The 115,343-nt window shown below is 36.0% G+C and carries 113 protein-coding genes (1 of these 113 running past the window's edge); 53 read left to right on the top strand and 60 right to left on the bottom strand.

Features of this window, described 5'->3' with window-relative positions; genetic code table 11:
* The 9 genes in view from JKP34_RS14825 to JKP34_RS14785 are tightly spaced (at most 42 nt apart) and all read right to left on the bottom strand, a layout consistent with a single transcriptional unit that may run on beyond the window.
* On the bottom strand, positions 1 to 1,315 hold the 5' portion of the coding sequence (locus JKP34_RS14825; protein ID WP_201923203.1) for a SusC/RagA family TonB-linked outer membrane protein. Its footprint begins 1,907 nt before the window's first position; 1,315 of the gene's 3,222 nt are visible here — the first part of the coding sequence; it begins with the start codon at positions 1,313 to 1,315; its stop codon lies off the left edge, out of view.
* A 3-nt stretch (positions 1,316 to 1,318) separates the two neighbouring features.
* The gene (locus tag JKP34_RS14820; protein WP_201923961.1) at positions 1,319 to 2,272 is read right to left on the bottom strand and encodes a radical SAM protein; all 954 of its coding nucleotides are present in this window, start codon (positions 2,270 to 2,272) and stop codon (positions 1,319 to 1,321) included.
* Positions 2,273 to 2,276: 4 nt separating this feature from the next.
* Positions 2,277 to 3,266 carry a phosphotransferase gene (locus JKP34_RS14815; RefSeq protein WP_201923200.1) on the bottom strand — a complete coding sequence of 330 codons (990 nt, stop codon included), beginning with the start codon at positions 3,264 to 3,266 and terminating at the stop codon, positions 2,277 to 2,279.
* Positions 3,267 to 3,268: 2 nt separating this feature from the next.
* The gene (locus tag JKP34_RS14810) at positions 3,269 to 4,195 is read right to left on the bottom strand and encodes a nucleoside hydrolase (RefSeq protein ID WP_201923198.1); all 927 of its coding nucleotides are present in this window, start codon (positions 4,193 to 4,195) and stop codon (positions 3,269 to 3,271) included.
* A gap of 9 nt (positions 4,196 to 4,204) precedes the next feature.
* A complete protein-coding gene (locus JKP34_RS14805; protein ID WP_201923195.1) occupies positions 4,205 to 4,945 on the bottom strand; it encodes an ABC transporter ATP-binding protein in 741 nt (246 codons plus the stop codon).
* Positions 4,945 to 5,718 carry an ABC transporter permease gene (locus JKP34_RS14800; protein WP_201923194.1) on the bottom strand — a complete coding sequence of 258 codons (774 nt, stop codon included), beginning with the start codon at positions 5,716 to 5,718 and terminating at the stop codon, positions 4,945 to 4,947. The genes JKP34_RS14805 and JKP34_RS14800 overlap by 1 nt, the downstream gene beginning before the upstream one ends.
* Positions 5,711 to 6,586, bottom strand: coding sequence for an ABC transporter permease subunit (locus JKP34_RS14795; RefSeq protein WP_236665018.1), 876 nt, complete (start codon positions 6,584 to 6,586; stop codon positions 5,711 to 5,713). The genes JKP34_RS14800 and JKP34_RS14795 overlap by 8 nt, the downstream gene beginning before the upstream one ends.
* The gene (locus JKP34_RS14790) at positions 6,552 to 7,781 is read right to left on the bottom strand and encodes an ABC transporter substrate-binding protein (protein WP_236665017.1); all 1,230 of its coding nucleotides are present in this window, start codon (positions 7,779 to 7,781) and stop codon (positions 6,552 to 6,554) included. Before JKP34_RS14790 ends, JKP34_RS14795 begins: the two co-directional genes overlap by 35 nt.
* Before the next feature lie 42 nt (positions 7,782 to 7,823).
* Positions 7,824 to 8,522: a DUF2064 domain-containing protein gene (locus tag JKP34_RS14785; protein WP_201923192.1), complete on the bottom strand. Its 699-nt coding sequence runs from the start codon at positions 8,520 to 8,522 to the stop codon at positions 7,824 to 7,826.
* 331 nt (positions 8,523 to 8,853) lie between these two features.
* Here JKP34_RS14785 and JKP34_RS14780 point away from each other — a divergent pair, with 331 nt between their 5' ends.
* Entirely contained in the window at positions 8,854 to 9,924 is a 1,071-nt protein-coding gene (locus JKP34_RS14780; RefSeq protein ID WP_201923190.1) for a fatty acid desaturase family protein, read from the top strand.
* A gap of 125 nt (positions 9,925 to 10,049) precedes the next feature.
* Here the strand turns inward: JKP34_RS14780 and JKP34_RS14775 are convergent, their stop codons facing one another.
* Genes JKP34_RS14775 through JKP34_RS14765 form a run of 3 tightly spaced genes read right to left on the bottom strand, consistent with a single transcriptional unit; the run spans position 10,050 to position 11,585 of the window.
* Positions 10,050 to 10,871 carry a heparin lyase I family protein gene (locus tag JKP34_RS14775; RefSeq protein WP_201923188.1) on the bottom strand — a complete coding sequence of 274 codons (822 nt, stop codon included), beginning with the start codon at positions 10,869 to 10,871 and terminating at the stop codon, positions 10,050 to 10,052.
* 23 nt (positions 10,872 to 10,894) lie between these two features.
* Entirely contained in the window at positions 10,895 to 11,179 is a 285-nt protein-coding gene (locus JKP34_RS14770; RefSeq protein ID WP_201923187.1) for a DUF6958 family protein, read from the bottom strand.
* Positions 11,148 to 11,585 carry a hypothetical protein gene (locus JKP34_RS14765; RefSeq protein ID WP_201923185.1) on the bottom strand — a complete coding sequence of 146 codons (438 nt, stop codon included), beginning with the start codon at positions 11,583 to 11,585 and terminating at the stop codon, positions 11,148 to 11,150. Before JKP34_RS14765 ends, JKP34_RS14770 begins: the two co-directional genes overlap by 32 nt.
* A gap of 122 nt (positions 11,586 to 11,707) precedes the next feature.
* Between JKP34_RS14765 and JKP34_RS14760 the strand changes: the two genes are divergently transcribed.
* Positions 11,708 to 12,244, top strand: a complete 537-nt coding sequence (locus JKP34_RS14760; protein WP_201923183.1) for a hypothetical protein — start codon at positions 11,708 to 11,710, stop codon at positions 12,242 to 12,244.
* Between the two features lie 90 nt (positions 12,245 to 12,334).
* Here the strand turns inward: JKP34_RS14760 and JKP34_RS14755 are convergent, their stop codons facing one another.
* The 13 genes from JKP34_RS14755 to JKP34_RS14695 form a co-directional block, all read right to left on the bottom strand.
* Entirely contained in the window at positions 12,335 to 13,744 is a 1,410-nt protein-coding gene (locus JKP34_RS14755; RefSeq protein ID WP_201923954.1) for an MBL fold metallo-hydrolase, read from the bottom strand.
* 179 nt (positions 13,745 to 13,923) lie between these two features.
* Positions 13,924 to 14,379, bottom strand: a complete 456-nt coding sequence (locus tag JKP34_RS14750; RefSeq protein ID WP_201923181.1) for a GNAT family N-acetyltransferase — start codon at positions 14,377 to 14,379, stop codon at positions 13,924 to 13,926.
* A 59-nt stretch (positions 14,380 to 14,438) separates the two neighbouring features.
* Positions 14,439 to 14,951, bottom strand: coding sequence for a hypothetical protein (locus tag JKP34_RS14745; RefSeq protein WP_201923178.1), 513 nt, complete (start codon positions 14,949 to 14,951; stop codon positions 14,439 to 14,441).
* A 258-nt stretch (positions 14,952 to 15,209) separates the two neighbouring features.
* Positions 15,210 to 15,872: an SLATT domain-containing protein gene (locus tag JKP34_RS14740; protein ID WP_201923175.1), complete on the bottom strand. Its 663-nt coding sequence runs from the start codon at positions 15,870 to 15,872 to the stop codon at positions 15,210 to 15,212.
* A gap of 230 nt (positions 15,873 to 16,102) precedes the next feature.
* Positions 16,103 to 17,479: a reverse transcriptase/maturase family protein gene (locus tag JKP34_RS14735; protein ID WP_201923173.1), complete on the bottom strand. Its 1,377-nt coding sequence runs from the start codon at positions 17,477 to 17,479 to the stop codon at positions 16,103 to 16,105.
* Between the two features lie 389 nt (positions 17,480 to 17,868).
* Complete coding sequence (locus JKP34_RS14730; RefSeq protein WP_201923171.1) at positions 17,869 to 18,315, bottom strand: hypothetical protein; 447 nt, start codon at positions 18,313 to 18,315, stop codon at positions 17,869 to 17,871.
* 120 nt (positions 18,316 to 18,435) lie between these two features.
* On the bottom strand, positions 18,436 to 18,732 hold the full coding sequence (locus JKP34_RS14725) for a hypothetical protein (RefSeq protein ID WP_201923168.1): 297 nt from the start codon (positions 18,730 to 18,732) through the stop codon (positions 18,436 to 18,438).
* A gap of 24 nt (positions 18,733 to 18,756) precedes the next feature.
* Positions 18,757 to 19,014, bottom strand: coding sequence for a hypothetical protein (locus JKP34_RS14720; protein WP_201923165.1), 258 nt, complete (start codon positions 19,012 to 19,014; stop codon positions 18,757 to 18,759).
* A 2-nt stretch (positions 19,015 to 19,016) separates the two neighbouring features.
* Positions 19,017 to 19,307, bottom strand: a complete 291-nt coding sequence (locus tag JKP34_RS14715; RefSeq protein WP_201923162.1) for a winged helix-turn-helix domain-containing protein — start codon at positions 19,305 to 19,307, stop codon at positions 19,017 to 19,019.
* The gene (locus JKP34_RS14710) at positions 19,307 to 19,918 is read right to left on the bottom strand and encodes a hypothetical protein (RefSeq protein WP_201923159.1); all 612 of its coding nucleotides are present in this window, start codon (positions 19,916 to 19,918) and stop codon (positions 19,307 to 19,309) included. The genes JKP34_RS14715 and JKP34_RS14710 overlap by 1 nt, the downstream gene beginning before the upstream one ends.
* 100 nt (positions 19,919 to 20,018) lie before the next feature.
* Entirely contained in the window at positions 20,019 to 20,936 is a 918-nt protein-coding gene (locus JKP34_RS14705; RefSeq protein ID WP_201923156.1) for a hypothetical protein, read from the bottom strand.
* Positions 20,937 to 21,251: 315 nt separating this feature from the next.
* Positions 21,252 to 22,052, bottom strand: a complete 801-nt coding sequence (locus tag JKP34_RS14700; RefSeq protein WP_201923153.1) for a zinc ribbon domain-containing protein — start codon at positions 22,050 to 22,052, stop codon at positions 21,252 to 21,254.
* 4 nt (positions 22,053 to 22,056) lie between these two features.
* Complete coding sequence (locus tag JKP34_RS14695; RefSeq protein WP_201923150.1) at positions 22,057 to 23,154, bottom strand: Nif3-like dinuclear metal center hexameric protein; 1,098 nt, start codon at positions 23,152 to 23,154, stop codon at positions 22,057 to 22,059.
* 120 nt (positions 23,155 to 23,274) lie between these two features.
* On the opposite strand from JKP34_RS14695, the gene lpxK reads away from it, so the two are divergent.
* The 3 genes from lpxK (at position 23,275) to miaE (ending at position 26,879) form a co-directional block, all read left to right on the top strand.
* Complete coding sequence (gene lpxK / locus JKP34_RS14690) at positions 23,275 to 24,345, top strand: tetraacyldisaccharide 4'-kinase (RefSeq protein ID WP_201923146.1); 1,071 nt, start codon at positions 23,275 to 23,277, stop codon at positions 24,343 to 24,345.
* A 67-nt stretch (positions 24,346 to 24,412) separates the two neighbouring features.
* Positions 24,413 to 26,266 carry a putative porin gene (locus JKP34_RS14685; RefSeq protein ID WP_201923142.1) on the top strand — a complete coding sequence of 618 codons (1,854 nt, stop codon included), beginning with the start codon at positions 24,413 to 24,415 and terminating at the stop codon, positions 26,264 to 26,266.
* Between the two features lie 19 nt (positions 26,267 to 26,285).
* The gene (gene miaE, locus JKP34_RS14680; RefSeq protein WP_201923139.1) at positions 26,286 to 26,879 is read left to right on the top strand and encodes a tRNA-(ms[2]io[6]A)-hydroxylase; all 594 of its coding nucleotides are present in this window, start codon (positions 26,286 to 26,288) and stop codon (positions 26,877 to 26,879) included.
* Between the two features lies 1 nt (position 26,880).
* On the opposite strand, the gene JKP34_RS14675 is transcribed toward miaE, so the two are convergent.
* Together JKP34_RS14675 and JKP34_RS14670 are read right to left on the bottom strand one after the other, a co-directional pair.
* Entirely contained in the window at positions 26,881 to 27,165 is a 285-nt protein-coding gene (locus JKP34_RS14675; protein ID WP_201923135.1) for a TIGR03643 family protein, read from the bottom strand.
* Positions 27,166 to 27,206: 41 nt separating this feature from the next.
* Complete coding sequence (locus tag JKP34_RS14670; RefSeq protein ID WP_201923132.1) at positions 27,207 to 27,926, bottom strand: hypothetical protein; 720 nt, start codon at positions 27,924 to 27,926, stop codon at positions 27,207 to 27,209.
* 20 nt (positions 27,927 to 27,946) lie between these two features.
* Between JKP34_RS14670 and JKP34_RS14665 the strand changes: the two genes are divergently transcribed.
* The gene (locus JKP34_RS14665) at positions 27,947 to 28,951 is read left to right on the top strand and encodes an acyl transferase (protein ID WP_201923129.1); all 1,005 of its coding nucleotides are present in this window, start codon (positions 27,947 to 27,949) and stop codon (positions 28,949 to 28,951) included.
* Positions 28,952 to 28,956: 5 nt separating this feature from the next.
* Here JKP34_RS14665 and argH read toward each other — a convergent pair whose 3' ends face one another.
* The 8 genes from argH to JKP34_RS14625 are packed head-to-tail and all read right to left on the bottom strand — an operon-like array spanning position 28,957 to position 37,065.
* Entirely contained in the window at positions 28,957 to 30,249 is a 1,293-nt protein-coding gene (gene argH, locus JKP34_RS14660; protein ID WP_201923126.1) for an argininosuccinate lyase, read from the bottom strand.
* Between the two features lie 6 nt (positions 30,250 to 30,255).
* Positions 30,256 to 31,317, bottom strand: a complete 1,062-nt coding sequence (locus JKP34_RS14655) for a M20 family metallo-hydrolase (protein WP_201923123.1) — start codon at positions 31,315 to 31,317, stop codon at positions 30,256 to 30,258.
* Positions 31,314 to 32,093, bottom strand: coding sequence for an acetylglutamate kinase (argB, locus tag JKP34_RS14650; protein ID WP_201923120.1), 780 nt, complete (start codon positions 32,091 to 32,093; stop codon positions 31,314 to 31,316). The genes JKP34_RS14655 and argB overlap by 4 nt, the downstream gene beginning before the upstream one ends.
* The gene (locus tag JKP34_RS14645; RefSeq protein WP_201923116.1) at positions 32,086 to 33,033 is read right to left on the bottom strand and encodes an N-acetylornithine carbamoyltransferase; all 948 of its coding nucleotides are present in this window, start codon (positions 33,031 to 33,033) and stop codon (positions 32,086 to 32,088) included. The genes argB and JKP34_RS14645 overlap by 8 nt, the downstream gene beginning before the upstream one ends.
* Positions 33,030 to 34,160, bottom strand: a complete 1,131-nt coding sequence (locus JKP34_RS14640) for an aspartate aminotransferase family protein (RefSeq protein ID WP_201923113.1) — start codon at positions 34,158 to 34,160, stop codon at positions 33,030 to 33,032. The genes JKP34_RS14645 and JKP34_RS14640 overlap by 4 nt, the downstream gene beginning before the upstream one ends.
* Before the next feature lies 1 nt (position 34,161).
* A complete protein-coding gene (gene argC, locus JKP34_RS14635; RefSeq protein ID WP_201923111.1) occupies positions 34,162 to 35,127 on the bottom strand; it encodes an N-acetyl-gamma-glutamyl-phosphate reductase in 966 nt (321 codons plus the stop codon).
* Positions 35,124 to 36,320, bottom strand: coding sequence for an argininosuccinate synthase (locus JKP34_RS14630; protein ID WP_201923108.1), 1,197 nt, complete (start codon positions 36,318 to 36,320; stop codon positions 35,124 to 35,126). The genes argC and JKP34_RS14630 overlap by 4 nt, the downstream gene beginning before the upstream one ends.
* Positions 36,310 to 37,065, bottom strand: coding sequence for a GNAT family N-acetyltransferase (locus JKP34_RS14625; protein WP_317193718.1), 756 nt, complete (start codon positions 37,063 to 37,065; stop codon positions 36,310 to 36,312). Before JKP34_RS14625 ends, JKP34_RS14630 begins: the two co-directional genes overlap by 11 nt.
* Positions 37,066 to 37,402: 337 nt before the next feature.
* Here JKP34_RS14625 and JKP34_RS14620 point away from each other — a divergent pair, with 337 nt between their 5' ends.
* Positions 37,403 to 37,753, top strand: coding sequence for a PadR family transcriptional regulator (locus JKP34_RS14620; protein ID WP_201923104.1), 351 nt, complete (start codon positions 37,403 to 37,405; stop codon positions 37,751 to 37,753).
* A complete protein-coding gene (locus tag JKP34_RS14615) occupies positions 37,747 to 38,358 on the top strand; it encodes a hypothetical protein (RefSeq protein WP_201923100.1) in 612 nt (203 codons plus the stop codon). The genes JKP34_RS14620 and JKP34_RS14615 overlap by 7 nt, the downstream gene beginning before the upstream one ends.
* A 50-nt stretch (positions 38,359 to 38,408) precedes the next feature.
* On the opposite strand, the gene JKP34_RS14610 is transcribed toward JKP34_RS14615, so the two are convergent.
* From JKP34_RS14610 to JKP34_RS14545, 14 genes are all read right to left on the bottom strand, one after another.
* Entirely contained in the window at positions 38,409 to 42,437 is a 4,029-nt protein-coding gene (locus JKP34_RS14610; protein ID WP_201923097.1) for a PKD domain-containing protein, read from the bottom strand.
* 154 nt (positions 42,438 to 42,591) lie between these two features.
* Entirely contained in the window at positions 42,592 to 43,680 is a 1,089-nt protein-coding gene (locus JKP34_RS14605) for a glycosyl hydrolase 53 family protein (RefSeq protein WP_201923094.1), read from the bottom strand.
* A 51-nt stretch (positions 43,681 to 43,731) separates the two neighbouring features.
* On the bottom strand, positions 43,732 to 44,277 hold the full coding sequence (locus JKP34_RS14600; RefSeq protein WP_201923092.1) for a GNAT family N-acetyltransferase: 546 nt from the start codon (positions 44,275 to 44,277) through the stop codon (positions 43,732 to 43,734).
* A gap of 244 nt (positions 44,278 to 44,521) precedes the next feature.
* Positions 44,522 to 44,878: a thioredoxin gene (trxA, locus tag JKP34_RS14595; RefSeq protein ID WP_201923089.1), complete on the bottom strand. Its 357-nt coding sequence runs from the start codon at positions 44,876 to 44,878 to the stop codon at positions 44,522 to 44,524.
* A 79-nt stretch (positions 44,879 to 44,957) separates the two neighbouring features.
* Positions 44,958 to 45,620 carry an inorganic phosphate transporter gene (locus JKP34_RS14590; RefSeq protein ID WP_201923086.1) on the bottom strand — a complete coding sequence of 221 codons (663 nt, stop codon included), beginning with the start codon at positions 45,618 to 45,620 and terminating at the stop codon, positions 44,958 to 44,960.
* A 110-nt stretch (positions 45,621 to 45,730) separates the two neighbouring features.
* The gene (locus JKP34_RS14585; protein WP_201923084.1) at positions 45,731 to 47,920 is read right to left on the bottom strand and encodes a S9 family peptidase; all 2,190 of its coding nucleotides are present in this window, start codon (positions 47,918 to 47,920) and stop codon (positions 45,731 to 45,733) included.
* A 314-nt stretch (positions 47,921 to 48,234) separates the two neighbouring features.
* Positions 48,235 to 48,615 carry a hypothetical protein gene (locus JKP34_RS14580; protein ID WP_201923081.1) on the bottom strand — a complete coding sequence of 127 codons (381 nt, stop codon included), beginning with the start codon at positions 48,613 to 48,615 and terminating at the stop codon, positions 48,235 to 48,237.
* Between the two features lie 190 nt (positions 48,616 to 48,805).
* Entirely contained in the window at positions 48,806 to 49,555 is a 750-nt protein-coding gene (locus JKP34_RS14575; protein ID WP_201923078.1) for a hypothetical protein, read from the bottom strand.
* A 247-nt stretch (positions 49,556 to 49,802) separates the two neighbouring features.
* The gene (locus tag JKP34_RS14570) at positions 49,803 to 50,189 is read right to left on the bottom strand and encodes a hypothetical protein (protein WP_201923075.1); all 387 of its coding nucleotides are present in this window, start codon (positions 50,187 to 50,189) and stop codon (positions 49,803 to 49,805) included.
* Positions 50,190 to 50,451: 262 nt separating this feature from the next.
* Positions 50,452 to 51,072 (bottom strand): TIGR04282 family arsenosugar biosynthesis glycosyltransferase, encoded by a 621-nt coding sequence (locus JKP34_RS14565; RefSeq protein ID WP_236665016.1) that lies wholly within the window; start codon positions 51,070 to 51,072, stop codon positions 50,452 to 50,454.
* Positions 51,072 to 51,578, bottom strand: coding sequence for a rhodanese-like domain-containing protein (locus JKP34_RS14560; protein ID WP_201923069.1), 507 nt, complete (start codon positions 51,576 to 51,578; stop codon positions 51,072 to 51,074). Before JKP34_RS14560 ends, JKP34_RS14565 begins: the two co-directional genes overlap by 1 nt.
* Positions 51,579 to 51,583: 5 nt before the next feature.
* Complete coding sequence (locus tag JKP34_RS14555; RefSeq protein WP_201923066.1) at positions 51,584 to 52,867, bottom strand: hypothetical protein; 1,284 nt, start codon at positions 52,865 to 52,867, stop codon at positions 51,584 to 51,586.
* The gene (locus tag JKP34_RS14550; RefSeq protein WP_201923063.1) at positions 52,864 to 54,324 is read right to left on the bottom strand and encodes a cellulose synthase family protein; all 1,461 of its coding nucleotides are present in this window, start codon (positions 54,322 to 54,324) and stop codon (positions 52,864 to 52,866) included. The genes JKP34_RS14555 and JKP34_RS14550 overlap by 4 nt, the downstream gene beginning before the upstream one ends.
* Before the next feature lies 1 nt (position 54,325).
* Positions 54,326 to 55,015 (bottom strand): glycosyltransferase family 2 protein, encoded by a 690-nt coding sequence (locus JKP34_RS14545; RefSeq protein ID WP_201923950.1) that lies wholly within the window; start codon positions 55,013 to 55,015, stop codon positions 54,326 to 54,328.
* 126 nt (positions 55,016 to 55,141) lie between these two features.
* Between JKP34_RS14545 and JKP34_RS14540 the strand changes: the two genes are divergently transcribed.
* The 7 genes from JKP34_RS14540 (at position 55,142) to JKP34_RS14510 (ending at position 60,421) form a co-directional block, all read left to right on the top strand.
* Positions 55,142 to 55,612 (top strand): Hsp20/alpha crystallin family protein, encoded by a 471-nt coding sequence (locus JKP34_RS14540; protein WP_201923059.1) that lies wholly within the window; start codon positions 55,142 to 55,144, stop codon positions 55,610 to 55,612.
* A gap of 220 nt (positions 55,613 to 55,832) precedes the next feature.
* On the top strand, positions 55,833 to 56,705 hold the full coding sequence (locus JKP34_RS14535) for a sterol desaturase family protein (protein WP_201923056.1): 873 nt from the start codon (positions 55,833 to 55,835) through the stop codon (positions 56,703 to 56,705).
* Between the two features lie 201 nt (positions 56,706 to 56,906).
* Positions 56,907 to 57,971, top strand: coding sequence for an aminotransferase class V-fold PLP-dependent enzyme (locus tag JKP34_RS14530; protein ID WP_201923053.1), 1,065 nt, complete (start codon positions 56,907 to 56,909; stop codon positions 57,969 to 57,971).
* 96 nt (positions 57,972 to 58,067) lie between these two features.
* Complete coding sequence (locus JKP34_RS14525; protein ID WP_201923049.1) at positions 58,068 to 58,631, top strand: MarC family protein; 564 nt, start codon at positions 58,068 to 58,070, stop codon at positions 58,629 to 58,631.
* Positions 58,631 to 59,080, top strand: a complete 450-nt coding sequence (gene rnhA, locus JKP34_RS14520; protein WP_201923045.1) for a ribonuclease HI — start codon at positions 58,631 to 58,633, stop codon at positions 59,078 to 59,080. Before JKP34_RS14525 ends, rnhA begins: the two co-directional genes overlap by 1 nt.
* A gap of 88 nt (positions 59,081 to 59,168) precedes the next feature.
* Positions 59,169 to 59,648: a hypothetical protein gene (locus JKP34_RS14515; RefSeq protein WP_201923042.1), complete on the top strand. Its 480-nt coding sequence runs from the start codon at positions 59,169 to 59,171 to the stop codon at positions 59,646 to 59,648.
* Between the two features lie 65 nt (positions 59,649 to 59,713).
* Positions 59,714 to 60,421 carry a tRNA1(Val) (adenine(37)-N6)-methyltransferase gene (locus tag JKP34_RS14510; protein WP_201923039.1) on the top strand — a complete coding sequence of 236 codons (708 nt, stop codon included), beginning with the start codon at positions 59,714 to 59,716 and terminating at the stop codon, positions 60,419 to 60,421.
* On the opposite strand, the gene JKP34_RS14505 is transcribed toward JKP34_RS14510, so the two are convergent.
* Positions 60,418 to 61,752, bottom strand: coding sequence for a saccharopine dehydrogenase C-terminal domain-containing protein (locus tag JKP34_RS14505; RefSeq protein WP_201923036.1), 1,335 nt, complete (start codon positions 61,750 to 61,752; stop codon positions 60,418 to 60,420). The genes JKP34_RS14510 and JKP34_RS14505 overlap by 4 nt on opposite strands.
* A gap of 427 nt (positions 61,753 to 62,179) precedes the next feature.
* On the opposite strand from JKP34_RS14505, the gene JKP34_RS14500 reads away from it, so the two are divergent.
* The 10 genes from JKP34_RS14500 to JKP34_RS14455 all read left to right on the top strand — a co-directional run bounded on the left by JKP34_RS14500 (position 62,180) and on the right by JKP34_RS14455 (position 74,457).
* Entirely contained in the window at positions 62,180 to 63,010 is an 831-nt protein-coding gene (locus JKP34_RS14500; RefSeq protein WP_201923034.1) for a CheR family methyltransferase, read from the top strand.
* A gap of 18 nt (positions 63,011 to 63,028) precedes the next feature.
* Positions 63,029 to 63,622, top strand: coding sequence for a chemotaxis protein CheB (locus JKP34_RS14495; protein WP_201923031.1), 594 nt, complete (start codon positions 63,029 to 63,031; stop codon positions 63,620 to 63,622).
* A 135-nt stretch (positions 63,623 to 63,757) separates the two neighbouring features.
* Positions 63,758 to 64,582, top strand: coding sequence for a GAF domain-containing protein (locus JKP34_RS14490; RefSeq protein ID WP_201923028.1), 825 nt, complete (start codon positions 63,758 to 63,760; stop codon positions 64,580 to 64,582).
* A gap of 25 nt (positions 64,583 to 64,607) precedes the next feature.
* Entirely contained in the window at positions 64,608 to 68,060 is a 3,453-nt protein-coding gene (locus JKP34_RS14485) for a PAS domain S-box protein (protein ID WP_201923025.1), read from the top strand.
* 92 nt (positions 68,061 to 68,152) lie between these two features.
* Positions 68,153 to 68,695 carry a SiaB family protein kinase gene (locus tag JKP34_RS14480; protein WP_201923022.1) on the top strand — a complete coding sequence of 181 codons (543 nt, stop codon included), beginning with the start codon at positions 68,153 to 68,155 and terminating at the stop codon, positions 68,693 to 68,695.
* Positions 68,696 to 68,729: 34 nt separating this feature from the next.
* A complete protein-coding gene (locus tag JKP34_RS14475) occupies positions 68,730 to 69,092 on the top strand; it encodes a DUF1987 domain-containing protein (RefSeq protein WP_201923019.1) in 363 nt (120 codons plus the stop codon).
* A gap of 92 nt (positions 69,093 to 69,184) precedes the next feature.
* The gene (locus JKP34_RS14470) at positions 69,185 to 72,265 is read left to right on the top strand and encodes an ATP-binding cassette domain-containing protein (RefSeq protein ID WP_201923016.1); all 3,081 of its coding nucleotides are present in this window, start codon (positions 69,185 to 69,187) and stop codon (positions 72,263 to 72,265) included.
* A 149-nt stretch (positions 72,266 to 72,414) separates the two neighbouring features.
* Positions 72,415 to 73,317, top strand: a complete 903-nt coding sequence (locus tag JKP34_RS14465) for a hypothetical protein (protein ID WP_201923013.1) — start codon at positions 72,415 to 72,417, stop codon at positions 73,315 to 73,317.
* Between the two features lie 8 nt (positions 73,318 to 73,325).
* Positions 73,326 to 73,754: a hypothetical protein gene (locus JKP34_RS14460; RefSeq protein ID WP_201923011.1), complete on the top strand. Its 429-nt coding sequence runs from the start codon at positions 73,326 to 73,328 to the stop codon at positions 73,752 to 73,754.
* Positions 73,755 to 73,803: 49 nt separating this feature from the next.
* On the top strand, positions 73,804 to 74,457 hold the full coding sequence (locus JKP34_RS14455; protein WP_201923009.1) for an alpha/beta hydrolase: 654 nt from the start codon (positions 73,804 to 73,806) through the stop codon (positions 74,455 to 74,457).
* Here the strand turns inward: JKP34_RS14455 and JKP34_RS14450 are convergent.
* Positions 74,445 to 75,191: a polyprenol monophosphomannose synthase gene (locus tag JKP34_RS14450; protein WP_201923005.1), complete on the bottom strand. Its 747-nt coding sequence runs from the start codon at positions 75,189 to 75,191 to the stop codon at positions 74,445 to 74,447. The genes JKP34_RS14455 and JKP34_RS14450 overlap by 13 nt on opposite strands.
* Positions 75,192 to 75,253: 62 nt before the next feature.
* Here JKP34_RS14450 and JKP34_RS14445 point away from each other — a divergent pair, with 62 nt between their 5' ends.
* Positions 75,254 to 75,772 (top strand): D-glycero-alpha-D-manno-heptose-1,7-bisphosphate 7-phosphatase, encoded by a 519-nt coding sequence (locus JKP34_RS14445; RefSeq protein WP_201923002.1) that lies wholly within the window; start codon positions 75,254 to 75,256, stop codon positions 75,770 to 75,772.
* Positions 75,773 to 75,775: 3 nt separating this feature from the next.
* Here the strand turns inward: JKP34_RS14445 and purB are convergent, their stop codons facing one another.
* On the bottom strand, positions 75,776 to 77,119 hold the full coding sequence (purB, locus tag JKP34_RS14440; protein ID WP_201922998.1) for an adenylosuccinate lyase: 1,344 nt from the start codon (positions 77,117 to 77,119) through the stop codon (positions 75,776 to 75,778).
* A 159-nt stretch (positions 77,120 to 77,278) separates the two neighbouring features.
* Between purB and JKP34_RS14435 the strand changes: the two genes are divergently transcribed.
* Entirely contained in the window at positions 77,279 to 77,665 is a 387-nt protein-coding gene (locus JKP34_RS14435; RefSeq protein WP_201922995.1) for a DUF3127 domain-containing protein, read from the top strand.
* Positions 77,666 to 77,706: 41 nt separating this feature from the next.
* On the opposite strand, the gene JKP34_RS14430 is transcribed toward JKP34_RS14435, so the two are convergent.
* A complete protein-coding gene (locus JKP34_RS14430) occupies positions 77,707 to 78,657 on the bottom strand; it encodes an outer membrane beta-barrel protein (protein ID WP_201922992.1) in 951 nt (316 codons plus the stop codon).
* Between the two features lie 187 nt (positions 78,658 to 78,844).
* Here JKP34_RS14430 and JKP34_RS14425 point away from each other — a divergent pair, with 187 nt between their 5' ends.
* The 22 genes from JKP34_RS14425 to JKP34_RS14320 all read left to right on the top strand — a co-directional run bounded on the left by JKP34_RS14425 (position 78,845) and on the right by JKP34_RS14320 (position 102,129).
* Complete coding sequence (locus JKP34_RS14425; protein WP_201923948.1) at positions 78,845 to 79,726, top strand: Ppx/GppA phosphatase family protein; 882 nt, start codon at positions 78,845 to 78,847, stop codon at positions 79,724 to 79,726.
* Between the two features lie 129 nt (positions 79,727 to 79,855).
* A complete protein-coding gene (locus JKP34_RS14420; RefSeq protein ID WP_236665015.1) occupies positions 79,856 to 80,776 on the top strand; it encodes a polysaccharide biosynthesis/export family protein in 921 nt (306 codons plus the stop codon).
* A 3-nt stretch (positions 80,777 to 80,779) separates the two neighbouring features.
* Positions 80,780 to 83,176: an exopolysaccharide transport family protein gene (locus JKP34_RS14415; protein WP_201922986.1), complete on the top strand. Its 2,397-nt coding sequence runs from the start codon at positions 80,780 to 80,782 to the stop codon at positions 83,174 to 83,176.
* A 61-nt stretch (positions 83,177 to 83,237) separates the two neighbouring features.
* On the top strand, positions 83,238 to 84,236 hold the full coding sequence (locus JKP34_RS14410; RefSeq protein ID WP_201922983.1) for an NAD-dependent 4,6-dehydratase LegB: 999 nt from the start codon (positions 83,238 to 83,240) through the stop codon (positions 84,234 to 84,236).
* Positions 84,236 to 85,129 carry a glycosyltransferase gene (locus tag JKP34_RS14405; protein ID WP_201922980.1) on the top strand — a complete coding sequence of 298 codons (894 nt, stop codon included), beginning with the start codon at positions 84,236 to 84,238 and terminating at the stop codon, positions 85,127 to 85,129. Before JKP34_RS14410 ends, JKP34_RS14405 begins: the two co-directional genes overlap by 1 nt.
* The gene (locus tag JKP34_RS14400; RefSeq protein WP_201922976.1) at positions 85,107 to 86,165 is read left to right on the top strand and encodes an N-acetylneuraminate synthase family protein; all 1,059 of its coding nucleotides are present in this window, start codon (positions 85,107 to 85,109) and stop codon (positions 86,163 to 86,165) included. The genes JKP34_RS14405 and JKP34_RS14400 overlap by 23 nt, the downstream gene beginning before the upstream one ends.
* Before the next feature lie 3 nt (positions 86,166 to 86,168).
* Positions 86,169 to 86,957, top strand: a complete 789-nt coding sequence (locus JKP34_RS14395) for a cytidylyltransferase domain-containing protein (RefSeq protein ID WP_201922973.1) — start codon at positions 86,169 to 86,171, stop codon at positions 86,955 to 86,957.
* On the top strand, positions 86,954 to 87,946 hold the full coding sequence (locus tag JKP34_RS14390) for an N-acetylneuraminate synthase family protein (RefSeq protein WP_201922971.1): 993 nt from the start codon (positions 86,954 to 86,956) through the stop codon (positions 87,944 to 87,946). Before JKP34_RS14395 ends, JKP34_RS14390 begins: the two co-directional genes overlap by 4 nt.
* Positions 87,943 to 88,974 carry a nucleotidyltransferase family protein gene (locus tag JKP34_RS14385; RefSeq protein WP_201922968.1) on the top strand — a complete coding sequence of 344 codons (1,032 nt, stop codon included), beginning with the start codon at positions 87,943 to 87,945 and terminating at the stop codon, positions 88,972 to 88,974. Before JKP34_RS14390 ends, JKP34_RS14385 begins: the two co-directional genes overlap by 4 nt.
* Positions 88,971 to 89,402: a YhcH/YjgK/YiaL family protein gene (locus JKP34_RS14380; protein ID WP_201922965.1), complete on the top strand. Its 432-nt coding sequence runs from the start codon at positions 88,971 to 88,973 to the stop codon at positions 89,400 to 89,402. The genes JKP34_RS14385 and JKP34_RS14380 overlap by 4 nt, the downstream gene beginning before the upstream one ends.
* Positions 89,399 to 90,034, top strand: a complete 636-nt coding sequence (locus tag JKP34_RS14375) for a hypothetical protein (RefSeq protein ID WP_201922962.1) — start codon at positions 89,399 to 89,401, stop codon at positions 90,032 to 90,034. The genes JKP34_RS14380 and JKP34_RS14375 overlap by 4 nt, the downstream gene beginning before the upstream one ends.
* Positions 90,034 to 91,449: a lipopolysaccharide biosynthesis protein gene (locus tag JKP34_RS14370; protein WP_201922959.1), complete on the top strand. Its 1,416-nt coding sequence runs from the start codon at positions 90,034 to 90,036 to the stop codon at positions 91,447 to 91,449. Before JKP34_RS14375 ends, JKP34_RS14370 begins: the two co-directional genes overlap by 1 nt.
* The gene (locus tag JKP34_RS14365; protein ID WP_201922954.1) at positions 91,433 to 92,914 is read left to right on the top strand and encodes a hypothetical protein; all 1,482 of its coding nucleotides are present in this window, start codon (positions 91,433 to 91,435) and stop codon (positions 92,912 to 92,914) included. Before JKP34_RS14370 ends, JKP34_RS14365 begins: the two co-directional genes overlap by 17 nt.
* A 111-nt stretch (positions 92,915 to 93,025) precedes the next feature.
* Positions 93,026 to 93,940 (top strand): glycosyltransferase family 2 protein, encoded by a 915-nt coding sequence (locus JKP34_RS14360; RefSeq protein WP_201922951.1) that lies wholly within the window; start codon positions 93,026 to 93,028, stop codon positions 93,938 to 93,940.
* On the top strand, positions 93,933 to 94,991 hold the full coding sequence (locus tag JKP34_RS18370) for a glycosyltransferase (protein ID WP_201922947.1): 1,059 nt from the start codon (positions 93,933 to 93,935) through the stop codon (positions 94,989 to 94,991). Before JKP34_RS14360 ends, JKP34_RS18370 begins: the two co-directional genes overlap by 8 nt.
* Positions 94,991 to 96,541: an aldolase catalytic domain-containing protein gene (locus tag JKP34_RS14350; RefSeq protein WP_201922944.1), complete on the top strand. Its 1,551-nt coding sequence runs from the start codon at positions 94,991 to 94,993 to the stop codon at positions 96,539 to 96,541. The genes JKP34_RS18370 and JKP34_RS14350 overlap by 1 nt, the downstream gene beginning before the upstream one ends.
* Complete coding sequence (locus tag JKP34_RS14345; RefSeq protein ID WP_236665014.1) at positions 96,538 to 97,236, top strand: acylneuraminate cytidylyltransferase family protein; 699 nt, start codon at positions 96,538 to 96,540, stop codon at positions 97,234 to 97,236. Before JKP34_RS14350 ends, JKP34_RS14345 begins: the two co-directional genes overlap by 4 nt.
* A complete protein-coding gene (locus JKP34_RS14340; RefSeq protein ID WP_201922941.1) occupies positions 97,214 to 97,837 on the top strand; it encodes an HAD family hydrolase in 624 nt (207 codons plus the stop codon). The genes JKP34_RS14345 and JKP34_RS14340 overlap by 23 nt, the downstream gene beginning before the upstream one ends.
* Complete coding sequence (locus JKP34_RS14335) at positions 97,834 to 98,601, top strand: glycosyltransferase family 29 protein (RefSeq protein WP_201922938.1); 768 nt, start codon at positions 97,834 to 97,836, stop codon at positions 98,599 to 98,601. The genes JKP34_RS14340 and JKP34_RS14335 overlap by 4 nt, the downstream gene beginning before the upstream one ends.
* A gap of 60 nt (positions 98,602 to 98,661) precedes the next feature.
* Positions 98,662 to 99,720, top strand: coding sequence for a polysaccharide pyruvyl transferase family protein (locus JKP34_RS14330; RefSeq protein ID WP_201922936.1), 1,059 nt, complete (start codon positions 98,662 to 98,664; stop codon positions 99,718 to 99,720).
* Positions 99,713 to 100,936, top strand: coding sequence for a glycosyltransferase family 4 protein (locus JKP34_RS14325; RefSeq protein WP_201922933.1), 1,224 nt, complete (start codon positions 99,713 to 99,715; stop codon positions 100,934 to 100,936). Before JKP34_RS14330 ends, JKP34_RS14325 begins: the two co-directional genes overlap by 8 nt.
* 107 nt (positions 100,937 to 101,043) lie before the next feature.
* Positions 101,044 to 102,129 (top strand): glycosyltransferase family 4 protein, encoded by a 1,086-nt coding sequence (locus JKP34_RS14320; protein WP_201922931.1) that lies wholly within the window; start codon positions 101,044 to 101,046, stop codon positions 102,127 to 102,129.
* Positions 102,130 to 102,233: 104 nt separating this feature from the next.
* On the opposite strand, the gene JKP34_RS14315 is transcribed toward JKP34_RS14320, so the two are convergent.
* Positions 102,234 to 103,490 carry a hypothetical protein gene (locus tag JKP34_RS14315; RefSeq protein WP_201922929.1) on the bottom strand — a complete coding sequence of 419 codons (1,257 nt, stop codon included), beginning with the start codon at positions 103,488 to 103,490 and terminating at the stop codon, positions 102,234 to 102,236.
* Positions 103,491 to 103,631: 141 nt separating this feature from the next.
* Here JKP34_RS14315 and JKP34_RS14310 point away from each other — a divergent pair, with 141 nt between their 5' ends.
* From JKP34_RS14310 to JKP34_RS14295, 4 genes are read left to right on the top strand one after another with little or no spacing between them, the layout of a single operon-like run.
* A complete protein-coding gene (locus JKP34_RS14310) occupies positions 103,632 to 104,855 on the top strand; it encodes a glycosyltransferase family 4 protein (protein ID WP_201922927.1) in 1,224 nt (407 codons plus the stop codon).
* Complete coding sequence (locus JKP34_RS14305) at positions 104,842 to 105,798, top strand: GNAT family N-acetyltransferase (protein WP_201922925.1); 957 nt, start codon at positions 104,842 to 104,844, stop codon at positions 105,796 to 105,798. The genes JKP34_RS14310 and JKP34_RS14305 overlap by 14 nt, the downstream gene beginning before the upstream one ends.
* A 23-nt stretch (positions 105,799 to 105,821) precedes the next feature.
* Entirely contained in the window at positions 105,822 to 106,823 is a 1,002-nt protein-coding gene (locus tag JKP34_RS14300) for a polysaccharide deacetylase family protein (RefSeq protein ID WP_201922922.1), read from the top strand.
* Between the two features lies 1 nt (position 106,824).
* Positions 106,825 to 107,982, top strand: coding sequence for a glycosyltransferase family 4 protein (locus tag JKP34_RS14295; RefSeq protein ID WP_201922919.1), 1,158 nt, complete (start codon positions 106,825 to 106,827; stop codon positions 107,980 to 107,982).
* On the opposite strand, the gene JKP34_RS14290 is transcribed toward JKP34_RS14295, so the two are convergent.
* From JKP34_RS14290 to JKP34_RS14265, 6 genes are all read right to left on the bottom strand, one after another.
* Positions 107,959 to 108,843, bottom strand: a complete 885-nt coding sequence (locus tag JKP34_RS14290) for a 5-oxoprolinase subunit C family protein (RefSeq protein WP_201922917.1) — start codon at positions 108,841 to 108,843, stop codon at positions 107,959 to 107,961. The genes JKP34_RS14295 and JKP34_RS14290 overlap by 24 nt on opposite strands.
* A complete protein-coding gene (pxpB, locus tag JKP34_RS14285; RefSeq protein ID WP_201922915.1) occupies positions 108,836 to 109,540 on the bottom strand; it encodes a 5-oxoprolinase subunit PxpB in 705 nt (234 codons plus the stop codon). Before pxpB ends, JKP34_RS14290 begins: the two co-directional genes overlap by 8 nt.
* On the bottom strand, positions 109,537 to 110,298 hold the full coding sequence (locus tag JKP34_RS14280) for a 5-oxoprolinase subunit PxpA (protein WP_201922913.1): 762 nt from the start codon (positions 110,296 to 110,298) through the stop codon (positions 109,537 to 109,539). Before JKP34_RS14280 ends, pxpB begins: the two co-directional genes overlap by 4 nt.
* An 11-nt stretch (positions 110,299 to 110,309) precedes the next feature.
* Complete coding sequence (locus JKP34_RS14275; protein WP_201922911.1) at positions 110,310 to 111,533, bottom strand: Nramp family divalent metal transporter; 1,224 nt, start codon at positions 111,531 to 111,533, stop codon at positions 110,310 to 110,312.
* A gap of 109 nt (positions 111,534 to 111,642) precedes the next feature.
* Positions 111,643 to 114,270, bottom strand: coding sequence for a valine--tRNA ligase (locus tag JKP34_RS14270; protein WP_201922909.1), 2,628 nt, complete (start codon positions 114,268 to 114,270; stop codon positions 111,643 to 111,645).
* A 134-nt stretch (positions 114,271 to 114,404) separates the two neighbouring features.
* Positions 114,405 to 115,178 carry an enoyl-CoA hydratase-related protein gene (locus JKP34_RS14265; RefSeq protein ID WP_201922906.1) on the bottom strand — a complete coding sequence of 258 codons (774 nt, stop codon included), beginning with the start codon at positions 115,176 to 115,178 and terminating at the stop codon, positions 114,405 to 114,407.
* Between the last annotated feature and the right edge of the window lie 165 nt (positions 115,179 to 115,343).

Raw genomic sequence — 115,343 nt, 5'->3', positions numbered from 1 at the left:
GGTTTGGTCTATTGCTACTACGGCTATTTATATAGTTTACAAAACTATTCACACTAAGCTTATTTGTTAATCGCTGGTCAAGACTAATGGCAAGTCCATCTCTTGATAGGTCGGTGTTAGGTAGGATGCCTTCGTTTCTTAAGTTGCTATAAGCTAGCCTGATTTTACCGTTGTCGCCACTAGAGTTTACAGCTATGTTGTGTTGAGAGGTAACACCTGTTTCAAAGAAATTACGGATGTTATCCGGCCTGGCCACCCAAGGTGTTGGTTCTATAGGTGCAAGTGATCCATCTGGCAACCTTCTGGCAATCACATCACCACCTCTTACAGGATTTCCGTTTGCATCGGTAGATGGTCCATCAAACTGACTAATAAGTGATCCATCTAATTTAGGGCCATAGCTAAATATACCCGGGGTACCGTCAAGTGCACCTAAGCCGGTATTAAAACTAAAATCACCAATACCACCTCCATATTCATTCTGATATTCAGGTAAGGTGAGTAAGGTTTCAAAAGTAATGGCGCTGCTGGTTGTAACACCAATTCCCTGTTGTTTAGTGCCTCTTTTAGTAGTGATTAAAACTACGCCATTGGCTGCTCTTGATCCGTATAAGGCAGCTGATCCTGCACCTTTTAATATAGAGATCGATTCAATATCATCAGGATTTATTTCTGCTCCACCATTCCCATAGTCAACTTCCTGTAATGAGCCATTATTAACCAGGTCACTTGTGATCTGTTCGTTACTAATAGGTACACCATCTACTACAAAAAGAGGTTGGTTGGTGCCTGTAAGTGAGTTTTCACCACGAATGATAATACGTGAAGAAGAGCCTACTCCAGACGATCCGTTAGTTATTTGTACACCAGCAACCTGACCTGCCAAACTATTTACCATATTGGTCATAGGCACATCCGTTAATTGTCTTTTATCAATTTCTGCTATAGAAGATGCAAGTGACTGTTTTTCTCTTTCAATACCTAGCGCAGTAACAACCACTTCATCAAGGTTCATGAGGTCAGTCTCTAAAATTATATTGTCAGGAACTCTGCCATCATTTATTGCTATTTCCTTTTTTACATAGCCTACCGATTGTACAACTAATGTAAAATCTTTAGCGGTAGTTTTGAGCTGAAAACTTCCATCTGCCGCGCTTACAGCATAGTTATTGGTGCCTTTTTCATTGATGGTAGCACCGGGTATACCGCCACCATTGGTATCGGTAACAGTTGCCTTATAGCTATTTTGATTTTGTGCCTGTACCTGCCAGAGGCTAATGGTTAAGCAAATAATCAGTAGGTAGATTTTTTTCATCTTTTATTTGTTAGTGGTTGTTTTTTCTTGTTGTTCTTTCATATCGTAATGCTTGGTAAAGAATTCATCGCACCATAGGCAGACGTTTTTCAATTCTTTGGCTCGCTGGCGGGCATAAGCTTCGGATATCCCGATTGATTCACCGATTTGATAAATATTGCCGGCATTTAGTTTTTTCATAACCTCATGTTTGCTCATGCGCTCAACAATATCAGCTACCTTCTCTTTTCTTGCATCACCCATTGGTGTCACTGTTCCCGGGCAACATGGATTAACTTTCCATAGCTGGATGGAAAGTTCCTGTGTAATGTCATCATTCTTTTTGTCGATGAAACCTATGGCGCCTGAGTGAATGGCGCAAAAGTTATGCGTGCCATCTTTTTTCCATATATCATGCTCCAGTGCTCTTCCCCTTGCCCAGTTTCCTCCAAGCCACATATCTTCAGTAGCTCCGAAAAAACCGTAGGTAAGCTGAGGCGCTTCAATCTTTGTATTGTCAGATCTTTTAGTTTTTGGCTGGCCTTCTCTTAGTTTTACTCTCTGGCTTTCAAATAATGCTGCTAAAACTTCTTTTCTTTCGCCCTGCTTTTTATGATACCTGTCTATACTGGCTATAGAAAAATGATCAACGCCTAAATGGATAAGCTCTCCTAATATTTTAGGGTTTAGTAAATCACCATTAAACTGCAGTGCTACCTGTAATTTGCCATCATACTTTTTCTCAACAGCTTCCAGAATAGCATAAAGTATCTTTTTCTCTGCAAGCGGTTCACCGCCACTCAGAATAAGCTTATTGAGGTTATCCGGTAAATTATTCACAATTGCCAGGCATTCTTCCTCCGATATTCTTGTGCCTTTGGGGCCAGAACTGTTATAACAGTGGATGCATTGGTCATTGCACAATTGCGTAAAGGCCCAGTAGATTTGATCGTAGTTATTGAAGTTTGGTTTTTCCATCATATCAATATTCAGTGATTATTAGAATGCTCCTTTCAACAAGTGCCTTGCGTTCGTTCAGGGAAAGTTGAAGTGGCAACTGAGCAACCCCTAAGATTCTTCTCAGCATTTCCACAGCCATGAATTTCATCATGAGCATATCATTAAGGGGGGCGTCTTTTTTATAAATGTTGATGGCTTTTTGAATGAACTCTTTGGGTTGTTCTGCCATGTATAAATGAGCCAAACAAACACCTAATTCAAATTCAGCAGGCCCAAAAAAGCAGAATTCAGGATCAATAATTTTAATTCCATTTGCTGTTTTTAACCAACTGCCCGGAAAATAATCACCATGTAACAGTTGTGCCCCATCTTCAAGGTATTGCTGCCCAAGTGACTTTACTGCTTCTTTTAACTTGCTATTATTAGTTGCCAGGTTTGATACTTCAGCTAAACCGGGCATGATGTCATCGAGGTTTAGCCCGTTATCCTTTTCGAAAGGCAGCACGAATATATGCTCATGGTTGAGTGCGCGCATTTCCCTATTGGTTATAGTTTCTTTGCAGTTCTGCTTATTGAAGTTTTTATGCAAGTGCGCTATAAAGGCAATCAGTTCTTCGAGTTCATTTTCTTTTAACTGAACATCCTTTTTGTATAAAGCAGTATAGTCACTCCCTTCACCAAGGTCTTCCATCATCATGATATGAGATTCACGATCCAGTTGAAGTACGCTAGGTGTTCTATCTCTTAGGAAAGCATCATCCTTTATGAAATCATAAAACCTGGCTTCTTCCAATACCCTTTGTTCAGGGGCAGCTATTTGCGGATATTTTTCAACAAAATCTCTACTTTGCTTTAGTATAAAACTTTTGCCGCTGTTTAATTTACACCTTAGAGTGAAGTTCATGTTGCCTTCTCCTGGTACTTCTAATACTGTCACTTCTTCATCCGAAGAAATCCAGTTGTTCGACTTTAAGAAATTATTTATGAGTTCAGTGTCTTTCTGTAGGTGCATATTTATTTGGTTAAAGATTCAATTAATGCCTGATGATACCCATCTGCCACATCAAAGCAGTATTTCACTTTGTAAAGGCCTTCATCGCCACAAAGCAGGTAATTCTTGAATTGCTGATTAGGATTTTCAGGTATCTGGTCATTGAGGTGTAGTTCAAGTTTGGCTGATAGCATTTCACTTTTTATAAGCTCAGGAGCAATGAGGTAATGACTCGCCAACACATCGAATGGATTAAAGCCTTGAGCGCCCTGTTCAAGCCACTGGTTCAGCCACGCCTCTGAGTGATTTGCCAGCCACTGGTTGGCTGAATCACTCTTTGCAAGTTTTTGTAAATCTTCATCAGTAATCCACACTTTGCTACTTATTTCAAAAGGGCAGAGTGTTACAGGAATGCCTGCCTGAAACATTACTTCAAAAGCCAGATTATCTAAATCGAAATTGAGATCAGGAGCTCTGTTGCCTTTTGAACCTATGTTGAAATAATCGGTTGGCTTTCTTCTTCCTGCCACAAGAACCACTTCCTCAATATTTTTGGCAAGCTCAGGATTCTTTAGTAGCACTATGGCTACGTTAGTCGCAGGACCAATGGCTAAAATTTTAAGCCTGTTATTTTTAAGCTTTTCGGCCAGAGCGAGAGTGGCTTCGTTATGCTCCACTTTTTGCGGATCAAGCGCAGCCTCTGCTCCTTTAAAATAGGGTATTTCGTAGGTAGCGTATTTATCGCATATATCAGCAGCAATTTCATAAGCATTCTCTATACTGGTATTCCCAAATACAGTACTTATTCCTGATATAGTTATTTGATCATTCTTTAGAAGCTGTAATACTGCGTAGCCATCGTCAACATCGCAATAACCCGGTTTGTGTGTTCTTTTTTTACCAACTGCTAAATCAGTATCTATCCAAATATTTTGTTTTTGTTCATTCATAGTATGCTGTTATAGCTGTTCTGTTTTTTCATTTTTTAAGCCCTCCCAGAAATGTAGTTCACTTTGCACTCCCGTTTGTGGATCATTTATGAACTCATCTCTTGAGTTATAAACCTGAAGTCTTCCTTTCTTCATAAAGCCTATCTGATCACCCATGAGAATAGCTTCTTTTAAATCATGTGTTACAAGCAGAGAAGTGATTTGGAATTTATCTGCCATGTCCTTGAACAAGTGTTGCATTCTTTGACGTGTGCCACTGTCCAGGCTTCCAAAGGGTTCGTCAAGTAAAAGAATTGAAGGGTTGATGATAATGGCTCTGCCAAAAGACACTCGTTGTCGTTGTCCTCCTGATAATTCATGAGGCATCCTTTGCGCTTGCTTCTCCAGTTCAAGAAAGAGAAGCATTTCATTCACTTTTCTGTTGATGTCTGCTTCATTTTCCTTCCTTATTCTTAAGCCAAAAGCAATATTTTCAAACACATTAAGGTGTGGGAAAAGTAAATCCTCCTGATATAGATAGACTATGCCTCTCTTTTCCGGAGAAAGATCAGAAATATCTTTTCCGGCCATTTTAATGCTACCATTGTCAGGCTTTGTTAAACCCGCAATAATTTTAAGCATAGTGGTTTTTCCACAGCCTGATTTACCTAAAATGCTGAGCGTTTTGTTAGCTTCCAGCTGAAGGCTAAGGTCCTTGATAACCTCTTCATTTCCGTAGGATTTGCTTATTTTTTCAATTTCCAGATGCATTAGCTCATTCTGTTAAATACAAATCTTTTGTTTAAGTAAAGTAATATGACAGGAGGCATAATCAGCAGGCAGCTGCTGAGTGCTCCGTAGAAAAAATTGGCCTCTTTTATATAAAGAAATACTTTGATGGTCAATGTTTGCACTTTGCCAAGACCAATGATTGCGGTAAGCCCGTATTCAAACCATGAGATAAGGAAAGTCTGAAAAAAACAGACTAGGAGTAAGCCCTTTGCTAATGGTAGAAGCACTTTTACAAAACTTACAATTTTATTACCACCTAGGGTGGCGACCAGATTTTCTATATTCCTATTTTTCTCGTTCCAAAAACTTCCGAAAAATATTAGGGCATATGGCAGACTTATAATCAGTTGTGCAATTATGACTCCTCCCATATTTCCAAATAGGTTTACTTTCATAAAGAAAAAGCTCAGGCAGGCTCCAAATACTACCGGGCTAAGTATATAAGGGAAATAACTGATTAAAATAAGGCTGTTTTTTTGCTTGTGGTAAGCAACAATTCTACTCAGTATAAAGCCACCAAAAGTAGCAATAGACGCCACTGTAAGCGCAATAAGAATAGAATTCATTAATGCCGTAAAAAGCCCTACCTCTGATTGTGTGATTGCTTTCCAATTATCAAATCCAAAATTAGAAGGAATGATCTGAGGGAACGCCCAACCAGAAGACATAGAAAGCAGCAGAAGGTATATAAAAGGAAATAATACCAGTACAATCAGAATTGTGACAAAAAAGGGTTTCCAGCTTTTAACCATGTATCACTTTATTTTTTTGAGATCTGAAAATGAAAAAAGTAATTAGGCTCACAACTGAAGTATATATGACAGCCATGGTATAACCTTCCGGAATTTTGTTGAGGTCAAACTGTCTTAGCTCCTGTAATATCAATACTGATAACATCTGTGGAGATTCCTGCCCTAAAATAAGTGGGACTTCATAAGCGCCCAGCAGAAATATAAAATAGAGGAGAACAACTGTCTGAGACTTCTTTAGCAAAATTGGTAGGCTAACTTTTAATGTAGCAAGTTTAGGGTTTGCACCTAAAGAGATTGCCACTCTTTCCAGCGCTTCAAGGTTCTCATTCTTATAAAGATTTAGATAGAACAATATGAAAAATGGTGCTAATAGACTGATGAAGGTCAGGATGATACCGAAGGCAAATTGATCGTTTATAAGATCAGGAAAGGAAGCTGCTTCAGTAATGATACCAAGTTGATAACTTAGCCTTGAAAAGAAACCTGTTCGAGCAAATAACTGATATGTAAAGAATGCGGATACAATACCCGGAATAGCCAAGGGCATGTAAAGCATAAAATTGATAAAGGGCTTGTTTAGCGCTTTTTTCAGGTATAAAACAGTAAATAGTGATAAGCCAACGGAAAATATTACCGATACAGCTGCAATAAGCGCGCTATATAGAAAACTATAGCCAAGCTGCGGAGCGGACAATACTGTAAGCCAATACGCTATTGTGAAGCCGTCATTTAATATTCCCACGAGCCCAAAACTGTATAATAGGGCATAAAGGAATGCTATCGCAAATGGCATTATGATGACTCCAAAAAAGAGTAGAATTCCTATGTTACCTCTATTTTTCAATAACATGGGTTCTGAAATCTTCATATAATTTTAACATATACTCAGGGGCTGGCTCCTTGATGGCGTGAGTGCGTAATTCATCAAGAGAAGGGCCATATTGCCGAGTAGTAATCGTTTGGAATTTCTTCTGCCATTCTTCAGGGAGCTTATCCATATCCAATACGGTATTTGCATTCGCACCACCCGGGTCAGCCTTTTTAAGTTGAGCTTCAGGTGATAAGAGGAAATTTATCACTGTTAAGGCTCCGGCAATATTCTTTGCATTATAGGTAATACCCAGATAATTAGAATTTAGGACGGTACCATTTTTCCAAGCATAACCACGTGTAGTTTTGGGGAATAAACCTTGTATCACTTTTTCTTCAATTCCACCTTCGGCAAATCCGTAAGATAATAGGAGCTCGCCTGAGGCAAACATCTGATCCATACGGCTGTGTTCTTTAGGGAATGTGCTTCCTTCTTTCCAGAAATATTGCTTGTTTTCATTGATCCATTGCCAAAGTTGATTCGACAGTGTATCATATTTTTGCTGGTCGAAGCTACCATCCAAACTATTGGGACTTCCGCCAAGCTCAGCCAGAAAGGCCTTAAGAAGTGTCATGCCTGAAAAATCATTTGAAATAGTGAAGGTTCCGGGATTAGCTTTCACGAAAGCTGTAAGCGCTGTAAGATTTTTCGGAGGGTTAGCAACTTTGGCACTATCATACACGAAGGCAAACTGGCTAATACCCCATGGTGCTTCCATGTTATTGATGTTTTGCTGAAAATCAATGCTGATAAATGGATCATCAAAATCGATGTACTCTGCATTAGGAAGCTGTTGAACAAAAGGACCATACAGGCCTTCAATTTTTCTTAATTGGAAAAAGGTTTCACCATTTATCCAAACCATATCAATTTGGCCCTGGTCGCTTGCTGCCTGTTTTTCATTCATAAGCAATTGAACTATTTCAGGCCCCTGACCACTACTGATCTTCAGGTCAATCTTATACTTTTCTTTTAAAGCAGGAATCACATAGTTATTAATATAATTGTTCATAACTGGGCTTCCCTGCCACATCATAAAGTTTACTTCAGTATTTTCTGATGATGCTTCAATTTTCTCCCATGAGGCTTCCTTCCAATTTGTTTGTTGCTTTTCCTCTTTTTGAGAACAGTTTATTAGCGCAACAAGCATGAATGAGAAGAAAAAGCCATTAATAGCCTTTTTCGCTTTCATTTAAGCTGTTTTAAGTAAGTTTAATATTTTTCTACCTGCGGATTAAGCGTAGAAGAATGGTGGTGGACGGAGGGTATAGCCGGCTCTAAAGCCAGAAAGTAGGTGTTTACCTTTTTTGTTATTGAATGAAGGTGTGCTAACTATTAAAATAGATCTTAATACAGATTGTATCGATTTAAGAGCTATTTGCTGGCGTTGAGCTTTAATAAATAGTAGAAGATCATGAAATGTGTTGAAATCACGCTCTTTTGTAGTTTCTAGCACTGTGGCATTTTCACCCAAGTGTTGATTAAGAGCCTGGTAAAGTAAAGGTTGTTGCCACGGTAGTTTTTGAAAACTAGCTTTATCGAAATTTCTTTTATGTATACCAATTAAATAAGCACCACCTCTATAGTTAGGTCCTAAAACAGAATGACCTTGCTGCAAACTTTCAAAAAGCTCATTCCAATTGATGTTATGCCAATTTAAACTGTCATTGCCTATCGCAATTACAGAACTAAATCCTTTTTCATATAAGGCTTCGAAAGCATTGCTTAGCTTCTCACCAAAGTGATTGCCACATTGTAGGTGCTCATCAAAATGATAAAAGCTTTGTTGCGTTTTCTTGAGTTGATTTAAAGCATTTTGAATTAGTAAACTAGCAACAGAGTGATTGAGGTGATTATTTTTTGACCACTGCTTATGATCCGCCTCAGAATTGGCAGTTCTACTAAAAAAAAGTATGGCAGTCTTATTATTCAATTGCTCAGTTTACTAATGGTTGTCTACTTACGATGCTTTTATTGACGCGGATTTTTTATTATTCACTTAATTGAACTTTTTTATCATCTAAATGACTTTAAGGTATAGCTTTTTGTTTTCTAAATAATAGTCAAAACTGATTTTCTTTGTGTGAAAGTAATTCGGATGACATTTTGGTCGTCAAGAAAAAAAATGTTGAACATTGTGTAAGTGATAATGGAAGCTTGTTCAACAAACTTGCAATTTTGAAAAAAATAACCTTTTATTAAAGATAAAAACAATAAGTAAGTGTAATAAGCTTTATCTTTAGGAATCATTAAAACAATAGTACATGCATTCAGCAGAAAGAATCAATACCAATAACTTCTTTCCCGTTTTAAAGAAAAGGGTAGATGAATATTTTAAATCGAATAACATCAATACCTGGGGAAATAGTAGATTATATACAAAGGCAACTATTTTGTTGGTTGCGTTTGCTTCATTGTACACAGCCATAGTTTTTATTTCTATGCCTGCCTGGTTATCAATTGTGCTTTGTGCGCTTTTTGGTTTAAACCTTGCAGCAATCGGTTTCAATGTGATGCATGATGGCGCACATGGGAGCTTCTCAAATAACAAACATGTTAATTATATGATGGGATTAACGCTCAACCTTATGGGTGGCGTTGTTTTCATTTGGAAAAATAAGCACAACAAAAATCACCATTCCTTTACTAACATTGAAGGAATGGATGACGATATCAATATTGGGCCATTTATACGTGTAAGCACACATCAAAAGAAAAGATGGTATCATAAATATCAGCATATTTATGCTTATCCACTTTATGCTACTTCATACTCATTCTGGGTGTTTTTTCAAGATTTCAAAAAGTACTTTACAGGAAAAGTAGCTGATACAGAATTGGCAAAAATGAGTTTTAAGGAGCATTTGATCTTTTGGTTAACAAAGCTGGCTTATATTACCACCTTTTTTATCCTTCCAATTTTAATGAAAGGTCTAATTGCTACGCTTGTAGGCTATTTGGTTGTAACAGCTATTACGGGTTATACCATTGGCGTTGTGTTTCAATTGGCACACGTAGTGGAAGAAACAGATTTCCATGATGTACCTGTTAAAGGTGAGCGAATCATTCCTACTGAATGGGCCATTCACCAAATAAGAACTACAGCTAATTTTGGCACCAAGAGTAAAGTTCTGAATTGGTACACTGGTGGATTGAATTTTCAGGTAGAGCATCACTTATTCCCTAAAATAAGCCATGTGCATTATCCTGCTATCAATAAATTGGTTAAGGAAACCTGTGAGCAATTTAACGTGGCTTATAATGAGTTTCCTACAATGATTGCAGCAATGAAATCACATACCAAGCATTTAAAGATGATAGGTAGTATTGCCTAGAGAGCATCTTATTTAGATATTTGAAGCCCAAATAACGAAAGTTGTTTGGGCTTTTTTGTGGCGAGATATTCAGAAAATTGATGCTATAAGAAGTGTTCTTCCAAACAATAATTTTTTTGTTTGCTTCATTTAATTTCAAGTTTAACATCATCAATAAATAGTTCTATGTCATCCTGAGTTGGGTTAGCAGTAGCACCAATTTGAAAGCGTTCATAATACAAAGGTACTTGAAGCTCAAAATCAATTCCATTTTTAGCAAACTCAGCTCTGAATAAATCCGCATTTGGCATATTCATCCCACTTTCGGAAATAACTTCCTGACCATTTATGTAAAGTTTGTTCATGCCATTATTATCGGATGATAATGCTAACTCCCATACAACATTAACCCATACATTTCTTGGAAAGGCAACTGCTGATTGCACAATAGTTGAGCCTAATATTTTACCTCGTTCAATCGATAAGAAATCATTTTCTTTCATCATCAGCCTAATGCCGGGACATTGATTATCAGGCACCTCAGGATCCCAGCATGAGCAGCACTCCAGGTCAATTAATAATAGGTTTTCAATATTGGCAGTTGATGCGATATAAAAGTTAGCGGTTATTTTTATGGTTGAGCCTTCTGGTGCGCTAAATCCGCCTTTTTCTATATCTGCTTTAGACAAAATATTATTTGAAGCCTCGGCATAAATTCGAAGGGAGCTACTTCCTGCTAGTACAGTTGAACTTTCTAAGTTAATTTCATTATTCCCGTTGTCTGGGTCAACCTGCTGAATGTTGGTCCACCTGCTATCATCATTTGGGAATAATTCGGAAAGCTCATTTCCAGAAGTTTCAAACCCATCTTCAAAGGTGTAGTTCACCTCATCTTCATCCACAGTGGTAGAAGGATCATTCTCTGCGCAAGCTGTGCATAGTAGTGCCAGTATTAATAGTCTTTTCACCATTTCTAAGTTTAATAAAGTATCTATTTCTTTAATAATCTCAACTCTTGAGGACTTGAATTGGGGATTCTCTCAATAATAGCCCGGGCCTCTAAATCCAGCTTGACTGTTACCAAATACCAGGTGACTTTTCCATCAAAAGCTTCATTCAGTTCTTGATTGGCTAATACGGTTAACTGCTTAAAGGTAATGCTTTCATTTTTTGAAAGTGTAGCTATGATAAATTCCTTCACAAGCTCATACTTTCTTTTCGAGATATTCACTCCTTGTTTCCCTTCAGGATGAAGTGTCATGATCTTCTCTTTCATAGCGCTCTGGTTTAATTAATAACAGTATTAAGTAAGCGGTAAATAAACCTATAATTGAAAAAGCAATATCATAAGGATCATAAATATTTTCACCTCCTAAATTATGGATTTTCATTTCCTGAAGGATGACATAAACAGCCGCAAGTAGCGTGGCTATTAAGTATGTTGCATTTGATGGAAAATGAAATAAGAATTTAACCTTAGCTTTTGAGTATAACATAATACCGCAAACAACAAAAGTACCTACAATTGCTTCGGCAAAATTGGGAAATGAATAAAGGAAAATGGTCAAATATTCGTTGTCAAAACTATTGATAATTGACTTTCGAGATGCTTTCAATACCATAAACAAGAATATCACGACAAACTGAATTCGTATTAACTTACGGATATACTGGTCAAGCATTTTTAGAAATAATCTACTAATTATTGTTTATTTAATTTAATGATAAATGCTGATCGGGATACATTATTAACTAGAATTAATTAATTTAGGTACATATGTATAAAAAATACTAGCAGTTTAATATGAAACCTATACACGCTTTTTTTATTTATCTGTGTCTTATTCTACTTTCTTGCCAAGAAGAAGATGGAGTTGAGCCTGATGCAAGAGAACCATTTATTGGTACATATCAAATTGATAATTTGACTGGAAGCATATTTCAAGGTGACTTTTCTGTGTCGAGTAATCCAGAAATCGAAGTGAGTTTAGAGTCTTTATTAGATGAGGATGAAGTCTTTCTAGATATTGAGCCTCTTGCTGAGGCTATTATTGAAGAGTTAACATTTTTTCAGTTTAATACCAGGGATATTATTAGGGCTCAAATAAGTAGGGATGAGCAAATCGCTATCTTAAGTGGTAGCCTTTTTAAACTACAAGATGTTGAGTTTATTACGATTTATACCTCTGCTCTTAATGATAATGATATACTGACCTGTGAGTTGAATTTAAGCGGTGAGTTCAACGAATCTAGTATAAGCTTTGACTATGATTTTCAGATTATTGGACAAAATTTTTCCTACTATGCTGAAGGAACTGCTTCAGGTACTAAAATTGATTAAATAATTAATTAAACTGATTTTTGGGTAGACTTATAGGAATTTAAAAAAGCCAGACAGAGTCTGGCTTTCTCACTAAATAGCTGCTTTAATTTAAAGCAGGGTTGTAGGACATTTGTATGCTGTTACCGGTATTGTCGTATTCAGAATTTCTTTAAAACCTCCTTGTATATCGGTAAAGTCATTCCAGCCTCTTGCTTTTAAAAGGGAAGCTGCTAACATGCTTCTGTAGCCACCTGCGCAATACATGATGAATGGTTTATCTTTTGGGAATTGTGACAGGTGCTCATTGATTTGATTTAAAGGTATATTGACAGCATCTACCACATGCTCTGAATCAAATTCACTCTTTTTACGGATGTCAATGATAAGGGGCTTTTCAGAATATTTGCCGGCAAGTTCTTCAGCATCCATTCTTTTAACTGTTTCAATCTCTTTGCCGGCTCTGCGCCAGCTTTCAAATCCTCCTTTTAGGTAGCCGATGGTATAGTCAAAACCTACACGAGATAACCTGATCATGGCTTCCTCTTCTTTACCTTCATCACACACAAGTAAAAGTTGCTGCTTAATGTCAGGAATCATTTCACCAACCCACATGGCAAAATTGCCATCGAGGCCTATGTTGATGCTATTTGGAATGAAACCTTTGGCGAAATCATTAGCATTCCGAGTATCTAGAACCAAAGCGCCAGTTTCGTTAGCAGCTGCCTCAAAAGCTTCCGAACTTAAAGGAGTTTTTGCGCTGTCCATCACCTTATCCAAACTTTCATAACCTTGAATGTTCATGAGGACATTCTTAGGGAAGTAAGCTGGAGGTGTTGTTAAGCCATCAAGTACTTTATTTATAAATTCCTCTTTACTCATTGGTTGTAGCGCATAGTTGGTGGCTTTTTGGTGACCCAAAGTATCAGTAGTTTCCTTACTCATCATTTTACCACAGGCACTACCTGCACCATGATTCGGGTAAACAATTAATTTATCATCCAGCGGAAGAATTTTATTATGCAATGAATCGTATAAATGACCTGCCAGCTTCTTTTCTGTTAAATCTTCAACCACATGCTGCGCTAAATCAGGACGACCCACATCGCCAATAAATAAAGTGTCACCCGTGATGATGCCATGGTCATTGCCGTTTTCATCAATTAATAAATAAGTAGTGCTTTCCATGGTGTGGCCAGGTGTATGCAATACTTTTATCTTGTAATTACCTAAAGTGAAAAGGTCATTATCGGCAGCTACTATAGCGTTAAAAGCTGGTTTGGCTGTTGGACCATATACGATTTTTGCTCCTGTTTTTTCTGCTAAATCTAAATGACCGCTTACAAAATCAGCATGGAAGTGGGTTTCAAATACATATTTGATTTTGGCCTTGTCTCTTTCGGCTCTGTCTATGTAAGGCTGCACTTCACGAAGCGGATCAAAAATGACTGCTTCTCCATTGTTTTCAACATAGTAGGCGGCATGTGCTAAGCATCCGGTATAAATTTGTTCTATCTTCATCATGGCTCTGAATTTTAATATGTACACTATATTACGTATTGATTTTCAGAGGTTTGTGACTTTTGTTACCTAATTGTGGATGCCATGATAACTCTCAGCTGAAAGACTGATTTTTGTCATTTATTTGGGAGATTTGAGAAACAGAAACAGTTGATTAGTAGTGTGTTGAGAGAATTGTGTTAAGGTTTGGCAGTCTTCTTTCTTCTCATAAGTGGTAAGAATCTACCTTTAGGAAAGCTCTCTACTTTGTCAAAAGTAGTGAAGCCATGATGCTGGTAAAAGGCTTCAGCATGAGGGTCGGCTTCAACTATTATCTCCTTATTGCTATTAACACAATGCTCAATAGTTGCCTCAAGCAGTTTGCCGCCAAAGCCTTTTCCAATATGAGTAGGGAGTAGCCATAGGTGCAGTATTTCATAGTTGTCATTATTTTCTATAAGGGAAGAGAAGCCAATGATGGTATCATCAACCTCAAGCACTAAAACATGCTCATTGATCAGGTTTTCAGTAGTGAGTGTAAGTTCATCATGCCAATGCTGCATCCATGCTTCAGGATAACCCCAGTAAGCCTTAGCCGCTACACTGATAGTGTTTAGTGTAGTTAAATCTTCTTCTTGGGCTATTCTGAAATTCATTTGAGGGCTGTGGTATTATTTATTGAAAGCTTGTTATGAAAGGGGTGAGTAAATGGGGTTTATGTTCTGCTCTTTATTATTATCCTTTCAATTTTTGAATTTCTTTTTAAGTGTCTACGGAAGATTATTATTTGATAAGTTATAGCTAAAATTGACAAAGCTAAGATACCTGGCCTGTCGAAATTCACTAAGAACTTTCTAATCAATTGGTAAAAGCTCTTAAGATATGGAGTTTTATAATATATTGATTCTGGTATTAAAGTAGGCCAATAGAAAAAAAGTGCTAATGAAATTGAGATTATCATTAAAAGATTGATTAACAGTCTTTTTTTGTACTTATACTTTATTTCTAAACTAATACTTTCTTTAACCTTAAACTGTTTAGTGAGAGAATTGAAAATTTCGTCCCTGCTTTCTTGATTTTTAAATTTTATGATTTCAGAATCTTGATTAGTCAGTTTGATATTTATTATACAGTTATTTATTCCTCTTTCAATTGAATTAAAGTAATCAAGTTTTATCCCTTTTAATTCTTTTGGAATGGTCTTATTATTCTCTATGGCTTCAATCAAGCTTTGAACTTTTTTACTAGAATATGAGCCAAATAGCAAGGCACGTTTAGTTAACAGAAAAAACTGCTTTAAATTCTTAGATTCAAAAACCCAGTATTTCATATTTTTGATAGGAATAATGTCTAACTAAGCACAGTCAGTCCAGCTTTTCAAATAGCTCAAATTTATTTTATCCAGACTTCCTTTTTAAATACCTAAGTAAGCCGATTGGGCTTGGCACCTGTTAGGACCTTTTCTTTATCTAAAAACTCCAACTTTTCAGGTTGAGGTTTTTATTATCGAAATTATCATAACAGTTGGGGGAATCACTATCAGGGAATGGTATAGGAGTTTTACTTGTAGGTAATATCTTGCTTTAGTTTTAAACACAGCCCATTTGCTGAGTTCAAAATATTCAGCATGTTCGGATCTAAAAATTTTATAATCTATGTGTTCATGATTCGGGTAATTCTCCAGTATGTCTTGATACTGTTTACTTAGTTCTTTGCATATAGTAACTTTTTGTCCCTCGTCTGGTTTTACAAGGGTTTTTTCGATTCTTAACTTGTCATAAATGGCAGAGACTTTTAAAGCGCAATCTTGAAAGTTCATTGCTTTTATTTTAAAATCCTGGGCCGCTTCCATTTGGCTAAAAGCTAGTAATAATATCGAGAGAGTCGTTGATCCGAAAGCTATCAAATTGGAGCTTATTTCCGTTCCGCCAGTAACTCTATAGACAGACAACAGACCTAGAATTATTAGATAGGCAGATAGAAAAGCTATTGCCTTGTTTGATAGATCGTTTTGTGTTAGAAGTCTTTTACTTGCTTTAAATCGCGTTCCTTTCGTTGACCAAAGCTTATAGTTTAGTTCCTCAAGAAAGGTCTTGTTGAGGTGATCTTTGTAAGTTGGAAATTTTTTAATTTCAGTCGATTCTTCCATATGCTAAGAGTTAATAAAAACAATTTATCATAGTATTCAAACCTTTTAACTGCAGTGAATTTGTCACCTCCTGTCTCCCAAAGTTATTTGTATCATCTTCTATTTCCTCTTTCATAAAAAATGGGATGACTTTATAAATCAAAGGTTCAATTTTTCAATTAAGAAATCTAAGCGTCATTAGACGATTATATTAACAATACTTATCACTAGATAAGTCCCATAAATGGAAGTCATCCCGTTGCAATGTAATTATATCCTTCATCTCGTTCTAATCTTCTTATTTGTTTCTTCAAATACTTTCTAAACAAATTTTCAATCTCTTGATCAGAGGGATTTGATTCTGGAGCTATATTGCCTCTCTTAACTAAAAGTCCTCTTTTCTTCCTTACTGTATCTATTTCATCATAATTAGATAGATAAGTGTAATCATTATGTACAATTGAATGCCAGGCCCGAACTAGTTTTTTTAATTCGCTCGGAGCTTCATGATCGAAAGAAGGAAGCGATTCAAAAAATGAACTTATAATCTTATCCAATTTAAAAAGTAGACTTAAATCGTTCATTTCAGAAAAATAGAATAGCCATCCGTAATTCTTCTTTGATGATACGATTCCTGTAATTGTCTCATTTAGCTCCTCAATAAAGACTGTTTTAAATCGCTCTTGATCTTGCAGCCAATTTGGCCTCAGTTCGTGGTTTTTGATTCTAGCTCTATACCAAGTGAATTTACCGGCAATTCTTCTTATGAAACTCTCAATATTTTTTTCAGCAACTGATACTTTATTTTCTTTGATTTTATAGCTCAAAAAGTTGAAGCCAGTTTTTAGTGACCCTTTTGCTGTTTTACGGTGATTGAGGGATAATTTCAAATTATCAAGAGCAATTTCAATGTTTCTATATCTAAAATCTGATATGTGAGTAGCACTGAGTATCACAATATCATCGACATATCTCCTATAGAAGTATTTCCTTTTTTCAAGAGCGTCATCCAATTCTCCTAGGTAGATCTGAGCTAGTATGTTTGAAATAGATAATCCCTGCGGAACTCCTAATTCAGTTTCAAAACTTGAATATTGATTCCTAGATGTATTAAGTGGAACAGTGGGGTTATTGATTGCTTTTTTAATCAAATTAATGAGACGAGAGTCTAGCTCCTTTTCTTCTAATATTCTAATCAATATATCTCGATTAATGCGATCATAAAATTTCTCAATATCTAACTTCAGGAAGGCAGAATTTTCATTTTCACTGACATAATCTTTAATTTCTCTTATGTAAGCGTTTGGCTTCTTCCGATTGACTTTTTCTTCGAAAAAATTATGGAGCGTTTCCTTAAGCGCAAAAAGAACAATTCGGTCACGTACAGTAGGTATTGAAATAACTCTTGGTATTTTATTACGCCCTTTCAGTTTAAGCAACTCAAGATAGGGGCTGAATTCAAAGTCACCATCTAAAATCTTCCTACTTGCAATAGCTATTTTTCCAAAGGCATCATTTTTGAAATTCCTACCATCTAATTTATCGATTCCTTTGGTCTGTGTGTTTTCGAACTTATCGTTGTAAACTTGATAGAGGTAGGTTACTTCAAAGAATGATTTAAAATTCATTATCGATTAGTTTTTTTCTACCCATTATTAGTCCCAACACCCGAAAATAGCAAGCAAAAGTTGTTATATCCGGCTCATTTTTTTGAATAACCGATTGTAAGCGTTTATTGTCGTTTAGAAGAGAGGCTTTGTATCGGTTTTGGTGAAACATATTTTTAAACTACACATTTTGGCTATATGAAGCAAGGTGGAGTTTTAGAAAAATGAGAAGCTTGCCTTTCATGGCTCTCTCGACTTCAGTCGAGATACGACACGATCACAATCACCAGAAGTACGTTGAACATAGCTTAATGCCCCAAAGTTTCTATTGCTACTTGTCGGTTGATTTGACTATGACTTTCAACTAAAAGTTTCGGATGAATAAGCGTAGAACCTATTTTAAAAGGTAATTATTTAAGAACTTTTATATTAAACTCTTTTCGGATGTCGGCTATAGGTTGATCCATATAAGTTTCAAAGCCTGACCATGGCCAGGCTTTGTGCATGCGTTTTGCTCTGATAATGAGCAAAGGAATTGCTGCTAATAACTTGAATATATTTTTTATGACATGAAGGAAGGTGAAATTCTTTGACAATTCATAAGCGTTGGCTTTGCGGTATTCATTAAAGTGGTTCCAGAAGCCGAGTGTTGTACCAAATATCGTCCAGATTTTTACAGCCCCCTCACCAAAGAGCGATATATCACAACCGAATAAAACATGAGCAACATCATGAGACTTAAAGAAAGACTTAACCTCATCAGGTAGACCTTCTTTGGTATGGCTAAGATGACCTTCATATGCGTTGTAGAAATCATCCAGGCCTTGCCTTAGTGTGATATTGCTTTCTGTTTCCATTACTTTAAGTGATAACTGAGAGATGAGCAGATGGAATTATAGCTGTTCCTAAGTTACACGTTAGCGGTGATACTTGAAAGATCAAATATCTTCGGCTAACAGTTTTCGACCCCACTTTTATTAACTTCCTGCAAAAGGAGTTCCGAAAACACCCACTGCCAGTTCAGCCCAAATCAATAGGAAAATGAATAGTATAATGGCGATGGCAATAATTCTGTTCTTAGTAGCCTTAATTTTCCTAAGCGAGAACTCAGCTGTAAGCCCAACTATCAATAAAAGGCTTCCCATCACCACAAAGTCAAATAAACTCCAGTCAACCTCATTAGTAAATTGCATGGCAACCAAAGGTACCATCAATAAAATGCCCATTGTAAGCAGTATGCCTGCCAGTCTTTTGTTTTTGTTCATAACGTACATAGTATTTGTGTTTAAGTATTTATATTAAAAACCGTGTAATTCAGCTAAATCACCCACTGCCAGCGTTCCCCAAAGCACAATAAATGCTATTATAATTTTGAGCCAATAAGGTACTTTTATTGCTAAATAGCGCTGTAAAATGTTTCCAAGTGGAGGGCAATAGATAAGTGAAATGATTAAGTAAGCTATACCAGGGTAAATCCTTACTTCTATGATATTCATGATGCCAAGCATTATGAAAATCAACATCAAAAAGTAGAAGAAAATATCTTTTAATTCCATCCTCATTTTAGTAATTGCTCGATTGCATTGATATGATTCCTGAATGCTACTTTTCCAGCTTGGGTGGCAAAATATTTAGTGTTGGGCTTTCTGTCTTGAAACTCTTTCTCATAAGTGATGTATTTACTTTTTTCAAGAGATTTTAGATGGCTGGCGAGGTTGCCATCAGTTACGCCTAGTAGATCCTTTAAAGCATTAAAGTCAAGATGATCGTTAACCACTAAGGCTGACATAATCCCAAGCCTCACCCTGTTTTCAAAGGCCTTGTCTAATTTATTGAGTAGCTCCTTCACTACTTATATTTTGTTTTTACAACAAATCCGTAGATGATATTAACAAGCCCAAAGCCGACTGACCAGATAATGAGGCTATACTCGATAAGTACTAATGCTAATAAGCCCAAAAAGCACTCTATTAAACCGAGGCTCAGCATTTCATGAAGCGTATATTTACTTACGTTTACTAAGGCAAGCCCATAAAAAACTAATGTGAAGGGTAGAAGTAAGCCTGCAAACCCTTGCAACAATAGTATAAGACAAATGAAGCCACCTGTAAAAAGTGGAATGGCCAAATTGATTAATATCCTTTTGGTTTGCTGATCCCATATTGGCTGATTGCGCTTTTTGGTTTCTCTTGTGGTTAGTAAGATAATTAGCAGAATACTGGTAACAAGAGTTACCACGCCAATGAGCACTAGATTTATTAACTGCTCTTCAGAAAGAAAAATTCTATCAAAGCCTAGTATGGTTGTTTCTTTAAAAATTAATTGATGAGCTGCAAATGCACCTATAAGTGCAATAATGCCTGCAACAATTCCTGAAGGGCCACTTAAAGAAACAAATCTTGATGATTTGTTCATCATCTCCTTTATTTCTTTTATATCATTTAAATATTTTTCTTTCATAAAAAGTACTTTGTAATTCAAAGTAAAGTAAAATTGAACAATAATTCAACTATGTTTATAAAAATTATTTTCTGGTATTAATTTTTAAATAACGGGCTACTCAATCATTTATCTGAGTTTCTGAGCCTAATAAGCCATTCATTTTACGAACAATCTCGTCTAGTTCATTAGCACTTTGCTCTAGCTTGTTGATGAGAGGAATAATTTCATGAATTTCTTTTGTGGCATTAATGAGCTTGATTAAACCCATGATCCGAGCCAATGGCCCTCTTACTTCATGCGAGTTAATATGAGCGTACTCGGTAATCTTCGCCAGCTGACTACTTATTTTAGTAGTTCTTTCCTGCACCAGGTGCTCCAGGTTTTCATTTAGATTAAGTAATTCTTCATTAGCTTCTGATAACTCACTGGTTCTTTTCTGCACCATCTCCTCCAGATAAATATTGGTATTTTTAAGCTTGCGTCTCATGCTAAGCTGAAGGAGGTATAATGCTGTAATGAAACAGGTGGTTATCATTTCTATCAGGCCTGATTCAAAAATGGATTTATAAGAATTGATGAAGTTTACTTCTGTATTAAACCCTAGTAGTTGATAGGTGATGATTAAAATAGGATATAACAGCAAGGTGAAGTATCCGAATACAAGTAAGTTCCATAAAAATGAAAAGTTAAGTGAGCGTAAGTTCTTCTGCCTTAACCAATCATAAACATACCATAATACCCCTAATGGGATTACATGCATTAAAAATACAGCGATTAGCCTTGTGTTAAAAGGTATGCCTATCAATGTAATTAAACAAAGTGGAATGATATAGATAGGTTTGCGTAAGTGGAAAAGACAAACTATTAGTGCCACTTCTCTCAAATCGCTATAGCTACCTTCAAAACCAGGAGTATTGATTTTTATCAGGCCGAGTATAGCCGAAAGCATTCCGTAAGAAACGGTTACTGCAACGTCTCTATGCTTTTCATAAAACCTGTCTATTTTAGATAGCCCGTCTTGATTTATATCATTCATTATCAAGTATTCAGAAGACAGGTAAAATAGTTTAAATTCTTTTAAAACGTATTACTGTTGATTGGCTAATCCTGAAATTTGGTCGAAAAAGACAACAGTAAAATGTGCGTTATGCGCATTTAACAGCTAATAGAATGAGCTTATAATTAAAGTGAATGATAGAGATATAGTAAAATAAGAAAGTTCACATTTATTTCTTATAAAATGACAGCATGATTGTATGATTTAATTTTACTACCAAAAGTGTATCAGCTATGAAATAAAAAAGCCTCAGAGATTTCCCTGAGGCTTTTGTTCTATCTTTATAAAAAGGACTTATTTTTTATCAGCCGCTTTTTTCTTTGTTGTTGTCTTTCTTGTAGTTCTTTTCTTTTTAGGCTTTTCTTCTACAATTTCGTCTTCCACGTCAGTTAAAAGTCTACCGCAATGCTCACAAACGATAATTTTCTTACGCTCACGTATGTCGGCCTGACGCTGAGGTGGTACAGTGTTGAAACAACCACCGCAAGCCCCTCTTTTTACAGGAACTACAGCCAAACCATTTCTTACGTTATTTCTTAACTTCTCGTATGATTCAGCCAATCTGTCTTCAAGCCCTTTAATAGCTTTTTCTCTATCTTTCTCAAGCTTCTTTACATCAGCTTCGCTTTCTTGCTCAATAGTGTCTAATTCACCTTTTTTAGCTTCAAGATCTTTCTTTCTATCTTCAAGTAAGTTTTTGGTTTCTTCTATAGAACCCTCTTTCTCCTCAATTTTGGCTTGCGCTTCTTTAATTCTTTTCTCAAGAATCTGGATTTCAAGTTGCTGAAGTTCTACTTCTTTAGTGATAGCATCGTATTCACGATTGTTTCTCACGTTCATTTGCTGCTCGCCATATTTAGCAATAAGCTTTTCAGCATCTTTGATTCCGTTTTTGCTAGCCGCAATTTCGTCATTGATTACTTTAACACTTTCATCAAATCGCTCGATACGCGTCTCATAGCCGGCAATCTCATCTTCAAGATCGGCCACTTCATCAGGAAGCGCTCCTCTTACTTTCTTAATTTCATCAAGTTTTGAATCTATTGCCTGTAATTTTTGTAAGGCGTCAAGCTTTTGTGCTACAGTACTTTCCATGCAGTTAATAATATTTTATCGGATTCGTAACAGTCTGTCCTAAATGGAGTGCAATATTAGCAAATTTTTCTTTCAATAACGCATAAAATAACTCATTTGTAAATATCTCGCTTTCATAGTGCCCGATGTCAGCAATAACCAGTTGCTTGTCGGCATCAAAATATTCATGGTATTTAATATCAGCACTAATGTAGAAATCAGCTTTTGCGGCAATAGCATTTTTGATAAGAAAAGCCCCTGACCCCCCACATACAGCCACTCTTTGCACTTTTTTACCAAGTAATGGTGTGTGTTTTATGGTTTGCAGATTCATCTTTTCTTTAAGATAATCCATGAACGCTACTTCATCCATTGGCTTTTCCAGCATGCCAAACATGCCGGCACCAATTTCACTATAATCATTTTCCAATTGGTGTAAATAATAAGCTACTTCCTCGTAAGGATGCGCTTTTCGCATAGCATTAAGTATAGCTGATTTTAAATGAACAGGGAAAATAACTTCTACCTTCGTTTCATTGACTTTTTCTAACTCACCTTTACTACCTATAGTCGGGTTTGCATTTTCCGAAGGTCTGAAACTTCCTGTGCCCGCACTTTCAAATGCACAATCTTTATATTCGCCAATTTGTCCTGCTCCAGCTTCAAAAAGAGCTTCTTTTACTTTTTCAGCATCACTATTGGGAACAAATACACTCAATTTAGCAAGTTGCTGCTTCTTCGGACTAAGAATCTGAAGGGATGATAAGCCAAGCTTTTCAGCTATTTTAGCATTTACTCCATGCTTTACATTATCCAAATTGGTGTGACAGGCATAAAGCGCTATATCTTCTTTAATAGCTTTAATTACAGTTCTTTCAACATAATTACTTCCGGTTAGTCGCTTTAGGCCCTTAAAAATTATGGGGTGATGCGCTACTATTAGCTCGCAGTTTTTAGCTTTGGCTTCATCAATCACTTCTTCTGTAACGTCCAATGTTATTAACACATTACTTACTTTTTTTGATGGGTCACCCACAAGGAGTCCTGCATTATCATAACTTTCCTGAAGAGAAGGAGGAGCTATTTTATTGAGGTAATTCGTTATTTCCGCTACTGTATTCATGGTGTTGTCAAAGTTAAAAATAAAATGAAGCAGCCCAAGATTTAAAGCTGTAAAGAGTTTGAGGCTTATTGATTTTTAATGCTCTTTTCAGACAGAAATAATTAATTTTGATTTCTAATAATGAATAAACTCTTCGATCATAAACTTTGGGCGATCTTAATGAGCCCCTTTAGCCTCTTATACAAATGGGTAATGCAGTTCAGAAATTACCTCTATGATATAGAGCACAAGGCTATTTTTGATTTTGACAACCTGATTATATCTGTTGGTAACCTTTCAGTAGGCGGAACAGGTAAAACCCCAATGGTAGAGTATCTGATTAGGTTTTTCTTGAAAAAGCATCCTGATTTAGCTGTCACGACATTGTCACGAGGGTACGGACGAAAATCAAAGGGATTTATGCTAGCAGATGCTGAAACCAATGCAAAAAGTATTGGAGACGAGCCTTTTCAAATGTATCAAAAGTTTGCACCGGCTATAGATGTTTCAGTTTGTGAAGACAGAGTTTTGGCTGTCCCATCCATTTTAATGGAGAAGCCGGGAAATAATGTTGTCTTGCTGGATGATGCTTTTCAACATAGAAGTATCAAACCAAATTTTTCAATAGTTCTTTCTGATTATGCCCGCCCTTTTTATAATGACTATGTTTTGCCATCAGGTTTGTTACGAGAGGGTAGAAAGGGAATAAATAGAGCAGATGTATTAATTTTCACTAAATGTCCGCAAGGCATTTCGCAGCAAGAAATGAGAAGCATGCAAAAGAAGGCTTCAGCCTATTTTAAAAAGGAAGCCATCTATTTCTCAGGTATTCAATATGACCTTGTCAGTTCGAAACTGGATAGAACCATTAAGAGAAAAATTGTTATTGTTACGGGTATTGCAAATCCATCAGTTATGCTAGAATACCTGGAAAGTGACTATGAAGTTGTAAAACATTTTAATTTCCCGGATCATCATCAGTTTACAGAAAAGGAGATTGATGAGGTGAATGCTTTTGCTACAGCTAACCACGCTGATGTAATCTGTACTGAAAAGGATTGGGTAAGGATAATAAGCGATAAGCAACTCGAAAATGTATTAGGCGATAAATTGTTTTATTTACCTATGATGGTACAGTTTTTGGAAGGAGAGGAGGCATTAGAAAAGCAGTTAAATGGTTTGATTAACAATCAGGATAAAACCACTAATTAGACTTCGCAATAAATTAGTCAGTCAAAGGTTGAATAAACTGCTTCTTAATATTTAATTTCGCATCGTTTTGAGAAAAATCCATAGTTACATATTCCTTTTGTTTGCCGTTTTTCTGCTTTCAGCACCAGTGCTTCATGGGCAAGTTGTTGATGATACAACAAAGAATGTATACGGGCCTCAAACTACTTTTTACACCACGGAAGAGAATATTCTCAACAATATTGATGGATATTATAGCCTTGATACCACATTAGCTGATACCCATAATTGGGATCCTGTTGAGTTAAATAATTATTACTGGCAATATTTGGGGACAGTAGGCACGGCTATGCAGCCCATCTTCTATCAAGCTCCGGAAGTTACCGGTAGGAGAAGTGGGTTTAATGTGTATGATAATTATGTGAAGCAAAGCGACCAGTTTAGGTATTTCGACACCAAGTCGCCTTACACCAATTTAAGGTCTGTTATTGGCGGTAATTACCGAGCTTTTATTGGAGTGGATTTCTCCAGAAATGTAAAACCAAATTGGAACGTAGGCTTTAGCTTCAGAAGATGGACTATTGATAAGCAGTTAGGGCCTTTGTCCAGTAGGGGAGATTTGAATGTGTTAACACATTCATATGATGTCTACACTGATTATTTTACCCCTAACAAAAAGTACAGAGTACTATTCAATTTTGCCAGAACCTTTCATAAGGTTGATGAAACTGGTGGAATTAAAGACACTGCAAGTGTAATAGACTACGAAGAACTTTTCGATTATGAGGATGAAGATATTAACCTTCGTAACGGCCAGTCGAGTGAATTGAAACAGCATTACCATATTTATCAGCATTACAACCTCAGCAAACTTGTAGGTTTTTATCATCAGTTTGATTGGGAGAGAAAGCTTAATCAGTTTATCAATAGCGATGCAGATGCTGATTCTGAAATCAACTACTTGGACCAGTATTTTATTAGATCTGATAGCACAACAGATCTTGCCTCTTATTACTACATTCAGAACACTATCGGCTTGAAAGGTGAAGTCAGTAAAATATTTTATAGGCTTTATGTGAAGCGAAAAGATATCCGCTATCAAACTAAATACATGCGAGAGTTATTTGCCCCTGTAGAAAACTATGCCGGAGCACATATTCGGTTAGCACCAAAGGAAAACTGGCAGCTAAGAGCCTCTGCTGAATATCAACTAGATGGTAATTATAAATTGGAAGCCAAATTGATAATTCCTTTTTTAGAGGCTAGCGCCCTGTCTATGCAGTTTGATGCTCCTTTTTTCTACCAGCGCTATTTAGGCAATCATGATTATTGGAGGAATGACTTTGGCACCGAAAAAGTACAACAGCTTAAAGGTAAAGCCTATTTTAAATGGAAGGATTATATTGATATAAGGCCAAAGGCCACCATCTCAGTTGTTACTGATCACTTATATTTTAACGAAAATGCTGAACCGGCACAGGCCTCTGGTACAGCTACTATGATACACCCGGGAGTTGAGCTGAATAGTAAGTTAGGCTATTTCAATATTAATGCTGATTATGTGTATACAACCATTGAAGGAGGTTCTGCTAATGTATTTAGAATACCAGAGCACTTTTTTACACTAGGCTTTTACTACGAAAGAAGGTTGGTAGATAACCTTGTTGCACGATTTGGAATTGATACTCATGCCCAGAGTACTTATTTTGCTGATGACTATGATGCGGTTACGCAACAGTTCTATTTACAAAATGATTTTGAAATTCCGGCTTATATTTTCGGAGATGTTTATGCGAGTTTCAAAATAGGAACAGCCAAAGTATTTTTGAAGTACAGGCACTTTAACCAAGGGCTGCCTGCTGATGGTTATTTTACCACACCTTACTATACGGGGCAACAAGCGGTATTTGATATTGGTGTGTCATGGTCATTCTTTAACTAACAATTAACAGAATTACGTAATGGAAAAATTTACTCTAGGTCTTGAGTTACCTACCGATCCGCGTTGGGTAAATGTAGCAGAAAAGCATATTGAAGATATATTAGTAGACCATGCGTATTGTGAGCAGAAGGCTGCCAGTAGCTGTATCAGCATGATCATCAACTTTCCAGAATATGATGATTTGGTAGAAATGCTAACACCTGTGGTTGCTGAAGAATGGTCACATTTTGAAAGGGTAATTGAACAACTCAACAAAAGAGGGTATAAGCTAAGCAAGCCCAGAAAAGATGAGTATGTAGCTCAGCTTTTGAAGTTGGAGGAAAAAGGTGGTAGCAGAGATTTTCAGGTAATGGAGAAACTGCTTATCAATGCTTTAATAGAGGCCAGAAGTTGTGAACGATTCAAAGTTTTGCATCATGGGCTTGAAGATCAGGAATTAAAAAACTTCTATTATGAATTGATGATCTCTGAAGCAGGACATTACAGAAACTTCCTGAAACTGGCGGAAACCTATATGCCAAAAGAAAAAGTAAGAGCCAGATGGAATGAATTGCTTGAGCAGGAAGCTGAAATTATGAGAAACTTAAAACCTAGGGCAGATCGCATGCATTAAGTCATTTATACTTATTATGGCTTATTTGTTTCTGCCTACTTGATTTAAAAGTTTTTACCTCATCCTTTCTAAGTTTAGTATGCTTGGTTTTTCTTCCCTGAACGCGCTTGCGCCACATCCTAAAACTAGAAGGTTTCATTTCTGATCGCATGATTTTGATAACTTCCTTTTCTGGAATACCAAATTGAGTCTCTATAGCATCAAATGGTGTGCGATCTTCCCAACCCATTTCTACAATTCTATCAATTTCGCGTATTGATAAATCTTTCTTCTTTCTTAACCTCATATTGTATACAACATGTGTTGAAGGCTGCTGTTTTGAGAAATTTATTCGGGAACTTCTAGTTTAATGGGGTCACTTTGAATGACATTACTTTTATTTCCAGCTCTGTCCAAAATATAAGTTTCAATTTTAACTTCGCTATCTCTAAAAACTGAACTGAAACCTGAAGATTTTAACTCATAAGACAGTTCACCATTAAGCGGCCTCTCGTAGTCCTCAGTATTTAGAATAGGAAACCTGCCATTAAAACTTTGATAATATGGAGGTCCTTCCCAGTCGAATTTAATGAATTCACTGTCATTCGTGGGCTTGTAATACATATCAATAAAGATGTTATAAAATCGTGGGTTTCTTTCAATGTAGATGGTATCACCTGAAAGTCGTGCATTGCCAACTATTACCGTATCATCTTCAGGGAAAACCAGATAATCTAGCGGATTAAATGGAGGTAAAGTATCACTATCTCCAATAAAAATAGGGAAACCTTCAATGTCGATGGGTACAAAAAACTGATTATAAGGTTGCTCAATATCAGAACTAGCTAAACCTAAATCTCCGTCTCCATCTTCAAAACCTAGTGTTATGGTAATTACATCTTCTGTTACATTAGGTTGAGCCTCAATAGGTCTTTTTTCGAAAGAAACATCTCTAAAGCTTATGGCAGGTGTATTTGGAAATTCAGGAGGAGTAGGGCAGCCCATAAAAAATAATGAGCCTATGATTAGGCCTAAAGCAAGGAAGTTATTTCTATTATATTTGCTCATAAATCAGTAATGTCCCATAGATGTCGGAAAGAGAACGCTTTTTAGATCAAATTGATGCCCTAAATCCTCAAAATTTTGAGAAACATGCTCTTTTTTTATTTGAGTACCAATATAAACACAATCCTATTTATAAAAAATATGTGGATTTATTAGGGAGAGATGTTCGAGCTATTTCAAAACTTACCAATATTCCTTTTTTACCTATAGAATTCTTCAAATCTCAGCGAGTGGCCGCTAAAAATGTATCATTTAATGAGCAAGCAGTTTTTGAAAGTAGTGGGACAACAGCCACAGGAAATAGCAAGCATTACGTGTTTGATTTAAACTTTTATTTACAGCACAGTAAGCAATTGTTTGAAGCTGATTATGGCGAACTGAGCGATTACACCATACTAGCTTTACTACCTTCATATCTTGAAAGGAATAATTCTTCCTTAGTTGCTATGGTTGATTACTTTATCAAAGAAACTGAATCAGAACATTCGGGATTTTATTTGCACGATTATCAAGCATTAATTGATAAAGTTGTTTACCTAAAGGAGCATCAATCAAATACTAAGATTATTATTTGGGGTGTAAGCTTTGCACTTTTGGATTTGGCAGAAGATTATAAGCCGGATTTTTCTGAATGCATAGTAATGGAAACAGGCGGGATGAAAGGCAGAAGAGCGGAAATTACCAAAGCAGAATTACATGAAATACTTAAGCAAGGCTTAAATGTAAGCGAAGTGCATTCTGAATATGGCATGACCGAATTATTGTCGCAAAGCTATAGCCAGGGAGTAGGTATTTTTCATCCCTCGAAAAGCATGAAAATTCTTACGAGAGAGGTTAATGATCCTTTTGCTCTAACACACAGTTCGCAAAGGGCAGGAGGTATTAACGTGATTGACCTGGCTAATATAGATAGCTGTGCCTTCATTGAAACTAAAGATGTTGGCTATGTTTATCCGAATGGCTCTTTTAAAGTTTTAGGCAGATTCGATCATTCGGATGTGCGCGGTTGCAATTTAATGGTTTCATAAACCTCCTAGTTGATAGCTTGCTTCACCAGCTTAAATTTATTTCTTATTTCGTCCAAACATAAATTACCTATACTCCCTTCGTGTGTGTGACTAATCTCTTTCTCAGGAATGAATTTTCCTTCCAGAATATCTTGCCCCAGCTGTTTATAAGCATCTCTGAAGGTCATTCCCTGCATCACTAGTTTATTCACCATTTCAACACTGTAGAGGTAATCGTACATAGGATTTTTTAAAATATCCGCTTTGACCACAATATGTTGCAGCATAAAATCACTTACTGCCAGGCAACCTTTCATGCTTTCAATTGCATCTATAAAGCTTTCTTTTAGCAATTGTAAATCTCTGTGGTAACCGCTGGGAAGGTTGTTAGTTATGGCCATAATTTCAGTTGGCAGGTTTTGGATCTTATTACATTTGCCTCTAATCAATTCAAAAACATCTGGGTTTTGCTTATGAGGCATAATGCTCGACCCTGTTGTTAATTCCTTAGGGAATCCAATAAAATTAAAGTTTTGAGACATGTACAGGCATACATCCATGCTCATTTTTGCCAGCGTACTGCCCACTGAGGCCAGAGCAAAAGTCACAGATTTCTCTAGCTTTCCTCTCCCCATCTGAGCTGCTACAACATTATATTTTAATTGCTTGAAGCCTAATAAGTCAGTCGTCATTTTTCTATCAATAGGGAAAGAGGTGCCATATCCTGCTGCGGATCCTAAAGGGTTCTGATCAGCTATCTGATAGGCAGCATTTAAGAAAGTGATATCGTCTATTAAACTTTCAGCATAGGCACTAAACCAAAGACCGAAGGAAGAAGGCATGGCTATTTGTAGATGTGTATAGCCTGGTAGTAATACACCTTTATGTTCGTCTGCTAATCTTAATAAGGTATGGAATAGTGTTTCAGTAAGTACAATTATTTCTTTGATTTCCACTTTGCTATATAAGTGAAGGTCTACCAGAATCTGGTCATTTCTTGATCTTGCAGTATGAATTTTTTTACCACTCTCTCCTACTTTTTCAATCAGCACATGCTCTATTTTGCTGTGCACATCTTCAAATTCATCTTCAATTTCGAAGGTTCCTTCCTTAATGGATAGCAGAATTTCCTCCAGCACATTCAGCATTTGAGCTAATTCATCATCTGTAATAAACCCGCTTTTGTTTAGCATTTTGGCATGTGCCATATTTCCCAGCACATCGTATTTAGCCAGTTTTAGGTCTAGCGTTCTATCGTTCCCGACTGTAAATCTTTCAACTATATTTTCAGTGGTATATCCTTTGTCCCAGAGTTTCATGAGCATTTATTTTAAAAAGTTTTCAAATAGTTTAATGTAGGTATTGATACCTTCCTCCAGTTCATTCAATTCAAGGAATTCATCTGCACCATGCGACCTGCTTGAATTCCCTGGTCCCATTTTCAGAGAAGGACAGTTAATTAAAGCCTGGTCTGAGAGGGTTGGCGAACCATAAGTGCTTAGCCCTAAGGATAGGCCACATTTTACAAATGCATGCTGTCTCCCAATAGAGGAAGAATTAAGTCTGAAAGAGCGCGCTTTCAATTCACTATTGGTATGTTGATCGATTACAGCAAAAAGTGCTTTATTTTGGTAACACTCATTTACCCTCACATCAATCACGAAATGGCAATCAGCCGGCACTACATTATGCTGTTCCCCTGCCTGAATCTGTGTTACCGTCATCTTTACCATCCCTAATAAGTCTGATTCCAAAGGGAATTGAAAATGTTCAATCCACTGGATATCCTGCATTGCTTTATAAATGGCATTTTCAGTATTCTCATGAGCAGCATGGCCGGAAACTCCTTTTGCAACAGCATCTATTACCATTAATCCCTTTTCAGCTATGGCCATTTTCATTTGTGTAGGCTCTCCTACAAGTGCGAAGCTTATTTCCGGTAAATGAGGTAACAAAACTGTAATGCCATTAGGCCCTGAGTTCTCTTCTTCGGCTGTAGCTGCCAAAATCAGATTATGACTTAAATTTTCAGCTGAATAATAATGGTTGAACAAGGCCAACAAAGCAACCAAGCAGCCTCCTGCATCATTGCTGCCCAATCCGTAGAGCTTTCCATTTTCTATTTTAGCTTTGAATGGATCTATGCTATAGCCTTTATTGGGCTTCACCGTGTCGTGATGAGAATTGAGTAAAACACTGGGTTTGGAGGCATTAAAGTGCTTATTTACTGCCCAGATGTTATTCCTGAGCCTGTTGGTTTTTATACCTTCCTCAGTAAGCCACGCTTCAATCAAAGAAGCCGTTACCTCTTCCTCATCAGAGAAAGAAGGTGTTTCAATTAAGGCCTGCAGTAAGTCCAAAGCTTTAGGGTAGTGATTAGCTTTCATTTCAGTGAAATTTCGGTATGTTGAGAACTTTGATTTCCTACTACCTGAGCCCCTCCTATTATTACTTTTTTAACACCCTTTTCAAGTGCATAGAAACAGTTATCCATTTTAGGTAACATTCCATCTGCTATAATTTTATCTGACTTTAATTGTTGAAAGTCCTTTTTATTGATCTGCTCAATAAGGGAATCAGGATTATCTACTTCTTTTAACACACCCTTTTTTTCAAAACAATAGATCAGGCTTAGCTCGTAATAGTGGCTCATGGCTACTGCTATTTCAGCCGCTACTGTATCGGCATTGGTATTGAGCAACTGCCCTGCACCATCGTGCGTAATGGCGCAAAAAACCGGGCTAATATCCCTTTGAAGCAAATGCTGAATAGATTCAGTATTGACCTCTTTTACATCACCCACAAAGCCATAATTAATTGCTTGCTCTCTTCTTTTTACAGAAGTGATAAGATTTGCATCGGCCCCTGAAAGTCCCATAGCGTTGCACCCCTTTGCCTGGAGAAGGGCTACAATTTGCTTATTGATGAGCCCTGCATACACCATGGTGACAATATCCAGATCAGCGGAGAATGTGATTCTTCTTCCATCCACAAGCTGAGGCTTAATCCCTAATTGGTGGCTAAGCGCAGATGCCTTATTCCCACCCCCGTGCACCAATATTTTGGGCTCAGGTAAAAGAGCGAAATCTGTTAGAAAGGTATCTAACTGATCAGCATGATTAATGAGGTTCCCCCCAATTTTAACAAGAGTCAATTTATTCATGGCCCAATAATTTTAGCAAGACTGCCTGAGCAGCATAAGTTCTGTTTTCTGCTTGTTGATAAATTAGTGACTGTTCGCTGTCAAGGACTTCATCGGTAACAACCACATTTCGCCTTACCGGAAGGCAATGCATAAATTTGGCTTTGTTGGTGAGCTGCATCTTATCAGCTGTTATCCTCCAGTTTTCATGGCCTGCTAAAATTTCTCCATAATTTTCATAGGACGACCAGTTCTTGGCATACACAAAATCTGCCTCCTTTAAGGCTTCTTCCTGATTGTGCAATACAGTAACATCCTTTATAAATTCGGGTGCCAGATCCATTCCTTCCGGATTACATACTACTAGTTCTACATCCGATTCCTTTATCCATTCAATAAATGAATTAGCCACTGCCTGAGGAAGGGCTTTTGGATGTGGCGCCCAACTGAGCACTACCTTAGGCTTTGCTTTAGCCTTATGTTCTTCAATGGTTAAAAGGTCGGCAAGCGACTGCAGTGGATGACGAGTAGCACTTTCTAATGAGACAATGGGTACCTGCGCGTACTTGATAAACTTCTGAAGCAATTGCTCACTATAATCTGCTTCTCTATCTTTTAGATCAGGAAAAGTTCTGATGCCTACTATATCGCAGTATTGTGAAATTACTGCCGCAGCATCTTTGATGTGCTCCTGTGAGTTTTGGTTCATCACTGTTCCATCTTCGAGCTCAAGACTCCAGGAATCCTTATCGAGGTTTAGCACCATCACATTCATTCCTAAGTTGAAAGCCGCTTTTTGAGTACTTAATCGGGTTCTTAAGCTAGGGTTTAAAAAGACAAGCCCCAGTGTTTTATTTTTACCAAACTCCTGATGTTGAAAAGGATGTTGTTTCAGTTCTTTCGCCAGAGCCACCAAGTCTTCTGCCTGGCTCACATCTTTATATGCAGTGAATTTTTTCATATGATAATTTCATTTAATGCCTGAATGAATGGTGCTACCTCCTGCTTGCTTATGCCTAAGGGAGGAAGGATTCTGAGTAAATTAGGATTGGCAGATGCTCCCGTAAAAATACGATAGTCATAGACCAGCTTTTGTCGCATTTCTTTAATGGGGAAGTCAAACTCCAGGCCTAACATGAGGCCTTTTCCTTTAATCTTTTTGATGGAATTGATGCCTGATAGCTCCTGTTTGATATAATCACTCATGACTACTACATGATTCATCAGCTCCTCATTTTTAAGTGTATCCAGCACAGCAATACAAGCGGAGCAGGCTAAATGATTGCCTCCGAAAGTGGTTCCCAGCATTCCTTTTTTAGCTGCTATTTTTGGGTGGATTAGCAATCCTCCTATAGGAAAGCCATTTCCCATTCCTTTGGCCATAGTAATAATATCAGCTTCAATATTAGCCCATTGATGGGCAAAGAACTTACCTGATCTGCCAAAGCCGCTTTGGATTTCATCCAGGATTAATAGGGTACCATATTTCCTGCATTCCTGACTTAAATAATTGAGATAATCATCGGAAGGCATATCCAAACCTCCCACACCTTGAATACCTTCAACTATTAGAGCACACACATCCCCCCTGCTTAAAGCATGGCTTGCCTGTTCTTCATTATTGAGTTCTATAAACTCAACCGGAAAGTTGTCTTTATTGATTTCTGCAGAGAGAGAAGCATTATCTGTGATATTTAAGGCTGCCGCTGTTCTACCATGAAAACTCCCCTTAAAAGCCACTATCTTTTTTCTGTTATTATAGAAAGAGGCCACCTTTAAGGCATTTTCATTGGCTTCAGCACCACTATTGCAGAGAAATAATTGGTAATCCTGATAAGCACTTAGTGTGCTTAGCTTTTCTACCAACTCCTGCTGCAGCGGCATTTGAACAGAATTTGAATAAAAACCAATAGATTCAATTTGCTCTGTTAGTCGGGCTGTATAAGTAGGATGACTATGCCCTATTGAAATGACACCGTGTCCACCATACAGATCCAAATACTGTTGGCCATTATCATCATATAAATAAACACCTTTTGCCTTGCTTAGGGTGATGTCAAAAAGTGGATATACATCGAATAACTTCATATCAGTAATAGTTTGCTTTAAATTGAAGGCCCATCTTTTCAGGCAGGCCATGCATTAAATTCATGTTTTGAATTGCCTGTCCTGCAGCACCTTTGAGCAGGTTATCAATGGCAGAGGTAATCAATACTTTACCCTCCACCTTTTGAACCTGAATAAGACAGTTGTTCGTATTTACCACTTGTTTCAGGCTTAGTGTCTCATTAGTAATGAAGGTAAAGGTGGCATCAGCATAGTACTCTTTAAAAATGCTATTTAACTCTTCTTCCGATAGGCTACTTTCTGTATAAAGAGTCGCAAAAATTCCTCTGGTAAAATCTCCCCTTACAGGAATGAAATTTATCTTTTGATCAAAGCCTTTTTGCAGTGTATGAACTGACTGGCTGATCTCCTGCAGATGCTGGTGTTCAAAAGCTTTATAAATTGAAATATTGTTATTTCTCCAACTGAAATGGCTGGTAGTGCTGAAGCCTTGTCCGGCACCTGTAGAGCCGGTAATAGCGTGAACATGCACATCCTTTTTTAGTAAATTATGCTTGGCAAGGGGGAGTAAGCCTAACTGTATAGCTGTGGCAAAGCAACCCGGGTTAGCAAGGTATTGGGCTTGCGGTATCACTGATTTATTGAGCTCTACTAAGCCATACATAAAGTCATGGCTGTTGTCATTTAGTCTGAAATCGCTACTTAAGTCAATAATCTTGGTGTTTGCAGCAAAATGATGCGCTTTTAAAAAAGGTTTAGCGTGTTCGTGCCCTAAGCAAAGGAAAGCCACATCTACCTCATAATTAATGGTGTCTGTAAAAGTTATATGCGGATGAGTAAATAAATCCTCATGCACAGTAAAGAGCTTTTTTCCTGCTTGTGATTGGCTGTAGAGAAAATCTATTTCCACTTCCGGATGCTGAAGCAGGCACCTGATGAGTTCGCCTGCAGCATATCCACCACTGCCAATAATACCTACGTTTATCATGATAAATCTTTATTTACGTGTTTGAAAATATGCATAGAGTTGGCGAGGATCCTGGTGAAACCTTTCACATCCTCACCCGACCAGTTTTTATTCTCTTCACCATAGGCTCCAAAATCTGAAGTCATCAAATCGTGAGGAGATTCAATGCCAAGAATATTAAATCTGTAAGGGTGGAGCGCTATGCTTACTTTGCCTGACACATGCTTCTGAGAGTTTTGGAGAAATGTTTCTATATCTCGCATAACCGGATCAAAATATTGTGCCTCATGAATAAACATGCCGTACCAATTGGCTAGCTGTTCTTTCCAGTGGAGTTGCCATTTTGATAAGGTATGCTTCTCAAGTGTATGATGCGCTTTGATGATTATGGAAGGGGCTGCTGCCTCAAAACCAACTCTTCCCTTGATACCAATAATGGTATCACCCACATGTATATCTCTGCCTATGGCAAACTTGTTGGACATTTGTTCCAGGTGCTGAATAATTTCAACAGGCTTCATGGCTTTACCATTTAGAGCAGAAAGCTCTCCCTGCTTAAATTCAAGCGTCATCTTTTCTGCCTCTGTTTTCTGTAAAGGCGAAGGATAAGCCTCCTCGGGAAGCGCACCATGTGAAGTAAGCGTTTCTGCTCCACCTACACTGGTACCCCATAGCCCTTTGTTGATAGAGTATTGCGCTTTTTTCCAGTCCAGGGCAAGTCCGTTTTCCGCTAGAAAATCTATTTCCTGCTTTCTGCTTAATTGCTGATCTCTAATAGGTGTGATGATCTCAATGTCAGGAGCTATCAACTGAAAAATGAGATCGAAACGTACCTGATCATTTCCTGCACCCGTAGAGCCATGTGCCAAATAATTAGCGCCTATTTCCTTTGCATATTTAGCTAAGGCAATGGCCTGGTAGATTCTCTCTGCACTAACAGAAAGTGGGTAGGTATTATTCCTCAGCACATTTCCGAAAATCAGGTATTTGAGAATATGCTCATAAAACTCCTCCGTTTTTTCCAGAAGTTGATGTTGCTGAACACCCAGCGCATAAGCTCTTTCCTCTATCAGCTGAAGTTCCTCAGGTGTAAATCCACCTGTATTTACAAGAGCGGAGTAAACTGCTAAACCCTTGGTTTTAGAGAGATATTTAGCGCAGTAAGAGGTATCTAAGCCTCCACTAAAAGCGAGTACTACCTTATTATTTTTCATTTTCTAATACGTTTTTAAATGCTGGAATCTCTTTTGCCTTTTGCTTTATTCTTTCTGCTCTTTCCTTCAGAAAGGCTTTGAACTTATCCCACGACTTTTCATGAGCTGTTTTTACTGGTTCAGAAGGAATCTTGCTCAGGTCGCAAATCATACCTGTACATAAGCACATGCTTTTATTAGTTCTTTGAAGTATGTCATAGTTGACACAGCTTTGACAGCCCTTCCAGAAAGTTTCGTCTTGAGTTAATTCTGAAAAGGTGACCGGCTTATAGCCCAGGTCAGAATTAATCTTCATAACAGCCATACTGGTAGTGATACCGAAAAGCTGGGCATGAGGAAATAGTTGCTTTGATAGCTGAAAGGTGGCTTGTTTAATAGCCCTGGCCAGGCCTGTTTTCTGATAGTCGGGATGAACAATAAGACCTGAATTGGCCACATATTTATGGCCTTCCCAGTTTTCTATGTAACAGAACCCTATAGGATGCTCATTATTGAGGGCAATGATTGCTTTGCCCTCATCCATTTTCTTGCGGATGTACTCTGGCGCTCTTTTGGCGATGCCTGTACCTCTGTTTTTAGCAGCATTTTCCATCATGTCGCATATATATTGCGCATGAGGAAAGTGTGCTTTATTTGCTATAGTAATAGTAAAATGCACAATAGTGAGAGTTTGTGCTTCTAAGCGAAGCAGTTCAAAAATGAAGTAAATAGAATGGTTGGGAGTGGTGGAGTTCGTAAACTCCACAGAAACGTATTACGCCCTTAGGCGATTGCGTAAACGGCTAGATAAAGTCAATACAGGCGCACTAACAGGAGATTCCTGCAAAAGTGTTGTGCGATATGTTGCTTGTATTGAGTGCATTACTGTAACAAATGTTATTTATTAAAAAATAGAATGCAAATAGAATTCACTTTTTTATGGTGATAATCAAATTTTAACAAGTGCAAAATACTGATAATGAGTAATTTATTTGGTTTATCTCATGTTTCTGATCTATTTTTTTATAAAATATTTAGAAGTAATACCTCAATATTTGAGGTATTTGTTTGCAATACATCAAGAATTAATGTATTGTTGCAATATGTATTCAAAAGAACTCTTAAAAGGCACTTTAGAAGTAATAGTTCTGAAACTTCTTTCTGAACAAGGAAAGATGTATGGCTATGAACTATCACAAAAAGTAAAGGAAGAAACAGAGGGGAAAATTCATTTAAAAGATGGCTCTCTATATCCGGCATTGCACAAACTCACAAAGGACGGAATACTGACCTATGAGGAAGTGAGTATTGGTAAGCGAGTGCGTAAATATTATAAACTTACCACAAAAGGAGAGGCACAGAAAGAAACTCTACTTGATGAAATGAGAGATTTCATTAAAACGATTGAGAAGGTAATTTTTAGTGATTTAAAAACATCATCAGGCTTATGTTAAGTGAAGCTCAGGAAAAAATAATTATTGAGGAGATAGAGCAGAGCAGCGTGAAAAGCCGGGAACTTAAGGACGACTTAATCGACCATTTCTGTTGCCTGGTGGAGATTGAAATGAATAAAGGAAAAACCTTTCAATCAGCATTACAAAGTGCCTACAAGCAAACAGCTCCTAATGGGTTAAATGAAATTCAAAATGAAACACTTTTCTTACTAAACTATAATAAAATTATGCTTATGAAACGATTAACGTATGCTTCAGGCTATCTATTCACTTTGGCCTTGATAGTTGGTATTTTCTTTAAACTAATGCACTTGCCGGGTGCAACAGTTTTGATGTTTGGTGGTGGTAGTGGATTTGCTTTTATTTTTATTCCACTGCTTTTAATCAATAAGTTTAAGAGGTCAGCACCTAAGGTGATGTCTGAGAAACTGAAATGGATTTTAGGAGCTACCTCGCTCATCATGTTTATGCTTGCTTCATGGATGAAGCTTCAACACCTGATGGGTGCCGCTTTCATGTTAGGTTTGAGCTTCCTTGTATTTGGCTTTGGCTTTTTACCGTTCCTGTTTTTTAGGATGTACAAAAAGTCGGTTGAGGAGGTTTAGAAATAGAAGAGGCTACTTTAAATAGGTAGCCTCTCTAATAGCCAAATACGCTATCTTTGAACTACAACTTTCAAATAATAGTGCTCGTCATCCGATTCAATATTTAAATAGTAGAGTCCATTCTGTATTTCTTTAGGGATTAATACTTCATAATATTTTTTGTCTAAAAGCATCTCTTTTTTACCTAATACAATTTTTCCGTCTGCATTTATTAAGCTGATACAGACTTTTTCATCGATCTTATTAGCTGAAGATATGATTAAACGATCGTCTGTTACAGGGTTAGAAAATATTTGAAGAGATTGTAATTCTTCTTTATTGGCTGTAATTGAAAATTGAATAGTTGGAGAGGTCAAGCTGCAAGACTTATAATTAACCTGAAAATAATATGAGCCATTTTGACTTGGCGATAAAATGGGATTTGTCTCTCCTTCAATAGGTTCATCATTCCGAAACCACTGGATATTTTCTTGATAATTGGCCTTAAGCTGGTTTCCTATGGCCTCAATCTGAGGTTCAGCCATATCGGGCTCATAAGACAATATGAAGCGTTCACTTGCATTCAGTGAGTCTGTTACAGTGATTAAGAATTCATAAGTTAAACCATGCTCAACTCTTATTAAACTATCCGATAAAAAGTCTTTAAAGATGAAAGTTCCTTCTGGCAGTTTTTCAGATAAGTGTTTAAATTCAAGTTTATAGCTCCCCGCTTTTGCATCCTTTATTCCAAGCTTATGACTGAAACAATGGTCATAGGGTAAGTTTTTAATGGCAATAGGAATTGAATCATTACTGTTATGGTATAAACTGAAATAGCCGTTAAATCTTTTTACTGCGTCAATTTGCGGTAAATACGTCAAAGAGCCTGAATTATTTAACCTGTAGAACAATCTATCAATTAATTCACCTTGACTTAGCGAAATTACAAGTCCTTCTATGGCTTCAGTACTATTTCTGTAAGTATTTGAGTTGTTTATTGGCAATTTGGCTGATTCAGAAATACTAAGGCTAGGGCTTTCGTCAATTGTGCGTAGCCAGAATGCCTGATTTTGGGATAGTATGCCAGAGAATTCAACATCTCCTACTTCTCCATCCCAAACTAAAAATCTGCCCCCTGCCACGGTATTGTCTGCCACACTAATCGTATTGCTTATTCCTGAGCTGACCCAACCAGTAGTGCCCCATTCAATTGGAGAAGCATATGGATTAACTAGTAGATTCCAACCTGAGAATTCATTTTGAATGTCTGTATTGCCAATTAAAGTATAGTCGAATGTGTTCTGCACTAACTCCCCCTGCCATTTTATTTTGGCTGCTTCCTGTTCATTTCTAAAAAATATGGCATAACCTTTCCCTAATTCAAAAACTTCTTGGTTAGAGCTGTTCGGAAAAGGAATCCAGCTTTCTGTTGTGGTATTATAACTGAAAATGGAAGGATCACTTCCTAAAGTTGGTCCACTACTGGCTCCTGCAAAAGTGCCGGTCACGGGAATGAAGTTTTGTAATTTCTCAACTGAGAAGTTCAACATATTACTACCAGCGTATCTATAAACTCTACCTTGTGGTACTATTTTTTCACTAATAATTTCACCATCTATATTTCCAGAATTATTTAATAAATAGGCTGTTGTGGAATCTGTGGCCAATAATTGTAAGTAACCATTACTTGATAGAGTTCCATTATTTGCTTCTATCTTGTCATAGATTTTTAGGGTGTCTGATAACAGTATTTGGTTTACACCATTTATGTTGAACTGAAGTTCCTTAAAAATATTACCTGTCTGATCTAAGTTAAGGTAGTTATTTTCAGTAGGTGAGGCATCAATGAATAAGGAGCTTCTATTGCCTACTTTAAGTTTTCCGCCAGATGGATTTTCTGAAAGAATGTTATCACCAGTAAGATGAATTTGTGCATGCCCTATCTCAAAAGAAGTGTTTTGGGTCAAATTAATGCGACTTGCGTTTAGAAGCAGTTCAGTCTGATTTAATATTAACAAAGTATCTTGACCTAATAAGGATATTTCTTCAAATGTAAGCGCATTGCCCTCATAAATTATTTGGTGCTTTCTATCAGAGTTAAATGAAATTGAAAACGGAGCCGATGGTGTGAAATCTGTTGTTCCTTCAATGATTAAATCTTCAATTATGTTGATATTTAATCCAGTGCTGTGTTGAATTACCGCGCCTTCACCTAATGTTAAACTATTAAGCGTTACGCTATCACTTTCTAAACTCAGTTGATTGCCTGAAGTAACTGTGAGCTTTCCTGCACTAGAGAAATCAAGTGTTCCCACTGTATTGTAAATAATATTGGCATAAGGGTGAACAGAGGAGAAATCTACACCTGATGAGTGATTAATTTGCAGAGTGGCTGCAGAATCAAGTATTAACGGAATAGCTAAGGAGTCATTTAAGGTCAGGTAACCACCAGACTTCAGTTCAATATTTGTGACTACTCCTGTTTCTAAAATAGGACTGTTCAAATAGGCACTGTCAGTAATTTCAAATGTTTGGAAATTTGAGATAAAGCCATTGGGATTTTCTGAGCTTGAATTGTCTATCCAGTTGGTTGTTATGCTGATATCTGAATCTGGAAGAAGGCTGTATGATTTTGGCTCTTGATTATAGACTGAAAGTTTATGGCTTACTGAAATCCCTTCGGTACCCAGATTATTTTTGTTTCCCGAGTAGGGGGTTGCACTTATTAAGTAGGTTCCGGTTCTCACGTTCCACTCAGGTGGATTTCTTCTTCTGCTGAGTAAAAGCCCTACTGACTGTCGGTTTTCTGTTCTAATATTTTGATAGCCATTTACTGCAAAACGGAAGCTATTACACAATCCATCATCAAGCGCTCTTATGTTAATATCGCTTGTTCCTAAAGTGAAAAGGTTAATGATATTATTGCCATCTTCTAGCTGATATAAGTCAACATTACTATCACCATCCTGCAGCATAAGTCCACTCATAAAATTAAGGCTGCCCGGAAGGGTTTCAAAAAATTCAATCTCAACAGTGTCCGAGTTTACTGCACCATCATTATCGGTAATAGTTAGTTTTATTTGATGTAAGCCTGCTACCTGTGGAAAAAGCTTTATGTTTTGATCATCAATCACTTCAATGGTTGCTGAGGCAGGGTTTATTACCTCCCATAAATAGGTTGATATAGAGCCGTCAACATCAAAGCCAAATCCATGGATATATGTAAATTCATCTGGAAGCAGAAGCTTCAAATCAGGGCCTAAACCAACATAAGGTTTGGTATTTATAGTTTGCCCTTTTTCAAATTTTAATAACCATTCGAAGATAGAAAGCCCCATCGTTTCCGGGTAAACATCATTCCAGATATCATGGCCACGGGAGGGAATCAGATCAAAATGAGCCTGATAGAGTCCATTGCAATTATTGATACTATCAACCATGTCAACAGTAGAATTCGCAAAGGGATTTACCAATCCGTCATTGTCTCCGTGTATAGCCCAAATAGGAATATCCTTTACGGTGCAAGCTGTTGAAATATCGGCTGGACCCGACATAGGAATCATGGCAGCTACTTTTTCAGGAAATGCCGCTGCATAATCCCAACAGCCAGTTGCCCCCAAACTAACACCTGTAAAATATAACCGGTTAGTATCGATATTGAAATTGCCAATTACATCTGCTATAACCTCGTCTATTAAAGAGGTAGGCCACTTTTGATCGTTAACATTTGGTATAGCCTCATCTCTTGGTAATTGAGGAGTAACAACCACAAAGGGATAATCAGAAGGCCATTCACCCCTATCTATCAACCAGGCAGGGCTTCTATTGGAATTGTTCCTAAAGAATACCGAAAAATCATCGCCAATTTCTCCACCTCCCATTAAAGTAATTAAGAGAGGACTACCAGCTCCTGAAGCACTATAGGTTGAAGGTGTGTAAATAAGGTAATTGGTGCCTGCGGGGCTTTGCTCTTGGGTTTGCTGAGCCTTGAGTTTGGTATTGAAGAAACAAAAAAGAATAACAATAAATAAGAAAGTAGTTCTAAGACAGAGACCACGATATAATGGATAAGTAAAGGTGATAGTTCGATAAAGCAGCATTTTCAGGGGATTTGCCAGCTGTTGGTTCTTACAAACAATTTAAGAAGATTATTCCTGATTATATAGGTTTGAGGATCAGTTTCTTATGGGATAAGTAAAATATCAAATACTGTGCGTTTTAAAGAGGATGATATTCTAATAAACTAAAAGTTTGCTATTTACTAAAAGCTGACTGCCAGGAAGCATAAGCTTCTTTTTCCTGACCATCTTCATTGATCAGGCCAGTGCTTATCCATATCTTACCCAAATCCTTCGCTTCGTCAGGGAAAGTTTCCCAGAGTTCGTCATAATCTCGATGTGCCCACCATATAAGGTATTCGTAGTTTTTGGCTTGAGCATGGTTTAATAATGTTCTCAGATAGGTGTTTTGCTCATCTTCATTTCCTTCAATAAATAAATTGAAAGAATCGACTGTCAGATTCTCTGATAAATGAGATGTTTCAGCAAATGCGATAGGCTTACTTGTTCGGCTTTGCAAAAAATCAAGAGCATCCTGAAAGCCAGTTTCTGTGTTAAGTCCCTTAAAGAATGGGTAAAAACTAACAGCTACAAAATCTAAATTATTGATATAACTAAATACTTCATTGTTTTCAGTAGCATTAGCTTGATAGAGGTTATGAAGTGTAACAGATTCTGATACCATTAAGCTCGGAAATCTATCCTTTATGCGTGTTCTGATTTTCTGCATTAAGATTTTGTACTCATCCCAACGTTCAGGTGTGTTAATAAGTAGTTCATTGGCTTCAATTGACACAATGAGATAGTCAGGCTGTAGCTGTTCAGTAATGTATTCTAAATGCTTAAAATATGCATCTTCAATTTCTTTATCTGCATAGGAAGTGAAATTGGGCAAGTAGCCATCATAATCTGTTGCTAGATCGGTTCTTGCACTATTCAAGAGGCTCACTGAAATAGTTAAAGTTTTGTCACTTATTTTATGAGATTTTCTGTTTGCTATGTCTTTTATGAAAGCATCAGGAAGAGGCTGATTGTTGATCAAGGCGTACCAGGGAATGTTGCTGTCAATGTGCTCTGAATAAATATCAGCATGATCAGCAATAAACTGGTAAGTATCATTAACTGACTCAATACTGGCGGCATAAGGCCAGGTACTAAAGCCCATATGGAAGCTCCTGCTTGTTACATCAGAGAAAAAGATGTTTTCTGAAGCTGTATCTTCCTTGCATCCTGAAAACAGAAAGGTAACTAGAATAGAAGACAATAAGGTAAGGCTTATTTTCATTTGATAAATGAATTTCACCTAATTTAGTCAAAACCGATAAGTATACAATTATTAAAGCTGTGTATGACTGATAGTGTATAATACAAAGTCTTTTAATTCAGGATAATCAGTAAGTTCAGGATGAATAAATTCCAACTCCCTATGCATACCAATTTTTTGCATTACCCGCTCAGAAGCCTTATTGTTTATAGGACATAGCGCTTTTATTTCATTCAGCTTTAAAGTATTAAATACATATTTTAAACATTGTTGAGCGCCTTCGGTAGCATAACCTTTATTCCAATACTTTTTATGTATTCGCCAGCCTATATCGATAATAGGAGTAAAGTCAGCATTAAAATCCTTGTCACCAATCCCCAAAACACCCACAAAATCTTCATTTGACAATTCAAAGACGGCATAATAGCAGTAGCCTTTTTCAAGGTACATTTGCTGCATTCTATCCATCCATTTAATACTTTCTTGTACATCTCTTATTTCAGGGAAATAGCGCATCACTTCTTTATCCTGATTGAGTGCGAGCAGAAGAGGTAGGTCTTCATCTTGCCAATTGCGGAAACCAAGGCGGGCAGAGGTAAAGAGATATTTTGTGGGCATGATTCAAATATTTGTCTGATATTCAATTTTAAACTGAAAATTTATATTTCAAGCATGCCTTTGAGTGAATTATTTAAATTGGGCAAAAAAAAGACAGTCTCAAAACCATCTGGTTATTGCGAGGAACGAAGCAATCTATTAATTCATTTGAGTAAACTAAAATAGGTTGCCTCACTACGTTCGCAATGTCTATGCTCTATTGAGACTGCCTCTTCAATTTTTATTTAAAGAAATGTAAATCATATTAGTTAAGCAGTTCCTTATTTATAATATCCTCTAAGGCATTCTTTGGTAAAGCACCTGCCTGCATCATAGGTTGCTTCTCCTGTGGAATAAACAACATACTTGGTATACTTCTAATTCTAAAAACAGCTGCTAATTCCTCTTCAACCTCGGTATCAACTTTATAAATATTTATCTGATCTTTAAATTCATTTGAAAGCTCTTCCAAAACAGGAGCTACCATTTTACAAGGACCACACCAATCGGCATAGAAGTCAATAATAGCAGGTTTATCTCCTTTAAACTTCCACTCTTTCTCGGAAGTATAGTCAAATATATCTTCTAAAAATTTTTCTTTTGTTAATTGTATAGTTGCCATATATTCTAATTTATATACAAAGTAACGTGCTCATATCCATAGGGTTTGTAACATGTATTACAAAGTCCTGAAAATTATATTATTTCAAATCAGCAAGGTCAGCTTCAGTAAATGAACGAAATGAGAATTTATATCCTTCATATGCCGCTATACCATAGAAGATAATATCCATGAAGCTAAAGGTCTCTGACATAACAGGGAAAAAATAGGCATAGTCAAAAAGTAGTAAGGTATCTACTAACCCAACTCCCTCCGAATTAGCAAAAAAACCTATGATGCTTAAAAAGTTGCCAATAAAGCAACTTAACACTGCAATAACTCCTCCGGCAATACCAAATACTTGATCAAGACCTTTCCCAAAATATCTGATCCCAAATCCAACTCCCGCGCCAATTGCAATAGCCATATAGCCAATCTGATAACCTGTAGCTACTGTAATAAGTCCCCAAAGAATAGCTCCAACCAAGCCAATTACAAGACCAGCCATAATACCAGGTAAAAGCCTCTGTTCGAGTTTTAGTTTTTCTAAAACATCATTAGAAAGCTTAAACCTTAATTCATCTTGTTCAAGAGGCTCGGTATTAACTGGTTGAATAGTAACCGTTTCATCCAAATTGAAATCAGGGCATTCTCCTTCAAAAGTGGCTTTTTCACCAGTTAATGAACAAATTAAACCCTGCTGCATGTCCATTTTTCTATTGGTGCATTTTTTACAAAATTGTAGTCGCTCTTCTCTAGTCATTGTTAGATTAAGTATGGTTTTAACCGTCTAAAGTATATATTTAATATATATAAAACAAAGACGCATTAAGCGTTCACACTATGCAAATTTATATTCCAATAAGAGAAGTTTTATCTACCTCCAGGTGGACAATACATTTTGAGGTAATTGGTATAAAGTGTGCTTAAATGTTCCCCTGTACCTTCACCTTCGGAGATGCCATGCGTACGATTAGGATAAGCCATCATCTGGAATTGCTTGCCATATTTAACAAGCTCGTTAATCAGCATTTCGGCATTGTTATAATGTACATTGTCATCGCCTGTTCCATGAATATAGAGCAGATTGCCCTCTAGATTTTTGGCATAGGTGAGGGGAGAGCCTAATACAAATTCTTCCTTATTCTCTTGTGGTAAGCCCATATATCGCTCTTGGTAGATGTTGTCATAAGTTAACTGATTAGCAACTGCAGCTACTGCAATACCGGTTTTATAGATTTCCGGATACTGAAACATCAAATTTAAAGTAGCAGAGCCACCGCCACTCCAGCCCCAAACCGCCACTCTTTCAGGATCTACATAATCCCACTCCAGTACTTTTTCAGCTGCCCTGGCCTGGTCTGAAATATTCAGTCTGCCTATTTTTCGATAGATGGATTTTCTCCATTCTGTTCCCTTTGGTGCAGGTGTTCCGCGGTTATCAATGGTGATGTAGATATAACCATCTTCAGCCATATCTCCATTGTATAGAAAGTTTTTTCCTGCCGAATAAGTATCATTTACTGTAGCTCCCCATGGTTCTGTATACACATAAAATACTACCGGATATTTTTTGCTGGCATCAAAGTCTTTCGGTTTTACCATCAAACCATCCATTTCGGTTCCATCGACTATGGTAACTTTAAAGAATTCTACTGTTTTAGGTTCCTGTAATTCGCTAAGTCGTACAGCTATGCTTTTGTCTTTATCAAGTGCTTTATGCTGTGGTAAAGTGATGAGCTCTTTAGCAGGTTTTGTATAGCTATTCTGGAAGCTATGAAATGCATATTTTCCATTAGGTGAGATGTTATAATCATGCGTGCCTGGCATGTCACCTGGCGTTACCCTTTCCGCTTTGCCCTTGCCATCTAGCTTGATTTTATAAAGGTATTTTTGGGTGGCATTTTCAGGGCTGGCCAGGAAGTAAGCCTCATTTTTTTCATCATCGGCATAAAGTAGCTCCAGCACATCATAGTCACCTTTGGTGATGAGCTGCTCTTTGCCATCTAAGCCGATGCGGTACATATGACGCCAGCCATCTTTTTCGCTAAACCATAGGAATTCCTTTTTATCATTTATCCACTGAAACTCATGTCTGAAGGTAAGGGTATAAGAATTACCCCAGGGGCTTAAAACGTCAATCCAGGAGTTATTCTTTTCCTGATTAATGACGGTGGCTGTATTCTTTTCCACATCGCATTTATATATTTTACTCTCATTTTGCTTGCGGTTGAGCTGTTGCAAAAAGAGCAGATTAGGATTGTTCCACTCCATACGTGTGAGGTAATGTTGCTGTGGATCTCCTGGGATGTTCAACCAGTTCGTAGTGTTCGATTTCAAATTATAAACGCCAATTTTAGCCGGTGATGGATCTGTACCTGCCGTAGGATATTCTACCGGAATGATTTCAGAATAAACTGAATCGGTAAAATTAACCATATCATAATCAGGAATTTTTCGGGCGTCAATTTGCCAGTATGCTATTTTACTGCCATCTGTATTCCATTGGAAGCCATCTCTACAGGCAAACTCTTCTTCATAAGCCCAATCGAAAGTTCCGTAAATCAATTTACGATTACCATCCTTTGTGACAGCGGTTATTTGCTGGTCATCAAGTGATTCCACATAAATATTGTATTCGCTTACATATGCTACTTGGGAACCATCAGGTGAAAGCTTGGCAAAGCGAAGAGAGGAAGCATGGAATTTCTTTCCTACTTGTTGTAGCTTTTTGGTTTTTAAATTGAGCACCCAATAATCGCCTTGGGTAGGAAGTCGCCATACTTTTTTGCCATTGGTATAAATGAGCATTTTCTGCTTATCAGGCGAGAAGGTAAAGTCCCACACTGCAAGTGGCTCGCCATTTTCAGGTGTGAGCATATCGGCACTGATAAGAGTTGTGGGGGTGTTTGCCGGTAAATCGTAACGCACGATACTATTATTTTCTACTTTATAATAGCTGTTTCCATCATCGGACCAATGAATTTGCTGTGCCTGAGTAGGAATTATAAATACCAGACAGAAAAATAGGCTTAATTTAAGTGAAGTAATGAAGTGTTTCATGGCTATTGTTTTTCAGTAATTTAGCCATAAAAATGCGAATGGCTTAAACCGCAGGTGTAAAAGGCAAAGTGTTAGCTATAAGGGAAATGAGTAGAATGACGTTTTTTCTGGATTTTTCTTTGATTAAAAATGTTTAACAGATTTTGCTGTGTGCGAAATGTATTGATTGAAACTTTGGGTGTTAAGTGCCACTAAAAATGAAAGCATAAATTGCCAGCCTTTGTCGGCAGACAAGCGGGACACCTGCAGAAAACCTAGCTATGAAATGAGTAAGCAAATGGGGTTTAGGCCATGTTAGCGAATTTTTTTATATGCTAGCCATATCTTTTAGTATTAAAATACTTTATTCTATTTTCCTGACTGTGATGGATATTTTGATATATGAGGAATGGCACTGTAACCACACCTGTAAATGCAGCTACAAAATAAGCGTTTCTTGATTTTAACAAATAAGGCCAAAAACCAACAAATATCGCAATTGAACCAATTGCGAAAATTAATGCTGCCACTAGATAAATTCTTTTGTTTTCAACAGCCTTAATATTGTTTGGGTCGTACTTAAGATTTGCATTACAAGATTTACAAGATAATTCGACTTTTTCTCCTCTATTTTTAACTAAGTCAAATCTATCCGAAACTTTAGCATGAAAGGTTTTGAAGGATCCGCAAGAAGCACATCTTGTTATTAGTTTCATTCGACTCAATTTTCGCTAACGTGTTGCAGCCATGGCACATGGCCGCTTGCTACTCAAATCTTTATTGATTTCCTTTATGTTTATTTTACTAATCATTTGTCTTAATAACTCAAATGCGGTCATGTGATATAGGTGCTGTTAGCGGCTGCCATTTATTAATTTTGTATTATTTTATAAGTCACAATTTCAATTAAAAGGGTAAATCGTCATCGTTCATTTTTGTGTTTTGGGATTTCGGGTAAATCTCTTCATAATCAATACCATGGTTTCCCAAAATGTTAAATCTGTAAGAAAATATTTCACCATGACTAACTCCTTGTTCTTCTAATATTTTGATTATTATTTTATCAATAAATTTGTCTGTAATCTTTATGAAATGATTTGTTGATTGAATCGAAAGTATTTTATGACCACTTGATCTAAGTTGATGAGATTTCAATACCTTCTGTTCCTTAAAATAATCTAAGATCTTTTCATAAATTCCGGAGTATTCTATTTTATAATTATCATCTTGGAATAGAAGTTTGGCTTTAATTTCTTTACCATGTACAATTACATTCCTTAAGCTAAAAAGAATTTTTATTCCTTTCCATGTTTCATTGTCCACATAATAATTTAAAGTCTTTGGTAAAATAGTTTTACTAATATCCAAGTACTGGTTCCATGAGGCTTTTGTCAATTTCATTTGAATAGTTTCCAAAACCCTTTTGTAAGAAGTATCATTGGTTTCTTTAATGCGTTTTTCAATTATGGATTCAAGTAATTCATTCAATATAGATTCTATGTATGTGCAAAGTAAAATTGATATTGATATATTAATCCCTTTTATTATATCGGGTTCATTTGTTGTCTTTCGTATTTTATTTAGCCAATGAATGTGACTTATCAAATAACCAGTCGTTTGAATAGAATTATTATAAGATGTTGGTTTTTTCTCCATTTTCATTGCTTATTCCACCATCTGATTTCCTCTAACGAGCGCGTGTAAAAATCCGTGCGCCACTTTTAATTAAGGTGATGAAGTTAGCAATTTTTATTTTGCTATCAATAGCTGGGTGGACGTGACCGAATCTGGTTAAGTTACCTTTTACTTCGCCTGCCAAAAATTGCGGGAATCAACTAGTCTTGCTTGCTTGAGACTGCTGAAGCGCATGGTTTTTATATAGTGTTACATTTCGTTTTTCAGATTAGTCTGTAACTTTTTTGAACTTCCTTCTGAAAACTGATAGCTTATCTTGATCAGGGTCGTAATCTCTAAGAATTAGGTTCTGTTTTTCAAGCTGTTCAATAACATAAATCCTATCACCAAGATACAGCAAAGAGTCCTTGATTGAATACATAAATTCTAAACCACCACCAGATTCTGTTCCAGTCAAGTCAGAGCTTAATGAAATTGTCAAGTCATCGCAACTATATGGTTGCCCATCAAGGGTCATGTTTTCGCCTGTTTCACCGTCCTCTAATTCTTTATGATAACATTCCCAAGAACCTATGAGTAACTTAAGTTTGTCTGTGTTCTGAGCATTTAATTGAATAGAGGAAAAAATGAAAATAATTGCGATTAAGATTCTCATGTGAATAGTAAAGTTATGAAATGTAAAATCCGAATATGGCAACCGAAGTTACTATATCCGGCTTATATTTCTTGATAACCGATTGTAACGGATTGTTGTCGTTTAGTTGAGAAGCTCTATTTCGGTTTGGATTAAACATGTACACAAACTACATAATTTAACCTTTAGCTACTACTATTTTAAGGTTTATTGATTAGCCAAATCTATTCAAATTGAAAAAGGATCCGTTCTTACAACTTCCCTCTTCACTCTACAAACTTCCTTACGCTTCAAATAAACTTTCTACCACTTTACTATCAATAGTCTTTAAGTCCTCCTCATTATCAATATCAGTAAGGGCAGGCAGCTTTTGGTATGAATAATTCAACCGCTTCAAATCGGCTTCCGTATCGGCTGTTACAGTTTCAGTACTCCACTGCTTGTTTTGGAATACTTCAGGAATCAATTGTGACATGCCGAGCAAGTAATAGCCTCCATCAGTACTAGGGCCAATAACTGCTTTGTTATCTTGTAAAGTATCAAAAGCTTTGTCAATCATCTGGGCATCTAAGGCATAACAGTCGCTACCGATGATGCAGATGTTTTGATAACCATCTGCAAAACCCTGTTCAAACGCTTTGCACATTTTATCACCTAAGTCACCCTCAGACTGTAGGTGTTTGCTAAAGCTTTCATTTTCCGGCCAAAGGTCATGGGTATCGATAAAGGAAGAGTAGAAGATGTATTTATGTGTATTGGCATCTGCTACTACATCCTTGGTATGCTTCAACATGTTTTTGTAAAAAATAAGGGCTTTTTCATCACCCACTGTAGCTGCTAAGCGTGTTTTACATTTACCCAATTCAGGGTTCTTCACAAATACAATTAGTAAGTTTTTCTGCATCAATCAGTTACTTTTACGCCTTTACCTTCTTCCAGCCATTTACCCCAGCGTTTGTTGTAAGTGTGCACGCTGTCGGTTTTTTCTCCTTCAGGATTATAAACAGGGAGTCCTTCGTTTTTCCATTGGAAGATGCCTCCGTAAAGGTTGTAAATATTTTTATAGCCCGCTTCTTTTAGTTTTTCGCCTATACGTTCACTACGATAGCCCACTGAGCAGTAAACCACGATGGTTTTATCTTTATCAGGAAGTGAAACATCTGCCAGTTTAAAGTTGTCGTAATCGGCAAATTGGGCATTTTTTAGATGGCTCACCTGGTATTCGGAAGGCGAACGCGTGTCTAATAAATAAACGTCTTGGCTAGCCATCATGCTATCAAGCGTGGCAGGCTGCATAAGTGGTACAGTGCGTTTGTATAAGCTATTTAATTTCTGATCATAAGTCTGCTGACCGCAGGCTCCCAAGAGGTTGAGCAGCGATAAACTGGCTATTTGTATGAGGCGATTCATATTAATTATTTTCTTCCTTTTATTATTTCAAATACGGCAAAACTGATCACCGAGATGTATTCAACTGCGGTAATCCATAAGTTTTCACTAAATCCATTAGCCGAATAACCAAGGTAAGTGAAAAATATCAGGAATGACCAAAGTAACGGAAACTTGTAATTTGTTAGCACACTTAATGCGACCATTGGTAATATATACCACGGATGAATGGTGGTAGCAAAGAGGCAATAGATAAACCAACTCCACAAAGCTCGTTCTGAAATGCTTGTTTTTTTTGACGCAAACAGATTATAAAGGCCTATTAGCGCAAAACCGATTAAGCTAATAAGCGGGCCTGCCGTTTGGATGATGTTATAGCCTTTACTCCAATAGCCGACTTCACGCACCAAATAGTAAATGCTGGCATTAAACTCAAAAGTCTGAAAATAGAGTTTGGCACTGGCTCCACCACCTTGGAAAATGCTGGTTTGGAGTAATGGTAAGAAGGTGACCAGCGCAATTGCTAGCGCTACGAGGACAAAAAATACATAAGCCTTAAGGTTGATCTTTTTGAAGAATGTCGCAAGCCAGATGATCGGAATGATCTTAAAGCTTATCGATAGGCCTAAAGCTACGGCACTTTTAATTTTCTTATTTTGGTCCAGGTAGTAGATTGCGAGTAACAGAAAGCAAATCACAAAAGCTTCAAAATGCAGATTACTGGTTAATTCCAAGATCACTAGCGGATTTAAGGCATAGAGCATTAGAGCTTTGGCTTCACCATTTCTTGCCTGAATTAGTTTTGATAAGGTGATAAGACTTATCACTTCTGCAGCGAGTATAAAAAGTCTGATAATGATTATGGAGCCTTTAATACTGGTAACAGAAGCGGCTATCACGAAAATCAGCTGATTAATCGGTGGATAAATAGTGTAATAGCCGGGTGAATTCAGTAGTTTAAATAGCTTTTCTGAAACTTCGGGATTAGTTTTTATCAAGTCATTAGGTAAATAGGCATAAGCATCAATGCCTTGTAGCCAAAGCCTTCCATCCCAGATGAAGCGAAATACATCTTCCGATAAATTAGGCGTGGCAAGCAAAAGCAAAATACGAAAACCAATGCCTAACCAAATGAGTTGTTTAAAGTTCCAACCAGTCTTTTGAAAGAGTAACCAAGCATATGCGCTGAATAATAAGATGTATTGTGTGATGAGTGCTACACTGTCATGCCTTGCCGTAAAGTAGCTGATGGAAATCAGCAGCAAGCCGAAAAGAATCAATACAATTCTATGTCGGCTCTGGGCAATCAATTTTTGAGTTTAGGGCTTACTGAATGATAGAATACTATGGCGTAACCAAGCATCAGCATAAAGTGGAATATAACTAATCCGTAGTCGCCCAGACTGAAACCTAACCAAATACCGAAACCAAAATACACTGCCAGTATAGCCTCAAGAATGGTTAGCCAGCTAATTTGTACATTGAGGTATTTATTATGCTTCCAGCTATCACTCCCTTTTTTAACATTGAACTTAGGTGTTCTGATAAAGGCAGATTTAAAACCCAACAATCCCTCAGCTACTGCAATAGCATTGTGTAATGAGAGCCCCATAGATACTGTTATAAAAAGTGGGAATGTTTTAATAAAGTGAAAACGCTCGTTCTTTAACTGCTTCGTGGCAATCCAGTAGAAAATAGCTATAGAGAAAAAACCGATCAGAAATACGCTTCCAATCTGGAAAAGCAATGCCAACTCAGGTCTGATGCTTTTGATGTAGAGCATAGGCACACTTAGCAAGGCAGTAAATAAGATAGCTATAAAAATAGAGCTGTTAAATAAATGAAAAAAGGCATGCAGTTTATTGCTAACACCTAGCTTGGCTCTTAATACTTTGCCGAAATTTTTTCTGGCAGTTTCCGCTCCACCTTTGTTCCATCGGAATTGTTGCGACTTAATAGCCGGCATGATAATGGGCAACTCAGCAGGAGACTCAACATCTTCTTTGTAGACAAACTCCCAGCCTTTTAATTGTGCTCGGTAGCTAAGGTCTAAATCTTCGGTGAGCGTATCAGCTGACCAGCCACCAGCATCTTCAATAGTAGTTTTACGCCAAACGCCAGCTGTACCATTGAAGTTGATAAAGGAACCTGCATGACTTCTACCTACCTGCTCTATGGTAAAATGAGCATCGAGGCCAAAAGCCTGTAGTTTAGTGAGTAAAGAATATTTTTTGTTGGTATGTCCCCAACGTGTTTGCACAACGCCCACTTTGCTATTATGAAAGTAAGGAATGGTAGCTTTTAAGAAATTTGTTGGAGGCAGGAAGTCGGCATCAAAAATGGCGATATAGGCTGCATCAGTTTGCTCCATGCCATATTGCAAAGCACCAGCTTTAAAGCCACTTCTGTCTGCCCGCCTAATGAGTTGAATATTTTTTCCCTTAGCCTGCCAATCACTAATCTTTTCTCGGAGGATATCTGTTGTTTCATCTGTTGAATCATCCAAAACCTGAATTTCTAACAACTCATTCGGATAGTCCAGTGCGCAAACGCAATCTACCAATGATTCAACTACATACTTTTCATTGAAAACGGGTAGTTGTACACAAACTTTAGCGGTAAATTCCGCTGTAGCTTCTTCTGCGACTTTAGGGTTCTTCTTAGCCCTTAGATAGTGCCAGGTAAGGTGTAGTTGCCCAAGGCTGAATAGAAAAATGAAGATCAATCCTGCACCATAAAGCGATATAACTAGCCACTCCCAACTCATATTATAAATATCTGAAAATAGTATACAAAATCTTATAACCTGCCATAATAGTTCCCTTCACTGTTCCTGAAACTTTTGACGTACCGATTCGGGTTTTGTAATTCACAGGAACTTCAGTGCATTTTAATTGATGCTTGGCTGCTTTAACCTGCATTTCTACTGTCCAGCCATAGGTTTTATCCTGCATATTAATTGCTAATAGTTTATTGTATCTGATGCTTCTGAAAGGACCCAAGTCTGTAAAATTCACCTTGTAGAATAATTTAATCAGGTTAGTGGCCAGCCAATTTCCAAATACCTGAGGGATAGTCATGGAGCCTCTTTGTCGATTGCCTAATGCGCGTGACCCAATCACCATATCGTAGCCTTCTTCTGTTATTGGTTTAATTAACAAAGGCATCTCTTCAGGATAATCTGAAAAATCGGCATCAATGAAAACTACAATCTCAGGATGTAGATCGTTTTCTTTTATATAATTAATTCCCTTTAAGCAGGCATTTCCATAACCCTTTATCGGCTGATCAATAACTATAGCGCCTTCTGCTTCGGCTCTTTTACGTGTATTATCGGTAGAGGCATTGTTTACTACTATAATTTTATCAACCCATTCTTTCGGAATAGCGCTTACTACCTTGCCAACAGCATTTTCTTCATTAAAAGCAGGGATTATTACTACAGTCTTTGAATACATCATTCTAATTAGCCTGCAAATTTATAAAATCGTTCAGCTTTTAATGTCTCTATTTGGACAAATTCTCATATCGTTCCTGAAAGAATGGCATGTATTTTGATTTCTTCGAGTTGATATACAGACAAAATGACTCTTAATAGAGAATATTTTTTGGGTGGAATATTATTTGATGTCTTAGTGAAAAATGAAAGGATTATGGTTGGAGATATGAATTTACTAGAAAATAAATCGCTGCTTAGAAATTTATTATTTCAAGGTGATCAGTTGCACACTTTAGGAGGAGGTATCGCTCAGATAACGATGGAAATGGAAAGACAGGAAGATGGATTTTTGATTTCCGTATTTGCACCAAGTGTATCTCCCGATAACTTTAAAATATTAACTGAAGGGAAGTATATGCAACTTTTTGCTGCCCATTTGAATCAAGAAGGTAGTGGTGTTCGCATACCAATCTTTTATAGAAAAATTGATTTACCTGATTATGCAGATGCTGAGGGTATTATTGCTGAGCACAAAGAAAATCAATTGAAGGTTTTTGTTCCGATTGGTTTAAACACTAGTTCTGGAAAGCATGAGATTCAAATCAAACAATTATAAAATATATAATTTGCGCATAGTCGGCATGGGGTTTAGGCCGACTATGTTGAATTCCCCATTGTAAGACTAAGGTGTTTTTCTTAAAACACCTTTTTTTATGCATAATACTTTCTGTAACATAAGTTACAAGCCAAAGAGCTTCATTTTTCGTTAATTGTATTGAAACGAGCTGCTGAACTTTTATCACAAAATTAAAGTATAGCTTAAGGTAATTATACTTATGGAAAAATATTTTGAAATTTTTATCTCTTCTTTTAAAGATTATGCACGCTATGTGGGTAATGAAATTTTGAATCCACATTGGGGTAATTACTTCTTTTGGCTGATAGGTATTTCTTTATTTTTCTACTTGCTGGAAATTGTAATTCCCTGGAGAAAAAATCAGGCCTTGATAAGAAAAGATTTCTGGTTGGATGCTTTTTACATGTTCTTCAATTTCTTTCTTTTCTCCCTCGTTGGATATTATGCCTTTTCCAATGTATTTGTAGAACTGTTCAACGATTTTCTGGCGATTTTCGGTGTTGAAAATCTGATAGCCATAGAAATCAATAGCTGGCCGGTTTGGGCTCAATTGCTCACGCTTTTTATCCTGCGCGATTTTATTCACTGGAATGTTCATCGCTTGTTACACAGGGTACCGTTTTTATGGGAGTTCCATAAGGTACATCATTCAGTAGAGCAAATGGGCTTTGCTGCTCATTTACGATTTCACTGGATGGAAACAATAGTTTATAGAACCATAGAATATATTCCCCTGGCTATGATTGGCTTTGGCATTCAGGAGTTTTTGTTGGTCCATTTGTTTGCTTTGGCCATTGGTCATTTTAACCATTCCAATATCAAGGTGCCGCTAGGACCTTTAAAATATGTTTTTAATAATCCGCAGATGCATATTTGGCACCATGCTAAAAAAATGCCTCACAACTATGGCGCTAATTTTGGCATTTCTTTAAGCCTTTGGGATTACCTTTTCCGCACGAATTATATCCCTCATGACGGTCGTGATGAACCCCTCGGCTTTGAGCATGTGGAGGAATTTCCTGATAATTTTAAAGACCAGGTATTGTACGGTTTTAAGAAGGAGAGAGATTAACATACTTTAGAAAAAAGTTATGGATTGTCCAAAAATTAAAGCAGCAAATAAAATCAGCTAAAATTGCTACTTTTTGGTATAAAAATCTTTCTAATTAAGGAGTCGAGTTTTTAGCTATTAAGATTTTCAGTAGAATTAAACTTCTCCTTGGAGAAGGAGGTAGGGAGGATTGATTTATATACCATTTTATTAAATTCGCATATGCTTAATTTCTATCCAGGCCCATCAAAATTAGATGCTAATATTAGTAAATACTTTCAGGAAGCTGTAGCTGCAGGAATTCTTGAAAGAAACCATAGGTCGGAGGCTTTTGAGCAATTATATGCTGATGTGGTTCATCAGTTTCAACAAAAATTACAACTGCCCAAGTCATATCAGCTATTATTCATTTCATCTGCCACTGAAGTCTGGGAGATTATTGCACAATCATTCACCAAAAAAGGAAGCTTGCACTTTTACAATGGAGCTTTTGGTGAAAAGTGGTTTCAGTATACTCAAAAACTCACTGCGAATAGTAAGGGCCTATCATTTGAGTTGAATACTTTAGCTGATTTTCCTCAGGATGTATCAAATTTTGATGTGTTGGCTTTCACCCATAATGAAACCAGCAATGGCACACAGCTTACCAATGATTTTATTGCAAAAGTTAGAAGTGATTATGCTAAAAAGTTAATTGCTTTTGATGCTACTTCCTCAACGGCTGGTGTAGCATTAGATTGGCAAAAAGGAGATATATGGTTTGCATCAGTTCAAAAATGCTTTGGTTTACCATCAGGTTTAGGAGTACTTATTTTGAGTCCTAAAGCTATTGAACAAGCGGAAAATATAGGGGAGAGCAACCATTACAATTCAGCTCTTTTTATGCTGGAAAATGCCGCAAAAGGACAAACGCATTATACACCCAATATTGCTAACATCTACTTCCTTAAAAGAGTGTTGGAAGACAGGGAGTCCATTGAAGAAGTTTCAGCTAAAATAAGTAGAAGGTCTTCCAAGCTTTATAATGCAATTGGGGCGTTAAATAATTTTGAGTTGCTCATTAAAAATGCTGAAGTCCGCTCCGATACAGTGCTGTGTGTCAAGATGCAGGATGAGCGAATTGATCAATTAAAATCGGCCGCACAAAAGGAAAACATCATTTTAGGGAATGGCTATGGCAGTTTGAAAAGCTCCACTTTCAGAATAGCAAACTTCCCTGCTATTGCGGATGATGAATTCGATCAGCTTCTAAATTTCTTACGGAAGTTTGATACTCAAATCAATTGATTATTAATCAATTAACTATACGATTAATACAAAAATAAAATAGCAATCCATTGTTGCTATTTTAACTTATCGTACCTTCGCGCAAATTTTTAAAACATGCTCAATTTCAAAGAAATTATTTCAGTATCACTTATTCTTTTTTCAGTAATCGATATTCTGGGTTCAGTGCCTATTGTAATAGACCTACGTAAAAAATTAGGTCATATACAGTCGGGTAAGGCTACTATTGTAGCTGGTATTATTATGATTGCATTTCTCTATTTAGGGGAGTCAATTCTTAAGTTATTTGGTTTAGATATTAGCTCTTTCGCAATAGCTGGTGCTTTGGTTATGTTTTTAATAGGAATGGAAATGGTATTGGGCATTACCATTTTTAAGCATGAAGATGCTTCAGCCTCAAGTGCTTCAATTATGCCAATTGCTTTCCCATTAATTGCAGGTGCGGGTACTATGACAACACTTATTTCTTTAAAGGCAGAATATGAGCAAATAAATATCATTATTGGCGTAGCTCTCAATCTTGTTCTTATTTTTGTGGTGTTAAAAACTTGTGGCTGGCTGGAAAGAAAAATTGGCCAGGCAGGATTTAGTATTTTAAGAAAAGTATTTGGTATCATCTTATTAGCAATATCAATCAAACTATTTAAAAACTTCTTTTAGTGGTTACAATCTATACAGATGGCTCAGCACTAGGTAATCCCGGCCCGGGAGGATATGGTATAGTGATGCGCTTCGGAGAAAAAAAGAAAGAAATATCAGAAGGTTACAGAAATACCACCAACAACCGGATGGAGCTTTTAGCGGTCATAGTGGCACTACAAAGCATGAAGACCACCAAGTATCCGATTCACCTGTATTCAGATTCAAAGTATGTGATAGATGCCATTACCAAAGGCTGGCTTAACAACTGGGTAAAGAAGAATTTTAAAGACAAGAAAAATGTAGACCTCTGGAAGCGCTATCTGGAGGTCTCTAAACCTTTCCAGATCAATTTTCATTGGGTGAAGGGTCATGCCGGAAATCCTGATAATGAAAGATGTGACCAATTGGCTGTAGAAAAAGCTCAAAACGGCCCACACAAAGTGGACGTTGGTTTCGAAAATAAGTAGTTTTGTCCAACAAAATGCCTCGTTCATCGTTGCATTGTCCGAATCAATTATTAATTCATCTATGAATAGAAAACAGTGTATTTTTAAAATGAATAAGCAATTTGTGATAGTAGCATTGCTATTTTTTTTCGTTTCAGCAACTGCTGTCGGGCAGGATTATGAAACTGCCGTTGGTGTTAGAGGTGGTTTCCCGACAGGATTAAATGGTAAACATTTTTTCAAAAAGAATACGGCCGTTGAAGCTATCCTTTCTGGATATGGAGGAGGTTTTGAATTTACCGGTCTCTATGAAATCCACACAAACGCTTTTGATGTTCCTTATTTAAATTGGTACTATGGACCAGGAGCTCATATTAACTTCTTTGCGGATAATGTGATTCGTCCCGGTTATTTTTATAATGGGAGGGCAGCTGGTTTTTCAGTAGGTCTCGATGGTATTTTAGGTATGGAATATACCTTAACTGAAATTCCTTTTGTAATAGGTTTTGATGTAAAGCCAGCTCTTGATTTCTTGCCGGATCCTTACATATATGTAGGTTTCGGTATGTCAATCAGGTATTATTTTTAAGGTAGAATAAGGCTAAAGTATATAAAGGGTTATTCATTTAATGGATAACCCTTTATTTTTGAGCAATGATTTTCCAGTTCAAACAATTTGCAGTAAGGCAGCAGAAAAGTGCAGCCAAGATAACTACAGATGCCACAATTTTTGCTGCAGAACTATCTGCCTCAGCGGCTCACAGAGGATTTCTTGAAATTGGAACAGGAACAGGAGTTTTAACTCTTATGTTGGCGCAGCGATTTGATCAGGCAAATATTGATGCTGTTGAAATTGAAGAGAATGCTTTTCAGGAAGCGCAGAGTAATTTCACAAATTCCCCCTTTGCTGACAGACTAAATATTCATCATTCGGCCATTCAACAGTTTTACCCTGAAGATAAATATGATGTTATCTTTAGTAACCCACCATTCTTTAATAATAATCTGCAGTCTGCTATTAACCCAGATAAGAACACAGCTTACCATACCAACAGCTTAAGCTTTTATGAATTGGCTACTTCTATTGAAAGATTGCTAAAAGAGGACGGAGAAGCATCTGTTATGCTACCTGTTTATGAGAGCGAATTATTTGAGAAGGAGATGACGAAAATAGCTTTTTTTGTTAAAGAGATTATCTTTATAAAGCATAATGAGAATAAAGCACCTTTGAGGAAAATTCTAAAATTTGTAAGAGCAGCAATAAAAAATCCGCAAACCAAAACAGTAACTGTCAGGAATGCGGATAATTCATTTTCCGATGATTACAGGAGTCTAATGACGCCCTTTCTTACCATCTTTTAGATTTCTCTTTCTTCTTCTGTTATTGAAATATTATGCTTGGTAAGTTCTTCCAGAATGGGTTGATATATCTCTTTTTGAGTTGGTACTTGAACTCCTCTCAAATTAATATTTCCATTGAGGATGTTTTTGACTGCAATCCCTAATGGTAAACCTACTGTTTTTGCCATAGCAGTAATACTTTCATCTTCACCGTAAGATACTATAGATGATACTTTCTCGTACTTCTTGCCATCAATCTCATACTCAAATTTATGTTGCATCACTATCATGTCCTTATCACCCGGTGAAAGGCTCATTTTTTGCTCCATAATAGCTTGCATCACTTGAGCAGGAGATCCTTTTTCAATAGGCAAAGGCTTGTCATCAAAAAGACCTAGCCATGCTATTTTATTAAAAGCATCCGATCCTTTTTCAATGCCAGTATATTCACAAAGCTTGTCTTCAATAGATTTATGTTCATCGTATTTTAAAAAGGCATTAAGAAAATCACGATGACTAAGCTGATCTAGTGCTTCCATTTCATAGTTATCATCTGTAATACCTAGTTGGACGAATACATCCCAAGCCTTTGAATAGCCAGGTCTCCTCAAGGTTCCTCTTAAAAGAGTAGGTATTTCCTGAATATCGTAGACCTTTCTGTATGAGAGAGAATCTCTGTTAGGATAACCCTCAAAATCACCTAGTTTATCAAAGGTGAAGGTTTCTAATCTTTTAAATAGCTGATGGTAAGGAATATACTTGTATCGGTTATTTCTTATAAAGCTTGCCGTTCCTTGACCTGCTAGCACCACATTTCGTGGGTTCCAAGTGAATTTATAATTCCATGGATTATTATCGCTTTCAGGAGCAATAAGTCCTCCGGTAAATGATTTGAAAGAAAGCATTTTGCCATTTTTCTCTTTCACATCATCTATCACTTCCATAGCAGTCATGTGATCAATGCCCGGGTCCAGGCCGCATTCCATAAGAATGAGTGTATTTTGACCCTTCGCAATATCTGAAAGGGCAGCAACATCTTTGTTGTTATAAGAGGCCGTAACCAGGTGCTTACTCAAATCCACACACACCTCGGCAACCAAATGGTGAAACCTTGCAGGTAACATACTAACAACTAAGTCTGCCTTAGCAATTTCATCCTTTGCCTGAGTGCTATTGAAAATATCAAATTGAATACAGCTCACAGCAGGATGGTTTCCTGCTTTCTCTTCGGCTAAACTGATGTCGAAATCAGCTAATTTTATTTGCCATTTCTCTTGTTCTGCATTCTCCTTTAAATAGTTAATTAATGCACTGGCTGATCGGCCAGCTCCAATAACCAAAATATGATTCATGAATATATTCGTTTTTAGTTAGGTGTCATAAAAAGACTTTAAAACTGATAGGCTCTAAATTTTTATGATACTCCTAATACTTATTAAATTGATTTAAGCCGTTTAATAGTTTTTTTGCAAACGATGGCAAAGTTATTAATCTGCTTAAGAGAAAAAATGATAAAATCATATTTATGTGTAAAAATTAACAATCGGTCGAATTACCTAAGATGTAATTCATATTTATTGCAGAAATAATTTATTAGTCTTAATATTAAACAGTTTCTGCGTGCAGGCTATTATTACATGGTCTGTAAATTGTTAAACAGATAAAAATATTGAAAAGCTTAAATGCTTTGGTTTTCGAGGGTTTTTAATAAATCTACCGAAATTAAATATTGAAGATACTGATACCTATAATAAAAAGGACTAACTGATACACTTCCCCATGAATAGACAGGATATAGAAATATCAGACCTGAGGAGAATCACTGAATTGGTAAAGGAAAAGTACAAATATGACTTTACTAATTATGCGATGTCCTCATTCCGAAGAAGAATACTCCGCATAATGGAGCTATACAAATTCGGATCGGCCGATTTACTTATAAAACGGCTAAAAGATGATGATGCATTCTTCAGCGATTTTATTGCTGAAATTACCGTGAATGTTACAGAAATGTTTAGAGACCCTTCCTTCTGGAGGGTACTTAGGGATGATGTTATTCCTAATATTTTACTTAATCATAACAATATCAGTATTTGGCATGCAGGCTGTTCTTCGGGGGAAGAAGTTTTTTCAATGGCCATCTTGTTAAAAGAAATGGGGATTCTTAACAAAGCCAAAATTATTGCAACAGATATCGATAAAGTGATTCTTGAAAAGGCTAAAATGGGCCATTACTCTATGAAGAATATGGAGTTAAATGAGAAGAACTATATCAGATTTGAAGGCAAAAATAAGTTCGGAGATTACTTTACAGAACAGAATGGTAAGGCTGTAATGGATAAAACACTGGTGCAGAATGTATCATTCCGAGAGCATGACCTGGTTCAGGGTGTGGTATTCAATAAGTTTGACTTAATCCTTTGCCGCAATGTGATGATTTACTTCAACCAAAACCTACAGAATGAAGTGCTTAAAAAACATCATGAGAGTTTATTTAAATATGGCTATTTAGTAATTGGTTCTAAAGAATCACTTATCTGGTGCGAGATAGCCAATAAATTCATTGTGGTGAATAATGAGGAAAAAATCTATAAAAAAATTAAAGATTGAGGCTGAAAACCTTGCTCAATGGGTAAATACAATCTCCATAATAAATACAAGGCCATAGTGATTGGTGGTTCTGCCGGAAGCTTTCAGGGTATTACCCAGATTCTTTCGTCCTTACCTGCTGATTTCAATCTGCCTATTATTATGTGTCTTCATAGATTGAAACATGTAAGAAATGGATTTGTGGAGGCTTTATCTATAAAGAGTATAAAACCAGTTGTTGAGCCGTATGATAAAGAGCAAATTAAGAAGGGCAAGGTTTATTTAGCACCAGCTAATTACCATATGTCGGTTGAATTGGGTAACAATTTTGCTCTTTCTACTGAAGAGATGTTCAATAATTCCAGACCAGCAATTGATATTACGTTAGAAACGGCTGCTTATAATTATAGAGATAAACTAATAGGTATATTACTTTCTGGCGCAAATAAGGACGGAGCCATGGGGATGAAGAGAATAAAGGATAGGGGAGGATTAACCATTATTCAGGATCCGGATGAATGTATGATTGATACCATGCCTGTTGCAGCCAGAAATTTAACGGAAATTGACCATACCTTAAAAGTTCAGGAAATTATTAATTTTCTGAAGGAATTAAATAAATTGTACCAATGATTTTAAACATATATTCTTTGAAGGCGGAACATTTATATATATTTGATAGGTCGTTCAATTATGTTTTCAATCAAAATATAGAATTTAAATGATTGAATAAGTGCTTGTTTCGATTGCCTTATAACCATAAATTAAATGAAAGTAATTTATAAAAATTTAGTAGTTGTACTTTCCTTATTATTTACACTGAGCTTAATTGGCTTGGCGTATTATTTATACATATTTCCTGAGCGTTTGGCAAACATGACCCATGTTATCAGCCTTGACGAAACTGCCAGATTGGCCCCTGTTATGAAAGAGCTTTATGTTTTTTCTGCTATTTCTTTGGGCTTAGGTTTTGCAGCCATCTTATTTTCGTTGTTCTCACGTAATGGTGATTCAGAAAGCAATGTGGTTTACATCGAGAAATTCAAAGATAAAAAGGAGCAGGCTGATAAAACTTCCGATGCCAACAGCGAAAAGGAAGAAACAGATACAGATGTTATTGCCATAAAGGATAAACTTAAATTAGAGAAGGATACCAAGAAAAAGGCGGAGCTTGCATTGTCTGAAATTGCAAATAAAGTGGAAGCAAGTCAGGCGAGCGTTTACAGAGCAGGGAAGGAAGATGGTAAAAATGTAATTACACTTTTCGCTTCATATGCATTTGTTTTACCTGAGAGCCAAACCTTATCTTATGAATTTGGAGAAGGGCTAGCCGGTCAGGTAGCTAAAGAGAAGAAAATGATTGTGGTTGATGATGTTCCGGAGGGCTATATTAATATACTTTCTGGTCTTGGGGAATCAAAGCCTGCAAGTTTAGCTATTTGCCCTATTATGAAAGATGAAGCACTGGTAGGAGTGGCCGAAATCGCATCATTTAAAGAATTTACGAAAGCACAAGAAATATTTATTCAAAAGGTATTACAATTACTATCCGATGCCTTACAACCAAAGAAAGAGACAGCAAAGGAGGAGTAATTAACTAGCATTGAACAAACAGAGCATGTTTAAGAATATTAAAATAGGTACTAAAATAAGCGCAGTATTACTTTGTGTGGTGCTTTTGAGCATCTTGATTATAAGCTACATGACTTATAATATGAATTTGCGCTCTATTGAAAAGCTCAATTTTGAGCGTATAGTGGTAAAGGCTCAGCTTAAAGCAGATAAAATAAATAGTGAATTCGAGCAGGTTAAGAAATATGCTAATCATTTAGGAAGCCTTTCAGCTCTTCAGTCAGGCATCCGTCAATTACAAGAGAATGATACAACTCTTAATCAGGATAGTTTAAAGACAACCGTACTTTATAATATTCAAAATGAAGTAAGGTTGTTTTCAGATAATTACACCCTAAGCGGAGTGGCTATTACAGATATAAACGGTGATGTACTCTTCAATTCAAATAGCAACTTGTCGGATTTATCTCAAGGTAACAATGTATCTGCTACATTTCCTGATTTCTTTGAAGCTGCTTTAATAGGAGATAACTTTAGTACTGTTGTTGAGCTTGGTAATGAAAAACATGTGCTTTATGGCAAACCTTTAATTGACGATTATAATAGCGTTGCAGGCGTTCTTATTTTGGTTAAAAGTATGACTCCTGTTTATGAACTACTTTACAAAAAAGGTAGAAATGATTACGAAACAATAGAAAGTATATTAGCTAGTCAGGATGAGAAAAAGGTAAGCTATTTAAGTAAATTAAGATTTGTGCCTGATAGTCTTGCACCTGAAAGCGTTACTCTAGGTGAGAAAAATAGCGTGTCTGTCCAAGAAGCTGCAAAAGGTAAGAATGGCTATGCGCTTGATAAGGATTATGCTGGTAACGAAGTGCTGGCTGCCTGGACTAACATTCCTTCAATTGGTTGGGGATTGGTAACTAAGGTTAATAGCTCTGAACTTGATGAACAATCGGGTAGTTTACTAGGTAATTTTGCTATTGCAGGATTAATCTTGCTATTCTTTACCTTCATTATATCACTGATTTTCTCGAAAGTATTGGTTAACCCAATAAAATCACTGAAAGAAACCCTGAAACTATTGGGTAAAGGAATCCTTCCAAATAATGTACCTAAGAAATCAGATGATGAGATAGGAGAAATGGCGGTTATCCTTGATAATTTTATCAGTTCCTTAAAGAATACAGCAACTTTTGCTAAGAAAATTGGTGAAGGAGATTTTGATGCTGACTTTAAGCCAATTTCTGAAGAGGATACGCTAGGTAATTCTTTAATTAACATGCGTAACTCCATTCAAGAGGCTGAAAAGAGAGATAAAGAAAGGAACTGGATTGTTACCGGAGTTGCTGAAACTGGAGAAATACTTAGGAGTAACGATGATCTTGAGCAACTAGGTGATGAAATTCTGGCCTATGTAACAGATAAGATAAACGCTATACAGGGCGCATTTTATGTGCTTAATGATGATGATTCTGATGACTACTTCCTTGAAATGAAGTCGAGTTATGCCTATAACAAAAAGAAGTACATGAATGCTCGGTTCAAGTTCGCGGAAGGATTAGTAGGGCAGTCTGCTATTGAACAGGATACATTATTAAGAACAGAGATTCCTTACGATTATGTTACTGTGACCTCTGGCTTACTTGGTGATAAGCGGCCAACATGTATTCTTCTAGTACCACTTATTACAGATGAGAAAGTTTACGGAGTTCTCGAATTTGCCGGTTTCGAAAAATTTGATTCAAGTCAGGTAAAATTTGTTGAAGAAATAAGCTTAATTATTGCCCGTACAGTATTTAATATCAAGGTTAACGAGCGTACAAGAAAGCTTCTTGCTGAATCGCAGGAAATGAGTCAGGAGCTTCAGGAACAACAGGAAATTTTAAGGCAGAATGCCGAAGAAATGGAAGCTACTCAAGAGGAGTTGAAGCGTACTAATCAAAGGCTTGAAGACCAAATTGAGGAAGTTAATAGAACTCAGAAGCGTATGCAGCTATTGCTTGAAAACGCCTCTGAGGTTATTACCATATATGAAAAAGATGGTGCAGTTCGCTATATTTCTCCATCCGTTGAGAAAATTCTCGGCTTTAAACAGGAAGATCTTATTGATACAAATGATCTGGATAAGGTTCATCCTGAATCAAGAGATAATGTTAGTGAGTTGTTTAAGCAGTTGGTAGCTAATCCTGATGAATCGATTACTTCTCAACATCAGTATAAAAACAGCGAAGGTGACTATGTTTGGGTTGAAGTAACAGGATCAAACCAATTGGATGACCCTGCTATTCAAGGTATTATCTTTAACACTAGGGATATTACTGAGAAAAGAAGAGCTGAGCAGGAGGAGAGAATGCGAAGTAAAATGCAGGCCTTATCTGAAAACTCAGTCGATTTAATTGCCAGAATTGATAACGAAGGTAAGTTCTTCTATGTAAACCCAATGATAGAGAATTATACGGGTAAAAAACCAGCTGATGTTATTCAAAAAGATGTGTCAGAATCTGGAATTGAGCCAAAAATTGTAGAAGAGTGGATGCATCTTTTACAGCGTGTTAAGGAGGAAGACAAAAAAATCAATGAAGAAATGGATTTCCCTACCGATATGGGAGATCGTGTAATGCAGGTTAATGCCATTCCTGAATATGATGAGGAAAACCAACTGGAGTCAGTGCTTATGGTTTCTCATGATATAACAGACCGAAAGGCCATTGAGCTTGAAATAGCCAACAAGAATAAGAAGATCACAGAATCTATTAACTATGCTAGAAGAATTCAAGGCTCTATCTTACCGGATAATAGAGTGATTCAAAAGCAATTGCCTGAATCATTCATCTTCTATAAAGCAAAAGATGTGGTAAGTGGTGATTTCCCGTGGTACCTTGAAGTTGATGATATTATTTACATAGCAGCAGTTGATTGTACAGGGCATGGTGTTCCGGGAGCACTTATTTCATTAATAGGATACTTCTTATTAAATGATATTGTAAGATCACAAAAGATTAGCGACCCTGGTATTATTCTAGACATGCTAGATGCCGGTGTAACAGCTACGCTTCGCCAGGATAGAGATGATTCTACTACTAAGGATGGTATGGATATCGCTTTCTGTAAAATTGATAAGAAGAAGAAGCAAGTAGAATATGCTGGTGCACACCGTCCGCTCTATTATCTGAAAAAAGATGGTGAACTAGTTGAAATTAAAGGAGATAAATTTCCTATTGGTGGTGGTATTTATAAAAACCAGACTAATTTCGAGAATCATGTTATTGATTATCAAGAGGGAGATTCTATGTTCTTCTGTTCAGATGGATTCCCTGATCAGTTCGGTGGTCCACAAAATAGAAAATTTGGACCTAAGCGTACAAGACAGATGATTGTCGATAATCAAGGTAAAGATATGGACGAAATGCATAAAGTCTTTGACGAAGCATGGGAAGGCTGGAAAGCTGATTATAAACAGACTGATGATGTACTGTTAATAGGTATTAGATTTTAGTTGGAAAAAGTTATATTATAAATAAAATTATTTAATTTAAAGCCTTATTTACGGACTAATAGGTTTTAAAAAAGCATTTTAACCCGAAAAGCATGAAGTATATATATGACCTCCATAAGACCATGTTATCGCGTAACCTGATACTGGTTTATGAGGGTGAATTTACTCAGGAAATCACCAAGTCAGTGTTAGCTATGGCTGAACGAAACATGGACTCAATGGGAGAAGAGTCTAGCGTGAAAAGAAAGGTTTTCAACGTTATGGTTGAATGTCTTCAAAACATAGTAAAGCATTCTGAAGACTTTAATCCATTATCAGCTAAAAGAAATGCTGCTATATTTATCATCGGAAAAGAAGATGACAGATATGTGGTAACAAGTGGTAATCCGGTGGATGCTGAAGCAGCTGATTCTTTAAAAGGAAGGCTTGATGAAATTAACACGCTTGACAAAGAAGGGTTAAAAAAGATGTATAAAGATATTATCAAAACCAATCATCTGTCTGACAAAGGCGGAGCGGGTTTAGGTTTTGTTGATATGGCCAGAAAGTCCGGTCAAAAGCTAGAGTATAGTTTTGAAGATATGGGTGATGGCTTTAAATTTTTCGCACTTACTACAACAATACTCCGATTTTGAGTAAATTATTAACGTTTAAAATTTATCTATTGATATGGAAATCATAAACTTAGAAGGAACTGAGGATACCCCTAAAATATTGCTAGACAAAGGCAATGGTATTTTTGAAATTTCAGGAAGATCATTACCGGAAGACTCAGCAGAGTTTTATCAACCAATTCTGGATTGGATTAGTGCTTATGGTGAAGATCCTAATCCTGAAACTTTGTTTACCTTCAAATTAGAGTATTTCAATACTGCATCTTCCAAGTTAATCCTAGATGTGCTTTCGGCATTAGAGGATATTGAGGGTGTTACTATTGACTGGTACTTCCATGAAGATGATGAAGATATGGAAGAAGCAGGAGAAGAATTTTCTGAACTTGTGGAGATTCCGTTTGAGTTCAAAACTTATTAAATTAAAACGTTCTTAAACTTTTTAATAATACATAATGGGCCATGTTAATGGCCTATTGTGTTTAAAAATCTGAATGTAAATAACCTTTTTCTATGAGTGAAGAGATACTCAAAGCCTTAACCCAATTATTTGCTATCATCACAAAACAAGATGGTGGTGTTACTGAAAAGGAAAGAAATTTCGTTATCGGTTTTTTTCAGCAAGAGCTTGATCAAGACTCTATCAAGGAGTACTTAGAGCTCTATGATAAATTTGTAGGTTATGGAGAAGAGGAGAAGGAAGAAGATGACGAGAAGAAGAAAAAAAGAAAGCTTACTTCAGTTAGAGATTCAGTAAGAACTCTGGCTATTTGTAAGAAGATTAATAAAACGCTAACCCAAAAGCAGAAGGTTGTTGTACTTGTAAAGTTATTAGAGCTGGTAGCATCTGATAATAACTTTACTTCTCAAAGAATGGAAATTATTGATACAGTTTCTACTGTATTTAATATTGTAAAAAATGAATTTAAGCTTATTGAGAGCTTTGTCATTAAGAGAAGTGCAAAAGAGCTTACGGAATTCAATGATATACTTTCTGTAAGTGATGATACCTCACAAGATGAATTAATACATGTACATGCCGATATTAACGGTGAAATTATTTTCATGCGTGTTGAAAGTGTGGATATGTATTTTGTTAAATATATAGGAGCTGAAGAAATTAACCTGAATGGCTTTATTATGAAGTCCGATTCAGTTTACAACTTCTCACATGGTAGTACTATTAAAACTCCCAAAGGTGCAGCTCTATACTATTCTGAGCTCATTAGGCAATTCTTATCTGACGAAGAAACCGTTAAACTTTCTTTTAATGCAGAAGACATTGTATTTAAGTTTCCAAACGGTGAAACCGGACTAAGGAATGTTAATATTTCTGAAGGTCCGGGTCAGCTAATTGGTATAATGGGAGCTTCTGGCGCAGGTAAAACCACACTTTTGAATGTGCTGGCAGGTATTGAAAGTCCTACAGATGGTAAAATCCTAATTAATGGGTACGACCTTAACGAGGATGAGGAGGAATTAGAAGGTATCATTGGTTATGTCGCACAAGATGACCTTTTGATTGAGGAATTAACAGTCTATCAAAATTTGTATTACAACGCTAAGCTCTGCTTTGCTAACATGGAAGAAGAGGAAATCCATAAAAGAGTTATGGAAACCTTAACAAGCCTTGGATTAGAGCAAAGAAAGGATTTAAAAGTGGGTAGCGTTCTGGATAAAACCATTTCAGGCGGGCAAAGAAAAAGATTGAACATAGCTCTTGAGCTAATTCGTGAGCCGGCTGTTATGTTTGTTGATGAACCTACTTCAGGGCTTTCATCAAGAGATTCAGAAAATGTAATTGACCTTTTAAAAGAGCTTACTTTAAAAGGTAAACTGATATTTGTGGTTATTCACCAACCATCTTCAGATATCTATAAGATGTTTGATAAAATGGTGATAATGGATACTGGTGGTTATCAAATCTTTTATGGTCATCCTGTAGAGGCTGTAACATATTTCAAAAAATCTACTAATCAGGTCGATGCTGAAAGAGGTGTTTGTCCTACTTGCGGTAATGTTAACCCTGAGCAAATATTCAATATTGTTGAGGCAAAGGTTGTTGATGAGTATGGCCAGCTAACTAATAAGAGAAAGGTGAATCCATCACAATGGAGAGATTTCTTTAAAGAGCACTTTGAACTTAATAAAGTTAAGGATGAAAAGGAAGCCCCGAAGTCTACCTTAAGAATACCTAATAAACTTAAGCAGTCCGTAATTTTTACGATAAGAGATACTTTATCTAAAATAAGTAATAAACAGTATCTTTTAATAAACCTATTGGAGGCCCCTTTATTGGCATTGCTTCTCGCTTTTATTATTAAATACAGAAGTGCTCCCGGAGGTGATGAATATGTTTTTAGATTCAATGAAAATATTCCTGCCTTTCTTTTAATGAGCATAATTGTGGCACTTTTTATGGGACTTACCGTAAGTGCTGAAGAAATTATTCGTGATAGAAAAATACTTAAAAGAGAATCTTTTCTAAATCTGAGCTGGAATAGTTATCTGGTTTCAAAATTGGTTATTCTATTTACTTTATCTGCTATTCAAACGCTTACTTATGTGTTGATAGGCGTGCTGTTATTAGAAATTAAAGGAATGACTTTTAGCATGTGGGGAGTGCTTTTTAGTGTTTCCTGTTTTGCCAATGTATTAGGTTTAAATGTTAGCTCAGCCTTTAAGTCAGCTGTTACAGTTTATATTTTAATTCCGCTTTTGCTTATTCCTCAAATGATCTTAAGTGGTTTGCTCTTTAGCTTCGATAAACTTAATGATTTCCTAAGTACCAAAGGAAAGGTGCCTGTTGTAGCCGATTTAATGACATCTAGATGGGCTTATGAAGCAATTGCTGTTGATATGTTCAAGAATAATGGATATCAGGAGTATTTCTTTGATATAGAGGCTGACGAGAAAATGGCTGATTTTAAATCATCCTTTTTAACAAAAAAGATTAGAGAAAAAGTTAGGGTAATAGAAAATAATCTCGGCTCTACTGATGAAAAATCCATTAAAGAAACAGAAGAGGCTATTACACTAATAAAAAATAGCTTAGCTAAAGAACCTTTCAGAGGTAACCTTGAGAATGAAGATTTAGATAAGTTGCTAGTTGTTGGTAAAATCAGTGAATCTACCATTAAAAAGTTAGACACTTACGTAGATTTGCTTCGTGATAATTACTTACAAGATTTCAATTTAGCAGTTAAAAAGAAGGAAACGCTTCAATATCATTTAGAAAATAATGAGGCTTATGATTTTAATTTAAATGAAGCTAAAGACAAGTATTATAATGAAAGCTTGGCTGATTTAGTAAGAAATTTAACAGTGGCAGATCGGGTTATTGAGTTTAAAGGTGAATTAATCCAACAGATTGACCCTGTTTTCAATAAGCCGGCTAAGCCAGAAAATATGCTAAACTATAGAACGCATTTCTTCGCACCTCAGAAATATTTTGCGGGAGTTTACATTGACACCTTCTATTTTAACCTTTTTGTAATCTGGTTTATGTCCTTATTACTTTATATAGCCTTGTATTTTGAGGCTTTTGGGAAACTTCTGGAGTTTTTTGGCAACTTAAGTTTGAAAAGAGGTTAATGGTAGAGTCATTTCCCAAAAAGATTGTTAATAAAAGTTAGTGCAGTTTTCGCTTAGTTAATTAGTTTTGATACTTTTAGTGAATAAAAAAATCATAATTTGTAAAAAGTGAGGGAATTTCTATTTTTGTTATGGTAAAAATAAGTTTTATGAAAAACATTTTCTTAGGGTTAATAGGTATAGCTATTCTATTTTCCTGTGATTCTAAAAAGAAACCATCCGCTGATGAAATTTCTGGTGTATTGGATTCAGTAAAAATTGAAGAACCTGCCATTTCAGAAGATGTGATTGCTGATATTATTCAGCAGATTCCTTCTCCTCTGGAAATCTCTACGCTGCTTAAAGAGGCCGAGACTAAATATGATAAGAGTCATTTGAACGATCCTGAAAATATTTCTAACTATAACAGTAACTTCAAGAAGGCGCTAGCTCTTGGTATTTATGGTACAGATTTAGGTTATACTAACATCTATGGACAAAATCAGGATGCTTTGTTTTATCTAAACTCAATAAAGTCTTTAGCAGATGATTTGAGTATCGGACAGTTTTTTGATATAGGAACCATTAAAAGATTAGCAACGAACAGCAAAAATCTGGATTCCTTATTATTAATTACTACTAAGAACTTTAACAGTATCAATAAATATCTTCAGGATCAGAAAAGATCTAATCTAAGTATTCTGCTATTATCCGGTGGTTGGCTGGAAGCACTATATATAGTGTCAAAGGTTTCAGAAAAGAACCCAGGTAATGAGCAGTTGAAGGAGACAATAGGGGAGCAGAAAATTATTATGGATAATGTTGCTTTGTTATTATCTTTCTATGTGGAAAGCGATCCTAATATTAGGGATTTGGCTAATCGCTTTTCTAAACTTCAAGAGGAGTTTAATAAAATAGAAATTAAAACAGTTTACCGTGAACCAACCTATGAAGTAGTAGATGGCATGCTTGTTGTAAAGGACAACAGTACCAGTGAGATCATCATGACTGATGAGAACATTGAGTCCATAAGAACTATGGTTTACGAAATAAGAAATAACATTATTAATTAAGAGCCTGTATGAAAAAGCTAATCATCGCATTAGGAATATTATTTACCACCTCTTTCGTTAATGAGGTTTACGCGCAATGCAATACAGAGAAGCATGTAGAAGCTTGTATTCCAAAATTACAATCAGGGTTTACATTTTTGAAAAGTTACAGTATAGATGGTCAAGGTGGAGCGAAATCAAAAGTAGAATACTCTTACGTATTTACTAAAGGTGCTACTTACCAAGTTCAAATTTGTAACGATGGTGAAGGAACAGATGGAATTGTATTAACACTTTACGATTCAAGTAGAAAACAAGTGGCTTCTACTAAGTACCAAGGTTCAACGCTTTCTGGACTTAACTTTCCATGCCAGGTAACAGGTATTTATTATATAACTTTTACCTTTGAAGGAAGTGCTAACCACTGTGGTGGTAGTGTCTTAGGATTTAAGAGATAGCGATAAAATATTTAATATTTACAGCCTCCCACTGGGAGGCTTTTTTGTTATGGAACAATTTGTAGATTTTAATTTCAGAGCTAATTACTTTAGTAGTGGTCCAATTACAAAAGACACGAAAGAGGTTTGGTTTGTGTTGCATGGCTATGGACAGCTTGCGAAATATTTTATCAATAAGTTTAAAGATATTTCGTCACATGAAAGAGTAATTATAGCACCAGGAGGGTTGTCGAGATTCTACCTTAAAGGATTTAATGGGAGAGTAGGTAGCACTTGGATGACAAAAGAGGATCGGCTGCTTGATATCGATAATTATGTTAATTATTTACAAGCTGTTTATGCTCATGTGTCGAATGACTTTTCTCAATCGCATAATATTAAAATTACTTTTCTGGGTTTTTCTCAAGGTGGAGCTACAGTCACACGATGGATTCAGAGATTTGAAGATGATTTTGAACGACTAATCTTGTGGGCAGGTTCATTCCCTCACGACATGGATATAGCCAAAGTGGGTGACAAATTGAAAGGTAAAAAAGTACAAATGATCAGAGGAACTGAGGATCAATTTGTAAATGACAAAGCAAAAGAGGAGCAACAGAGATTTATTGATGCTTTAAATATAGAGGTAGAGCATATCACTTTTAAAGGCGAACACGATATTGATAATGATACCTTAATAAAAGTGGCTAATCAAGCTGTTTGATTGTACTTAGGATATTTCCTGAAAAGACTTGAAAGCTTCATTTGTATAACACCGAAAATGGCTTCTCTAAATATTTTTTTTGACATTTTTGAAACTCCTCGGCTGCGATCAGTAAATATGATTGGAACTTCTTTTAGTCCAAACCCATGTTTCCAGGTTAAAAATTTCATCTCTATCTGGAAGGCATAGCCAATAAACTTGATCTTGTCTAAATCAAGAGTTTCTAATACTGAGCGGTGATAACAAATAAATCCTGCAGTGGCATCGTCAACGGGAAGCCCTGTTATAAACTTAACATATTTGCTGGCAAAGTAAGACATCAGAACTCTACCCATCGGCCAATTGACTACATTTACTCCTGTAACATACCTTGAACCGATTGCCATCTGAATACCATTTGTTTGACAGGCTTTATGTAATTCTATAAGATCTAGAGGATTGTGAGAAAAGTCTGCATCCATCTCAAAAATGTAGTCGTACCCTTTCTCAAGTGCAAAGCGAAAACCAGTTATATAGGCTGTACCCAATCCTTGTTTTCCTAATCGCTCAATGATATGAAGTTGATCTGGGTACTGTTGCTGTAGTTTTGTGACTATCTCAGCTGTACCATCAGGAGAATTATCATCTATTATAAGAATATCAAATTTAACTGAAAGCAGGAATACGGCATTGATTATGTCTTCAATGTTCTCTCTTTCATTATATGTGGGTATGATTACTAATCTATTATTCATAATTTCACCTGAACTTCAAAACTATAAAACTTTTTAAATAAAGGATAATCAATTATAAATTGATGAAGCGTAAATCATGTATTTTTCTTGATAGGGATGGTGTACTGAATAGAGAAAGGGGAGATTACACCTACAAATTGGAGCACTTTGAGATTCTGGATGGTGTTAAAGAGGCAATTCAACTAGCAAAAGAGAGCGGTTTTTTATTAATAGTGATCACCAACCAGGGAGGTGTCGCGAAAGGCCTATATACCTTAAATGATGTTATGTTATGTCATGATTTTCTTCAATCTGAAACTAATTATTCAATTAATGATATTTATGTGGCGCCTATGCATCCTTCAGTTTCAGAATCCTTGCTTAGAAAACCTGATAGTTTGATGTTTGAGAAGGCAATTGCAAAATATAACATAGATCCACAGACTTCATGGATGATAGGTGACTCAGAGCGGGATTTAATTGCTGCGGCAAAAGTAGGAATTAGTGGATACTTTATTAGAACCAGAAAGGATTTTCCGGCTGCAAAAAAAAGAGCCTCAAGTTTACTTGAGGCCGTGAAGAATATAATTGGTGCTAAATAAGAATTAGATCCCCGTATAGTTGAAAGGGCTTATTTGTTTAAGCTCATTTTTTACATCTTCCGAAATATCTAATGTATCAATAAATTCGCTGATTGTTTGATCAGTAATTTTCTCATTTTTTCTAGTAAGCGCCTTTAAAGCCTCGTAAGGAGCAGGGTAACCTTCTCTTCTCAAAACAGTCTGTATACCTTCTGCTACAACTGCCCAGTTTTCTTCAAGGTCATGGTTAATAGCTTGCTCATTCAGTTCTAGTTTCTTGAGCCCTTTTAGAAGTGAGTGAAAAGCAATTAAGCCGTGTGCTAATGGAACACCAATATTTCTAAGTACAGTAGAATCTGTCAAATCCCGCTGTAATCTTGAAATAGGTAGTTTAGCAGATAAGTGTTCAAGAACGGCATTGGCTATTCCTAAATTTCCTTCAGCATTCTCAAAATCTATGGGATTTACCTTATGCGGCATGGCAGAGGAACCTACCTCATTGGCAGAGATTTTCTGTTTGAAGTAATTCATGGAAATATATTGCCAAACATCTCTACTTAAATCAATAAGGATTGTATTGATCCTTTTTAGGTTATCGAATCTGGCAGCGAGATGGTCATAATGTTCAATCTGTGTTGTAGGTTCACTTCTTTTAAGACCTAAATAGTTTTTAACAAAGTTGTTTCCGAAATCACTCCAATTAATTTCAGGATAGGCAATATGATGGGCATTAAAATTACCAGTAGCGCCACCAAATTTTGCTGCATGTGGTATTTGAAATTCATACTTAAGTTGCTCCCTTACTCTTGAGCTAAATACCACTATTTCTTTGCCGAGTCTTGTTGGTGAGGCAGGCTGACCATGTGTCTTTGCTAGCATAGGAATATCTTTCCACTCTTCGCTGAATTTATTTAATAATTCAACTATTTGTTCTAGTAGAGGTATATATTCCTTTTCTACTGCTTCTTTGAGCATTAAAGGAGTGGCGGTATTATTGATGTCTTGTGAGGTTAAACCGAAGTGGATAAATTCCTTTTGTTTACCAATATTAAGTACCTCAAATTTATCCTTTAAAAAATACTCAACAGCTTTTACATCATGATTGGTCGTCTTTTCAATCTCTTTAATAGCTTGAGCATCTTTTTCGGAAAAATCACTTACAATTTTTCTTAACTCAGGGAAGCTACTTTTATCAAATGAAGCTAATTGAGGTAATGGTAATTCACATAGTGCAATAAAGTACTCTACCTCCACATGAACTCTATATTTTATAAGCGCCCACTCTGAAAAGTAAGGTGCTAATTTTTCAGTTTTAGATCTGTATCTGCCATCAATGGGTGAAATGGCGCTTAATGAATTAAGATGCATGTGACTTCCTTTTTTATGAAAGTGCAAAGATAAGGAAATTGAATATTTGACAGGTAGATAATTATATTAATTAAGGTTTACGGATTTCTATATTTCTTTTGGCCTAAGAAGTTAAATTTTATAAACTTTGTCATTAGTAATTGACTTAACAATAATAGCATGGAAATAGTAGGAAAAATTATAGATATACTAGAAGAGCAAAGTGGGAATGGTAGAAATGGTGAGTGGAGAAAGCAGAGTTATATTCTTGAAACACTAGATCAGTACCCTAAAAAAGTATGTATGGATGTTTGGGGTGATAAAATAGATACATTTGATCTTAAAAAAGGAGAACAGGTTACGGCCAAAGTAAATGTAGAAAGTCGTGAATTTAACGGCAAGTGGTATACTGATGTTAAAATATGGGCAGTAGATAGACAAGGTGGTGCTTCCACAAATATTGCTCCCGTTAATGCTGCAAATGATTTCCAGAATCAAGGTGCTCAACCCTCAAGTGGTCCAGAAGAAGTGCCACCACCAAGTGCTGATGACGAATTACCTTTCTAAATCATACTAAAATTAAAGGGAGATATTATGCTGAGAAGCTCTTATCTCCTTTTAAAGCTTGATCCTCTACCAAACAGGCCGCCACCTCTTTTTGGTTTGATGTTAAATTTCTTACCACCGATACCAAAAAGTCGGTTAAAGAAATCCCCTTGAATGTAGAAATCAGCTTTGAGGTTTACTATCATATAAAAATCATCGTTGTCAGGATTACCACGCGTTGCATCTAGATCAGCATTGTTTGGGTTGGACAATGCAAAAGCAGTTAACTCTCTATCATTATTTGCATAATCGAATAGCTCCGCATCTGAATAATCTGGTCCACTCACATCATCCAAATAGTCTGTAAAAGTTATCCTTTGAGAAATTTCAGCTGAAATATCTAAAAATTCTGTCACTTTTACTCTTACACCAATTCCTACAGGAACAACAACAGCGAATCGGCTATAGTCATTAGGTCTCTCAGTGTCGTATTTTGCCAATGAAACTGTTTGACCTGCATTAGGAACAGCCACTCTTCCGTCTACTGGTAGCACAACTGAATCAGGAACTGTAGCTCTTGGGTCGAAATAAAGACCTCCTATTCCAGCGAAAATGTAAGGGTTGATGAGTTTTCTTTGAGTAAAGCGAGAAGTCATAGGAAACAGACTTACACTTAGAGTTGAACTTAATTCAATGTTATTTGAAACAAAAGACAGGCCTCTTTCTCTCGTGTTAAGCTCTTGATCGATCTTTCCGTCATCTCCTGACATTTGAAATAACAATAAGTTTGTTCTCAAATTTAGCCTATCAGTAATACGATAATGAATACCGCCTTCTATATTCAGCTTAGTATCAAAATAACTTCCGGGATTTGTTAAGTCACCTAAAGCACGTGCATAACCTACACCTCCAGATGCCACCCAACGTCTATTAATTCTTCTGTTGTAGAAGCTTTGTGCGAAGGCCTGATCGGCAACAACTATTAGTAGAAATATGATAAATAACTTCTTCATACAGTTCTGTTATCTACAAATATATTAAAAATTAAGGATAATAAATTTTAGATACTAGTTTTCTGAATTCCTTTCTATTGAATTAGGTGTAATACTTAGTCAAACAACCAATATTTGAGAATAAGTTTTGATAAAAACAGAATATTATTGTCATCTTTGAAATTAAAGCAATCGTAATAGTTAAATGATGCTAAAATTAGCAGCTGTTGATATAGGTTCTAATGCTATCAGATTACAACTTACAAGATGTTCTATTTTCGATGGTAAACCTACCTTTAAAAAATTAGAATATGTAAGATTTCCTTTACGCTTAGGACAGGATGTATTTTCGGTTGGTCGAATCTCTAATGAGTCACAAAAGAAGTTTCTAAGGCTCATGGAGGCATTCAAAATCCTCATTGATCTTTATGAAGTAGATGATTATATGGCTTGCGCTACTTCTGCAATGAGAGATTCCGATAATGGACAAGACTTAGTGGAACAGGTTAAGGAAAGAATTGGTCTGGAGATTGATGTAATCGATGGTGAAACGGAAGCTGAAATCATCAATAAGGCTATTTTTCCTTATATGGATAACCAAACTTATTTACATATTGATGTAGGAGGTGGTAGCACTGAGCTAAATATTTATGTAGCTCATGAGAAAATTGCTTCCAAATCATTTCAGCTAGGATCTGTTAGGAAGTTGTCGGATATAGATAATTCTAGTGTTTGGAATAAAATGAAAAGTTGGATTGCGGGTGAAATGAAACCTAGTTTTGGAAAAGTGCACGCAATAGGTACAGGAGGTAATATCAATAAGGTGTTGGAAATGGCTAATAAAAAACCTGGAAAATTGATTTCATTAAAAAAGGTTAAAGAAATGCAGCAATACATTGCTAGTTTTAACATGGAAGAAAGAATTAATAAATTACAGCTTAATCCTGATAGAGCTGATGTGATTATACCTGCTCTTGATATTTACATGAATGCAATGAAATTAGCAAAAGCCCCAAGTATTCTTGTGCCTGATAGTGGCATGAAAGACGGTATGATGCAGATGATGTGGGAGAGAAATAGATTGACCTAAAGGAAGGTGATAAAATTAAGGGTTTCTGCTGATATTGAATTTGTATTTAGAAATCATAAGTAATTAAACCATAAAATTGTCATTAATAATAGCAGGTAGAATCAAAATAATTAAGTTTGTAAGGTCTTGATGAGAAATATGAAAGCCAAAATTACTCTTTTTATACTCAGTATTTTTATACTGTTCAGTTCGTGTGTTCCTAATAAGAAAATTGTTTACCTGCAGCACCCCAATGATCCAGAGTTTGGTCAAATTGAAGAATCTGACAGTATTATTAGAACTTATCAATCATTTAATAAACCTTACGAACTTCAGCCAGAAGATATTATCTCTTTAAGAATCGCCAGCTTAACACCGTCTGAATTTGATTTTGTAAAGAAATATGAAGAACAGTTAGGTATAATACGAAGGTTAAACCAATATAATCAAGGAACCGCAAATGGTGGTAATCAAAATATGCGTATGCAAGGCTTGGGTAGTGGTGGTAGCGGAGAGGACTCGGGCCTAGCCCCCATAATGCTAGATAGGCAACAAACCGGATTTGTTTTAGACAGAGAAGGATATTTAGAACTTCCCGAAATTGGTCGTGTGCGATTATCAGGGTTAAGTATACCGGAGGCAGAAGAGCTGATTCGGAAGAAACTCATTGATTATTTTGAAACACCTGTAATAAGGATACAATTGCTAAGCTTTCATTTTACAATAATAGGAGAAGTAAATAGTGAAGGTCGTTATACTTCTTTTGACCCTGAAACTAATGTAATAGATGCTATTACCCTAGCTGAAAATTTAACTGATTTTGCAGACAGATCAAGTTTAAAGGTAATTCGATTTCAAGAAGGTGAAACGAAGGTCTATTATGTTAATACCTTAAGGGAAGATTTAGTGGCACAGCAAGGTTTCTATTTACAACCTAATGATCTAATTGTAGTACCTGCACTAAGGGCAAGACAATCGCGTAATTATCTATTACCTACCACAACTAATATTATAGGTATCACGGCCTCTACGTTATCACTTGTTTTATTAATTTTTAATTTAAGTCAATAATTAATGAACGAATTCGACTTTCAAGAAGAGGTTGTAAAGGAAGAAAAGCCCATAGATTTCCTCAAATATTTATTGAAAATTCTTAGGCGTTGGCCTTTCATATTACTCTTTTTCATTTTCTCAACCACACTTGGTATACTATATAATAGATATGCAAATCCGGTTTATTCGATAAAGGGGCAATTTATCACCAAAAAATTTAGCGAGAATAAATCAGTCATCCCTGGTTTAGTTGATGCGGGTTATTTTTTAGGTGGAACTCAAGAAGTTTATGAAGAGATTCCACTTTTGAAATCCAATGATAAAATAGAAGAGACAATAAATAGACTAAATTTTCGGGTAAGTTATTTCGCAGAAGGCTATGTGAAAACGGTAGAGCAGAAAAGTGGTAATGGCTACCAGGTATTAATTGACTCAATTTATGGAGAGAATTGTCCTTATGGGGTTAAAATTTTTGTAAATAAAAAAACAGATGAAACTTTTAAACTAAATGTTGTTGGTGATGAAGTATGGGAGAATTTTTTAGAAGAAAGAACTTATAATTACAATGAGAAATATAGAATAGAAGATTTACAGTTTGAAATTAAAGATGGTAATAGATCGGCTTCTACAGAACAAAACAAATATTTTTTTATAATTAACAAGAGAGAAAGCTTAGTTAATGAATATAAGAAAAGATTAAAAATCTCATGGAAACAACAAGGTTCGGCCATTTTAAACATGGAAATGGAAAGTGTAATTCCTGAAAAGGATATACAGTTTATGAATACATATTATGAAGTGGTTGAGGAACTGGGGCTTAAAGAAAAGAACCAAAATCTCGAAAACACCATCAATTTCATCGATGAGCAGATGGCTATGATCTCGGATTCCATTATTCAATTTCAAGAGACTATTGATCGGCTACAATTAGAAAATAGAGAATTAACACTTGGCAGTCAGACTATATTTACGAAGCTGAATGATTTGGATGAACAAAAGGCAGAGGTTTTATTACAGGAGCGCTATTATGAATATCTGAAATCTTATATCAAAAATAATAAGTCTTCAGAGATTTTCGCTCCTAGTCTAATAGGGCTAGATGCTCCTTTGTTAAATGATCTTGTGGTTGAGTACATTCAGCAAAAACAACAAGATAAACTCTTTAAGAATAAAGAGAATTACAAAAATCCTTTAGTCAATAGGCAGGATAGCCTTAGAAGACGCCTTGAGAAAAATATTTTTGAGGCCTTGAACAGCTATCAGGAAGTTAATAGTGAGAAACTAGCTGATATTAATAGTAAGAGTAATTTTCTAACAGGTTCAATGAGTGATTTGCAAGGAGAGCTGAGGGAATTAAGTCAGGCCAGAAGGTTATATGAACTCAACCAGAATCTTTTTGACCTTTTCTTACAAAGAAAAACTGAAGCTGCTATCTCTAAAGCTTCAGCCACTTCCGATTATCAGTTAATTGAAGCTCCTTCCTATTCAAAAAATCCTGTACGACCTAATGCTGAGCGTAATTTGTTAGTAGCAATGGCGTTGGGGTTATTATTACCTATCGGGTTCTTTTTTATCAAGGACTTTACTAATCCAAGAATCATGGATAAAGATGATCTGGATCGTAACTCTGATATTCCACTATTAGGAAATATCGCACATAAAATTGTAGATACAGATACCATTGTAAAAGATAAACCGAAGTCATTGGTTGCTGAATCATTCAGGGCATTAAGGGCCAATATGAAGTACTTACAAGGTAAGGATAAGAATCAAGCTAAAACTTTTATGGTTACCTCTTCAGTAAGTGGTGAGGGTAAAACTTTCTGTTCACTCAATCTGGCTTATACCCTGGCTGCTTCCGGAAGAAAAACCCTGTTAATTGGAGCGGATATGCGTAAGCCAAACTTAACAGACTTCATTGAAGCCTACCCTGATAAAGGTTTGAGTGAATACTTGGCCGGTTATGCGACAAGAGAAGAAGTGGTGATCAAAGGAGAAACTAAAAACTTGTGGTTCGTGGGAGCAGGAGCTGTTCCACCAAACCCTTCAGAATTGCTAGCAGGTGACAAGATGAATCAGTTTATGATTGAGGTAAGAGAGGAGTTTGACGCTATTATAATTGATACTTCTCCAGTTGGTTTAGTGGCTGATGCAATAGAGTTATTACCACATATAGACCATACTTTGCTTATTGTCAGACAAGGAGTAAGCATGAAGCAAGCCTTATCTATGGTGAATGAATTGTATAATGAGGGCAAAATCAAACCAATGTCGGTAATTTTTAATGATATTCAGCTACGTAAAAAGGGATATGGCTATTATGGTGGTTATATTTATGGTATGGGCTATGGTGGTTACGGCTATGGATATTACGATGAAGATAAAGAGCGGAAAAAAAATCTGTTTAAACGAAGTTGATCTCTCGGTTTAGTGAAAGTAGAGTGTACTTATTAAGTTAGAAGGTAATTAATTATTGCAAATGCAATTAGTAAATAAAAAAATATTAGTCACTGGAGCTGATGGCTTTATTGGAAGTCATTTAACTGAAAAACTTCTTAATGAAGGATGTCAGGTTAAAGCTTTTGTTTACTACAATTCTTTCAATTCATGGGGGTGGTTAGATACACTACCGAAAGAAAAGCTTGAGAAAATTGAGATATTTTCTGGTGATATTCGTGATCCCAATGGGGTAAGGACAGCTATGAAGGATGTGGATGTGGTTTTTCACTTAGCTGCTTTAATAGCAATTCCTTTTAGTTACCATTCCCCTGATTCTTATGTAGATACTAATGTTAAAGGAACTTTAAATGTAGTGCAAGCAGCTAAAGATTTGGGTACGGAAAGGGTATTGGTTACTTCCACTTCCGAGGTGTATGGTACAGCTCAATTTGTTCCTATAACTGAAGAGCATTCTAAACAACCACAATCCCCTTATTCAGCAAGTAAAATAGGAGCTGACTGCATTGCGGAATCTTTTTATCGAAGCTTTGATTTACCCATTACTATAGTTAGGCCTTTTAATACTTATGGTCCACGACAATCTGCCAGGGCTATTATCCCAACCATTATTTCTCAATTGCTTAAAGGAGAAACAGAAATCAAATTAGGGGATTTAAGACCAACTCGTGACCTGCTTTTTGTAGAAGATACAGCAAATGCTTTTATTGAAATTGCGAAATCAAAAAAAACGATAGGGGAGCATATTAATATAGCCACAGAATCAGAAATAAGCATGCAAGAATTAGCGCAGGGTTTAATAGATATCATTAATTCTAAAGCGATAATCATAACCGATGAAGAGAGGTTACGGCCTGAAAAAAGTGAGGTGTTTCGATTATTCGGTTCAGCTCAAAAAATTAAAGAATTAACCAATTGGAAGGTTCAATATAATTTAACCGCTGGATTAAATGAAACTATCAATTGGTTTTCGAAAGAAGAGAATTTGAAAAATTATAAGTCTGATATTTATAATATTTAATGATCAATTCCTCTAATATTATTGTAACAGTATTTCATGAGGGAGTAGCGAATTATTTCCAAGATTTTATTTCTTCTGTTAAATCTCAATTAACAAATGACTATCAACTATTAATTTTTAACGATAGTAAATATGATATATATGTAGATAATTTAAGCGGAGTTGAGAATCTTTCTGTCATAAATTTTCCTAACAATTTAAATATTCTGGAAAATAGAATTTGGATGATTAACTATCTTCAAAGAATTAGTTGTGACATTATTCACTTTATAGATGCAGATGATACTATAAACACAAATTATTTAAGTTTATCGTGTGAGTTGCTTAATGGATGTGATTTAGTTTGTCATGATTTTAACCTGGTTGACAGGGAGCATCGATCCATTGAAGCTAACTACTGGCAGGAAAGGTTTGAAAGTAATCCAGCATTGATACCTTCTGAATTTATTAAAGATAAAAACATAATTGGTCTTGGTAATACTTCAATTAAAAGGAGTCTTCTTGATAATTTAGAGGTTCAACAAAAGCTCGAAACTACTATTGCTGACTGGTTTATTTTTACGCAGATACTTTTAGCTAAAGAACCGAAAATTTTATTTACCTCCGAGGCTGTTTTTAACTATCGACAGCACAATAATTTAGCTAACCTTTTGCTAGACGATTTTGATAGTATTATTCAAAAAATGAAGATGGTGAAGGGTCATTTTGAAGCTTTGCAAAGCATAAATATAAACCGGTATGATGGCTATATAGGGCGGTTTGATGATTTATTGACTAATTTTAATGTAGCATTGTACAGTAAATATAAGGAAAATAGAATAAAGCTAAATTTCTTTTGGTGGGAGGAAATATTTAAAATATTAACATATTATGAAAATAGATATAAAAGGTAGAGAAATTCAAAATTACGCTAAACCATATATCATAGCAGAGCTTGGTTCTAACCATAACGGAGATATGGAGTTAGCCAAAAAGCTTATAGAGAAAGCTAAGGCATGTGGGGCTGATTGTGTGAAATTTCAATCTTGGAGTAAAGACACCATTTTCTCTAAGAAGACCTATGAAGAGAACTATTTTGTAGCTGACGACTATAGAAATCGGACCGACCATACCCTTGAATCTATAGTGGAGGAATATAGTATTTCCGCAGAAGAGCTTTTACAAATGAAAGCATTTGCCGATAATATTGGTATTGAATGCACCAGTACCCCCTTCTCTCCCGATGAAGTTGACTTTTTGGTAAACGAAATGGAAACTCCCTTTATTAAAACGGCCTCTATGGATTTAAATAATTATCCATTTTTGACCTATATAGCTAAAAAAGGAAAACCAATTGTGCTGTCTACGGGCCTTAGTGAGTTATACGAAATAGATAAAGCAATTAGAACCATTGAAGAAGCTGGTAACTATAATATTATCATACTGCATTGTGTATCAATTTATCCACCGAAAGATGAGCAGGTGAATTTGAGACGTATAGAAAGTTTACAGAAACTTTACCCTAATTATCCTGTAGGATTTTCAGATCATACTTTAGGTTTTGAAGTACCTCTTGCTTCTGTTGCTTTAGGAAGTTGCTTAATAGAAAAACATTTCACTTTAGATAAAGAAATGGAAGGGTGGGATCATAAGGTTTCAGCAAATGAGGAAGACTTAAAAGTGATCGTTGCTGGAGCGAAAAAGATATGGAAGGCCATGGGCACTAGTAGAATCTCAGTACAGGAAGATACTGAAAGAAAAGAGTCATTCAGAAGAAGCATTGTACTTAAAAAAGCATTGAAGAAAGGTGAAGTAATTACCAGAGACATGCTTGACTTTAAAAGACCAGGAGAAGGAATCGCTCCAGAGCACATTGATTGGGTGGTTGGAAGAACTACTAAAGCTGACATAAAAGCTGATTTTCCATTACAAAAAGAAGACTTAGTTTAAGTTATGCCTAAAACTGTTGCCTGTATTATTGCGAGAACCACTTCCCAGAGATTACCGCTAAAAGTATTAAGGAATATTTATGAAGAGTATTCAATTTTAGAGTTTTTGATCAATAGAATTAAACTTTGTAATAAAGTAGATGATATATATATATGTACATCATTTGAACCTGTTGATGATATATTAGAGGATGTTGCGAAAAAAAACAATGTTAAGATCCATAGAGGGGATCCAAATAATATTATTGAGAGAATGATATCAGTTTCTAAATTAGAGAATGCTGATATTTTATTGAGAATAACTGGCGATAATCCTTTAACCTCATATGAATATATTGACATTCAGATTAATAGCTTGGTCCTGAAGAAATTGGATTATATAAGATTGATAGATGTACCTATTGGAGCTACGGCAGAAGTAATGACTACTAACGCACTAATTCAATGCAGTAAAGATATGAATCAAGAGTACAGTGAATATCTAATGTTGTATATGTTTGAGCCCAACAAAAGAAAGTGTGGGGTAATTAAACCTTTTGATAAAAATTATTCGCATGAACTAATAACTGTTGATGTTCATGAGGATTTACAGAAAGTGAAAACGATATTAGAAAAGACATCAAAAGGACTAAAAATAAAATTAGCTGAAATGCTTAGGTTCTTTTCAGATCAACCAAAAACAACGGATGATTCTGTTATGATCAAGTTGCCCGAAAACAAGTCTGTAAGTTTAAAAGAGTTTAACTTAGATATGGAAAGAAGAGTAAGCGAGGCAATAAAAATTGAGATATGAGAAGTGATTTTTATTTTTATACAGAAACCGCTTTTCATCATCAAGGAGAGGTGGAATACCTAAAGGGACTTGTAGACCTCTCAAAAGAAGCTGGTGCTAATGGAGTTAAGTTTCAAGTTTTAACAAAGGTTGAAGAGTTTATCAGCACTAATCATACAGCATTTGATACTTTGTCTGGCTTTTGTCTAACAGAAGAGGAATGGAGTTCTGTGTTTGATCATTGTCTCAAACAAGGCTTAGATATTATTGCAATGCCTTTGAATATTTCATCCTTTAAACTTTTAGAAAATTTTAAAATAAGGTTTATTGATATTCATTCAGTATCGTTTAATGACGAAGCGTTAAAGCATGCTGTAAAAAATACTATGATCCCTGTTCTATTAAGTTCAGGAGGTAGAACGCTTGAGGAATTAGATCAACTCTATTCTTTTTTTGGCGCACAATTAAAGGGATTATTGGTAGGCTTTCAGGCTTTTCCTAGTAAACTTGAAGAAGTCAAGTTATCCCGTATTACCTTCTTGAAAAATAAGTTTAAACGCCTTGAGATCGGTTATGCTGATCATAGTGAGCATAATAATGAAGACGGTATTGAAAGCAATTTATATGCTCGTTTACTAGGAGCATCAATATTCGAGAAACACATCACTTTAGAAGAGGGTGATTCGGATAGAGTAGATTATATATCCGCAATAGGGCTAGATAAACTTAAACTGATTATTAGAAAACTAAAAAGGCTAGATAAAATAACAGGGGCTGAAGGCAAAGATCTATTTAATATGCCTGACTCCGAGTTGACCTATAGGAATAGGGAGTTAAAGGTAGTTTCGAAGCGTCCGTTAGTTAAAAACACAACATTAAAACCTGAAGACCTTTGCCTTAGAATGATTGATCAGCCAAATGGATTTTCCAGAATTGAAGAAGTAGTTGATCGACAAATTGCAGAAGATCTAGATCAGTATACTCTAATATTAAAAGATAAATTATTATGAAATGGCTTAATATTTCTGAAAATAATTCATTTGAAAAAGCTGTTGAGTTGCTCGATCATAATGGTACAGGCTTTCTACCTGTTGTTGATCAACATAATAAATTGATCGGGGTTATTACAGATGGAGATTTACGAAGAGCAATTTTAGCAAAGAAAATAGCCGATGTAAAGCAGATCATGAATGCTGATCCTATTACCATGCCTTCAGGAACATCTCATGTAATAGCAAAGCGAAAGCTCAAACAAATCCATAGAAGACAAATGCCACTGGTTGACGAGCAGGGTAAGTTAACAGAGGTAGTTTTATTAAATGACTTTGATGTAGCGCCAAAAGAGGAGTGGGTAGTTATTATGGCTGGAGGCTTGGGTAGTAGATTAGGAGAATTAACCAAAGATATTCCAAAACCAATGCTACCTATTGGAGGAAGACCCATGTTAGAACACATTATCGATAATTTTAAAGAATTCGGATTCTATAAGTTCATTCTTTGTGTTAATTATAAAGCTGAGATAATTGAAAATCATTTTAAGGATGGGACAAATTTTGGCATTGAAGTAAGATATACTCACGAGAATAAGAGAATGGGAACAGCAGGTCCACTGAGCTTAATTGACTTTGATATTAGTGATAATTTATTTGTTGTAAATGGTGATTTAATCACATCTATAGATTTTAATGACTTTTTGGAATTTCATTTAACACAAAAAGCTGATGCTACTATGTGTGTAAAAAGCTATTCAAATGAAATACCTTATGCTTGCATTAATGCTGATAGTGACAATAATTTATTGGAAATTCAAGAGAAACCGAGCTTTAATTATCATATAAATGCTGGAATGTATATTGTAAATAAAGACCTATTAAAGCTTATACCAAATGATACCTTTTATGATATGCCCACTTTATTTGAAGAGGCTTTAGGTAAAGGAAAATCAGTAAAAATCTTTAGAATGGATGATTATTGGCTGGATATCGGACAGCCTTCAGATTACCAGAAAGGCAATAATGATTTAAAGATAAAAGGATGATCTTCGATAATTTTAATTTTATCCATAAGTATTTAAATGATTCTGAAGTTATAGATAAGTTTATTTCAGAAAATAAATTCGCCTCTGGTAAAATAAACATAAATTCGCATATACATGCTATAGGCTTAGCTTATGAAACAAAAGATCAAGAAGATCTACTATGGGAAGCCCACCGAAAATACATTGATTTACACTATATTATAGAGGGAGAAGAGCTTATTCATGTTGCTAATATAAATAAGATGGAGGCATCAAATGATTACCAAGATGACTATCAACTGTTTAAGGGTGAGCCTGATCAACAAATTTTGTTAAAGGCCGGTGATTTTATTCTGCTATATCCGCATGAAGTACATAAAACTTCGATAACGTTTGAAGAACAATGTGCTGTTAGAAAATATGTTTTTAAATTACCTTTTACTAATTGAAAAAAGTATTAATACTGACCGATTCGTTAGCTCTACCGAGGGAAAAACCTGAGTACTGTGGACATGAGAATACTTGGCCTCAATTATTAAATAAGCACTGCCAATTGCATCAAGTTTCATTAGGTGGCGGTACGGTTCAAGATTTAGTAAGACAATTAGAGTACCATAAGCTTTTTAATCCTGATATTATTATTATACAATCTGGAATTGTTGATTGTGCTCCGAGGGCATTATCTTTACTTGAATTGAAGTTACTTCAAAAGATTCCTTTTTTTGGTAAAAGGATATTAAAATTGGTGCAAAAGAACTCTTATTACCTACGAAAGAAGAGAAAGGTATATTATACAAAAGCAATTTTGTATCAAAATTCATTAAATAAAATTAAGTCTTTCTTTCCAGAAGAAGATGTATATGCTCTTTCTATATTACCTTCAAATGTCAACTATGAATTAAAAGTGCCAGGTATCACTAAACAAATAAGCCTTTATAATGAAATATTGAAACTAAAATTTAAAGGGAATTTAATTAATGTTCAATCAATACCATCTGAAGGAATAATGTCTGATTACATACATCTAAATGCTCTAGGGCATTCCTTCGTATATGAGTCAATAATGAAAGCTATATTTTAATGATAAAAAAGCTTTTTTCACACACTGCCATTTACGGTTTAGCTCCCCAAATTACCAAAGTAGCTAGTTTTTTTTCACTTCCATTAATTACACAAGAATTAACTGAATTAGATTATGGAGTCTCAGCAATAATAGGGGCTTACACTGGTGCAATATCAGTTTTCGCGGTATTAGGTTTAAGGGTTATACTTGTAAACACTTTTTTTAAATCTAAAAATCAGTACAAATGGGCCTGGAGACAGATTTATGGTTTCTTAACAATTTGGAATTTCATATATGCTTTGATCTTAGCTTTATTATTATTAGTAGTAATTCCTCAAGAAGCTTCTGAAAATAGATGGCTGATTTTATTTTTAAATGTAACGCCATTAGTTTTTTTTGGTCAAACTAAAACCATTTGTTCTACTTATTATCAGTTAAAACAAAAGCCGTTTCAAATTGCTATCAGAAGTTTAATCTTTGGGTTGCTGTCTATAGGCTTGAATGTATTATTCATTGTTTACTATAAACAAGGTTACATGGGCTGGTTCTATTCTAATTTTATTGTGGGCATAATAAATAATATTTCATTTTTCATTCCGCTTAATTTAAAATTAAAAATTACCCCAATCTTTAATTTTAAGTGGAAAACCATCAGAAAGTATTTAAAAGTGAGCATTCCTGTTGTACCACATTATTATTCAAGCTATTTGTTGAATAGTTCAGATAAAGTTGTAATGAATGCGCTAAATGTGAGTACAGGAGACGTTGGTAAATATGGTGTTAGTTATACAGCTGGTAATATAATGCAAGCTTTAAGTACAGCATTGACAAACGCAGTAGGGCCCTTGTTAGCCAGTAACTATGGAGAAAAAAAGTACAATGAAGCCCGATACCTTACTTTTATTTCACAAATCACAATGTTCTCAGCTACCTTCATATTGGCTTTGTGGGTTAAGGAGATTTTTCAGATTTTGATCAGGAATGAGAATTTGGCTTCAATGTATTATTTGGGTGTTATAATAGTTATGTCTTACAATTACAGACCTATGTATGTGGGAGCTAATTCCCAATTGATGTTTAATGAGAAGACACATATACTTTGGAAAGTATCTTTCATGGCAGGTGTAATCAACATTATATTAAACTTGATTTTGATACCTTTATTTGGTTTCGAGATAGCAGCAATTACTACGTTTGTTTCTTACATGTTTATGGGATATACAGGATTTCTACTACGTGATTACAGGAAACTAAATCCATTAAATTATTTTCCTTTTATATGGCTTGTCATCACTATACTTTTGACTTTTTTTGTTTATCAATTGAAGGATATTTCAGTAATTAATAAAGCTTTAGTAACTATAGCCTCAATTACACTTTTTGGATCAATAGTGTTTTTTTTGAATAAAAAATTAAATGGAATTTCAACGTAGAATTGACCTTATAGAGAAACTACAAGGTTTAGAGCAAAAATATCAGGTTGAACTATGGGAATTAAATCACGTGAAAATTTGGCCTCTGATTAAGAAGCTTATTTTTTTTAATTCCTTTAATAATGATAATAGTTCTAAAAAAGTCAATAGTATTAAAGTAAATAAGTCAAAGCTCTTCGTTAATATAAATAAGACCTTCGGTTTAATTCTGAAAATTGGTTTTTCTTACATAAAGAGGTTAACAACAAGAATTCCACATACAGATATTGTTTTTTCTGGAGCGTCAAACTACAGGATAAACTATAAGGATAATAGTTTAAACCGTTATTTCGACCCTATCTTGGATTCGCTTTCAAAGGATAATTTACTGTCAGGTATCTTAACTGATTATAACTCATTTCCGAAATCAGCAATTTATAAAAAATTTAGAGTTATAAATCTGACGATCTTTTACCATTCGTTTCTAAAATTCAGAAATCTTAAATCTGAATGGGACTATTTAGTGAAAAGTAATTCTGAGTTTGATAATTTTTTAATAGATATAGAATCACTCGAAATTATTAAAGCCTCAAGATTAAGAGAACAACTAACTAGCTCCTTAAATAAAATACTTAATTGGAAATCTCTGTTTAAATGGGTTTTAAGAAAATCTAAGGCAAGATTAGCATTTGGTCTTTGCTATTATAATACACAAATGTATGGGATGAATCTAGCCGCTAACGAATTGGGTATCCAATCAATCGATATGCAACATGGAGGTCAAGGGCCTCTTCACGTTGCCTATAACATTAATAAACATCCATTAAAAGGATATGATTTATTACCAGCTGTATTTTGGGTATGGGATGAATTTTCGGCTAATCAATTGACTAAATATTTCAATAATAGTAATTATAAAATAATTAGGGGAGGTAATCCGTCTATGTCTCTTTATAATGATGACTTATCTTTAGTTGATAATCAAAATGACAAACCAAATATACTTATAACCCTTCAACCTTTAGACGAGTTTCTGCCTGAATATATCTATAGAGTTATTAGGAATACTTTAGAGCGTTATAATTGGTGGATAAGATTACATCCTCGAATGAAGGATTATCAAATAAAAAAGTTAAATCAAAAACTCGAATATTTTAATATTTATGAAGAAGTTAAAATAACAGAAGTTTCTTCCTTTCCATTAGCTAAAGTACTTGATAAATCTGACTTACATATTTCAAAATTTTCAGGAACAATAATTGAAGCTGCCTTGGTAAATGTTAGATCAATTATAATTGATCCAGTAGGGATACAGTCGTATACTGAATTGATCAATAGTGGTTTAGCATTTGGTTTTAGCGATGATCATAATGAATCTTTTGAAAAGTTAATTGAAGATAAATTAAAGAGTAATGCAATTCTCAAAAAAGAGGTCCTGGTAGATTATAAAAATACACTCTATAATATTATGAAATTTAAGGTTTAAAGGATTATGATTTGTTCTAATATTGTTCATTCAGAATCACTTGGAATTTTTTTATAAAAAATATAGTGGTGCAATGATTTAGTTTTTACAACTAATGACAAACTATTCCTTATGGATAGAAAAAAAATGTTTTTTACAGTAATTATGCCTGTCTTTAATAAAGAGAATCACCTTGTAAGGTCGATCGAATCAGTATTAAAGCAGTCTTTTGCAGATTTTGAGCTACTTATTATTGATGATGCTTCTAAAGACAACAGTGTTCATATTATTAATTCATTTACTGATCCACGCATAAAAGTTTTTAAGCGTGAAACTCCAGGTGCCGGAGGATATGCTGCTCGAAATTTGGGTATAGAGAAAGCTAGTACAAATTGGATTTGTTTTTTAGATGCAGATGACGAATACAAGTATAACCATCTTGCTAAGTTATATGACGCTATTATTGACTATAATGCTATTAGCGTTTTTGGTACTTCCTTCGAAATAGCAGATCAAAAAGGGGTGAGAAAGAATAGATATTATCTGAAGACTAAAACCTCTCAGGAAATTGACTTCAATGAATTTTTGATAAATAAACCGTTTCATACCAATACGATTTGTATTCAGAGAGACTTATTAATGGATGCTGGTTTATTTCCAGGTGCTGAGTTTAAAAGAGGAGGGGATACTGATACTTGGCTTAGAGTAATGCATATTGCTCAGAAAGCCTTCTTTATAAGGGCCATTACTTCTACCTATTATAGAGATTCTGAAAATATGGTTACTAAGACAACAAAGTTGGATGTAAGTAATCATCCTTTATACTTTAGCTGTAAAGATTTATTATCTAAATATGATGATTTAAGAACAAGAAATAATCTTAAGAGGCATTGGAATAACTCTGCTCTACCTTATTTTAAGAATATTGCAAAAAAGAGAACTATTAAACTTAATGAATTACAATATTTTTACTGGTATAATTTTAAGTACTCAAAGAAAGTAGTTTTCTATTTTATTTATTCTTTAAAACATTTTTTCAGTGTCTAACTACATTATTTTCATAGGTTCTTTGAAAAAGGGAGGGGCGGAGAGAAATGCTGCAATGCTCGCCAATCATTTGTGCAATCAGGGGCATTATGTTAAACTTCTAATGCTGTCTCCGGAAATAGCCTTTGACCTGGATAAAAGGGTAGAAAGGAAAATTTTAGGTAAAGAAAAGTATGTTTTCAGGAGCCTTAAAATATTACATATTTGGTTTTCATTATTTATCCAGGTTTGGAAAGTAAAACCAAGAAGATTAATTACTTTGTCCCGAATAAGTGGAATATTAGCTGCTCTTACCATGTATCCTAAAGCAATAGTTAGATTTGATGCCTATCCACTAATTGGCTATAAAAAATACAAAGAATGGCAGTTTTGGATTTTTTATAATTTCCCTTTCGTAAAATATGTCGTTTGTCCTTCGAAAGAATTATTAAACGATGTTAAGAATTACTTTATGAATAGTAGAAAGCTAAAACAGATATATAATCCTGTACCATTAATAAAAGATAAATCCGTAATAGCTTTTCAGCATGAAAGACCTTATTTTGTCGTTGTTTCGAGATTAAATCGACAAAAAAATATAGATCAACTCATCGAAACCTTTTATTCTTCGAAGGCCTATGTTTCAACAGATTTATTGATTCTTGGTGATGGTGCTTTACGTAAAGAATTAGAAGAGAAAATTGAGAAGATGAAGTTAGGGAACGTTGTACGTTTATTGGGCTTTATTGAAGACCCTCTACCCTATATGAAGGGTAGTATTGCACTATTAAATGCTTCATTAAGGGAAGGATTTCCGAATGTAATGGTGGAATGTTTGAGTGTAGGTACTCCTGTTATAAGTTCAAGAACAAAAACAGGACCTTCTGAGATTATATCGCATGGTGAGAATGGCTATTTGTTTGATATGGGTGACTATAATAGACTAAAATTTTTCATCCAGAAAATAACAGATGATGCTGGTCTCTTAAGTACTTTAAAAAACAAATGTGATGTTGGATTAGATAGATTTTCTCATAAAAAAGTTATGGCAGATTGGGACAAAATATTGTAATGAAAAATAATACAAAAATTCTTGATTGCACGCTACGAGATGGCGGTTACTACACAAACTGGGATTTTGATAAACAGTTGGTTGAAACTTATTTCAAGTCGTTTAATGAGTTGCCCGCAGAATATTTAGAAATAGGCTACAGAAGTATTCCTATGAAGCATTATCTGGGAGAATATTTCTATTGTCCGGTTTTTCTAATGGAAAAGGCAAAAGCCTTATCTGACAAGAAACTGGTTATTATTTTGAATGAAAAAGACATTAGAAAAGAGCATGTAAAGGATTTATTGTCACCCTGTAAAGGCTTGATAAGCATGGTCAGGCTGGCTATAGATCCTGTGAACTTCACACGAGCTTTGGGTTTAGCAGAGGCAGTAAAAGCTTTGGGCTTTGAAGTAGGATTTAATGTGATGTATATGTCTAACTGGTCAGAGCAAAAAGATTTCCTTAATCAAATCCAGCATGTATCAGGCTTAGCCGATTATTTTTATATGGTGGACTCTTTTGGTGGAGTATACCCAGAAGATGTAAAAAATACCTTTGAACTGGTTCGTTCTAAAACTGAGGTTAAAATAGGTTTTCATGGCCATAATAATCTAGAATTAGCTTTGGTAAATACACTAACGGCAATGGAATGCGGGGCAGATATAGTAGATGCTACAGTCACTGGAATGGGGAGGGGAGCTGGTAATCTTAAAACCGAATTGCTGTTAACAGCACTTAATGCTAAAAGTGATTTGGAAGTTGATTTTAATAGCTTGAGTAATGTTGTAGCCTCATTTGAAACACTTCAGAAACAACATGAGTGGGGTACCAATCTTCCATATATGGTGTCAGGAGCCAATTCTCTTCCTCAAAAGGAAGTAATGAATTGGGTAACACAACGGTTTTATTCCTTCAATAGCATTATAAGAGCATTGCAAAATCAAAAGGATAATCAAAAGGATAATCAGAAATTAGAGACATTTGAACCTCAAAGATCTTTTGATAATGTTATTATTATAGGAGGTGGTCCTAATGCTACTTTACATGCAGATGCCGTAAAGGAATTTATTGATAGAAATGACCATACTTGTATTATCCATGCCAGTAGTAAGAATGCAGGATATTATAAAAATGTATCCGTAGCACAGTATTTTTGTTTAGTAGGTAGCGAGGGTCATCGTTTAGAAAAAGTTTTTGAAGACCTTGGTGGATTTTCTGGAGAATGCGTGTTACCACCTTATCCAAGAAAAATGGGCACTTATATTCCTCAGGCATTAGAAGGTAAAAGTTTTGAACTAAAGGAAATTACCATTACTAATTTGGTTAAAGATGCTCATACAGTTCTGGCCTTGCAAACGGCCCTTTGCTTAAATGCGCAAAACGTCTACTTAGTAGGTTATGACGGTTATCAAGAGGGGTATATTACTAAAACAGAATTAGCTTTGTCTAAAGAAAATGAAGGTGTTTTTCAGGATTTCTTAAAGAATACAGAGATGGGAATAATCTCCTTAACACCAACTCATTATAGAAATATTGAAGTTGAATCAATTTATTCTCTGTTGAAATGAGTGATTTTGTGAGCTTTTTCCTGCCTATCAGAAAGGGTAGTCAAAGGGTGAGGAATAAGAATACCAGAACCTTTGCAGGTATTGAAGGAGGAATAGTAAGGCTAAAATTGAAGCAGTTGCTTGAAGTTACAAGGCTTAATTGCATTGTGCTGTCAACCAATGATGAAGTCAGCATAGATATCGCAATGGATTTAGATCCATCTGAAAGTAAAATAAAAGTTATTCATAGACCCGAAGAGTTATGTCTGGATAGTACACCACTTAGTGAATTAATTAGGTATGTACCAACTATCATTAAAGAAGGACATATTTTATGGGGTCATGCTACTACACCTTTTGCAACTGCTGAAGTTTATGATAATGTAATAAATCAATATTTTAAAAAGGTGGGAGAGGGATACGACTCACTGATTACCACCACAGAATTGCAAAATTTCATTTTGAATAAAAGAGCTGAAATCATCAATTATGAGCATTCAGAAGGGAAATGGCCAAGAACACAGGATTTACCAATTTTATATGAAGTGAATCATGCAGTATTTATGACTTCGAGAAGAGTTTACCTTGAAAAATTAGATAGAATTGGTAGCAAGCCATATCTTTTTACTCAAAATAAAATCGAATCTTTTGACATTGATTGGGAGGAAGATTTTTTAATTGCAGAAGCTATTTATGATAAACTTTACAGGAATTAAAACCATTTTCTGGGATTTTGATGGCGTAATTATGGATTCTATGCCAATAAGAGATCAAGGATTCTTGAAAGTCTTAAAGGATTATCCTGAAAAACAGGTCAATAAATTAATAGCTTATCACAAAGCAAACGGTGGCTTATCGCGCTACGTGAAATTTAGATATTTCTTTGAAGAGATTAGAAAGGAAGATGTAAGTGATGAGGAAATTCAGGAATTAGCTATGAGATTCTCTTTGATTATGCTGGAGAACCTAAAAAAACCTGAGTTTCTTATTAGTCAAACCGTAAATTTTATCAAGCATACTTATGAAAACTATAAGATGTTTATAGTGTCCGGTTCAGATCAAAAAGAGTTGCGTCAAATTTGCAAAGCGGTAGAGATTGAGAAATTTTTCAAAGGGATCTATGGATCTCCAACTGCAAAAGATGAATTGGTTAAACACTTAATAGATACGGAAAATATAGAATCTGCTACATCTATTCTAATTGGAGATTCTGTTAATGATTTTGAGGCTGCAAAAGTAAATGGAATAAAGTTTTATGGTTTTAATAATCCAGCTCTTACTACAGTTAGTAAAAATTATATTAGCAAATTCTCATGAAGTGGATTAAAGCTATTCTCGGTTTATTGATAATGCCTTTTAAAATTAGAATCTTCAAGCCGAGTAAGATTTATTACGGAAAAAAGGTGGCTGTAGTTGGGCCTGCAGATTCGGCATTTGATCATGAAAATGGTAATGTCATTGACAATTATGATTATGTCATAAGATTAAATAAGACTTTGATCACGTGGAACCCTGAAAACGAAAAATACTTAGGCTCTAAAACGGATATTTTAATTCATAATTTTTACGAGAACGTGGATTCAGGTGGAGGCGGTCCATTGGACTGGAAACTATTCAAAAAATTTGGAGTAAAATACCTTATTCAACCCCGCTATGACAAAAAGGGTTGGCGGCTCATGTTTAATTATTTTAAAAAATACTTAAATACAAAAGAATCAATATATGTATTGCCTAAAAAGCTTTTTAACAGTATAACTAGAAGCTTTGGGAGCTATCATCCAACAAGAGGTTATTATGCACTACATTCTGTTCTTAGTGTGCAATGTGAGGAGATATTGATTACCGGTTTTACATTTTTTAAGACACCTTATGCAAAAGGTTATCGTGATAATGTTCGAGATATGAAGGCAAATCAAAAACATATTGAGAATCAAGGATTACATGATGTTGAAAAGGAATATTTAAATGTCCTTGATTTAATAGAGAAAGCATCAGCAAAAAATATATTTGTAGATCAGAAGCTTTATTCAATTATAGAGAGTGATAACTTGGAACTAGCAAAAAAACTTAAAGTTATCTAATAACAGCTGATTATAATTCTTTTGAAAGCTGTCATGTGACAATTCCAAATTAAAGATATAATGTATCATAAGAATATATATTTAGATACCATAATAGAGCAGCAAAAGCTAATTTACAACTGTCTTGGTCAGTGTTTGAGCAGTAAGTCTAAAGTTGCTCTGCTTGATTTTCCAAATCACAATAATGTTGGCGATAATGCTATTTGGTTAGGTGAAAAAGCAGCTTTAAAGAAAATAGGAGTTGAAGTTGTTTATCAATGTGATATTTATACATTTTCGGAAAAAGCTTTACACAAAAAATTAGGAAAAGGAGGAATTGTACTTTTACATGGTGGGGGTAATTTAGGAAGTGTTTGGCCAGAACATCAAAATTTTAGAGAAAGAATTATTTCAACTCTTAAAGATTACAGTATTATTCAATTGCCTCAGAGTGTTTTTTTTGATAATGATGCTGAAAAATACAAGTTTGGTAAGGTGGCTAAAGAACACCCAGATTTAAAAATTTTGGTAAGAGATAAGATAAGTTTTGATGTTTTGAATGAATTGAATTTACAAGTAGAGCTTTGTCCGGACATGGCGTTTGCTTTAGGAGCTTTGTTAAGAAAAGGTAAGCCAAAAGTAGATGCTGTTTGGTTGTCTAGAACTGATCATGAGTCAGCTGGTCACAGCATAGAAAATACAAGATTTAAAATTGAGAAGCTAGACTGGCTTATGGGGGAGCCTGGTAGGTACTATTCTAGATTTAGTCCGAAAATAACCGTTCGAATCAGACGACTGGTTCAAAGAATATTTAGAAACTCCACCTTTGTTCGTAATAAATTATGGAAAATTAATGCTAATCAGTTTGACCTCTTAGCTCAAAGAAGGTTAAATCGAGGTATTCGGATTTTGAGTCGAGGAAAGATTATTATTACAGATAGATTACATGGTCATATTATTTCCACCTTGATCGGAAAGCCACAATTACTCTTTGATAATCATTATAAGAAAATAGGAAATTATAGAGCTTGTTTTGAGCCAGATCACCAAGCAATATTTTATGATCCAACTAAAAAATCAGATTTGAAAAAAGAGATTTCTAATCTACTGGCTATTTCTGACCAAACTAATTATGAATAAAGGTAAAATTAAAGTCCCTTTATTTACACCAAGTTTTTCAAGACTGAGGGCTGATGCCGTGTGGGTTACAATAGCAAACTGGGCAGAGGGAATTGAGGATAAATATGGTAATGCAGAGGTTATTGCCGGAGGTTATTCATTTGCATCAAGCGAGATTAGAGCAAAATGTTTCTCCAAGAGTGTTGAGAAAAAGAATAGTAAAAAAGTAAGCGGATTTCGTAAATCGAGTTTAAGTAAACTAGCAGAGACATTTATAAAAGACTTGCGCTGGTATTATGAAGAGATTAAATCTATAGATATTAATGTTGAGCGTTTCAGTAATGCACCTTTTGTTTGGCAGCATCATGATTTGTTTCAAACGAAAGGGTTAGAAATTGCCAAGAAATTAGGAAAACCTTCCGTCCTCTTTGTAGATGCACCATATGTCTGGGAATCAAAGAAATGGGGAGTCCACCGATTAGGTTGGGAGTGGTTTTCTAAGAAATGGGGGGATGCTAAGCCTTTAAAGATGGCTGACCTGGTTTTAGTAGTGAGTGAAGAGGTAAAAAGGTCCGTAATTGAATTAGGTGTAAATGAGAATAAAATTATGATTACACCTTGCACTGTTTCTAACAAGAGATTTGATGAAACGGATGCTGCAGGAGTGCGTAATTCTTTAGGATTAGAAAATAGCTTTGTAATTGGGTGGATAGGTAGTTTTCGTAAATTTCATAGTCTTGATCTATTGATCGGGGCATTTGAATATATATCCTCATCGAAACCAAATGCAAAATTATTATTGGTTGGAGATGGTCCTGAACGTCTAGGCCTTCAGGAAAAAGTTAATGAACTTGGCTTGGATGAAAGAGTGATATTTACAGGTAATGTACCTCATAATGAGGTTCATAATTACATAAGTAGTTTTGATTTGGCTGTGCTGCCTTCTAATTCTAATGAAGGTTTTCATTATTCTCCCTTGAAGCTTAGAGAGTTTTTTGCTGCAGGAGTACCTGTTATTGCTTCTGCTATGGGAGACGTTAAACATGTTATTGAAGATAGTAATGGTGGCTGGTTGGTAGAACCCAAGAGCAAGGAAGCTATAGGGCAAATGATACTTGACCTTGAGCAGGATAAGGAAAGTTTGATGGCAGCCAGTTTAAGGGCCCGTGAATATGCGATAAAGGAAATGGGAGTCTCAAAACAAATTCGAATGATCGAGGAGTACTTTGGTATTTAGCCTTGATTATCCATTGAATTGGTCAGAGTATTAAATAAAATGAATTCTACTTTTTCACCTTAAATGACCCCTCTAATTAATATTAACACTAAAAAATTGATTAAGAATTGAAAATCCTACAGATCATTCAAAGGCCACAATTAAGAGGAGCAGAGATATTCGCTTGCCAACTTTCATTGGAGCTTCAAAAACTTGGACATGATGTAGATATACTGATCTTATTTGGTGAAAATAATGGAGAACTCCAATATGACCTAAACTACATAAGTTTGGGGGCTATACAAAATAAACGATTCTGGGATTTTAAAGCTTATAAAAGATTGGCTAAAATAATTCGAAGTGAGGGTTATGATCTGGTACAGGCGAATGCGGGTGATACTCTTAAATATGCTGCGCTTTCTAAAATGTTATATAAGTGGAAGGCAAAGCTGGCGTTTAGGAATGCGAATAAGATGTCTGACTTTATCAAATCTAAAGCTCATTTATGGTTAAACCAGTTTTTCCTCAATAAGATGGATTTTGCCATATCTGTTAGTGAAAATTGTCGGCAGGATTTAATTCGTTTATATCCAAAGGCTAAAGCTATTACAGCTACTGGCACCATAGGTACTTTTGATTTTAGCCAGCTAGAAGTAATAGAAAGGCTTTCTCAAAATAAAGTTTGGATTAATGTAGGCTCATTCGTCAAAGAAAAAAACCATAGTTTTCTAATGGAAATCTTTGCTGAATATTTAAAGGAAGACAACGGTAATGAATTATGGCTGATAGGAGATGGGCCACTGAGGAATCAATTGAATGAGCAAGTTGTAAACTTAGGAATAGAGAAAAAAGTAAGGTTTTTGGGTTATCGAAGTAATGCTGTAGCTTATATTAAAGCAGCTGATATAATGGTAATGCCTTCAAAAATAGAGGGTTTACCAGGTGTTATTCTGGAGGCTCTTTCTTGTGGGAAGCCAGTCATAGCTTCAGAAGTAGGTGGAATTCCAGAGGTGGTGATTAATGATCAAAATGGTTATATAATTAAAGCTTTCGATAAAGCCGAATACATCTCAAAAATCCATAAAGTTTTAACAAATCAGGAACTAAGAAAGAAAATGAGTCAAAATGCTAAGAACCTGATTCAGGAGGAATTTATGATGCCTAAAATAGCAGAGCGCTTTGAATCTATCTATCACCAAATATTACAGCTTTAATAACTCCATACTTGCAGGAAGGTAGCATTTGAGTAAACGCTAAGATTTTTTCCTTTCAGTATTTTAATGTCTCTTTAACTCTAATAAAGCTGAATTTTTGATAATCAGTCTAATTCTTGTAAATATCCCGAATCTAATGGATTCAGTACAGCCTTTCTCTTTGCCGCCCTCATTCGTGCTCTAAATTCACTTTTCTTTTGATCGTCATATAACTGAATGATCACAAATAGGAATAAAATCATCACCTGACTTTTCTGTCTGATAGCAATTCCTAAGTTACCTGATATCTGAGCTAAAGCTATTGAAACTGTAATAAAACTAAAGAATGAAGTCTTCACTGCAAAATCTCCCTTCAAAATAAAAAATAAACCACCTCTAAATAGGAATGTCAAAGTGACTAGAAGTAAAAAAACGTTTTCAAATGAAACTATGATACCTAACATACCAGGTGCATCAAAAAATAAAGGCCTAAAAAGAAAAGTAAATACTTGCTCTGGTAAACTCATACTGGTAATATCTAAGCCTGAGGTTGCAGAGGATAACTCTCTTGCTCTATGACTCATATTAAGTCCTTCTTCTAGAAAGGTTTCCTCATTAACTCCAACCATCCTAAAGACATCTTGATATATGAATGCCAGACTAAATGCTGCAATTAGAATCATAATTAATTTTAACCCCCAACCAACACCTTTGGTACTGAACGTGAATCCTATTAATGAAGAAGCCAATATGACCAACAAGATATGAGGACGAATGTGGTAAGTAAGTAGTGCGCCTATTATTAAAATCCAATACCTTTTAGGTATATTATTAAGCCCATAGAATAGCAGCCCAATTCCTAGAAAGATAAAAGAACCTTTACCAAATGAACCTGACCAGAAATGAAGGTTGGGTAAAAGGAAAAATAGATGGAATAAATCAAACCCAAATAGCTTGTTCTCGAATATAATTCTTTCTCTAAAAAATTTATAAAAATAGATGAAGCCTAAAAAACCCAAAAACGAAAACAAAGCCATCATAGCTTCATAAGTGAATCCTAACCCATGCACAAAGGGGAAGCCAAACCACTCAATAAATGTGGTAGAGGTACCATAAAAATCTGACCATTCCGGTCCTCGGTAGTATTCTATGATTTTACGGTAATAGTTGCTTGAATCAGAAGGATTGAAAACGGCATAGATATAGTAAACAAATGATAAAAATAAATGATACCAAAAAAGCCTTTTTAGAAATTTATTATCCTTTCTACTATGGTTAGGTAAAGGTGAATTATTCTTCCTTCTTCTTACCGGCATCATTCGGTCTATCACCTGCATGGAGATAAAGTAAGAGAGCGTAATAATAAAGATGCCGTATAACATACTTCAAAAGTAATCAGTTTAGCTAAACTCTAGTAATCAAAATATCATTAATCACATCACAATTAGAATATACTCTAAATTAGCACAGTTAATTATTTATTTGAAGATGAGTTCTACCTATCTTTATCATTTTGGTTCATTATGAAAATTAAGATTCTCCATATTATAAAATCACTTGGTAGGGGAGGTGCAGAAATGCTACTTCCCGAAACGCTTAAATTACATAACCAAGACCAATTTGAGTTTCATTATATCTATTTCCTCCCGTGGAAGGATCAAATGGAAAGTGCTTTAAAGGATGCAGGAGCTTTCGTGACTTGCCTCTCTGCCAAAAATAACATAGAACTTTTACTGCAAACAGCTAAAGTAAAAGCTTATGTCAAAAAACATGGTATTCAAGTAATTCATGCGCATTTACCTTGGGCCGGATTTCTTGCCAGGCTTGTTTATAAACAGACAGGACTTCCCTTAATTTATACTGAGCATAATAAGCAAGAGCGCTATCATCAGCTTACTTTCTTGTTAAATAAAATAACTTTTAACTGGCAGTCTAAGGCTATAGCTGTAAGTACTGATGTTGAGGTATCAATAAAAGACAAAATCCATCCAAAAATACCGGTTCAAACTGTACTTAATGGAGTTAACACCGATTTCTTTCAAAGAAAGTCTATAGAAGAATTGCTGATTTCAGCGAATGAGTTGACGAATGATACATCATCTGATAATTTTAGAACAAGTAATAATGCTGAGAAAGCATTAGCCTTTGATAACGGCCAGGAAATCTTAAAGAATCTTTCTACTCAAAAAAAGGCTGATTCTGACATGCTCATTGTAGGTACTATATCGGTTTTCAGATTTCAAAAGCGTTTATTAGAGTGGATTAAGGTGTTTCATGCCGCTTCATTGGTTAATCCTAAATTACGAGCCGTCATAGTAGGAAATGGACCCTTCGCTCAGCAGTTGCTTGATTTAAGAGACCAACTCGGACTTACAGATAAATTATTTCTACCCGGTTTGCAAACTAATACCAGGGATTGGTTTTCATTGATGGACATATTCATGATGACTTCAGAATTTGAGGGATTGCCTATTGCTTTATTAGAGGCTATGAGTATGGAATGTGCAGTTGCCACTACCAATGCAGGAGGAGTAAAAGAGGTGATTCAGAAGGATATAAGTGGCTTAATGGTGGATGTTGACGAGTGGGATCAACTAGCAGAAAAACTTGAAATATTGCGAGATAATAAATTGAGATTATCACTTGCGAGGAAAGCCAGAGAGCGAGTGTTAGATTCCTTCAGTTTGAAAAGGATGGTAAATGAATTAGAAGACGTTTATTTAGATGTTTTGAATGATGGAAATTAGACCTGCCACAAAAAATGATATACCAGCTATTATTAAATTGCTTAAAGCCAGCCTGGGAGAATCTTTAATGCCAAAGTCAGAAGCCTATTGGCAATGGAAGCATATCAATAATCCATTTGGTGCATCTCCGGTTTGGATAGCTACAGAGGCTGATCAAATAATAGGTGTAAGGGCATTTATGAAATGGAATTGGCAGGGCGCAGATGCGACTTACAGTGCTATTAGAGCGGTAGATACAGCTACAGATCCTAAACATCAAGGGAAAGGCATATTTAAGAAACTAACTTTAGGTTTATTAGATGATTGTAAAGCGAAAGGTGTCGATTTAGTTTACAACACGCCCAACCAACAAAGTAAACCGGGTTACCTGAAAATGGGATGGCAGGAGGCTGGTAAACTACCCATTCAACTTAGTATCAAGAATCCATTAAATATTGTTAAGCATAAGTTGAAAGCTAAGCTTGATGCTGAATTTCTAGAGATACCACAGGCTGATCAATTTAAGTTGGAAGATGCTTTCGATAACTTTAAATTTAATTTCGAGTCTTCATCGGCTCATATAAATACTGTCTTTTCATTGGCTTATCTTAAGTGGCGTTATTTAGACATTCCCATTATTCCTTATTATGCACACTTTAACGATAAGGCTTGCTGTATTTTTAGAATTAAATTAGGCTCAATGGGAAAGGAACTTAGAATATGTGATGCTTTTGGTAGGAATAAAGACAAACAGCAACTGATAAAAGAGCTTTATAAATCATCAATAGATTTTGATTATATGAGTATTGATGGCTTTACAGAGATTAAATTACCAGGTTTGTTAAAGTTCAAGCGTTCATTAGGTCCGGATGTCACTATCAGACCGCTAGCCATGGAATCAGTTACTTCTTTTAAAGATTTTAGCAATTGGACACCTTCATTAGGTGATTTAGAGGTTTTTTAAATCAACATCAGTAGCTTTGTGCCATGCAATCAGGTGTATTCACCATATCGTTAGACTTTGAGTTACATTGGGGTGGATTTGAGAAATGGGAACTCAATGACGCCAAGAAGGAATATTTCAAAAACACCAGAGCGCTTATTCCATCACTATTGTTGGGTTTTCAACAATTCGAGGTGCATGTTACCTGGGCAACTGTTGGCTTGCTTATGCATAAAAATAAGGAGAGTTTGTTAGCTCATGTTCCTGAAAGAAAACCCAGCTATTCAAACGAGCAACTTTCAGCTTATAATTTCATCCAAAATGCAGGTAGTATTGGTGCCTCAGAGAAATCGGATCCTTATCATTTTGCCGATAGCCTAATAAGGTTAATTGTTGATAGTAAATATCAAGAGCTGGCTTCACATAGTTTTGCGCATTATTACTGTAACGAACCGGGTCAAACGACAGAGCAATTTGACGCAGACTGCAAGGCGATCTGTGAATCAGCATCAGCTTATAATAGCGAATTAAAGTCTTTAGTATTTCCCCGAAATCAGTTTAATACCAATTACCTTAAGGTATGTAAGAAAAATGGAATCCAAATTGTTAGGTCTAATCCTGTGGATTGGTGGTGGGATACTTCTGAAGGAACATCAAAAGAGTCTCTCTGGAAACGACTTAATAGGGGAGCCGATGCTTATTTCAATATAGGCGGAAAAACATCCTATGGAATTAATGCCATCCTTAAGCAGGAGGATGTTTATCTTTTGCCAGCAAGTAGGTTACTGCGACCTTACAATCTGAAAGAGCTGTTTCTCAATCAAAAGAAAATAAACAGGATTAAAGCTGAAATGACCATTGCAGCTCAAAATAAAGAGTTTTATCATTTATGGTGGCATCCTCATAATTTCGGTCTTTATCCGGAAGAAAATATGAAAGGCTTGAATCAAATTCTTCAGCACTTCAGGCGCTTAAGTGATCAATACGGGATGATAAGCTTGAATATGGGAGAGATAGCTGAAAGGCTCCAAACTAATACCTTCTGAGATGCCTAAAATTCTTCGCATTACAACTGTGCCCATATCGCTAAATATCCTACTAAAAGGGCAGTTGAGGTTCATGCGTGAAAAAGGCTTTGAGGTGGTTACGGCCAGTGCCAATGGCAATGAGGTTAGTCAAATTGTGGAAAGAGAAGTCGTAACTCATCATCAAATTGATTTTACACGTACTTTGAGTCCATTTAGAGATCTGAAGGCTTTGTTTCAGCTAATTAAACTGATAAAAAAGGAACGACCTGAAATTGTGCATACCCATACGCCAAAAGCAGGATTATTAGGGATGATGGCTTCATGGTTCTGTAAAGTACCCATTCGTATGCATACTGTGGCGGGAATGCCTCTGATGGAAGCAACAGGTCTCAGCAGAACAATCTTGAACTTTACGGAAAGGATCACCTATTACTGTGCCCACAAGGTCTATCCTAACTCTTTTCATTTGCTGAAATATATGGAAGCACACTTTCCTCATTTTTCCAATAAATATAAGGTGTTAGCAAAAGGAAGCTCAAATGGCATCAATACTAATCATTTCAATAGAACTGCTCTCGGAAACCATGATTTAAATGCATTGCGTAGTCAACTTGAAATTCCTGAGGGTGCTGTTGTTGCTTCTTTCGTTGGCCGGATGGTGCATGATAAAGGAATCCATGAACTAATTGATGCCTTTACGGAAATTGAACAAAATGATTTTCATTTAGTGCTGGTAGGTCCTTATGAAGACCAGCGCGAACCTCTTGAACAGGCTTATAAGGAAGAGATCAAAGCTAATCCTCGAATTCATCATGTTGGTTTCCAAAAGGATATTAGACCTTACTTGGCTATTTCGGACTTCTTTGTTTTTCCTTCCTACAGAGAAGGTTTTCCTAATGTTGTAATGCAGGCTGCTGCGATGGATTTGCCTTGTATTGTTACAGACATCAATGGCAGTAATGAAATTATTGAGGATGGAAATAATGGCTTAATTGTTCCAGTGAAAAATGCTGTACTGTTAAAAGTAGCAATGGAAAAGCTTATTTCTGATGATAGCTTCAGAAAAGTAATGGCTTCTAATGCCCGACAATCCATCGTTGAAAATTATCAGCAAGAAACAGTTTGGAACGCTATTTTAAAGGAATATCAACAATTACTTTCTAACGGTATCCGCTAAACTAAACCATACTTTATCTCCAGGCTTTAGTTGAGCAATGCTGTCCAAGTCTTGATCAATAATTCGTGCTATTCTTGGATAACCACCAACAGTTTGGGCATCTGCCAGTAAAATAATGGGATTACCTGCGGATGACAATTGTATGGTGCCTGGTAATATGCCTGAAGAAATCATTTCATTTTGGTTACTTTCCAGTTTTAATTCAGTGGCTAATTTATAGCCCATTCTGCTAGCTTCCTGTGTGATGCTATGAGCTTTACCAAAGAATGACGCGACTCCTTCTTTGCTGAGCATATCGAATTCTGATCCAGGTGCTACCCGCACACGTTTGATTGGGTTTAGGTTAATTCTTTTCTTTACTTCTTGTGCCTCTAAAGATTCATTATAGGTACTGAAGTGTACTAACTGTCCATTTTGATTGATAATGTTTTCTTTCAACTTATGGCTTCCAAAACCTAAAGGACTTACACTGCCCAGCCACTTTTCAATTTTCCATTCGGCTGCGACTGCCATATACGCCCTACAACCTCTTTTGGCATATCCGAATTTGAGAATACTGTTAGCTGGCACTTTTATCTTCTGGTATCTTTTTACATCTTTCCCATTTAAGGTGACAGGAAACTTAGCACCTGTTAATGCAATATCTACTGCCTGATGAAAAAGAATTTCAGGCCCTGCCAGAGTTATTTCCAATACAGGATAGTCTTTTTCTAAACCAAGTACCTTATTGGCTAATCTGGCTGATCTACTATCTAAAGCACCACTTTTAGGGACACCAGATGCTTCATGGCCTGCTCTTCCTAAATCCTGAATGCTTGTGTATAAACCTGTTTTTATAAATTCTAAAGTGATATCAGCCATAAATCTGCTTCCAATTAAATGTTTGTTCTTTTATGTGTGCGGCTATTTCTGAAAACTCATCTGAGCTGATGCGCTTGAAATTTACAAGGTCTCCTGCCTGAAATAAGAATGGTATCTTTTCTTGGGGTTCAAAAAGCTGTATGGGTGTTCTTCCAATGATTTGCCAACCTCCGGGCGAATCAAAGGGATAAATTCCTGTTTGCCTGCCTGCCAGACCCACGCTACCGGCTTCAATTTTCTTTCGTGGGTTATCTCTTCTTTTGGCTTCAATTTTTTCATCGGTGATGCCCATGTAAGGAAAGCCGGGAAGAAAGCCAAGCATATAAACCCGATATGCTGTTGATGAATGGCAATTAATAATTTCATCTTTAGTGATAGAAAGCTGATCTTCTAATGCCGAAAGGTCTATTCCGAACTTATCATCATAACAAACAGGGATGGTCAACTGTCGCTTTTCGAGTTGTTCTTTTTCTTGTGCGAGGTCAATGGCTTCTATCGTATTTTTGAGATCGTTGAAACTGATCTTATTGGGATCATAAGATATAGTTAGTGAGCAGTAGGCAGGGATCATTGAAGTGATATAGTCTTCATTTCGTAGCTTATTAGCTAGTAAGTTAACTTTGTCATTTAGCTCGGGCTCAATTGCCTGCACAAAGTTAACTAGTAAGGCATCCTCTCCATATGCTGTAATTCTCATGATGTACGGGATTTTCTAATTGTAATATTTTCTAATTTAATAACCTCAGTTAGCTGTATCATTAGGTTTGTAATTTTAGGGTTATCGCCATGAATGCATAAGCTGTCCACCTCAATATCAATGTGATTACCCTCAGAAGTTTTAACTGATTTTTTGATTACTATTGACTTAAACTGCTCTATCATTTGATCTATGCTATCAAAGACAGCCCCTTTTTCACTTCTCGGGCTTAAAGAACCATCTGTTTGATAAAGCCTATCAATAAAGCCTTCCCTGATATATGCTACTTTTTGATGCTTGGCAGCCTGGTGTAGGGTACTATTGGGTAAACCCATAATGGATAATTTGTCATTATACTCACTGATCGCTTTTGTGAACACCTGCGCATCGGCTGCGTTTTGGTTGAGATGGTTATATAAAGCGCCATGTGCTTTAACATATTTTAGCTCAATGCCATAACTTCTGCAAAGTCCGTCAATTACTGCAATTTGCGTTTTTACCTGAGCAGAAAGTTCTGCAGCAAATAATGTCATTTTTCTTCTTCCAAATCCCTCTAAATCAGGGTAGGAGGGATGAGCGCCAACCTGTACATTGTATTTCTTAGCAAGTTGTACCGTTTTTTCTATGGTAAGCGGATCGCCACCATGGGCGCCACAGGCAATATTGCAAGAGCTTAAAAAAGGAAACACAGCTTCATCATTTCCAACCTTGAAATTGCCATAGCTCTCTCCTAAATCGCAGTTTAAATCTATTTCCACATTTAAATACTTTAAATAATACCTAAGGCTGAACTAATGCTTTTAATCCCTAATAACAGCGTTATCATGATAATGATTAGGCCTAACCCATTAACCCACCATCTATTTACATGCCGGCCAACTAATTGTTTATCATTCATGATCCATAACAGATAACTGGCAAGAAAAGGCAAAAGCAAGCCATTTGCCACTTGCGCAATTAAAATTAAGTTGACCGGTTTTATGCCCAAAGAGGCGAAAACTAATCCTGATACTAGAACTAATATCCAGATAGCTCTGAATGTTTTAGTTTTTAGATCGCTTTTCCATCCCATTATTTCTGAAGTAGCAAAAGCAGCAGCAAGAGGGGCAGTAACTGTGCTTGTAAAACCCGCAGCCAGAAAACCAAAACCCATAAAATATGCCGACCAGCTACCCAATATTGGATTAAGTTGTTGAGACAGATCGGCCATACTTTCTGGTGTTTGTGCTTCACCCTGAAAGGCTACTGCTGAACAAATAAGAATAGTCATCGTAATGAGGCCGCCCAATAAAATAGAAATGATGGTGTCCCATCTGGCAGTGGCTAAGTCTTTCGATGATTTCCATCGTTGCTTCACTGAAGAGGCATGCAAGAATAAATTATAGGGAACTACGGTAGTGCCTATTAATCCTACCACCATTAATAAGGAATCATCCGGTAATTGAGGATAAAATATTCCTTTAAAGACAGCAATGATATCAGGTTTAAGCAAAATACAACAAACTATAAAGGCTAAGCCCATAGCTGCTACGAGAAACGCTAAGGTCTGTTCAAGCTTTTTATATTGTCCCATCCATAAAAGTATGAGTGCTGTAAAACCTATTATGAGAAGCCAGATGTTGAGGCCAAATAAATCAAAATTGAGCGCATTAATTCCTTCTATTCCCAGCAAAGCACCACTTATGTTTCCTGCTTCGTAAGCCGCATTACCTAGCGTTATGGCGCTAATAACTAAAACAAAGCTTAATATTCTGAAAATTTTGTTGGTAGCCTTCTTTCGGATGGCATCTCCTACGCCTATTTGTCCGATAACACCCAGTCTGGCGGCCATTTCCTGTAAAATGATTGTGGCTAAAATAGAAAATCCAATGGCCCATAATAAAGTGTAGCCGTAACCAGCACCAGCCAGAGTAGCTGTTGTAATGGTACCAGGTCCTATAAATGCGGCCGATACCATGATGCCGGGCCCGAGTTGTTTTAGCTTTTTGAACATCTCTTTTAGATAATTGAAAAGATAAGATATTCTAAAAATTGGACATTAAAAAAGCATCAGGGTTTCCTGATGCTTTTGGTCATTATTTTATTAGCGAGGTTCTAGTTTTTTATCCCAAATTAGCTAAACTGTCCTCCAGTGTTTTGATCTTGGCTTCCGCATCTGCTTGCTTCTTACGCTCCATTTCAATTACTTTTTCAGGAGCATTCTGCACAAATCGTTCATTATCAAGCTTTTTCATCACGCTATTTAAGAATCCTTTAGTGTAATCTAGTTCTTTCTGGATTTCCGCCTTTTCTTTTTCAACATCAATAGCGCCTTCCATTGGAATGAAAAACTCATCCGACTTAATTACAAAGCTGATGGCATTATCAACCTTATCAGTAGTGAATTCCATACTTTCTAAGTTGCCCAGTTTATTGATGATAGAAGCGAACTCTTTATAAAGAGACTTATCACTTGTTTTGATAAACAATTTCAATTGTTCCTTAGGAGATAAGCCTTTTGAAGAACGCGTATTTCTAATTTGGCTGATTAGCTCAAAGGCGATCTTCGCTTTTTCTAATACTTCGTTATCATAAGCTTTAACTTCAGGATATTGAGCTACAATAACACAATCCTTCTCATCACGATCACCTAATTGATGCCATAACTCTTCAGTTAAGAAAGGCATAAACGGATGTAATAACTTCAATACATCTTCAAAGAAGCCAATAGTAAGCTCATAAGTTTCCCTATCTATTGGATCACCATATGGAGGCTTAACAGCTTCGAGGTACCATGAACAGAAATCGTCCCAAACCAGCTTATAGACAGTCATTAATGCATCAGATATTCTGAATTTGCTAAAATGATCGTCCATCTCAGCTACCGCTTGCTTAAATCTTGCTTCAAACCATTCCTGTGCTTTTTTGGCAGCAACAGAAGGTTCAGCATTCACAACTTCCCATCCTTTTACTAATCGGAAAGCATTCCAGATTTTATTGCCAAAGTTCCATCCTTGCTCGCAAAGCTTGGTTTCAAAAAGCAAGTCGTTACCTGCTGCTGATGATAATAATAAACCGGTTCTAACACCATCTGCCCCATGATTTTTGATCAATTCTAATGGATCAGGTGAGTTGCCTAAAGACTTAGACATTTTTCTGCCTTGTGCATCCCGAACGATTCCCGTTAGGTACACATTGTTAAAAGGCTTTTGTCCTTTGAACTCGAAACCTGCAATGATCATTCTGGCTACCCAGAAGAAAAGAATATCAGGACCTGTTACCAAATCATTGGTAGGATAATAATATTGGAAATCTTCATTGTCAGGATCTTTGAAACCATCAAAAACGGACATAGGCCACAACCATGAACTGAACCACGTATCAAGAACGTCTTCATCCTGTCTTAAATCTTCCAACTTAAGGTTGTTATCACCAGTTTTCTCCTTGGCTAGTGTTAAGGCTTCTTCTGCTGTTTCGGCCACAATATACTCACCATTTGGAAGATAATAGGCCGGAATTCTTTGTCCCCACCAAAGCTGACGAGAAATACACCAGTCACGAACGTTCTCCATCCAATGGCGATAGGTATTCTTAAACTTAGGTGGGATAAGCTGAATGTTGTCATTCATTACCTCCTCATAGGCAGGCTTTACCAGCTCTTCCATTTTTACCCACCACTGCATAGAGAGCTTAGGCTCAATTACAGCATTAGTTCGTTCAGAATGGCCCACATTACTGGTATAATCTTCCTCTTTAACGAGATTGCCTGCTTCTTTCAGAAGTTTACCTATTTTTTTTCTGGCAACAAATCTATCCTCACCAACTAAGATCTGAGCTTTTTCATTAAGCGTTCCGTTATCATTGATGATGTCAATAGCCTCTAAATTATGTCTTAGACCAATCTCATAGTCATTGATGTCGTGTGCTGGTGTTACCTTCAGGCAACCTGTTCCAAATTCCATATCCACATAATCATCCTCCACAATTGGGATTGACTTATTGATCAGTGGGATGATTGCCCTTTTGCCTTTCAGGTGATCAAAACGCGTATCATTAGGATTGATACAGATGGCAGCATCAGCCATAATGGTTTCAGGACGTGTAGTGGCGATGGTTAAATAATCCTCAGTTCCTTCTATTTGATATCTAATGTGATAAAGCTTAGAATTTACTTCTTTGAAGATTACCTCGTCATCGGCCAGAGCTGTTTTACCTTCCGGATCCCAGTTTACCATTCTTATGCCACGGTATATATATCCTTTTTTATAAAGGTCAACAAAAGTCTCAATTACTGCCGCAGACATATCCTCTTCCATCGTGAAGCGCTCTCTGTCCCAATCGCAGGAAGCACCTAACTTCTTCAACTGCTCCAGAATGATTCCACCATATTTTTCTTTCCACTCCCAGGCATGCTTCATGAATTCATCACGCGTGATGTCTTTCTTACTGATGCCTTTTTCTTTCAAGAGGTTTACTACTTTGGCTTCTGTAGCAATAGATGCATGGTCAGTACCGGGTACCCAGCAAGCTTCTTTGCCTTGCATACGTGCACGTCTGATCAATACATCCTGAATGGTATTGTTGAGCATATGCCCCATGTGTAATACGCCTGTGACGTTTGGTGGAGGTATTACTATGGTGTAAGGCTCTTTATTTGGATCTGGTTTTGAAGCAAAGAATTTCTGCTCCATCCAATGCTGGTACCATTTGTCTTCTATTTCTGAAGGATTGTATTTTGTTGACAAGGACATGCTAATAATTGATTTTTTTAAATCCTGTGTTTTTTTAAGAATGCAAAATTAGGGAATTCAATTAACAATGATCAATTAACAATGATCAATTATCAAATTCCAACACCTCATTTTTTTGAACTATGAATTGAATCTTATTTCCCAGTGAATTCTGGCTTTCTTTTTTCTACAAAGGCTTTCATCCCTTCTGTTTGATCTTCAGAGGCAAATGCCAGATAGAAATTCTTTCTTTCGAAATGTAAGCCTTCATCAAGATGTGTCTCATAAGCTCTATTGACTGACTCTTTCGCTAGTTTGGCTGCTACTGGTGACATTTGGGCAATTTCTAAGGCTAAATCAACAGCTGCTTCCAGGTACATTTCTGTAGGAACCACTTTATTGACTAAGCCATAACCTAGCGCCTCATCTGCTGATATGAATTTACCCGTTAATACCAATTCCATCGCTCTGGCTTTACCAATAGCTCTGGTGAGTCTTTGTGTACCACCGGCACCCGGCATCACACCGATCTTGATTTCCGGCTGACCAAACTTAGCAGTTTCTGAGGCTACAATCATATCGCAGGTCATAGCAAGCTCACAACCACCACCTAAAGCGAAACCTGATACAGCTGCAATTAATGGCTTCTTAGTCTTTTTTATTTGGTCCCATGTGCTAAACTGATCCACATTGAGCATATCAATAGCTGTTTTACCAGCCATCTGCTTGATGTCAGCACCAGCGGCAAACGCTTTTTCATTACCTGTTAAAACGATAACACGCACATTATCATCTTCGTCCAATGCTTTCAGGGCATCCCTTAATTCACCCATTAGTTGAAGGTTTAATGCATTAAGTTCTTTAGGCCTATTTAAGTTAATAAGCGCAACGTGTTTTTTATATTGATTATTTACCTGTATAAATTCCATAGGGTAAATATATGGAGCTTATTTCAAAGGCAGAAAGGTGACCCGTCCTAAATAAGCGTTACAGTTTTTAGGATAAAATTATGGTTAAATATAGGGAGTAGCAGGTGTTAACTTGCTACTCTTTTTCATTTTATAGGTTTTTATTTCAATACTAGATTGTTGGTG

The organism is Marivirga atlantica (genome assembly GCF_016734805.1).
Classification (GTDB): domain Bacteria; phylum Bacteroidota; class Bacteroidia; order Cytophagales; family Cyclobacteriaceae; genus Marivirga; species Marivirga atlantica.
This window is presented reverse-complemented; position numbering and strand designations above follow the sequence as displayed.

Excerpts from the sequence above, each read along its gene's own strand:
- JKP34_RS14780 (WP_201923190.1), top strand. The coding sequence starts at position 8,854 with ATGCATTCAGCAGAAAGAATCAATACCAATAACTTCTTTCCCGTTTTA.
- JKP34_RS14270 (WP_201922909.1), bottom strand. The coding sequence starts at position 114,270 with ATGTCCTTGTCAACAAAATACAATCCTTCAGAAATAGAAGACAAATGG.
- JKP34_RS14575 (WP_201923078.1), bottom strand. The coding sequence starts at position 49,555 with ATGGAGAAAAAACCAACATCTTATAATAATTCTATTCAAACGACTGGT.
- miaE (WP_201923139.1), top strand. The coding sequence starts at position 26,286 with ATGGAAAAATTTACTCTAGGTCTTGAGTTACCTACCGATCCGCGTTGG.
- JKP34_RS14760 (WP_201923183.1), top strand. The coding sequence starts at position 11,708 with ATGAAACCTATACACGCTTTTTTTATTTATCTGTGTCTTATTCTACTT.
- JKP34_RS14645 (WP_201923116.1), bottom strand. The coding sequence starts at position 33,033 with ATGAAAAAATTCACTGCATATAAAGATGTGAGCCAGGCAGAAGACTTG.
- JKP34_RS14605 (WP_201923094.1), bottom strand. The coding sequence starts at position 43,680 with ATGAAAATAAGCCTTACCTTATTGTCTTCTATTCTAGTTACCTTTCTG.
- JKP34_RS14460 (WP_201923011.1), top strand. The coding sequence starts at position 73,326 with ATGAAAAAGCTAATCATCGCATTAGGAATATTATTTACCACCTCTTTC.
- JKP34_RS14465 (WP_201923013.1), top strand. The coding sequence starts at position 72,415 with ATGAAAAACATTTTCTTAGGGTTAATAGGTATAGCTATTCTATTTTCC.
- JKP34_RS14710 (WP_201923159.1), bottom strand. The coding sequence starts at position 19,918 with ATGAAAGAAAAATATTTAAATGATATAAAAGAAATAAAGGAGATGATG.
- JKP34_RS14480 (WP_201923022.1), top strand. The coding sequence starts at position 68,153 with ATGAAGTATATATATGACCTCCATAAGACCATGTTATCGCGTAACCTG.
- JKP34_RS14565 (WP_236665016.1), bottom strand. The coding sequence starts at position 51,072 with ATGCAGAAAAACTTACTAATTGTATTTGTGAAGAACCCTGAATTGGGT.
- JKP34_RS14450 (WP_201923005.1), bottom strand. The coding sequence starts at position 75,191 with ATGAATAATAGATTAGTAATCATACCCACATATAATGAAAGAGAGAAC.
- JKP34_RS14435 (WP_201922995.1), top strand. The coding sequence starts at position 77,279 with ATGGAAATAGTAGGAAAAATTATAGATATACTAGAAGAGCAAAGTGGG.
- JKP34_RS14615 (WP_201923100.1), top strand. The coding sequence starts at position 37,747 with ATGTTAAGTGAAGCTCAGGAAAAAATAATTATTGAGGAGATAGAGCAG.
- JKP34_RS14795 (WP_236665018.1), bottom strand. The coding sequence starts at position 6,586 with ATGAAGATTTCAGAACCCATGTTATTGAAAAATAGAGGTAACATAGGA.
- JKP34_RS14700 (WP_201923153.1), bottom strand. The coding sequence starts at position 22,052 with ATGGAAAGTACTGTAGCACAAAAGCTTGACGCCTTACAAAAATTACAG.
- JKP34_RS14365 (WP_201922954.1), top strand. The coding sequence starts at position 91,433 with ATGGAATTTCAACGTAGAATTGACCTTATAGAGAAACTACAAGGTTTA.
- JKP34_RS14640 (WP_201923113.1), bottom strand. The coding sequence starts at position 34,160 with ATGAAGTTATTCGATGTATATCCACTTTTTGACATCACCCTAAGCAAG.
- JKP34_RS14800 (WP_201923194.1), bottom strand. The coding sequence starts at position 5,718 with ATGGTTAAAAGCTGGAAACCCTTTTTTGTCACAATTCTGATTGTACTG.
- JKP34_RS14400 (WP_201922976.1), top strand. The coding sequence starts at position 85,107 with ATGAAAATAGATATAAAAGGTAGAGAAATTCAAAATTACGCTAAACCA.
- JKP34_RS14370 (WP_201922959.1), top strand. The coding sequence starts at position 90,034 with ATGATAAAAAAGCTTTTTTCACACACTGCCATTTACGGTTTAGCTCCC.
- JKP34_RS14335 (WP_201922938.1), top strand. The coding sequence starts at position 97,834 with ATGAAGTGGATTAAAGCTATTCTCGGTTTATTGATAATGCCTTTTAAA.
- argB (WP_201923120.1), bottom strand. The coding sequence starts at position 32,093 with ATGAATAAATTGACTCTTGTTAAAATTGGGGGGAACCTCATTAATCAT.
- JKP34_RS14550 (WP_201923063.1), bottom strand. The coding sequence starts at position 54,324 with ATGAGTTGGGAGTGGCTAGTTATATCGCTTTATGGTGCAGGATTGATC.
- JKP34_RS14315 (WP_201922929.1), bottom strand. The coding sequence starts at position 103,490 with ATGTTATACGGCATCTTTATTATTACGCTCTCTTACTTTATCTCCATG.
- JKP34_RS14820 (WP_201923961.1), bottom strand. The coding sequence starts at position 2,272 with ATGGAAAAACCAAACTTCAATAACTACGATCAAATCTACTGGGCCTTT.
- JKP34_RS14620 (WP_201923104.1), top strand. The coding sequence starts at position 37,403 with ATGTATTCAAAAGAACTCTTAAAAGGCACTTTAGAAGTAATAGTTCTG.
- JKP34_RS14405 (WP_201922980.1), top strand. The coding sequence starts at position 84,236 with ATGATCAATTCCTCTAATATTATTGTAACAGTATTTCATGAGGGAGTA.
- pxpB (WP_201922915.1), bottom strand. The coding sequence starts at position 109,540 with ATGAGAATTACAGCATATGGAGAGGATGCCTTACTAGTTAACTTTGTG.
- JKP34_RS14815 (WP_201923200.1), bottom strand. The coding sequence starts at position 3,266 with ATGCACCTACAGAAAGACACTGAACTCATAAATAATTTCTTAAAGTCG.
- JKP34_RS14540 (WP_201923059.1), top strand. The coding sequence starts at position 55,142 with ATGACTCTTAATAGAGAATATTTTTTGGGTGGAATATTATTTGATGTC.
- JKP34_RS14590 (WP_201923086.1), bottom strand. The coding sequence starts at position 45,620 with ATGACTAGAGAAGAGCGACTACAATTTTGTAAAAAATGCACCAATAGA.
- JKP34_RS14610 (WP_201923097.1), bottom strand. The coding sequence starts at position 42,437 with ATGCTGCTTTATCGAACTATCACCTTTACTTATCCATTATATCGTGGT.
- JKP34_RS14600 (WP_201923092.1), bottom strand. The coding sequence starts at position 44,277 with ATGCCCACAAAATATCTCTTTACCTCTGCCCGCCTTGGTTTCCGCAAT.
- JKP34_RS14340 (WP_201922941.1), top strand. The coding sequence starts at position 97,214 with ATGATAAACTTTACAGGAATTAAAACCATTTTCTGGGATTTTGATGGC.
- argH (WP_201923126.1), bottom strand. The coding sequence starts at position 30,249 with ATGAAACTCTGGGACAAAGGATATACCACTGAAAATATAGTTGAAAGA.
- JKP34_RS14720 (WP_201923165.1), bottom strand. The coding sequence starts at position 19,014 with ATGGAATTAAAAGATATTTTCTTCTACTTTTTGATGTTGATTTTCATA.
- trxA (WP_201923089.1), bottom strand. The coding sequence starts at position 44,878 with ATGGCAACTATACAATTAACAAAAGAAAAATTTTTAGAAGATATATTT.
- JKP34_RS14765 (WP_201923185.1), bottom strand. The coding sequence starts at position 11,585 with ATGCTTGACCAGTATATCCGTAAGTTAATACGAATTCAGTTTGTCGTG.
- JKP34_RS14515 (WP_201923042.1), top strand. The coding sequence starts at position 59,169 with ATGAATAAGCAATTTGTGATAGTAGCATTGCTATTTTTTTTCGTTTCA.
- JKP34_RS14790 (WP_236665017.1), bottom strand. The coding sequence starts at position 7,781 with ATGAAAGCGAAAAAGGCTATTAATGGCTTTTTCTTCTCATTCATGCTT.
- JKP34_RS14675 (WP_201923135.1), bottom strand. The coding sequence starts at position 27,165 with ATGAGGTTAAGAAAGAAGAAAGATTTATCAATACGCGAAATTGATAGA.
- argC (WP_201923111.1), bottom strand. The coding sequence starts at position 35,127 with ATGATAAACGTAGGTATTATTGGCAGTGGTGGATATGCTGCAGGCGAA.
- JKP34_RS14525 (WP_201923049.1), top strand. The coding sequence starts at position 58,068 with ATGCTCAATTTCAAAGAAATTATTTCAGTATCACTTATTCTTTTTTCA.
- JKP34_RS14500 (WP_201923034.1), top strand. The coding sequence starts at position 62,180 with ATGAATAGACAGGATATAGAAATATCAGACCTGAGGAGAATCACTGAA.
- JKP34_RS14510 (WP_201923039.1), top strand. The coding sequence starts at position 59,714 with ATGATTTTCCAGTTCAAACAATTTGCAGTAAGGCAGCAGAAAAGTGCA.
- JKP34_RS14670 (WP_201923132.1), bottom strand. The coding sequence starts at position 27,926 with ATGAGCAAATATAATAGAAATAACTTCCTTGCTTTAGGCCTAATCATA.
- JKP34_RS14420 (WP_236665015.1), top strand. The coding sequence starts at position 79,856 with ATGAGAAATATGAAAGCCAAAATTACTCTTTTTATACTCAGTATTTTT.
- JKP34_RS14495 (WP_201923031.1), top strand. The coding sequence starts at position 63,029 with ATGGGTAAATACAATCTCCATAATAAATACAAGGCCATAGTGATTGGT.
- JKP34_RS14505 (WP_201923036.1), bottom strand. The coding sequence starts at position 61,752 with ATGAATCATATTTTGGTTATTGGAGCTGGCCGATCAGCCAGTGCATTA.
- JKP34_RS14585 (WP_201923084.1), bottom strand. The coding sequence starts at position 47,920 with ATGAAACACTTCATTACTTCACTTAAATTAAGCCTATTTTTCTGTCTG.
- JKP34_RS14725 (WP_201923168.1), bottom strand. The coding sequence starts at position 18,732 with ATGTACGTTATGAACAAAAACAAAAGACTGGCAGGCATACTGCTTACA.
- JKP34_RS14330 (WP_201922936.1), top strand. The coding sequence starts at position 98,662 with ATGTATCATAAGAATATATATTTAGATACCATAATAGAGCAGCAAAAG.
- JKP34_RS14730 (WP_201923171.1), bottom strand. The coding sequence starts at position 18,315 with ATGGAAACAGAAAGCAATATCACACTAAGGCAAGGCCTGGATGATTTC.
- JKP34_RS14410 (WP_201922983.1), top strand. The coding sequence starts at position 83,238 with ATGCAATTAGTAAATAAAAAAATATTAGTCACTGGAGCTGATGGCTTT.
- JKP34_RS14805 (WP_201923195.1), bottom strand. The coding sequence starts at position 4,945 with ATGCATCTGGAAATTGAAAAAATAAGCAAATCCTACGGAAATGAAGAG.
- JKP34_RS14755 (WP_201923954.1), bottom strand. The coding sequence starts at position 13,744 with ATGAAGATAGAACAAATTTATACCGGATGCTTAGCACATGCCGCCTAC.
- JKP34_RS14750 (WP_201923181.1), bottom strand. The coding sequence starts at position 14,379 with ATGAATTTCAGAATAGCCCAAGAAGAAGATTTAACTACACTAAACACT.
- JKP34_RS14445 (WP_201923002.1), top strand. The coding sequence starts at position 75,254 with ATGAAGCGTAAATCATGTATTTTTCTTGATAGGGATGGTGTACTGAAT.
- JKP34_RS14385 (WP_201922968.1), top strand. The coding sequence starts at position 87,943 with ATGAAATGGCTTAATATTTCTGAAAATAATTCATTTGAAAAAGCTGTT.
- purB (WP_201922998.1), bottom strand. The coding sequence starts at position 77,119 with ATGCATCTTAATTCATTAAGCGCCATTTCACCCATTGATGGCAGATAC.
- JKP34_RS14345 (WP_236665014.1), top strand. The coding sequence starts at position 96,538 with ATGAGTGATTTTGTGAGCTTTTTCCTGCCTATCAGAAAGGGTAGTCAA.
- lpxK (WP_201923146.1), top strand. The coding sequence starts at position 23,275 with ATGAATAAACTCTTCGATCATAAACTTTGGGCGATCTTAATGAGCCCC.
- JKP34_RS14290 (WP_201922917.1), bottom strand. The coding sequence starts at position 108,843 with ATGGCTGATATCACTTTAGAATTTATAAAAACAGGTTTATACACAAGC.
- JKP34_RS14570 (WP_201923075.1), bottom strand. The coding sequence starts at position 50,189 with ATGAGAATCTTAATCGCAATTATTTTCATTTTTTCCTCTATTCAATTA.
- JKP34_RS14275 (WP_201922911.1), bottom strand. The coding sequence starts at position 111,533 with ATGTTCAAAAAGCTAAAACAACTCGGGCCCGGCATCATGGTATCGGCC.
- JKP34_RS14300 (WP_201922922.1), top strand. The coding sequence starts at position 105,822 with ATGCAATCAGGTGTATTCACCATATCGTTAGACTTTGAGTTACATTGG.
- JKP34_RS14655 (WP_201923123.1), bottom strand. The coding sequence starts at position 31,317 with ATGAAAGCTAATCACTACCCTAAAGCTTTGGACTTACTGCAGGCCTTA.
- JKP34_RS14390 (WP_201922971.1), top strand. The coding sequence starts at position 86,954 with ATGAGAAGTGATTTTTATTTTTATACAGAAACCGCTTTTCATCATCAA.
- JKP34_RS14485 (WP_201923025.1), top strand. The coding sequence starts at position 64,608 with ATGTTTAAGAATATTAAAATAGGTACTAAAATAAGCGCAGTATTACTT.
- JKP34_RS14530 (WP_201923053.1), top strand. The coding sequence starts at position 56,907 with ATGCTTAATTTCTATCCAGGCCCATCAAAATTAGATGCTAATATTAGT.
- JKP34_RS14265 (WP_201922906.1), bottom strand. The coding sequence starts at position 115,178 with ATGGAATTTATACAGGTAAATAATCAATATAAAAAACACGTTGCGCTT.
- JKP34_RS14470 (WP_201923016.1), top strand. The coding sequence starts at position 69,185 with ATGAGTGAAGAGATACTCAAAGCCTTAACCCAATTATTTGCTATCATC.
- JKP34_RS14580 (WP_201923081.1), bottom strand. The coding sequence starts at position 48,615 with ATGAAACTAATAACAAGATGTGCTTCTTGCGGATCCTTCAAAACCTTT.
- JKP34_RS14380 (WP_201922965.1), top strand. The coding sequence starts at position 88,971 with ATGATCTTCGATAATTTTAATTTTATCCATAAGTATTTAAATGATTCT.
- JKP34_RS14455 (WP_201923009.1), top strand. The coding sequence starts at position 73,804 with ATGGAACAATTTGTAGATTTTAATTTCAGAGCTAATTACTTTAGTAGT.
- JKP34_RS14490 (WP_201923028.1), top strand. The coding sequence starts at position 63,758 with ATGAAAGTAATTTATAAAAATTTAGTAGTTGTACTTTCCTTATTATTT.
- JKP34_RS14560 (WP_201923069.1), bottom strand. The coding sequence starts at position 51,578 with ATGAATCGCCTCATACAAATAGCCAGTTTATCGCTGCTCAACCTCTTG.
- JKP34_RS14350 (WP_201922944.1), top strand. The coding sequence starts at position 94,991 with ATGAAAAATAATACAAAAATTCTTGATTGCACGCTACGAGATGGCGGT.
- JKP34_RS14360 (WP_201922951.1), top strand. The coding sequence starts at position 93,026 with ATGGATAGAAAAAAAATGTTTTTTACAGTAATTATGCCTGTCTTTAAT.
- JKP34_RS14310 (WP_201922927.1), top strand. The coding sequence starts at position 103,632 with ATGAAAATTAAGATTCTCCATATTATAAAATCACTTGGTAGGGGAGGT.
- JKP34_RS14770 (WP_201923187.1), bottom strand. The coding sequence starts at position 11,179 with ATGAAAGAGAAGATCATGACACTTCATCCTGAAGGGAAACAAGGAGTG.
- JKP34_RS14735 (WP_201923173.1), bottom strand. The coding sequence starts at position 17,479 with ATGAATTTTAAATCATTCTTTGAAGTAACCTACCTCTATCAAGTTTAC.
- JKP34_RS14630 (WP_201923108.1), bottom strand. The coding sequence starts at position 36,320 with ATGAAAAATAATAAGGTAGTACTCGCTTTTAGTGGAGGCTTAGATACC.
- JKP34_RS14535 (WP_201923056.1), top strand. The coding sequence starts at position 55,833 with ATGGAAAAATATTTTGAAATTTTTATCTCTTCTTTTAAAGATTATGCA.
- JKP34_RS14325 (WP_201922933.1), top strand. The coding sequence starts at position 99,713 with ATGAATAAAGGTAAAATTAAAGTCCCTTTATTTACACCAAGTTTTTCA.
- JKP34_RS14545 (WP_201923950.1), bottom strand. The coding sequence starts at position 55,015 with ATGTATTCAAAGACTGTAGTAATAATCCCTGCTTTTAATGAAGAAAAT.
- JKP34_RS14430 (WP_201922992.1), bottom strand. The coding sequence starts at position 78,657 with ATGAAGAAGTTATTTATCATATTTCTACTAATAGTTGTTGCCGATCAG.
- JKP34_RS14705 (WP_201923156.1), bottom strand. The coding sequence starts at position 20,936 with ATGAATGATATAAATCAAGACGGGCTATCTAAAATAGACAGGTTTTAT.
- JKP34_RS14695 (WP_201923150.1), bottom strand. The coding sequence starts at position 23,154 with ATGAATACAGTAGCGGAAATAACGAATTACCTCAATAAAATAGCTCCT.
- JKP34_RS14475 (WP_201923019.1), top strand. The coding sequence starts at position 68,730 with ATGGAAATCATAAACTTAGAAGGAACTGAGGATACCCCTAAAATATTG.
- JKP34_RS14395 (WP_201922973.1), top strand. The coding sequence starts at position 86,169 with ATGCCTAAAACTGTTGCCTGTATTATTGCGAGAACCACTTCCCAGAGA.
- JKP34_RS14810 (WP_201923198.1), bottom strand. The coding sequence starts at position 4,195 with ATGAATGAACAAAAACAAAATATTTGGATAGATACTGATTTAGCAGTT.
- JKP34_RS14305 (WP_201922925.1), top strand. The coding sequence starts at position 104,842 with ATGATGGAAATTAGACCTGCCACAAAAAATGATATACCAGCTATTATT.
- JKP34_RS14415 (WP_201922986.1), top strand. The coding sequence starts at position 80,780 with ATGAACGAATTCGACTTTCAAGAAGAGGTTGTAAAGGAAGAAAAGCCC.
- JKP34_RS14425 (WP_201923948.1), top strand. The coding sequence starts at position 78,845 with ATGCTAAAATTAGCAGCTGTTGATATAGGTTCTAATGCTATCAGATTA.
- JKP34_RS14740 (WP_201923175.1), bottom strand. The coding sequence starts at position 15,872 with ATGGAAGAATCGACTGAAATTAAAAAATTTCCAACTTACAAAGATCAC.
- JKP34_RS14665 (WP_201923129.1), top strand. The coding sequence starts at position 27,947 with ATGTCGGAAAGAGAACGCTTTTTAGATCAAATTGATGCCCTAAATCCT.
- JKP34_RS14295 (WP_201922919.1), top strand. The coding sequence starts at position 106,825 with ATGCCTAAAATTCTTCGCATTACAACTGTGCCCATATCGCTAAATATC.